This window comes from Myroides sp. C4067 (assembly GCF_038039665.1).
GTDB classification, from domain to species: domain Bacteria; phylum Bacteroidota; class Bacteroidia; order Flavobacteriales; family Flavobacteriaceae; genus Flavobacterium; species Flavobacterium odoratimimum.
Genome location: NZ_JBBPHJ010000005.1, coordinates 1 through 115,343, shown reverse-complemented (window position 1 = coordinate 115,343; position 115,343 = coordinate 1). Strand labels below are relative to the sequence as shown.

At 35.1% G+C, this 115,343-nt stretch carries 100 protein-coding genes and 4 tRNA genes (1 of these 104 running past the window's edge); 40 read left to right on the top strand and 64 right to left on the bottom strand.

Features of this window, described 5'->3' with window-relative positions:
• Positions 1 to 2,412: the 5' portion of a 2-oxoglutarate dehydrogenase E1 component gene (locus AABL87_RS05140; protein WP_006257419.1), read on the bottom strand. The gene continues 360 nt to the left of window position 1, outside the view; 2,412 of the gene's 2,772 nt are visible here — the first part of the coding sequence; its start codon is at positions 2,410 to 2,412; its stop codon lies off the left edge, out of view.
• Between the two features lie 114 nt (positions 2,413 to 2,526).
• On the opposite strand from AABL87_RS05140, the gene AABL87_RS05135 reads away from it, so the two are divergent.
• On the top strand, positions 2,527 to 3,102 hold the full coding sequence (locus tag AABL87_RS05135) for a hypothetical protein (RefSeq protein WP_006257420.1): 576 nt from the start codon (positions 2,527 to 2,529) through the stop codon (positions 3,100 to 3,102).
• Positions 3,103 to 3,159: 57 nt separating this feature from the next.
• On the opposite strand, the gene AABL87_RS05130 is transcribed toward AABL87_RS05135, so the two are convergent.
• From AABL87_RS05130 to AABL87_RS05120, 3 genes are all read right to left on the bottom strand, one after another.
• On the bottom strand, positions 3,160 to 3,507 hold the full coding sequence (locus AABL87_RS05130; RefSeq protein WP_006266277.1) for a hypothetical protein: 348 nt from the start codon (positions 3,505 to 3,507) through the stop codon (positions 3,160 to 3,162).
• 12 nt (positions 3,508 to 3,519) lie between these two features.
• Positions 3,520 to 4,494, bottom strand: coding sequence for a polyprenyl synthetase family protein (locus tag AABL87_RS05125; protein WP_006266276.1), 975 nt, complete (start codon positions 4,492 to 4,494; stop codon positions 3,520 to 3,522).
• A 255-nt stretch (positions 4,495 to 4,749) separates the two neighbouring features.
• Entirely contained in the window at positions 4,750 to 5,691 is a 942-nt protein-coding gene (locus AABL87_RS05120) for a hypothetical protein (protein WP_006266275.1), read from the bottom strand.
• Between the two features lie 1,117 nt (positions 5,692 to 6,808).
• On the opposite strand from AABL87_RS05120, the gene AABL87_RS05115 reads away from it, so the two are divergent.
• The 6 genes from AABL87_RS05115 to AABL87_RS05090 all read left to right on the top strand — a co-directional run bounded on the left by AABL87_RS05115 (position 6,809) and on the right by AABL87_RS05090 (position 15,295).
• A complete protein-coding gene (locus tag AABL87_RS05115) occupies positions 6,809 to 7,411 on the top strand; it encodes a TetR/AcrR family transcriptional regulator (RefSeq protein WP_006262771.1) in 603 nt (200 codons plus the stop codon).
• Positions 7,411 to 8,730, top strand: coding sequence for a TolC family protein (locus tag AABL87_RS05110; RefSeq protein WP_341277044.1), 1,320 nt, complete (start codon positions 7,411 to 7,413; stop codon positions 8,728 to 8,730). The genes AABL87_RS05115 and AABL87_RS05110 overlap by 1 nt, the downstream gene beginning before the upstream one ends.
• A gap of 30 nt (positions 8,731 to 8,760) precedes the next feature.
• On the top strand, positions 8,761 to 9,822 hold the full coding sequence (locus tag AABL87_RS05105) for an efflux RND transporter periplasmic adaptor subunit (RefSeq protein WP_006262769.1): 1,062 nt from the start codon (positions 8,761 to 8,763) through the stop codon (positions 9,820 to 9,822).
• Positions 9,823 to 9,849: 27 nt separating this feature from the next.
• Positions 9,850 to 13,035 (top strand): efflux RND transporter permease subunit, encoded by a 3,186-nt coding sequence (locus tag AABL87_RS05100; RefSeq protein WP_006257428.1) that lies wholly within the window; start codon positions 9,850 to 9,852, stop codon positions 13,033 to 13,035.
• A 198-nt stretch (positions 13,036 to 13,233) separates the two neighbouring features.
• Positions 13,234 to 14,130 carry a helix-turn-helix domain-containing protein gene (locus tag AABL87_RS05095; protein WP_006257429.1) on the top strand — a complete coding sequence of 299 codons (897 nt, stop codon included), beginning with the start codon at positions 13,234 to 13,236 and terminating at the stop codon, positions 14,128 to 14,130.
• A 163-nt stretch (positions 14,131 to 14,293) separates the two neighbouring features.
• On the top strand, positions 14,294 to 15,295 hold the full coding sequence (locus AABL87_RS05090) for a beta-ketoacyl-ACP synthase III (protein WP_341277043.1): 1,002 nt from the start codon (positions 14,294 to 14,296) through the stop codon (positions 15,293 to 15,295).
• Between the two features lie 116 nt (positions 15,296 to 15,411).
• On the opposite strand, the gene AABL87_RS05085 is transcribed toward AABL87_RS05090, so the two are convergent.
• Positions 15,412 to 15,696, bottom strand: coding sequence for a helix-turn-helix domain-containing protein (locus tag AABL87_RS05085; protein WP_006257431.1), 285 nt, complete (start codon positions 15,694 to 15,696; stop codon positions 15,412 to 15,414).
• Between the two features lie 468 nt (positions 15,697 to 16,164).
• Here AABL87_RS05085 and AABL87_RS05080 point away from each other — a divergent pair, with 468 nt between their 5' ends.
• Positions 16,165 to 18,546 (top strand): outer membrane beta-barrel family protein, encoded by a 2,382-nt coding sequence (locus tag AABL87_RS05080; RefSeq protein WP_341277042.1) that lies wholly within the window; start codon positions 16,165 to 16,167, stop codon positions 18,544 to 18,546.
• A 30-nt stretch (positions 18,547 to 18,576) separates the two neighbouring features.
• A complete protein-coding gene (locus tag AABL87_RS05075; RefSeq protein WP_341277041.1) occupies positions 18,577 to 20,946 on the top strand; it encodes a TonB-dependent receptor in 2,370 nt (789 codons plus the stop codon).
• A 100-nt stretch (positions 20,947 to 21,046) separates the two neighbouring features.
• Here the strand turns inward: AABL87_RS05075 and AABL87_RS05070 are convergent, their stop codons facing one another.
• A complete protein-coding gene (locus AABL87_RS05070) occupies positions 21,047 to 22,045 on the bottom strand; it encodes a 2-hydroxyacid dehydrogenase (RefSeq protein ID WP_006266269.1) in 999 nt (332 codons plus the stop codon).
• 401 nt (positions 22,046 to 22,446) lie between these two features.
• On the opposite strand from AABL87_RS05070, the gene AABL87_RS05065 reads away from it, so the two are divergent.
• Positions 22,447 to 23,637 carry a hypothetical protein gene (locus AABL87_RS05065; protein WP_006266268.1) on the top strand — a complete coding sequence of 397 codons (1,191 nt, stop codon included), beginning with the start codon at positions 22,447 to 22,449 and terminating at the stop codon, positions 23,635 to 23,637.
• 101 nt (positions 23,638 to 23,738) lie between these two features.
• Here the strand turns inward: AABL87_RS05065 and AABL87_RS05060 are convergent, their stop codons facing one another.
• The 6 genes from AABL87_RS05060 to rbfA form a co-directional block, all read right to left on the bottom strand.
• The gene (locus AABL87_RS05060; RefSeq protein WP_341277040.1) at positions 23,739 to 24,800 is read right to left on the bottom strand and encodes a hypothetical protein; all 1,062 of its coding nucleotides are present in this window, start codon (positions 24,798 to 24,800) and stop codon (positions 23,739 to 23,741) included.
• A gap of 2 nt (positions 24,801 to 24,802) precedes the next feature.
• Positions 24,803 to 25,879 carry a hypothetical protein gene (locus AABL87_RS05055; RefSeq protein ID WP_341277039.1) on the bottom strand — a complete coding sequence of 359 codons (1,077 nt, stop codon included), beginning with the start codon at positions 25,877 to 25,879 and terminating at the stop codon, positions 24,803 to 24,805.
• Between the two features lie 2 nt (positions 25,880 to 25,881).
• On the bottom strand, positions 25,882 to 27,660 hold the full coding sequence (locus AABL87_RS05050; RefSeq protein WP_058699247.1) for an HSP90 family protein: 1,779 nt from the start codon (positions 27,658 to 27,660) through the stop codon (positions 25,882 to 25,884).
• Entirely contained in the window at positions 27,660 to 30,185 is a 2,526-nt protein-coding gene (locus tag AABL87_RS05045; RefSeq protein ID WP_341277038.1) for an SEL1-like repeat protein, read from the bottom strand. The genes AABL87_RS05050 and AABL87_RS05045 overlap by 1 nt, the downstream gene beginning before the upstream one ends.
• A 407-nt stretch (positions 30,186 to 30,592) precedes the next feature.
• Entirely contained in the window at positions 30,593 to 31,798 is a 1,206-nt protein-coding gene (locus AABL87_RS05040; protein WP_341277037.1) for an ABC transporter permease, read from the bottom strand.
• Between the two features lies 1 nt (position 31,799).
• The gene (gene rbfA, locus AABL87_RS05035; protein WP_006257441.1) at positions 31,800 to 32,192 is read right to left on the bottom strand and encodes a 30S ribosome-binding factor RbfA; all 393 of its coding nucleotides are present in this window, start codon (positions 32,190 to 32,192) and stop codon (positions 31,800 to 31,802) included.
• A 70-nt stretch (positions 32,193 to 32,262) separates the two neighbouring features.
• Between rbfA and mce the strand changes: the two genes are divergently transcribed.
• From mce to AABL87_RS05020, 3 genes are all read left to right on the top strand, one after another.
• Positions 32,263 to 32,664 (top strand): methylmalonyl-CoA epimerase, encoded by a 402-nt coding sequence (mce, locus tag AABL87_RS05030; protein ID WP_006257444.1) that lies wholly within the window; start codon positions 32,263 to 32,265, stop codon positions 32,662 to 32,664.
• Positions 32,665 to 32,733: 69 nt separating this feature from the next.
• A tRNA-Ile gene (locus AABL87_RS05025) sits at positions 32,734 to 32,810 on the top strand.
• A gap of 23 nt (positions 32,811 to 32,833) precedes the next feature.
• Positions 32,834 to 32,907, top strand: a tRNA-Ile gene (locus AABL87_RS05020).
• An 89-nt stretch (positions 32,908 to 32,996) separates the two neighbouring features.
• Here AABL87_RS05020 and AABL87_RS05015 read toward each other — a convergent pair.
• Positions 32,997 to 34,547: a WG repeat-containing protein gene (locus AABL87_RS05015; RefSeq protein ID WP_006257456.1), complete on the bottom strand. Its 1,551-nt coding sequence runs from the start codon at positions 34,545 to 34,547 to the stop codon at positions 32,997 to 32,999.
• A gap of 412 nt (positions 34,548 to 34,959) precedes the next feature.
• Positions 34,960 to 35,550, bottom strand: coding sequence for a cytochrome b/b6 domain-containing protein (locus tag AABL87_RS05010; RefSeq protein ID WP_006257457.1), 591 nt, complete (start codon positions 35,548 to 35,550; stop codon positions 34,960 to 34,962).
• 329 nt (positions 35,551 to 35,879) lie between these two features.
• Here AABL87_RS05010 and AABL87_RS05005 point away from each other — a divergent pair, with 329 nt between their 5' ends.
• From AABL87_RS05005 to AABL87_RS04995, 3 genes are all read left to right on the top strand, one after another.
• Entirely contained in the window at positions 35,880 to 36,608 is a 729-nt protein-coding gene (locus AABL87_RS05005; RefSeq protein ID WP_006257458.1) for a hypothetical protein, read from the top strand.
• Between the two features lie 137 nt (positions 36,609 to 36,745).
• Positions 36,746 to 37,120, top strand: coding sequence for a DUF983 domain-containing protein (locus AABL87_RS05000; protein WP_006257459.1), 375 nt, complete (start codon positions 36,746 to 36,748; stop codon positions 37,118 to 37,120).
• 51 nt (positions 37,121 to 37,171) lie between these two features.
• Positions 37,172 to 37,242: transfer RNA gene (locus AABL87_RS04995), tRNA-Trp, on the top strand.
• Positions 37,243 to 37,308: 66 nt separating this feature from the next.
• Here AABL87_RS04995 and AABL87_RS04990 read toward each other — a convergent pair.
• Positions 37,309 to 38,184, bottom strand: a complete 876-nt coding sequence (locus AABL87_RS04990; protein ID WP_341277036.1) for an AraC family transcriptional regulator — start codon at positions 38,182 to 38,184, stop codon at positions 37,309 to 37,311.
• Positions 38,185 to 38,430: 246 nt separating this feature from the next.
• Between AABL87_RS04990 and AABL87_RS04985 the strand changes: the two genes are divergently transcribed.
• From AABL87_RS04985 to AABL87_RS04955, 7 genes are all read left to right on the top strand, one after another.
• A complete protein-coding gene (locus tag AABL87_RS04985) occupies positions 38,431 to 38,724 on the top strand; it encodes a hypothetical protein (protein WP_006257461.1) in 294 nt (97 codons plus the stop codon).
• A gap of 7 nt (positions 38,725 to 38,731) precedes the next feature.
• Positions 38,732 to 39,115 carry a hypothetical protein gene (locus AABL87_RS04980; protein WP_006257462.1) on the top strand — a complete coding sequence of 128 codons (384 nt, stop codon included), beginning with the start codon at positions 38,732 to 38,734 and terminating at the stop codon, positions 39,113 to 39,115.
• A 3-nt stretch (positions 39,116 to 39,118) separates the two neighbouring features.
• The gene (locus AABL87_RS04975) at positions 39,119 to 40,267 is read left to right on the top strand and encodes a glutathionylspermidine synthase family protein (RefSeq protein WP_341277035.1); all 1,149 of its coding nucleotides are present in this window, start codon (positions 39,119 to 39,121) and stop codon (positions 40,265 to 40,267) included.
• Positions 40,268 to 40,349: 82 nt separating this feature from the next.
• Positions 40,350 to 40,922 (top strand): pentapeptide repeat-containing protein, encoded by a 573-nt coding sequence (locus AABL87_RS04970; protein WP_006262737.1) that lies wholly within the window; start codon positions 40,350 to 40,352, stop codon positions 40,920 to 40,922.
• Positions 40,923 to 40,990: 68 nt separating this feature from the next.
• Positions 40,991 to 43,321: a hypothetical protein gene (locus AABL87_RS04965; protein WP_341277034.1), complete on the top strand. Its 2,331-nt coding sequence runs from the start codon at positions 40,991 to 40,993 to the stop codon at positions 43,319 to 43,321.
• A 24-nt stretch (positions 43,322 to 43,345) separates the two neighbouring features.
• Complete coding sequence (locus tag AABL87_RS04960; RefSeq protein ID WP_341277033.1) at positions 43,346 to 44,095, top strand: SDR family NAD(P)-dependent oxidoreductase; 750 nt, start codon at positions 43,346 to 43,348, stop codon at positions 44,093 to 44,095.
• A 72-nt stretch (positions 44,096 to 44,167) separates the two neighbouring features.
• Positions 44,168 to 44,818 carry a WG repeat-containing protein gene (locus AABL87_RS04955; protein ID WP_006257467.1) on the top strand — a complete coding sequence of 217 codons (651 nt, stop codon included), beginning with the start codon at positions 44,168 to 44,170 and terminating at the stop codon, positions 44,816 to 44,818.
• 172 nt (positions 44,819 to 44,990) lie between these two features.
• On the opposite strand, the gene AABL87_RS04950 is transcribed toward AABL87_RS04955, so the two are convergent.
• On the bottom strand, positions 44,991 to 46,868 hold the full coding sequence (locus tag AABL87_RS04950; RefSeq protein ID WP_341277032.1) for a TonB-dependent receptor plug domain-containing protein: 1,878 nt from the start codon (positions 46,866 to 46,868) through the stop codon (positions 44,991 to 44,993).
• Positions 46,869 to 47,112: 244 nt separating this feature from the next.
• On the opposite strand from AABL87_RS04950, the gene AABL87_RS04945 reads away from it, so the two are divergent.
• Positions 47,113 to 48,636: a L,D-transpeptidase family protein gene (locus AABL87_RS04945; protein ID WP_071307197.1), complete on the top strand. Its 1,524-nt coding sequence runs from the start codon at positions 47,113 to 47,115 to the stop codon at positions 48,634 to 48,636.
• 62 nt (positions 48,637 to 48,698) lie between these two features.
• On the opposite strand, the gene AABL87_RS04940 is transcribed toward AABL87_RS04945, so the two are convergent.
• Positions 48,699 to 49,442, bottom strand: coding sequence for a murein L,D-transpeptidase catalytic domain family protein (locus AABL87_RS04940; protein ID WP_006257472.1), 744 nt, complete (start codon positions 49,440 to 49,442; stop codon positions 48,699 to 48,701).
• A 192-nt stretch (positions 49,443 to 49,634) separates the two neighbouring features.
• Between AABL87_RS04940 and gpmI the strand changes: the two genes are divergently transcribed.
• Positions 49,635 to 51,152: a 2,3-bisphosphoglycerate-independent phosphoglycerate mutase gene (gpmI, locus tag AABL87_RS04935; RefSeq protein ID WP_025125738.1), complete on the top strand. Its 1,518-nt coding sequence runs from the start codon at positions 49,635 to 49,637 to the stop codon at positions 51,150 to 51,152.
• A gap of 52 nt (positions 51,153 to 51,204) precedes the next feature.
• On the opposite strand, the gene AABL87_RS04930 is transcribed toward gpmI, so the two are convergent.
• On the bottom strand, positions 51,205 to 51,783 hold the full coding sequence (locus AABL87_RS04930) for a Crp/Fnr family transcriptional regulator (protein WP_006257474.1): 579 nt from the start codon (positions 51,781 to 51,783) through the stop codon (positions 51,205 to 51,207).
• A 94-nt stretch (positions 51,784 to 51,877) separates the two neighbouring features.
• Positions 51,878 to 53,068, bottom strand: a complete 1,191-nt coding sequence (locus AABL87_RS04925) for a pyridoxal phosphate-dependent aminotransferase (protein WP_006262731.1) — start codon at positions 53,066 to 53,068, stop codon at positions 51,878 to 51,880.
• Between the two features lie 114 nt (positions 53,069 to 53,182).
• Here AABL87_RS04925 and rsmG point away from each other — a divergent pair, with 114 nt between their 5' ends.
• Complete coding sequence (gene rsmG / locus AABL87_RS04920) at positions 53,183 to 53,812, top strand: 16S rRNA (guanine(527)-N(7))-methyltransferase RsmG (protein WP_006262730.1); 630 nt, start codon at positions 53,183 to 53,185, stop codon at positions 53,810 to 53,812.
• 36 nt (positions 53,813 to 53,848) lie between these two features.
• Here the strand turns inward: rsmG and AABL87_RS04915 are convergent, their stop codons facing one another.
• From AABL87_RS04915 to map, 8 genes are all read right to left on the bottom strand, one after another.
• On the bottom strand, positions 53,849 to 54,721 hold the full coding sequence (locus AABL87_RS04915) for a universal stress protein (RefSeq protein ID WP_006257477.1): 873 nt from the start codon (positions 54,719 to 54,721) through the stop codon (positions 53,849 to 53,851).
• Between the two features lie 2 nt (positions 54,722 to 54,723).
• Positions 54,724 to 56,313 (bottom strand): BCCT family transporter, encoded by a 1,590-nt coding sequence (locus AABL87_RS04910; RefSeq protein ID WP_006262729.1) that lies wholly within the window; start codon positions 56,311 to 56,313, stop codon positions 54,724 to 54,726.
• Between the two features lie 367 nt (positions 56,314 to 56,680).
• A complete protein-coding gene (pruA, locus tag AABL87_RS04905) occupies positions 56,681 to 58,306 on the bottom strand; it encodes an L-glutamate gamma-semialdehyde dehydrogenase (RefSeq protein WP_006257480.1) in 1,626 nt (541 codons plus the stop codon).
• Between the two features lie 774 nt (positions 58,307 to 59,080).
• Positions 59,081 to 59,476 (bottom strand): Co2+/Mg2+ efflux protein ApaG, encoded by a 396-nt coding sequence (gene apaG, locus AABL87_RS04900; RefSeq protein WP_006262728.1) that lies wholly within the window; start codon positions 59,474 to 59,476, stop codon positions 59,081 to 59,083.
• Positions 59,477 to 59,528: 52 nt separating this feature from the next.
• On the bottom strand, positions 59,529 to 60,779 hold the full coding sequence (locus tag AABL87_RS04895) for a type IX secretion system plug protein (protein ID WP_006266255.1): 1,251 nt from the start codon (positions 60,777 to 60,779) through the stop codon (positions 59,529 to 59,531).
• 15 nt (positions 60,780 to 60,794) lie between these two features.
• Positions 60,795 to 61,475, bottom strand: coding sequence for a hexitol phosphatase HxpB (hxpB, locus tag AABL87_RS04890; RefSeq protein WP_016650118.1), 681 nt, complete (start codon positions 61,473 to 61,475; stop codon positions 60,795 to 60,797).
• A gap of 108 nt (positions 61,476 to 61,583) precedes the next feature.
• The gene (locus AABL87_RS04885; RefSeq protein WP_286417951.1) at positions 61,584 to 62,348 is read right to left on the bottom strand and encodes a class I SAM-dependent methyltransferase; all 765 of its coding nucleotides are present in this window, start codon (positions 62,346 to 62,348) and stop codon (positions 61,584 to 61,586) included.
• Positions 62,349 to 62,364: 16 nt separating this feature from the next.
• On the bottom strand, positions 62,365 to 63,183 hold the full coding sequence (gene map, locus AABL87_RS04880; protein ID WP_006257485.1) for a type I methionyl aminopeptidase: 819 nt from the start codon (positions 63,181 to 63,183) through the stop codon (positions 62,365 to 62,367).
• A 142-nt stretch (positions 63,184 to 63,325) separates the two neighbouring features.
• On the opposite strand from map, the gene AABL87_RS04875 reads away from it, so the two are divergent.
• On the top strand, positions 63,326 to 64,597 hold the full coding sequence (locus tag AABL87_RS04875) for an acetyl-CoA hydrolase/transferase family protein (protein ID WP_006262726.1): 1,272 nt from the start codon (positions 63,326 to 63,328) through the stop codon (positions 64,595 to 64,597).
• A 92-nt stretch (positions 64,598 to 64,689) separates the two neighbouring features.
• Complete coding sequence (locus tag AABL87_RS04870; RefSeq protein WP_071307195.1) at positions 64,690 to 65,421, top strand: pirin family protein; 732 nt, start codon at positions 64,690 to 64,692, stop codon at positions 65,419 to 65,421.
• Positions 65,422 to 65,472: 51 nt separating this feature from the next.
• On the opposite strand, the gene AABL87_RS04865 is transcribed toward AABL87_RS04870, so the two are convergent.
• From AABL87_RS04865 to AABL87_RS04775, 19 genes are all read right to left on the bottom strand, one after another.
• On the bottom strand, positions 65,473 to 66,414 hold the full coding sequence (locus AABL87_RS04865; protein WP_006266251.1) for a pseudouridine synthase: 942 nt from the start codon (positions 66,412 to 66,414) through the stop codon (positions 65,473 to 65,475).
• Between the two features lie 78 nt (positions 66,415 to 66,492).
• On the bottom strand, positions 66,493 to 67,416 hold the full coding sequence (locus tag AABL87_RS04860) for a geranylgeranylglycerol-phosphate geranylgeranyltransferase (protein ID WP_006257489.1): 924 nt from the start codon (positions 67,414 to 67,416) through the stop codon (positions 66,493 to 66,495).
• A gap of 66 nt (positions 67,417 to 67,482) precedes the next feature.
• On the bottom strand, positions 67,483 to 68,421 hold the full coding sequence (locus tag AABL87_RS04855; protein ID WP_025125731.1) for a mevalonate kinase family protein: 939 nt from the start codon (positions 68,419 to 68,421) through the stop codon (positions 67,483 to 67,485).
• 72 nt (positions 68,422 to 68,493) lie between these two features.
• Entirely contained in the window at positions 68,494 to 68,847 is a 354-nt protein-coding gene (locus tag AABL87_RS04850) for a cysteine-rich CWC family protein (RefSeq protein ID WP_025125730.1), read from the bottom strand.
• Between the two features lie 7 nt (positions 68,848 to 68,854).
• Entirely contained in the window at positions 68,855 to 70,291 is a 1,437-nt protein-coding gene (locus tag AABL87_RS04845) for a COG3014 family protein (RefSeq protein ID WP_071307194.1), read from the bottom strand.
• A 15-nt stretch (positions 70,292 to 70,306) separates the two neighbouring features.
• Positions 70,307 to 70,900 carry a penicillin-binding protein activator LpoB gene (locus AABL87_RS04840; protein WP_006257495.1) on the bottom strand — a complete coding sequence of 198 codons (594 nt, stop codon included), beginning with the start codon at positions 70,898 to 70,900 and terminating at the stop codon, positions 70,307 to 70,309.
• Between the two features lie 41 nt (positions 70,901 to 70,941).
• On the bottom strand, positions 70,942 to 71,343 hold the full coding sequence (locus AABL87_RS04835; RefSeq protein ID WP_225581570.1) for a hypothetical protein: 402 nt from the start codon (positions 71,341 to 71,343) through the stop codon (positions 70,942 to 70,944).
• A gap of 60 nt (positions 71,344 to 71,403) precedes the next feature.
• Positions 71,404 to 72,489, bottom strand: coding sequence for a diphosphomevalonate/mevalonate 3,5-bisphosphate decarboxylase family protein (locus AABL87_RS04830; protein WP_016650114.1), 1,086 nt, complete (start codon positions 72,487 to 72,489; stop codon positions 71,404 to 71,406).
• A gap of 152 nt (positions 72,490 to 72,641) precedes the next feature.
• Entirely contained in the window at positions 72,642 to 72,857 is a 216-nt protein-coding gene (locus AABL87_RS04825) for a hypothetical protein (RefSeq protein WP_225581571.1), read from the bottom strand.
• Positions 72,829 to 73,335: a hypothetical protein gene (locus tag AABL87_RS04820; protein ID WP_006257501.1), complete on the bottom strand. Its 507-nt coding sequence runs from the start codon at positions 73,333 to 73,335 to the stop codon at positions 72,829 to 72,831. The genes AABL87_RS04825 and AABL87_RS04820 overlap by 29 nt, the downstream gene beginning before the upstream one ends.
• Positions 73,336 to 73,348: 13 nt before the next feature.
• Positions 73,349 to 74,020 carry a hypothetical protein gene (locus tag AABL87_RS04815; protein WP_006257502.1) on the bottom strand — a complete coding sequence of 224 codons (672 nt, stop codon included), beginning with the start codon at positions 74,018 to 74,020 and terminating at the stop codon, positions 73,349 to 73,351.
• Positions 74,021 to 74,468: 448 nt separating this feature from the next.
• A complete protein-coding gene (locus AABL87_RS04810; protein ID WP_006257503.1) occupies positions 74,469 to 74,828 on the bottom strand; it encodes a hypothetical protein in 360 nt (119 codons plus the stop codon).
• Between the two features lie 254 nt (positions 74,829 to 75,082).
• Positions 75,083 to 75,520: a DUF6896 domain-containing protein gene (locus tag AABL87_RS04805; protein ID WP_006257504.1), complete on the bottom strand. Its 438-nt coding sequence runs from the start codon at positions 75,518 to 75,520 to the stop codon at positions 75,083 to 75,085.
• 87 nt (positions 75,521 to 75,607) lie between these two features.
• A complete protein-coding gene (locus tag AABL87_RS04800; protein WP_006257505.1) occupies positions 75,608 to 76,018 on the bottom strand; it encodes a DUF4279 domain-containing protein in 411 nt (136 codons plus the stop codon).
• Positions 76,019 to 76,153: 135 nt separating this feature from the next.
• Positions 76,154 to 76,600: a DUF3885 domain-containing protein gene (locus AABL87_RS04795; protein WP_006257506.1), complete on the bottom strand. Its 447-nt coding sequence runs from the start codon at positions 76,598 to 76,600 to the stop codon at positions 76,154 to 76,156.
• 188 nt (positions 76,601 to 76,788) lie between these two features.
• Positions 76,789 to 77,226, bottom strand: coding sequence for a DUF6896 domain-containing protein (locus AABL87_RS04790; RefSeq protein WP_172461563.1), 438 nt, complete (start codon positions 77,224 to 77,226; stop codon positions 76,789 to 76,791).
• A gap of 94 nt (positions 77,227 to 77,320) precedes the next feature.
• Complete coding sequence (locus AABL87_RS04785) at positions 77,321 to 77,758, bottom strand: DUF5958 family protein (RefSeq protein WP_341277031.1); 438 nt, start codon at positions 77,756 to 77,758, stop codon at positions 77,321 to 77,323.
• A gap of 516 nt (positions 77,759 to 78,274) precedes the next feature.
• Positions 78,275 to 78,754 (bottom strand): hypothetical protein, encoded by a 480-nt coding sequence (locus AABL87_RS04780; RefSeq protein ID WP_006262711.1) that lies wholly within the window; start codon positions 78,752 to 78,754, stop codon positions 78,275 to 78,277.
• A gap of 1 nt (position 78,755) precedes the next feature.
• The gene (locus tag AABL87_RS04775) at positions 78,756 to 79,979 is read right to left on the bottom strand and encodes an NAD(P)/FAD-dependent oxidoreductase (protein WP_341277030.1); all 1,224 of its coding nucleotides are present in this window, start codon (positions 79,977 to 79,979) and stop codon (positions 78,756 to 78,758) included.
• A gap of 125 nt (positions 79,980 to 80,104) precedes the next feature.
• Here AABL87_RS04775 and AABL87_RS04770 point away from each other — a divergent pair, with 125 nt between their 5' ends.
• Positions 80,105 to 80,656: a hypothetical protein gene (locus tag AABL87_RS04770; RefSeq protein WP_006257511.1), complete on the top strand. Its 552-nt coding sequence runs from the start codon at positions 80,105 to 80,107 to the stop codon at positions 80,654 to 80,656.
• A 9-nt stretch (positions 80,657 to 80,665) separates the two neighbouring features.
• Positions 80,666 to 81,076, top strand: a complete 411-nt coding sequence (locus AABL87_RS04765; protein ID WP_006257512.1) for a hypothetical protein — start codon at positions 80,666 to 80,668, stop codon at positions 81,074 to 81,076.
• On the opposite strand, the gene AABL87_RS04760 is transcribed toward AABL87_RS04765, so the two are convergent.
• The 10 genes from AABL87_RS04760 to AABL87_RS04715 all read right to left on the bottom strand — a co-directional run bounded on the left by AABL87_RS04760 (position 81,073) and on the right by AABL87_RS04715 (position 89,344).
• Positions 81,073 to 81,246 (bottom strand): hypothetical protein, encoded by a 174-nt coding sequence (locus AABL87_RS04760; RefSeq protein WP_167363341.1) that lies wholly within the window; start codon positions 81,244 to 81,246, stop codon positions 81,073 to 81,075. The genes AABL87_RS04765 and AABL87_RS04760 overlap by 4 nt on opposite strands.
• A gap of 15 nt (positions 81,247 to 81,261) precedes the next feature.
• The gene (locus AABL87_RS04755) at positions 81,262 to 81,933 is read right to left on the bottom strand and encodes a carboxypeptidase-like regulatory domain-containing protein (RefSeq protein ID WP_259637850.1); all 672 of its coding nucleotides are present in this window, start codon (positions 81,931 to 81,933) and stop codon (positions 81,262 to 81,264) included.
• 73 nt (positions 81,934 to 82,006) lie between these two features.
• Positions 82,007 to 82,720 (bottom strand): M949_RS01915 family surface polysaccharide biosynthesis protein, encoded by a 714-nt coding sequence (locus AABL87_RS04750; RefSeq protein WP_006257515.1) that lies wholly within the window; start codon positions 82,718 to 82,720, stop codon positions 82,007 to 82,009.
• 11 nt (positions 82,721 to 82,731) lie between these two features.
• Entirely contained in the window at positions 82,732 to 83,460 is a 729-nt protein-coding gene (locus AABL87_RS04745; protein ID WP_006257516.1) for a YqjF family protein, read from the bottom strand.
• Positions 83,461 to 83,589: 129 nt separating this feature from the next.
• Positions 83,590 to 84,597, bottom strand: a complete 1,008-nt coding sequence (locus AABL87_RS04740) for a TQO small subunit DoxD (protein ID WP_006257517.1) — start codon at positions 84,595 to 84,597, stop codon at positions 83,590 to 83,592.
• A gap of 118 nt (positions 84,598 to 84,715) precedes the next feature.
• Positions 84,716 to 85,105 (bottom strand): hypothetical protein, encoded by a 390-nt coding sequence (locus AABL87_RS04735; RefSeq protein ID WP_006257518.1) that lies wholly within the window; start codon positions 85,103 to 85,105, stop codon positions 84,716 to 84,718.
• A gap of 80 nt (positions 85,106 to 85,185) precedes the next feature.
• Positions 85,186 to 85,686, bottom strand: coding sequence for a hypothetical protein (locus AABL87_RS04730; RefSeq protein ID WP_341277029.1), 501 nt, complete (start codon positions 85,684 to 85,686; stop codon positions 85,186 to 85,188).
• An 11-nt stretch (positions 85,687 to 85,697) separates the two neighbouring features.
• Positions 85,698 to 86,639, bottom strand: a complete 942-nt coding sequence (locus tag AABL87_RS04725) for a hypothetical protein (RefSeq protein ID WP_016650107.1) — start codon at positions 86,637 to 86,639, stop codon at positions 85,698 to 85,700.
• A 468-nt stretch (positions 86,640 to 87,107) separates the two neighbouring features.
• Entirely contained in the window at positions 87,108 to 88,028 is a 921-nt protein-coding gene (locus tag AABL87_RS04720) for a GYDIA family GHMP kinase (RefSeq protein WP_341277028.1), read from the bottom strand.
• Positions 88,028 to 89,344: a hydroxymethylglutaryl-CoA reductase, degradative gene (locus tag AABL87_RS04715; protein ID WP_341277027.1), complete on the bottom strand. Its 1,317-nt coding sequence runs from the start codon at positions 89,342 to 89,344 to the stop codon at positions 88,028 to 88,030. Before AABL87_RS04715 ends, AABL87_RS04720 begins: the two co-directional genes overlap by 1 nt.
• Positions 89,345 to 89,557: 213 nt before the next feature.
• Between AABL87_RS04715 and AABL87_RS04710 the strand changes: the two genes are divergently transcribed.
• From AABL87_RS04710 to AABL87_RS04675, 8 genes are all read left to right on the top strand, one after another.
• Entirely contained in the window at positions 89,558 to 91,723 is a 2,166-nt protein-coding gene (locus AABL87_RS04710) for a S9 family peptidase (RefSeq protein WP_006260530.1), read from the top strand.
• An 83-nt stretch (positions 91,724 to 91,806) separates the two neighbouring features.
• A complete protein-coding gene (locus AABL87_RS04705) occupies positions 91,807 to 93,579 on the top strand; it encodes a peptide MFS transporter (protein ID WP_025125717.1) in 1,773 nt (590 codons plus the stop codon).
• A 39-nt stretch (positions 93,580 to 93,618) separates the two neighbouring features.
• Entirely contained in the window at positions 93,619 to 95,157 is a 1,539-nt protein-coding gene (locus AABL87_RS04700; RefSeq protein WP_006257525.1) for a peptide MFS transporter, read from the top strand.
• 190 nt (positions 95,158 to 95,347) lie between these two features.
• On the top strand, positions 95,348 to 96,142 hold the full coding sequence (locus AABL87_RS04695) for a GLPGLI family protein (RefSeq protein ID WP_341277026.1): 795 nt from the start codon (positions 95,348 to 95,350) through the stop codon (positions 96,140 to 96,142).
• A complete protein-coding gene (locus AABL87_RS04690) occupies positions 96,108 to 98,759 on the top strand; it encodes a hypothetical protein (RefSeq protein WP_341277025.1) in 2,652 nt (883 codons plus the stop codon). The genes AABL87_RS04695 and AABL87_RS04690 overlap by 35 nt, the downstream gene beginning before the upstream one ends.
• A gap of 178 nt (positions 98,760 to 98,937) precedes the next feature.
• On the top strand, positions 98,938 to 100,581 hold the full coding sequence (locus AABL87_RS04685; protein ID WP_341277024.1) for an MFS transporter: 1,644 nt from the start codon (positions 98,938 to 98,940) through the stop codon (positions 100,579 to 100,581).
• 707 nt (positions 100,582 to 101,288) lie between these two features.
• The gene (locus AABL87_RS04680) at positions 101,289 to 103,397 is read left to right on the top strand and encodes a peptide MFS transporter (RefSeq protein ID WP_006260525.1); all 2,109 of its coding nucleotides are present in this window, start codon (positions 101,289 to 101,291) and stop codon (positions 103,395 to 103,397) included.
• 19 nt (positions 103,398 to 103,416) lie between these two features.
• Entirely contained in the window at positions 103,417 to 103,869 is a 453-nt protein-coding gene (locus AABL87_RS04675) for a thioredoxin family protein (RefSeq protein ID WP_006257530.1), read from the top strand.
• A 5-nt stretch (positions 103,870 to 103,874) separates the two neighbouring features.
• Here the strand turns inward: AABL87_RS04675 and AABL87_RS04670 are convergent, their stop codons facing one another.
• The 5 genes from AABL87_RS04670 to surE all read right to left on the bottom strand — a co-directional run bounded on the left by AABL87_RS04670 (position 103,875) and on the right by surE (position 108,860).
• Positions 103,875 to 105,902, bottom strand: a complete 2,028-nt coding sequence (locus AABL87_RS04670) for a ComEC/Rec2 family competence protein (protein WP_341277023.1) — start codon at positions 105,900 to 105,902, stop codon at positions 103,875 to 103,877.
• 142 nt (positions 105,903 to 106,044) lie between these two features.
• Entirely contained in the window at positions 106,045 to 106,665 is a 621-nt protein-coding gene (locus AABL87_RS04665) for a C40 family peptidase (protein ID WP_006260523.1), read from the bottom strand.
• A 23-nt stretch (positions 106,666 to 106,688) separates the two neighbouring features.
• On the bottom strand, positions 106,689 to 107,813 hold the full coding sequence (gene lpxB / locus AABL87_RS04660; RefSeq protein WP_283840766.1) for a lipid-A-disaccharide synthase: 1,125 nt from the start codon (positions 107,811 to 107,813) through the stop codon (positions 106,689 to 106,691).
• The gene (locus AABL87_RS04655) at positions 107,814 to 108,092 is read right to left on the bottom strand and encodes a hypothetical protein (RefSeq protein WP_006257534.1); all 279 of its coding nucleotides are present in this window, start codon (positions 108,090 to 108,092) and stop codon (positions 107,814 to 107,816) included.
• Positions 108,093 to 108,860, bottom strand: a complete 768-nt coding sequence (surE, locus tag AABL87_RS04650) for a 5'/3'-nucleotidase SurE (RefSeq protein ID WP_016650099.1) — start codon at positions 108,858 to 108,860, stop codon at positions 108,093 to 108,095.
• Positions 108,861 to 109,200: 340 nt separating this feature from the next.
• Here surE and AABL87_RS04645 point away from each other — a divergent pair, with 340 nt between their 5' ends.
• Both AABL87_RS04645 and AABL87_RS04640 read left to right on the top strand, forming a co-directional pair.
• The gene (locus AABL87_RS04645; protein WP_071307174.1) at positions 109,201 to 111,435 is read left to right on the top strand and encodes a carboxy terminal-processing peptidase; all 2,235 of its coding nucleotides are present in this window, start codon (positions 109,201 to 109,203) and stop codon (positions 111,433 to 111,435) included.
• A gap of 1 nt (position 111,436) precedes the next feature.
• On the top strand, positions 111,437 to 112,522 hold the full coding sequence (locus AABL87_RS04640; RefSeq protein WP_006257537.1) for an ABC transporter permease: 1,086 nt from the start codon (positions 111,437 to 111,439) through the stop codon (positions 112,520 to 112,522).
• Between the two features lie 389 nt (positions 112,523 to 112,911).
• On the opposite strand, the gene AABL87_RS04635 is transcribed toward AABL87_RS04640, so the two are convergent.
• The 3 genes from AABL87_RS04635 to AABL87_RS04625 all read right to left on the bottom strand — a co-directional run bounded on the left by AABL87_RS04635 (position 112,912) and on the right by AABL87_RS04625 (position 115,105).
• Entirely contained in the window at positions 112,912 to 113,802 is an 891-nt protein-coding gene (locus AABL87_RS04635; protein WP_025125709.1) for a glycoside hydrolase family 25 protein, read from the bottom strand.
• 66 nt (positions 113,803 to 113,868) lie between these two features.
• On the bottom strand, positions 113,869 to 114,708 hold the full coding sequence (locus AABL87_RS04630; protein ID WP_006257539.1) for a mechanosensitive ion channel family protein: 840 nt from the start codon (positions 114,706 to 114,708) through the stop codon (positions 113,869 to 113,871).
• Positions 114,709 to 115,023: 315 nt separating this feature from the next.
• Positions 115,024 to 115,105, bottom strand: a tRNA-Leu gene (locus AABL87_RS04625).
• Positions 115,106 to 115,343: the final 238 nt, after the last annotated feature.

The following is a 115,343-nucleotide window of genomic DNA, read 5'->3' as shown; positions in this document are numbered from 1 at the left end:
ATTTACATTAGCATCGTCTATCACGTACTGGAATTTACCATCTGTAAAGTCACTGATAGAAGATACCGCAGCTGGGTGTCTTAATAAACTCTTAGGAGACATATTGATTAATGGCTTTCTAAAGTCAGTGATCATTTGTCTTCTCATTAAGTGGAAGAAGTTAGCTGGAGTAGTTACATTCGTTACGAACATATTACTTTCAGCACATAACTGTAAGTAACGCTCTAATCTAGCAGAAGAGTGTTCAGCACCTTGATTCTCATATCCGTGAGGTAATAACATCACGATACCGTTCTGGTTGCTCCATTTATCTTCAGCAGCAGAGATATATTGATCCATCATAATCTGAGCTCCGTTAGAGAAATCCCCGAACTGTGCTTCCCAGATAGTTAATGTATTAGGATTAGTCAATGCATAACCATACTCAAAACCTAAAACAGCGTACTCAGCCAATAGAGAGTTGAATATTCTCATTTGACCATTTTGCTCTTTTAATTGGTTTAATAAAATGATTGACTCTTCTGTATCTTCTGTTTTCACTACAGCATGTCTGTGAGAGAATGTACCACGCTCTACATCTTGACCTGACATACGCACATCGTATCCATCTGTCAATAGTGTACCATACGCTAATAACTCACCCATAGCCCAGTCTAAAGCATCTTTTTCGAAGAACATAGCTTTTCTATCTCCGATAAGTCTTGTCACCTTATTGATGAATTTTTTATCACCAGGCAATGCAGTAATTACTTCAGCAATTGCAGTTAATTTCTCTTTAGAAACTTTAGTGTCGTAGTCAGCTACCATTTTGTCACGACCTGCGATGTGGAATCCATCCCAGTTCTCTTCCATAAATGTTCTAACCTTAGCAAATTCTTTTTCACGAGAAGTGCTTAACTCTTGCTCTAAAGCATCTTTATATTGTTTCTCTAAAGATTTAACGAAAGCATCATCTACCACTTTATCCTCTAATAATCTAGCGTTATAGATATTACGAGAGTTAGGGTGTTTAGAGATTAACTTGTACAAGATTGGTTGAGTGAACTTTGGTTCATCTCCCTCGTTGTGTCCGTATTTACGGTATCCAACTAAGTCAATAAATACATCTGTACCAAAATGCATACGGTAATCCAAAGCGAATAAGAATGCTCTTACTGCAGCTTCAGTATCGTCAGCGTTAACGTGTAATACAGGAGATTGAGTTACTTTAGCAACATCTGTAGAATAAGTAGAAGAACGACCATCAGAATAGTTAGTTGTAAAACCAACTTGGTTGTTTAATACAATGTGAATTGTACCTTCTGTCTTATACCCTCTAAGTTTAGCCATCTGCACAATTTCATAAACAATTCCTTGTCCAGCGATTGCAGCATCTCCGTGAAGAGCAATAGGTAAAACTTTAGATGGTTCGTTTACAAAGATAGTATCTTGTTTCGCTCTAGCGATACCTTCGATAACTGCCCCTACAGTCTCTAAGTGAGAAGGGTTAGGAGTTAAGTTAACATGGATCTCTTTTCCAGAACGAGTCTTACGTGTCGATGTAAGACCTAAGTGATACTTAACGTCTCCGTCAAAACCTTCAACAGCATCATAATCTTTACCGTCAAATTCAGCAAAGATATCTTGTGCAGGTTTGTGGAATACGTTAGCTAATACATTAAGACGTCCACGGTGTGCCATCCCTACTACGATCTCCTCTACTCCTTTTTCAGCAGCAGCATCCATCATAAAGTCCATCGCTGGTATTGCAGCCTCTAGACCCTCTAGTGAGAAACGTTTTTGTCCAACGTATTTTGTGTTTAGGAAGTTTTCAAAAGACACTGCCTCAATTAACTTGTGCAGAATTTCTTTCTTCTCTTCACTATCAAATTTTGCCTCTGTAGCCTCATAGTGATTTTGAATCCATTGTACAGCAGCTTCATCAGTGATGTACTTGTACTCAATACCTAATGTAGTACAGTAAATTTTCTCTAATTGGGCAATGATTTGTCCCAATGTAGTAGTTGGTAGTTGTATTGTTTTTGCAGCCTCAAAATTAACATTCAAATCTGCTTGAGAAAGACCAAACTTCTCTAAACTCAAATCTGGATGCTCTACTTTTCTGTCTCTTAATGGGTTTGTTTTAGTCAATAAATGCCCATAAGTTCTGTAAGCGTCAATTAATTTTAATACAGCAAACTCCTTTTGAAGTTGCCCTAACTGCGCTGAACTATCTACACCAACACTATTACTTGACGTATAAGCTTGTGATAATTGCTCAACAGGCCCACCATTGTATTCATTTGCAAAGTCAAATCCCTGAAAGAAAGCTCTCCAGCTTGGCTCTACGCTATCTGGGCTTTCTAAATATTGATCATATAAATCTGCAAAAAATGCAGTGTGTGCCGCATTTAAAAAGGAATATCTATCCATAATTTCGTCTAAAGACCTTTTGTTTAAATATTATATCTACAAAAATACAACTCTTTATGACAAAACTATAAACTTTTGCTTATTTTTATCTTATAATTATTTTATAAAATTGAAATGAAAAGATTTAACATCAACTATTTACTGTTTTTTTTATCAATATCATTTTTTTTAGGTGGCTCTTTTTCCATTCTTGCACAAGATCAAGGAAATAGCTCCAAAAATTATGATTTTAATAAAAGGTGGAAATTTGGTGGAGGCCTTGGAGTTGGCTTCGGAAGTGGTTACACTGATGTGATGGTTGCTCCGAGTGCACTATACCAGGTTAACCCTTATTTTGCAGCAGGTGTAGGACTACAAGGAAGCTATATCAGCAGTAAAAACAGAAGCTACTACAACAGTAGTGTTAAAGAATACAATTCTTGGTTATACGGAGGTAGTATAATCGCACTGTCAAATCCTATACCTGAAATACAACTTTCGGCAGAATTAGAACAACTAAGAGTAAACAACACCTATAAGTATCACACAGGAGAAAAACTAGATGACAACTTCTGGAACACTGCTTTATTCTTAGGTATTGGATACAGTAACGGACCTGTTACAATCGGTGTTCGATACAATGTCCTATATAAAGAAAAAGACATGGTGTATGGAAGTGCCTATATGCCTTTCGTTAGATTTTACTTCTAACCATTATAGTATAAAACAGAAGAAGTACCCTTATGAGATACTTCTTCTGTTTTATACTTACAGTGTACTTCGTATATACACTTTTTGATATTCTCGTTTTAAGATTAGAAAAGTCACTTGCTTTAAGTAATCCTCTATATCTACACTCTTAATAGCCTTGATATCTGCCTCTGCGATATCTATTCTATACAGTAGACTAGAAAATTTAGACACAGAAGTCTGTGTGACTATTTTATGCAACTGATTATAAACCTCATAGACCAACTTAGAAGGGGTATCTGCCACTATCTCTATAGAAGGATCCACAGTCATACAGAAGTCTTTCTCGACTTGCTTTACTAATTCTCCTAGTAGATTATACTCACCTACCTTCTGTTCTATATACAGTACAGCCTCTTCTATCATGACCTAGTCTGTTTATACTCTTCTATCCATTAGTTCATGACTAAATGTTCTCAATTGCTGTTTTTTATCTTCCGCAATGTCCATTTGGTCTAAGATAGCTAATGCTTTAATCGTGTACTCCTCGATCAAGTTTTTAGAATCACTCGCAGAACCTGTCTCAATAAATAACTCTTTCACACGAGTTACTTTCTCCTCTGCATTCTGTTCAGTGCTAGAGAAATAATTTACTAGTTCCTCACGTTGTGATTCATTTGCATTCATTACTCCTTTTAGATATAAGAATGTCTTTTTGTTTTCTAAGATATCACCTCCCACTTGTTTACCAAATGTAGCTGCATCACCGAATGCGTCTAAATAATCATCTTGTAACTGGAACGCAATCCCTAAGTTAATACCAAAGTCATAGATATCCTCAGCATTCTTCTGGCTACTACCTGCTACGATAGCTCCCATCTTTAAGGCTGCTCCTACTAGTACTGCAGTCTTAAACTTAATCATCTGGATATACTCTGGAATACTCACATCATTTCTATTCTCGAAACAGATGTCCCATTGCTGTCCTTCACATACTTCAATAGCCGTTTTACTAAATAGTTTCGCTAAATCACGGAACGTATCGCTCTCATAGTTTTCAAAGTACTGATATGCTAATATCAACATCGCATCCCCTGACAAGATAGCCGTATTGGTATTCCACTTCTCATGTACCGTCTGATGCCCTCTTCTCAGTGGAGCATCATCCATGATATCATCATGCATTAAAGAGAAGTTGTGAAATAATTCGATAGCCGTAGCTGCGTGAATGGCTTTCTTAGGATCAATACCAAAAACATCAGCTGCCATTAAAGTCAATACTGGTCGAATTTGTTTTCCCCCTAATGATAATATATATGATATCGGTTCGTAAAGTTCCTTTGGAGTACCTGATAAAGAAATTGAATCTATAAATTCAGAAATCTGCTCTTTATACTTAACTATTGATTGCATTACTTAAATTATTTTGTGTAAAAATACGTGTTTTTTTCGAAGATAATCATCTATATGCCTTTTTTAAACGGTTATCACTAATGCTTACGTATAAATATCATTCTGTCTACCTCCTTCTTATTTCACTATACAGGATGGCAATTGTATTCTTAATATATGTTGATTATGCTATTTAATCCTCTTATCTCCTCCTAGCAGTAGTACACCTATATACCTAACTTTAGTACAGAACGCCACGACTATATAGACTAATCCCTAGTTATCGGTCATCAGTCTTTCTTCCGTATCAGGCGCTATACGATGCTCAAAGCTAAAAGGGAGTGAGGTAACCTCAGCTCGTTTATACACCCTGATCATAAGCTTCTCTATCGGATGAGCAAATGCGATATACACCTGATCCCTCCCTTTATGAGGTATCCCTTTTTTTATATTTTTAGTTTCTCCAGTTCTAGAGATATCTCTTATGACCTTATTCTCTTCAGATATTCCATAGACTACCACATAATAATCGCTGTTATAAGGCAAGTCTAGCGTCACTTCATTCTCATCTGCTTTCAGTAACTTTACTTCACCTATCTCTGTCTTTATTAATGGCTCCTTACCACTAATCTCATACGTATTGTGCTTTAGCATATCTATCGTACCATTATAGACAATAGAACGTATAGGTCTTTCTACGAGATACCCGAATACATTCACAGACTCATCATATACTTCCCATACTTTCAATTCTAGTTGGGTTATTCTTTCTTTATCTAGATCTGTCAGTACATTATCTCTTTGGCGTTCTTCACTACTAATACGTTTTGTAGTTACATAGATTCCTGCCGCCTCACCAGAAGTACCATCGACATAATTAATTTTATGAGGAATCAATACTGGTAACAATTCAGGATTATCAAAAAAATAGCGTCTATCAGGCACACCCAATACTTGATTTAAATCTATCATTTGTTTCTTAAATCTAGTAATCACACCTAATATACTATCTGTAATCACCTCCACCTCTTGTCCTGCGTAGAGTGCACTTAATCTAGCTTTCTTCTCTTCTGTAGTTAACTCTATTAACTCCCAACCAAAATTAGTCTCATCCATAGCATCAATACTCTCCATCATGACCTCCTCTATAGAGGTATCAATAACCACCTGCTCTTCATCATCCTTACAGCTACTAAACAGCAGTACTAATGAGATCATGTTTATTAATAAAACTCTATACATATCTATATCCTATTCAATAATTTAGTAGCACCTCTACATTTATTTATATAACCCTAAAATACAACACTTTATTATATTTAATTAATATTTAAACAAATTAATCACTCACTAATTAACAAAAAGCAATATCATTTTTATTCTTTCTTATCTATTTAAGTGCAATTCTAAACTTTGGAGCTCTGTCATTTACAACCTGACATGACACTAAAAGACTTAGTTATAAATAAGTCTTTTTAATTAAGCTTATTTTTCAAGTTTCAACCCTAACCCTAATCGAATCCTAATTTCTAGAAATTCATCAGTAAAAAATAACTAATCAAATTGTAAATACTTAACTCGCAAACTATAAATCTCCATAATAGTCTATTATGGTGATAATGCCTACTTATGGATGTATTGCCCTACTATGACTAGCATATAAAATCACAACTCACTAATACTCAAAACACAACATATATTAACTCTCATATCCTTCGGATAGTGTTCGGTAATAAGTAGTATTTACTAGGGGTAAAAGGTTATTTACCGAACTATATTCATCTCACACCCGAATCATCTCATACCCACAAACCAAACACTTCCCACTACATTAGTTACCTCCCTATAGCGATGGTCATTTTAGTGTCCCTGTTATCACAAATATTCCTTTCGCCCTACTCTAATCTCAAATGCATTGTTACTATCGCAATCGTAGTTTGATAGCATAGTGATCGCATAAAAAACAGCCTTAATTATGTGACCACTATGCGATAAGTATCCGATAACTATGCGAACAGTGCTCAAAAATCAAACGCGACGCAGTACTAACAAAGGTTTCAGTAGTAGATAGCATTGCAGTACTTCTAAAGATGAGTATATCTTCTAAGCGAGACAATATTGTTCGTAAATATGATCGTTATAACCTATTCTTCACTTTGTTTAGAAACTTTTTTACACCAAAAAGTTTTCTCTAAAAAAAACATTACACACTCATATACAATATTTTACAAAATTTAAAAAACTAACACATACGTTAAAGTTTCCTTAATTGGCACGGAAACGAATTTATTATTAACGTTTCCAAGCTATATTTGCCCTACAAATAATTAAGAACATGGAAACCCAAATATTAGAAAAAGCAACCCAAATGTTTCTTAGTCAAGGTTTTAAAACTGTGACTATGGATGATATAGCTGCAGAGCTGAGTATCTCTAAAAAAACAATCTACCAACACTATGCTTCTAAACCAGAATTAATAGAAAAAGCACTAGCGAGTATAAATGCTAAGTTTCTAAACACAATAGAGCAGACGCTAAAAGAGGGTAAAGAAGCTATCCCAGAAATACTAGCTGCACATGATGACATCAATGAGACCTTCTTAATAGACTCTTCTGCTTGCTTCTATCAGCTGACGAAGTATTATCCTAAACTAGCGCAAAAGCAAAAGATATTTCATGAGAAAAAATATGTACGCCTCATAGAACAGAACCTTGAAAAAGGGATCAAAGAAGGAGTATATCGCTCTGAGATAGACATAGACTATGTAGCTAGATTTCACATCGCATCCTTAGTAGCAATAGAAGACCTAGACTACTTCCCTGACTCGGGCTATAGTCATCTAGAGATACATGCACTACACCTAGAGTATCACATACGCAGTATCGCTACGGATAAAGGCTTAAAAATATACAAAGAATTAACCCAGAAGAATAGATAATGAACAGCTTTAAAATAACGCTTATTACACTATTAGCGACTTTTATTGTAAATGCACAGGAGCCTTTAAGTCTTAAAGATGCACTGCACTATGCCTTACAGCACAAAGCTGAGGCTAAGCAAGCTAGCCTGGATATCGAGAACAGCCAGTATCAGATAGAAGAAGTCAGAGCGAATGCACTACCTCGTATAGATATAGAAGCGAACTTACTGAACAATGTGAAGATACAGGAGATGCCTCTAACGATGGGTGGACAGACACAGATGATTCCCTTTAATCTAAAGTGGAACTCTAGTATCACTGCTACAGCGTCACAAGTACTGTTTAACCAAGCTGTCTTCATGGGGCTTAAAGCGGCACGCACTGCTAAAGAATTTTACATTATCAATAAGGAGCTTACAGATGAGCAAATTATAGAGAAAGTAGCGAGTACATACTATCAGGTATATCAGACGAAAGCTATGCTGAAGACGATAGAGACTACGATAGAGAGTACTACGAAAATAAAGGATATTATAGAGAACCTACACAGTAATGGACTGGCTACGCAGATAGACCTAAACCGTACTAAGGTGAGTCTTAGTAATATCAAAGCTACTAGACAGAAGATCGTCAATGCGATAGACTTACAAGAGAATGCACTAAAGTTCTTTATGGGAATGGATGTGAACACGCCTATCACGATGCCAGACACGACTTTCACAGTAGATGACAGTGGTATACTAGCAGAGAATAGAATAAATGACAGAACAGAAATACACCTATTAGAGAAACAAAAAGACCTACTAGAGTACAAGAGAAAGTCTATCGTTGCGGACTATTATCCATCGTTAGCAGCCTTCGGAAACTTCGCTTATCAAGGGCTTGGAGACAAACTACCATGGGGAGGTTCTACAGCAGATAAAGTGTATTGGATGAATACCTCAGCAGTAGGATTACAACTAAAGATACCTGTGTTTAGTGGGTTCGCTACACGCTCTAAGGTGAGACAAGTAGAAATCGAACAAAAGAAAGTGGATGTACAAATACACGATGTGAAAGAGGCGCTATCACTAGACTTTAGCAATGCGCAGAAGTCCCTAGAGAATGCTCTAATCACCATAGATATTCAGAAAGATAATGTAGGTTTAGCCAAAAGTATACTGTCTAATATTCAGAATAACTATAAGCACGGTCTGGCTTCACTAACAGACTTACTCAATGCTGAGAATGCCTATACGGAGGCAGAGAATAACTATACTACATCTATGCTAGACTATAAACTAGCACAGATCCAATTAATAAAAGCTCAAGGAGAGTTAAAGACATTATTAGATTAATCGTACAAAAAATCTAACATCACTATCATCATGAAAAAAATTATTATCGCCTTAGTACTAGTCGTTTTAGGAGGAGGTCTTGTCTATATATTATCAAGTAATAAAGCTAAGAATGACCGCGAAACAGCTATCGTGGCTGAGCGCAGTGCAGAGGTAACGGTGAGAGCAGAACAAGCTAAACTGCAGGTATTCGATGCTTCCTATAAAGCCAATGGAAACTTCATACCAGAACAAGAGGTAACAATCTCCGCAGAAACACCTGGACGTATCCTTAAACTATTAGTAGATGAAGGGTCTCGTGTACAGAAAGGTCAAGTATTAGCACTGGTAAATAGCGATCAGATCAATGTACAGATACAGAATGCCGAAGCAGCCTTAGCTACTGCTAAAGCTGACGCTACTCGATTTGAGAGTGCTTTTAAGACTGGAGGAGTGACTCAACAACAGCTAGACCAAGTGCGTCTTATGCTAAAAAATGCAGAGGCTAACCTGAAGTCTGCTCGTATCACGGCAAGTGATGCTAATATTAAAGCTCCTATCAGTGGTATCATTAATAAGAAACACGTAGAATTAGGATCTTTCGTAGCGCCAGGTGCTCCGTTATTTGATCTAGTGAATGTAGCACAGCTTAAGTTAAGAGTGAATGTAGATGAGAGCCATGTGGCTAATCTAAAAGAAGGAGATATTATTACGGTAAAAGCAAGTGTATTGCCTAATGACACCTTCCAAGGTAAAGTGACATTCATCGCTCCTAAAGCAGATGCTGCGCTTAACTATCCTGTAGATTTATTAATTGCTAACAACCAAGAAAACAAATTAAGAGCAGGTATGTATGGCTCAGCGCTATTCGATGGAGAGAAAGATGCTGGTACACCTATCCTATTAGTACCGCGTAATGCATTCGTAGGTAGTGTTAGTTCTAATCAGGTGTACACTATCGTACAAGGCAAAGCAATGTCTAAGAAAGTAATAGCTGGTCGTAACTTCGGAGACTTCGTAGAAGTACTAGAAGGTCTTAAAGAAGGTGAGACTGTTATCACATCAGGGCAAATTAACCTAACAGAAGGTGCGCCTGTATCAATCATTAAATAACATCCTCTAAAATCAAAGGATCGACTTATGAAAATAGCCGAAATATCAATAAAACGTCCTAGTATCATTATCGTAATGTTCATCACATTACTACTAGGTGGTTTATTTAGTTATAAAAATCTGAGTTACGAATTAATTCCTAAGTTCGAAGTAAACGTAATTACAGTAGCCACAGTCTATCCAGGAGCTTCACCTGCTGAGATAGAAAACACTGTAACCAAAAAAATAGAAGATGCTGTAGCCTCGCTAGAGAACGTAAAGAAAGTAGAAGCCATGTCATTCGAGAGTTTGTCTACCGTGATGATATACTTAAACTCTACTGCTGACGTAGACCTATCTCTTAACGATGCGCAGCGCAAGATCAACGCTATCCTAAAGGACTTACCTAAGGACGTAGATCCTCCTTCGCTACAAAAATATTCACTGAGTGACTTACCTATTCTTACACTAAGTATCACGAGTGACTTAACAGAGAAAGAGCTATATGACTTATTAGACAAAAAGATACAACCTATCTTCTCTCGTGTGAATGGAGTAGCTAAGGTAGAGCTTATCGGAGGTGAAGAAAGACAAATACAGGTATTATTAGACCCTAAAAAGCTAGAAGCCTATGGTCTGAGCGTACCTATGGTACAGCAGATCATCTTAGGGTCTAACCTAGACTTCCCTACAGGTAACGTAAAGTCGAATGACAAACAAACCATCATCCGCCTAGAAGGGAAATACAAGGATGTAGAGGAAATGAGAAAGCTAGTCATCGCTTCTCAGGGGGGTATAGATATTCGCTTAGGTGATGTAGCTGATGTACAGGACGGTATTAAAGAGATCGAAAAGATCGCCCGTCTAAATCAGCAATCTACTATCTTAATGCAAGTCATCAAACAGTCTGATGCCAATGCGGTGACTGTATCAGAGCTAACACATGAGACTATCACAGAAGTAGAACGCAACTACAGTGATCAAAACTTAAAGATAAAAGTAGCGAATGACTCTTCAGAGTTCACCCTAGAGGCAGCGAATGCTGTAATGTTTGACTTATTCTTAGCGATAGTTTTAGTGGCATTCGTGATGTTGTTCTTCTTACACAGTTTAAGAAACGCGATCATCGTGATGGTGGCTATCCCACTATCTTTGATTGCTACTTTTATTGGAATATATTTATTGGGGTACACGCTAAACTTACTGAGTTTACTAGCTCTATCCTTAGTAGTAGGTATCCTAGTGGATGACGCCATCGTAGTGATAGAGAATATCCACCGACACATGGAGATGGGTAAAAACAAAGTACGTGCATCGTATGATGGAGCTAAAGAGATTGGGTTCACTGTTACAGCTATTACTTTAGTAATCGTAGTTGTATTCTTACCGATCGCGATGTCATCAGGTCTAGTACCGAATATCATTAAACAGTTCTGTGTGACTGTAATTATAGCGACTATGCTATCCTTATTAGTATCATTCACTATTGTACCATGGTTATTCTCTAGATATGGGCGTATCGAAGTGATTAAGCCCTCTACCTTCTTTGGTAAGATTATACATGGATTCGAAAAGGGGTTAAACTCATTCACACATGGGATTTCTAATTTACTAGTATGGTCGTTAAACTCTACTCGTAATACAATCATTGTTATTGTAATCGTAGCGATATCCTTCTTTGCATCGATCGCCTTATTACCGATGGGGTATATCGGAGCAGAGTTCTTCCCTAAGACGGATAAAGGAGAATTCTTAGTACAATTAGAACTAGATAAAGATGCGTCGTTACAACAGACAAATAAAGTGACTCAAAAGGTAGAAGACTTCTTAAGCACTAAACCTGAAATAGTAGATATGATCACTACCGTAGGTCAATCTTCTGAAGGATATGGTGGAGCACAAGCTACTAAATACAAGTCTGAGATACACGTAATCCTAACAGATAAGAAAGAGCGTAAAGAGAACTCATTCGTATATGCTGCACAGCTAAAGAATGAGCTAGCACCACTCATCGCTGAGGCAAAAGTAAAGACAGTACCCGTAGGACTAATCGGAGCTGAAGAAGCACCACTAGCCCTAACAGTAACAGGATCTACCTTAGACGATGCTATGGACTTCGCCATACAAGCGAAAGAGCTATTAGATAAAATACCGGGTACGATGGAGACAAAGCTGACTACGGAAACGGGTAGCCCTGAGATCAATGTACAGGTAAACCGTGATAAGATGGCAGCACTAGGTCTAGATATGTACACAGTAGGAATGACGATGCAGACCGCGTTCAACGGGAATACTGATGGTAAGTTTAGAGCTGGAGAATATGAGTACGACATCAATATCAGATTTCAGGAATATGCTAGAACAACGATAGATGATGTAAAAGAGATCAGCTTTAAGAATAATGTAGGGCAAGATATAAAGCTAGCTCAGTTCGCAGATATTAAGTATAGTTCTGGTCCCTCTATCCTAGAGCGCAGAGATAAGAGTCCGTCTGTGACTATTAAATCTCAAACGATAGGACGCGCTCCTGGTGCGATAGCAGAAGAGTGGGTACCACAGTTCGAACAACTGACTATAAAACCTGGGGTTAAGTACTTATGGACTGGGACGATGGAGGATCAAGAAGAAGGATTTGGTACACTAGGAGTAGCTTTATTAGCTGCTATTATATTAGTGTACTTAGTAATGGTAGCGCTATATGATAGTTTCTCTAAGCCATTCATCGTAATCTTCTCTGTACCGTTATCATTCATTGGAGCATTATTAGCATTAGCGATAGCGAATATATCACTGAACATCTTCACGATACTGGGTATCATTATGCTAATCGGTCTGGTGTGTAAGAATGCTATCTTACTAGTAGACTTTGCGAATCACAGAGTAGATGCTGGAGACAGTGTACACGATGCGCTTATCGCAGCTAACCATGCGCGTCTACGCCCAATCTTAATGACGACTATCGCGATGGTGATCGGGATGGTGCCTATCGCATTAGCGAATGGTGCAGGTGCTGAGATGAATAACGGGCTAGCAGTAGTGATCATCGGAGGGCTACTATCCTCTCTACTACTGACCTTAGTCATCGTGCCTATCATCTACTCTATCTTCGATAAGATAGGAAGCCGATTCTCTAAAAAAGAAAAAGTAGATTATAATGAGCTAATGACTGCTGACTATGACTACAATGAAGGCTTTATCGATGAGTTCACAGCTAAACATATAGATAAAGAATAATAGAACATTCATAACAACAAGTAGAAACCTCTGGGAGATATCATATTCTCTCAGAGGTTTTGATTTTATAGCACTTATGTATAGCTGTTTTATAGATAGATAATAATCAAACTCTCTCATACGTTTATTAATCTATATTAACTTCTATCTACAATCTAATTACTAATTTTAGACAATAATTAAAACTGTAGATTCATCGTGGATACTTCATATATACAAGTCTATTCTCTAAGCGATATAACGCATCGCTATAAGAATGTTCTAACGGACAAAAGATTAGCTATACTAGATATAGGCCCTAAGCACAAGCAGTATTTCGTTATTGATAAACCTTATCAGTTTACCACCTTTGGGTTAATCTTAGTGACAGGGGGTAAATGTGAGATTACGATTAATCTAGAACCTACTATCATTAAAAAGGATGACTTACTAGTAGTGCTACCTAATCAATTCTTTGAGATCAAAAGACTAACAGAAGACTTCTCTGTAAAGACGGTATTCATTGACCCAGACCTATTCTTAGAAGCGGGGTTTCACGTCAAATCTCATAGTTTGGTTTCTTTCTTATCTTCTGAATACCCTAAGATTATCACCTTGACTAGAGAGGTGTTTAGAGAGTTTAAGAACAATATCAAAAGGCTGACACAACTGTCTTATAACACAGATAATATCTATGCTAAACAACTCATCATACACCACTTCTCTATACTGATGTATGAACTAGGCAACTTCTACAGCAAAACTGTATTACAAAAAAGCAATACTAAACTGATGAGAAGAGAAGAGTTGGCAAAAAAATTCATTTACCTTGTTTCAACTCATTTCAAGAAAGAGAGAAGTGTACAGTTCTATGCAGAATCCATGTATATCAGTAGAAAGCACCTTACAAAAATCATAGTAGAGGTATTCCAAAAAACGCCAAAACAGATCATATCTGAAACCATAATCTTAGAGGCTAAGGTACTCCTTAGAAATCCTAAATCATCTATCACAGATATCATTAATGAGTTGAACTTTACAGATTTATCCGTATTCAGTAAGTTTTTTAAAACGCATGCAGGAGTATCTCCTACAGACTTTAAAAATAATCTATAAAGTTTATTTAGAAGCCTTTGGTATAAAAACGCCTTTTAGACAATTATTGCCGTTTAATTATCTATTATAAAACAAGTAATAATAACGATATTTGATGCATAAAATCTAAAGATAGCAAGAGTTAAGAAGATTTAACTCACTTGAAATAAAGACGCATAACAATATGATAAAAACAACTACTCACAAAACTATATACGCAAATATCACAGCGATCGGTGGGTATGTACCTGAGCAAAAAAGAACGAATGAGGACTTAGCTAAGGTAACAGACACGTCTGATGAATGGATTACAAAAAGAACAGGGATTAAAGAGAGAAGAATACTTGAGAAAGGACTAGCAACTTCTGATATGGCTGTAAGAGCCATAGAAAATCTAATCACTACATATAACAAAAAACTAACAGATATAGACGCTATCATAGTAGCTACGTCTACACCTGATATGCCTATGCCTGCTACAGCCAATATTGTATGCGAAAAGCTAGGTATAGAGAATGTATGGGGATTCGACGTCAATGCTGCCTGTTCGGGATTTTTATATGCATTAGACCTAGGAGCCTCTCTAGTAGAAAGCCAACGTTATAAAAACGTAGTAGTCATCGGGGCAGATAAGATCAGTGCGTACGTCAATATTCATGATCGTTCTACGAATATACTATTCGGTGATGGTGCAGGTGCAGTATGGTTAGAGCCTTCTACAGAGATAGGTGTTATGGATGCACTAATGCAGAGTAATGGCCAAGGAAAAGCATTCTTAAATATAGAGGGTGGTGGTTCATTATATCCTAATACTGATCTAGAAGAGGATGATGACAAAAAATATATCAAACAAGATGGTAAAGTAGTCTTCAAACAGGCTATACAGTCTATGAGTGATGCTTGTCTAAATGTTCTACAAAGAAACAATCTTACAGTAGAGGATGTCAACTGGCTGGTACCTCATCAGGCAAACAAAAGAATCATCGATGCTGTAGGGAAGCAAATAGAAATACAAGAAGAGAAGACATTAGTCAATATCGCTAACTACGGTAACACAATCGCGGCAACTATTCCACTGTGCATTTGGGAAAATACAGATAAGATTAAAAAAGGAGATTTAGTACTTCTAACAGCATTTGGAGCAGGGTTCTCATGGGGAGCTAGCTTATTGCGTTGGTCAATATAATCAACTTTGTAAATACATAAAAAGTCCTTCGAATATGGTATTATTCGAAGGACTTTTTTTATATCTCTTATTTCGGTATAAACTCTCTTCTTAATGAAAGTTTGTTCATCTATTTCTTAGATATACTTAGCTGGGTATTCTATCCCTTTCGCATCTAAATAAGCTAAAAGCTCATTGTGCTTATTCTCTATATTAGAGATACATTCACAAGAAATAGGACAAATAGCTGCTGGAGATATTTCTAAAATCTTAGCGATTTCATACAACACCTCATTCTTTAGCTTTGTTTTTCCACTCTCAATATCAGAATATGCTTTTTGCGAAATTCCTAATCTTTCAGCGACATACTCTTGTGAATAGCCTGAATTCTTTCTTATACTCTTGATTCTATCAATATCCATAGCATTACTTTTAAAGACTGACTTCCCGTAAAACACTAATTTTACACTAATCTATGTAACAAAAGTACCACTTTTCTGCATATAAAGTAAAACATATCAAAAATATACTTAATTTTGTAGAACAAATTTTCATAAACAACAAGCCAGTCTAGCTCAAAATGATTAAAACTTCAATTTGAAATTCATTAATCATATAATCTAGCCTAAGAAAACTGCTTCCCCAAGCAGTTTTCTTTGTTTATAGACCTATCAATTCGTACAACTGTACAACTTTTTTTACTTCTACAGAACATTACTGACCTTTGGTATTCAAAAAATGTTCATTTTCAAAAAAAAGCTGTTCGATAATGAACAGTACCTTATTTCAACACAAACACAATCAACTAAAAAACAACACCTTACATTATATTTAATTTATTGGCACACAAATAGAATTATACTTTACAAACAAGTAAACTATAAAACTCAATGAAAGCATTATTTATCTCAACTGCTTTATTCTTAACTGCATTAAGTGTAAATGCACAAAACACATTAAAAGGATCTGTACAAAATACAGAAAAGGCTCCTGTGGACTTTGCAGAAATATACTTGCTAGATACAAAAGGTAACTTAGTACAATCTGCCTTCACAAACGAGCAAGGAACTTTCGAGATACACGATATAGAAAATAATACATACGCGCTCCAGATACACAGTTTCGGAGTAAAAGCCTATGACAAAAATATAGAAGTAAACCAATCTTTAGATTTAGGAACTATCACGATACAACAAGATACTAAACTAGACGAGATCGTAGTAGAGTCAACTAAGAAAGTATTCGAGCGCAAAGTAGACCGTACTGTATTTAATATAGAGAACTCTGTACACGCTACGAATAACGATGCAGTAGATTTATTAAAACTAACTCCTAGTCTAAAAGTAGATAACGAGAACATCTCTATAGTAGGTAAAAGTAATGTACGTGTAATGATAAATGATAAACTAGTACAGCTAACTGGTGAACAACTACTACAATACTTAAAAAGTATTCCTTCTGACAATATCAAAAAAATAGAGGTAATCACTACACCTCCTGCTAAATATGATGCTGAAGGAAATAGTGGATTAATCAACATCATCTTAAAAGAAGCTCTTCCTGATGCGTGGAATAACCAAATCAGTGCAGGTTATAAACAATCGACTAAGAACTTATTCAGAATTAGTGATGTGTTTAGTTATAATAAAGATAAAGTATCGCTAAAAGCAGGAATTACTGGCAGTAAGGGAGGGTTTAATGTTGTAGAGAACTCAACAGTATACTATCCAACTGAAACTTGGAATGGAAAAAGTACGCGCTACAACAATAATGACTACTTATCAGGTAACTTCCAGATAGATTATCAAATCACTGATAAAACATCTATAGGCGCTCAATACAATGGAGGAACGGGAGATCCAAAGTTTGATGATGGTGGTCTTATCACTGTTAATAACCTTGTTAATAACCCTGTGAAATATGTCAAAACTAACGCTAAAAATGACGGAGTTAATAACACTCACTCTGCTAATATAAACCTAGTACATAAGATTGATACTCTAGGAACTAAGTATTCAATAGATGTTGATTACTTCAACTATGTGAACAACAAAGAGAGACTTTTCAACACAAATACAACAACTGTTGATAACTCTGTTAACAATATGTTCATAGCAAACTCTACGGGTAATCAAAAAATAGAAAACTTCAGCGCTAAGATAGACTTCGAACAACCCTTAAAATGGGCTAAATTATCTTATGGAGCTAAGGCAAGTTTCGTTGTAACAAATAACAAAACAAACTTCTTTAATCTATCATCTGGTACACCAATAGAAGACTTGAAACAAAAAGACAACTTTGAATACAAAGAAAATACACAAGCTTTATACATTAATGCTAGTAAAGAATTTAATGATAAATGGACTGCTCAAGTAGGATTGAGATTAGAAACAACACAGACTACTGGGACATCTGTGGTATATGACATCAAGAATAAAAAGAACTATGCGAAACTATTCCCTACTGTCTATATAGCTTATAAGGTAAATGATGATAATACAGTATCGATCAACTATAACAGACGTATCTCTAGACCTGCATTTTGGGAGTTGAATCCTTTTAAATGGTACATCACTGAATATAGTGTAGCTGAAGGAAACCCTAAACTACAACCAGCCTTTACGGATAAAGTAGAATTTAATTATAACTATAAAGGTAAACTAGACTTTAGTATGTCTTATTCGAATACGAAAGACGAATACTCTCAGTATCCAATAGTAGATATAGCAACTAATAAAACACTTTATCTACGAGATAATATATTAGATTATACAAGATATAACGCTGGAATGAGTTATACATTTAATACGTTCCCTTGGTTACAATCTCAAAATGGTTTCTATGCATTCTATGCTGAATCTAAACTTAGTAAAGATGTAAAATTAGACATAAACAATGGAGGTGGTTATTACTTCACATCGAATAATACAGCTTATCTAAACTCATCTAAGACATGGACTGCTCAAGTAGACTTCTGGTACCAACCAAGTTTAAAAGTAGGTATCTGGGAAGTAACTGAGGTCTATGCATTAAACTTAGGAATGAAATACGCCATGCTTGACAAAAAGTTAAACCTATCAATCTATGCTAATGACATCTTTAAAACTGGTTCGCAAACAGCTTCTACCAATACAAACAATGTAAATCAAAAATACTATAACTACTACGACCAACGTTATTTCAATTTAGGTGTAAGTTACTCATTTGGAAATAGTAAGATTAAAGTAAGAGATCACCAAGGTGGTAACGCTGAAGAAAGAAACAGAAAATAATATAATACAACCTACTACAACTAACTAACGATGAAAAACTTATTCACATTACTTTTAACTATTCTATGTAGTCAATTCATACTAGCACAGTCTTCTATCAAGGGGACTGTGGTAGACCAATCTGACAAACCTGTGGATTATGCAGAGATACAATTATTTCGACCTAATGATACTTTTGTAAAACAGAGTTTCTCTGACGAAACAGGTCTATTCAGTATGGAGGATATTGCCAAGGGAGATTATGTACTTAAGATATTCCACTTAGGTCAATTAGTAAGTGAACAACAACTAGCAGTTCAGAGTGATGTCGATCTAAAAAATATCTCCGTAAAAAATGAGCAACAACTAGATGAGATCATTCTGCATGCTGAAAAAAGATTAGTAGAACGAAAAGTAGATAGACTGGTGTACAATACAGCTAATAGCATCGCTTCTCAAGGAATGGACGCCTTAGAAGCACTAGCTACTACGCCAATGGTCAAAGTACAAAACGACAAAATCAGTATCAGTGGTAAAAACAATGTACGTATCATGGTAGATGATAGAATGCTAGAACTACAAGGGGATGCACTAACAAACTACCTGCGTACACTGCGCTCTGATGATATCGAAAAAATAGAAGTAATAACAACTCCTTCTGCTAAATATGAAGCAAGTGGTAATGCAGGTATCATCAATATCATCTTAAAAAAGAATAAACGCATGGGAGTATATGGAACAGTGAGTTCTAACTATTCATATAACAACTATAATTCTGGTGGTGGTAATGGTAGCTTAAATTATCAAAACAAGAAGTGGAGCGTAATGCTTAAAGGTAATATCAATAATAGCAACAATTCTAACACCAATGACAACACTTATCAAGATGATAAGAGGTACTTAGGCAACAACTCTTTAAATGAGTCTTCTTATAAAAATAGAGGAGCAAGTATCACTACGAACTATCAGCTGACAGACAATGCTGTTATAGGAGGTTCATACAATTATACTAAATTCTCTGGGGATCCAAGAGCATTTACAACTTCTACTTATAAAAGTTATCCTTTTACAGCAACTGATTCTATTATTAATTCAGTAAACCGATCTTATACTAAAAATAACTATCATACAGCTAATCTATTCTTTGATCAGAAACTAGATACATTAGGGAGTAAAATAGCTATAGGTGCTAATTATTTCTCTAATTCACCAGACCAATCATTTGATATCAAAGAATTTGATAATAGCTCTGTACTTAGAAGATATAATACCTATACTAATACGCTTAAGTATAGTGTATATAGTCTAAATGCGGATTTAACTTATCACTTGCCTTGGGCAGAAGTAGAGTTTGGAGCAAAGTATACTACTTATGACAATAAAGCTCAAGTAACTTATTTTAATATCAAGAATGGCAATGCTACATTAGATCCTCTAAAGAGTAATCGATTTAACTACACTGAAGATAACTATGCTGCATACCTAAGCTTCACTAAACAGCTAACAGAGAAGTGGAGTGTAAAAGGTGGAATGCGCTATGAGCAAACAGAGGCAAAAGGTCATCAACTAGATAATAACGAGAAGTTCACGAAGTCTTATGGTAAGTGGTTCCCTACAGCGTATGTATCATTCACGCCTAATGAGACACACTCATTTAGTTTTAACTACTCTAAGCGTATTAATAGGCCATACTCTAATGTCTTAAATCCGTTTAAGTATTATTCTAATAGCTATACATATCATCAAGGTAATCCAGAACTTAATCCTTCTTATACAAACAACTACGAACTAAGTTATGTATATAATGGTGCACTATCTGTGAATCTTAATTACTATCATATGACTGATCAGTTTGATTATATGAATAAATACGTAGATGGTGTATTCATGAGTTCGACATACAATATGCTTAACAGTGACAACTATGGTGTAGATATCTCTTATAACAATGCGATAACAGCCTGGTGGGAAACAAATTCAGGATTAGAATACATAATATCATCTCCATACTACAGAAATGAAGCAGCAACACAAGTAGGGCTAAAAGGAAACTTATTTGATTACTATTCACAAAACACATTCTCTGTGAATAATGCAAAGATCTTAAAACTATTACTTAATTGGTATCACCAAATACCACATAAGGAAGACAATACAAGATACAGCTCATATAGCTCACTCTCATTTGGGGCTAAACTAGCTTTACTAGACAAAAAACTGAATATTAATATGACCATGCAAGACATCTTCAATACTGGTAAGAGCAATGGTACTTCTTATTACAAAGATAATGTACAGTCTTTCAAGAACTCTTGGAACTCTCGTAGATTCAGTATAAGTGCATCCTATACATTCGGTAACTCTAAGAACAAAAAAGCAATACAAGAAGCAAATTTCGAAGATAAAAACAGAAGTAATTAAATGAATTGAGTTAGTTAGAACAATTATTACTTAGAGGGGCTGTCTCATTATGGAATGAGACAGCCCCTTGCCTTACATAAAAATCTCAAAAATAAATCAGTTATAGTTCAGCATTTCTACCTACTATCTCATTATTCGTTTTAAGTTGTTTTAGGTTATCTAATGTAATAAAAGCTATCTGAGTCAGTGCTTCATCTGTAAAGAAAGCCTGATGAGCAGTTACTAATACATTTGGAAATGAAGTTAATAATTGTAAACGTTCATCCTCTAATATTGTTCCTGATAAGTCTCTAAAAAACACCTTCTCTTCTTGCTCGTATACATCTATTCCCAAAGCTCCTATTTTCTTTGCTCTTAACCCTTGTATAATAGCGTGCGTATCGATCAGTTTACCTCTACTCGTATTAATCAGCATTACTCCATCTTTCATTTTACTAATCGTATCTTCATTAATCAGATGCATCGTATCTGGTGTAAGTGGACAGTGTAGCGAAATAATATCAGACTTCGTAAATAGTTCTTCTAACTCTACATAACGAATCCCTTCAGCCTCTAATTGTTCATTTTTATAGATATCATAAGCTAGCACTTCAGTACCTAAAGCTTTCATCATACGACAAAAAACCGCGCCTATATTACCCGTACCTATAATTCCGACTGTCTTTTTATAGATATTCGTTCCTAACAATCCATTTAAAGAGAAGTTTTGTTCTCTAACGCGATTATACGCCTTGTGAATCTTTCTATTAATCGTGAATAGCATAGCTAGTGTATGCTCTGCTACTGCTTCTGGAGAATACGCAGGTACACGACAAACTTGTATATTATGTTGATGAGCAGCGTCCAAGTCTACGTTATTAAACCCTGCGCAACGAAGAGCAATATACTTAACATTCTTTTTAGCTAGATTACTAATCACCTCAGCGTCTACTTTATCGTTTACGAATACACATACTACATCAGTACCTTCTGTAATCACATTCACTGTTTGTTCATCCAAACCCGTTTCAAAGTATTCTAATTCAAAGCCAAATTGTTTATTCTCCTTATCAAAGAATGTCACATCATAAGGTTGCGTAGAAAAAAAAGCAATCTTCATATCTTACTATTTTTAATATTATTATTTCTGTCTCTATGAGACAAGGTATTTTCCTTGTTTCACTTATTAAAGTTACTGATAAAAAACCATTAAACCACGTAATGCGACTTCTTTTACCCAATAAACGTAGGGTTAAAAGCAATCCTTTGAATAACAATTTTATATATCTTCATTTATCTTCAAAATCTTATGAGGTAAACTAAGAAAAAAAGGACACTACAAAAACATAAAACTAAACAAATCAACCCATTACAAAGAAGACTATTTATTCTAGTCTATAAATCCTCCTAACCCACTCCAATTAATAATATTTTCCCCTAAATACGTAGCACTTACAATAATTTTTCATTATTTTGTGAACTTTCTTGAACGTAAATAAACAAGCCTTTTTCACGAATAAAATGATTGCAAAAATTCAACTTAAATTAAATAATGACGTATTGCTTACAGTCATCAAAATGGTTAAGCATACAGATGACTATATTGTAGAGAATGTCACAGACGCATTACTAATAAGCATCAAAGAAGATTTAATCAATAAGTTAGAAGATAAAGCAAAGACCATACAGAAACAAGTTTCTATTCTTGATCATAATAAAAAGCATTCATTAGTATTGAAATACCATGAAGCGTATTCTATGTATAAGCTTTTAGAGGCTGTTCACGAAAAAGAATTATTCAGTGATAACCTACATATCAAAAAGATAAAAAGACTTATCTCCGAACTACATAATAAACTAGACATCTTCGCTAAAGAAGAAGATATCACTATCATAGATGAAGACTTAGTAGAAGATAACCCAATAGAGGTTACAGAGACTAAGCCTGAGAGAATCTTAGTATTAGAAGGTGTAGAAGACGCTCATACAGTAGATCCTAATCAAGTAGAGATCCCTATTCTATTTGATATGACAGATGCCTTTAGTGATCATGAAGAAGAAATAAATATGCCTAACGAGGAATTATCTCATGAAGTAGTATCTACTATGCCTAATACCTTAGAAGAGTTATTCACGCCTTCTGTAGAGGAAGAAATAATCCCTGATAACGAACTCCCTTTAGATCATAATTCTTATCTAGAGAAAGAAATGGATGTGACAGAAGAAACAATAGGTTCTACAGAGGAATCTAATACAACATCTGAAACATTCCCTACTCAAGAAACGATCTACAGTACAGAGGAAGACTTATTCATGACGAGTATACCAGAAAGTCAACCTAAGTTAGATTGGGAGAGAATTACTACAGAAGACCCTGTACCATCTTCAGAGAAAAAGAATACAGTAGAACAAGTAACCTTTAGTGACCCTAAATACAACGAGTTATTTAATATTGCTAAAACTGGTATAAATGTAGATGAACAAGATCTTATCAATCACGAACCTATCATCTCGTCACAGCCAGAACAAGAAATGAATACCCTGCTTACTGAAGAAGAGGACATTCCATATAGTCAAGATGTTATGCAAATAGAAATATTTGATGTAGAAATGATTGAGGTTGAACCTAGTGAACGAAAAGAAAAGAAAGAGAAGAAAAAAGAAAAGAAAATAGTCAAAGCTGAACAAGACGGACAGATTAGCCTATTCTAACGATACAGCCACTCCCAAAAAGAGTGGCTTTTTTTGTATAAAAAAAGCAAGACCTCATATTCTGAAGTCTTGCTGTAAATATCTAAAGTCAATAAGCACGTTTAGTTTAATGCCTTATCTACTTCTTGTTTAAAATTAGTATTGTGATTGCGTTGATCAAATTTGTTGGCATAATCATAAGCCGTATCCTTAAAGTAAGTATACAAATCAGATAGCTTATACACACCTGACTCTTGATAGTAAGGTAATAGTGGAGATAAACTTAATGTCACTTCTCCTTCCCCTTTCATCAACGGAGCCATTGCCTTAGCAAAATTATAGATATGTATATCTTCTGCTCCTAACTGCCACTCACAGATACGAGAGAAGAAGCTCCACATCTCAGGGTGCTTTGTCTTTGCCATATACGACACTAACTCTCCCATAGAGTATCCTACAGAACTATCGTATTGATCATGTGCGTGATATTCTTCTAATGCTTTATCGAAGTAGATAGAAGCTCTATCATCACCAGCATCGTACAACTTATTAGCAAAACTACAAAAGGTTTGGAATGGCATTGAATAACACGTCAACTTCTTATTGATCAAGTCTTGCGCCTTTACCAATGATTCATCTATATGACCTAGATCTAGTAAAGTCTCTACTTTAGTATCTAACTCACAAGCAGGACAGTTCGCCATATCGTCTAAGATCTCTTCATCTGCCAAGCGAATATACTCTTGTGCTAACTTATAATCTCTTAGATGCAATGCATATCCAGTCATTACATTATAATATGCTCTATCACTATATCCGTTCTTTGTAAGACGTCTTCTTAGGTCATCCCCTATTTCTTTAATTTGCTCTAAAGAAATAGAAGCATTGCGGTAAGCAGAACAAAACATCCACTTATACTCCCATAAGAACTCTGACTCGTCAAAATAATCTTCGTTAGAATCACTTGCATTAAGTATCCAGGCAAAAGCAGGAAAACTCTCCTCACACTTAGAGGTATTTCTCTCTTTTTGAATTAAAGTCAATCTTAAATCAAACCCCCAGTCTAAATCATTGTGCTTATCTGCAAGGGCAATAGCCTCTTTTAATGCCTTTACTTTATCACTAAAACTAGGTAACTCTTCTACCTTTAATAAGATCTTCTGTATTTCTAAATTATAATTCATAATTATACTTTTATTCCATTCATCATTTTTAACTCTTTGTACTCCTTAGAACAAAAATCTGAGCCATTGCGCGAGTCAAACTGTAGTCCTAATCTAGTCGCTATATTGTCATAATACTCGTATAACTGTGTCAAATCATACTTGCCGTTAGGCTCATAATATGACAACCTTGGGGAAAGATCTAACGCTATCACGCCTCCTTGAGCACATATTAAAGCTGCATGTCTACTCAACATAAACTGCAAGTCATCTTCTGCATCTATCTCCCAATCAGCAATACGCTCAAAAGTAGACCACATCACACTATCTTTTAGTAAATACATAGCATACATCAGACGTGTCATACTGTATAGCATAGAACTGTTTACTTCCCTTAATGTTTCAAAAGAAGCCTTTGCTTTTTCTAAATAAATAGACGCTCTTACATCCTCAACCTTCGCCATACAATAAGCCATCGCACAATAGGTCTCAAAAGGCAAAGCAAAATCACTTAACTTTTTTAACTCCACCTGCTCCATTAGCACAATAGCCTCATCAAACCTTCCCATTAAAACCAAATTCTCTATGCGATAATCATACTCCATTATCTCTATATTCTCATCGTCATAAGGTTCTTGCATCGCTAGTTTAATGTATTCTTCGCCTTTCGCATAATCACCTATATTCTGCACATACTCCGCCATAGTGAAGTAATATCCTCTTTTGCTGATATGGTTGCGCTCTAATCTTGCATACAGATCATCCACTACTGCTAGAATCTGTTCTGTAGACAGTGAAGCATTACTATATGCAGAGCACAACATCCACTCATATTCTAACAAGAACTCTGACTCGTGAAAACGCTCAGGGTATCGATCACAGACATCTAGAATCCAAGCAAAAGCCAATACACTTTCTGTACATCCAGAAGTAGCGCGTTCTTCGTGTATTAAACTATAACGCAACTCTACGCCCCAGTCTAAATCATTGTGCTTATCTGCAATCTGAATACCTTGACGAATGAAACTTAAACACAGTTCTTGATCATCTAGGTTTTCATCAATAGCCAATAACAGCTTTTGTATTTCTAACCGATACATACTTAAAATTTAGGTAAGAAATTAGACATTCCTAAGATCATAAACTGATATAGAGCATCGTTGAAGGTATCCATTTCTCTTTTATTAATAGTATACCCTCCTAGCATAAGAGCCTGTACATAAAGCACATTAATTAAAGCTTCAAACAACTCATCATCATCGATAAGCATTACTTTCTCTACTAACTCACTCTGTTGATTAAAACACAGTGTCGGCATTACTTCCTCTTTCTTTTTAAAATGCTGTAACGTACTTGCAAAAGGATTAGACGTCTGAGACAGACTCTGAATGTTTTTAGAAGTCAGAGCATCCTCATTAGCGATATATATTGCTGTCGTATCTTTTGGTTCAAATCTCTTCACCTCTGCTCTACAGAAATGTCTCTTTAATATCTTATTCGCTTTATCTATAAAGTTCTCTATACGTTGACTATCTTCTATTGCATCTTCGAATTCTTCTAGAATATCATTAGGTGCGATACGTTCTAACTTTAACTCTGCATGAGAGCGTTTAAGCTTTTCTATTAGATCCGTTTCATAGCTATACGCTGCATTAATCACTAACTTATTCTGAGAACCTGCTATACGACGTATTTGTCTATAATCATCTAGAGAAGGTGTATAGTATATATTCTTATAAGTCTCTTTAATCTCTCCGAAAGCCATCATTCCCTGATTTGTCTCAAAAGGAAGGTAATCTTCGAACATAGTCATAATCTCGTTATCAGATGCCGCCAATGCCTTAATAAACATATGGTGAATACTAATAATCTTCTCTAGAATCTCAGGATTAGTAATAGAAAGAGTCTTTAAGTAATCTTTAAAACACTCACTTAACTCCTTTTTAGACTCTTGTAAGACCGCATTATTCATTAATGACTCTCTAGAAGCTGTAGGTTGTAACGCATTCGAATTAAAAATACAACGCACAAAAGAAGTCCACTCAGGCAACAGATTAGTAGCCTGGTCACATAGATACATCTTTTTCAGAAATATTTTATGTTCTTTAGTAGCTGTAGTATTCACCTTATTCGGGATAATATAAGCTACTCCTTGTATCTCACCTGCTTCAGAATATAGTCTAAACACGTCTAAAAACTTCGTTTTAAACACTTCCTTACCATACTCTAATAACTGTTCTTTTGAACTTTCATTATCTAACCAAACAGGATTACCATCTAAGCATTGTTCTACTTCTCCTTTTTCGATTAGGTTCACTTCTATAGGCAATGCGCTACCATAAAACAGCACATTCTGTTTCACCTCATCACGCTTAAACAGACTACGCCAAGCTTTCTTTGCATCTAAGATTACCTTAGTACCCACTTCATCTAATAGAGGGATCATTTCTACTTCATACGTACCGTCAGCTCTACCTGTCCATCTTACAGACTCGTCTTTATATAGCGAACGCGATTCTACGACAATAGCTTCACTCACTACTAAACATGATAACAACCCAATACCGAACTTACCAATTAAGTCTTTATCAGCTAGTTCTCCACGTTTAGAGCTTTGCCCGATAACAGATAAGAACTGATGCACATCATCTTGTGTAAGCCCTACTCCATTATCCTGAAAGATTAAACGATCTCCTTCAAAGGTGATATTGATCTTTCCCTTAAAGCTTTCATCGATGCCTTTTCGGACTGTCACCGCATCCATACCATTCTGTAGAAGTTCTCTGACGAATACTGTTGGAGAGCTATATATATGCTCTGACAACAGTTCTATCATTCCCTTCATATTCACTTGAAACTGAAATTGTTTCTGATTTTCCATTATCTTCTTCTTTTACGAGGACCTCCTACTATCTTCTGTGCATCTTCATTGCCATTCTCTGCAGCCTGTTGATACCATTCCATAGCAGAGTCATCACTCTGAGGAACACCCTCTCCTTTTAAATAACAGTTAGCTAACTCGTACTGTGCCATATCAAAACCTGCTTCAGCAGCCTGAATCAAATAACTCACACCATATTCAGGGTCTTTCTCTGCACCATCCCCTTTCACTAACATTACCCCTACATAACTAGCAGCATCCATATTACCTCTATCAGCTACTTGCTTTAAATAATGGAATGCTTCGACTAGATCTCTCTCAGTTCCATTACCATAGAAGTAACATAATCCCAGACGGAATATAGCAGAATCATACTGTCTATCAGCAGCCAATTTATAATAGTGGAATGCCTTAACCTCATCTACCTCTACTCCTAATCCGAATTGGTAACAAATACCAAGTCCTTCAGAGATATAGTTTCTCTCTTCTGCTGCGATATAGTATTCAAAGGCTTTGTCATACTCCTTCTCTTCACCATACCCATATAGATAATAATCCCCTAATGACAACATCCCTAGAGGAGAACCACTCTCTACTGATTTCTCAAACCATTCTTTACCTAGTTCTACATTTGTTTCTGCTAGATATCCATAAGAGTAATAAACTCCTACTTTATACTGTGCATAGTTAAATCCTGCCTCTGCACCAACTATCATATATTCAAAAGCCTTTTCATAATCAGGCTCTCCACCGTTAATACCTTCTTCATAGAACAGAGCGATATCAACATTAGCGTCTACAAAACCTAACTCTAGTGCTTTAGAAAATAACTCAAATGATTTCTCTTGGTTCTCTTCACCTCCTGTACCATATCTATAACAGCGAGCTAAGTGATACACACCCTCAGCCATATCTTGTTCTGCAGCTAACTCAAAGTGAGCTCTTGCTTTAGCATAATCAGGTTCTCCTACACTACCTTCTTCATAGATAAACCCAAGACGAATAGCCGCATAAGTATACCCTTCATTCAGCGCATCTTCATATAAGCGAGCTGCCTCAGCTACATCCTGCTCTATACCTTCTCCTCGCTCTAATAGCATTGCTAGTTCTACCTTACAGTAATTAGAATTAAAGTATTCTATCCCTCTTTGGTAGTAGCTAACTGCTTTCTCTAGATTAGGTTCTCCAGCATACCCAAAACGGTGATAACGACCCGCTAATTCTAATCCTGATAAGTTATTTCGCTCAGCTGCTAACTCGAATAGATATAATGCCTTTTCATAATCTGCCTCTTCTTCAAAATCAGCATTCTGATACGCTAGTCCTAATCGATAAGGAGCATAATCATTACCTGCAGCCATAGCTTGCTCTAACATTGCTTTTCCTCCTTCTACATCGCGCTCTACCTCTTCGAAGTCTAATAAAACAAAACCTTTTTCAGACATTGCTCTATCGTATTTATACTCAACTCCTCTATCTAAGAACTCCATCCCTTTAGCGATATCTTTAAACTCTTCATTGTACAAGTAGATAATAGCTAGCTCTAGTGTAGCCTCACTAGAATAGTAAGCAATAGATTTCTTGAACATTTCAATACCCGCTTCTTGCTTAGCTTCTAGTCCTTCTGTTCTAGGGTAGAAGTAAGAGTATCCTAGTACATATCCTGCATGTGTGATACCATAGTCATAAGCATCTGCTAGTAACTCTCTACCTTGCTCTTCTGTATACCCTAATTCTTCAAAACGACCATTACAAGCCATCATTCCTAATAAATATTTACAGTAAGCACTATTGTTTGCAATACCATCTTTTAAAGCAGCTTCAGCACTAACGTTATCATCTTCTCTTAGATAGTAATCAGCTAAGATATAAAGCCCTCTTTTCTTCACATTGATTAGTTCAGAGAACTTCTCTACCACAGCTTTACCTTCTTCTCCTGAAGTACATCCTCTAAACTCAATGTTTAACAAAAACAGATTAGCGATATTTGCTCTCTCTCCATCTACAGCAGTTTTTAGAATTGTTACTGCTCCCTCTTCATCTTTCTCATACCCTTGTGTACCATAATACATAGCATATCCTACATAACATTTACACAAGTCATCTCCTAATTCCACACCTTTCTTTAGATAGCCTACAGCTCTTTCTTCATCTCTAAATCCATATCTAGAGTTAATGAATAATTCATATTGATACGCATAAGCATGTTTATATCCTCTATCTATAAATATGTCATTCAATGCCTTCACATCTGTAAACCAGTCTGCATAATCCTCATCACTAAGACTCATACTACTATGAAGACAGTTAGAGTCCTCATTCAGCTGATCATACAGCTTCTCCAGCACCTCATTATTCTTACCTATTTGTTCAGCCAGCATACAGATCGCATGCGCTTTATACCACTCATGTGGATTGCTGTAATCATTCTTATTTAAAAACTCTTCAGCATGTGCTGTAATAGACACACTGTCATTTGCAAATTCTCTAACGTAATTTAAATATTCCATAGTAAACTGTTTCATAACTACCTTGTAAACAAGCTGATTTTTTTAGTTCTTTTTCATTTTATAGCAAATGTAGGAAAATGGCAATTAATACATGAAATAGTAAATTCCTAAATCACACACATACCACCCTCAAACAGTTAATTAAAATACTACCAATATTTCAAAAAAACATGCTTTTTACTTAAAAATAACAGAAAAAAAAGAAAAAAAGGCTCTTTTAGAAAAACACTCACAAATAGTAGAAGAAGTTAGTTATAAAGTACACATACTGTAATTTAAAAACATCTTACACCCACCCTATCAAAACATTAGCACCGTAATTAAGTCAATAAATAAGTAAAAAAATCAAATAAAGAATAGGCAAAAACCGTTCGACTAACTTTCGAACTAACAATTTCCTTCTAAAGAGGAAGGCAAATAAATTATAATTTTAAATAACTATTATTAACTCTTGACGAAGAAACAAGAGAGGCTAACAAACCTAGCACAATAATAGATACTAGTACAACGAAGATATTTACCCAGTTAAAAGCAACTGGATAAGCAAGTCCTTCTCGGATAGAAATAAACCCAAAAGCAACTTGTAACGAAACAACAATACCACCTAACACCAATCCTATCACACTCCCTAACACACAGATAATTAATCCTTGGAACAAAAATATCTTGCGCAGGTCACTCACAGGTACACCTATTTGGTTCAGCGTTTTAATATTAGGCTGTTTTTCAAGAATGATCATAATCATAGACCCTACTAATGTAAACAGAGCCATAATCACCACCAATACGAATATCAGATAAACAACTAGATTCTCCATATTCAACATACGGTACAATCCATCGTTTAGCTGTGTTTTATTTTTTACGATATACTCTTCACCGAGTACCTCCTTAATCTTCTGAATAGCTTTACCTTCAGATACTCCTTCAGCAATAGCCAGCTCTAGATTAGTCACCTCAGTAGTAGGTATATTCAGTAGTGCACGTGCATTATCTATATCGACGAACACATACTTATTATCTAGATCATCATTACCTAGTACATATACTCCTGTAGGATTTAAATGTCTTTTAATAAAAGCATCCTCAGGATTTTCGATAGTTCCTTTACCAGGTTTTAACGCCAATGCTTCAAAGGCATTCTCTGTATCGAACAGTCCCATAGATAATAAGTGGGACATACCCACTCCCACTACTGCATCATCCGTATCAGGTTTTAGCCAACTACCATACTCTACCTTTTCGTCAAAGTCCGTCACATTAACGAAGTCTGAGTCAATCCCTTTAATCATAGAGACTGCCTGCTTATCCTTAAACGAAAACAACAAGCGATCCTCTACTACCTTAGCTACACCCTTAAAATAACCTGACTCTTCTAAATCCAGAATCTGTCTGTCTTCGACTACAAAGCTTTTACCCTTTGGGGTAAAAACTTTTAAATCTGGATCTAAATCATCAACGAAAGAAAGACTATACGCTTTTAACCCACTGAATACCGATAACACGATAAACATAGCCATAGCACTCACCACAATACCTACAGAAGATATTGTCGTAATAACATTAATTGCCTTGCTCTTACTTTTACTAAAGGCATAACGTTTGGCTATGTATAGGGAAAACTTCAATCTATTTTTTCTTTCTCTTTTCTAATAAGTCAGGATTAGCGATAGGGTTTTCATCACCCGTAAGCGCTTTGTCGATTTGATCGATATACTCTAAGCTATCATCCACATAAAACAGTAAGTCTGGCACCTTTCTCATTTGGTGTTTTACTCGCTGTGCTAATTCGTGTTTAATTAATGGAGCATTAGATTTTATCCCTTTTAGTAGCTCTTCACCTTTATCGATAGGGAAGATACTTAAGTACACTCTCGCTACTGATAAATCACTTGTTATATTCACTTTAGAAACCGAAATAACTAAGTTAGTTATCCCGTTCTTACGCACCTCACCTTGCAAGATATCCACGATATCTTTTTGCAATAAGGCTCCCATCTTCTTTTGTCTATTAGTTTCCATGATGCAAAAATACAATTTTTTGAATAGCAAACTTTTTTATCTTTGTTTATATAACCCAAAACACTAAGAAATGCGAAAAATAGAACACATCGGAATAGCTGTAAAAGACTTAGAAGCGTCTAATGCCTTATTCGAAAAACTATTCGGTGCTCCAGCTTATAAAGAAGAAGCTGTAGAAAGCGAAGGAGTAAAAACTTCTTTCTTTATGAATGGCCCTAATAAGATAGAGCTATTAGAAGCAACTAACCCTGATAGCCCTATCGCCAAATTCTTAGAAAAAAAAGGAGAAGGCATCCATCATATCGCTTTTGATGTCGAAGATATAGAAGCAGAGATGAAAAGATTAGCAGCAGAAGGATTCACATTATTAAACGAAATTCCTAAAAAAGGAGCTGATAATAAATTAGTTGCCTTTTTACACCCAAAAACAACCAATGGGGTGCTTATAGAATTATGTCAAGAAATTAAATAATTTCTTTTAAAACTCTTGCATGAACCAATAAAAAACCATAATATTGCACCCGTTAAACACGTTTTAACTGGTCCTATAACTCAGCTGGTTAGAGTAGCTGACTCATAATCAGCAAGTCCCTGGTTCGAGCCCAGGTGGGACCACCACGAAATTTTACGGTCAAAAGACCGGTCCTATAACTCAGTTGGTTAGAGTAACTGACTCATAATCAGTAAGTCCCTGGTTCGAGCCCAGGTGGGACCACAAAAAAAAGCATCTATTTTTCAATAGATGCTTTTTTTATACCTTACTTTTTACTAAACTACACAAAATAGCAGTTAGATGTCAATACTCTAATAATCTCGTGTATTTTCTCCTTCGTACCTTTCTTCTTTATCTACAAGCTCACCCTTCCCATTGTAGTACGATTTGATGCTATACATATTATTCAGCGTACGCGGATAGTACTTATCTCCATTGCTCTCTTGCCTAGTAACAGTTTCTGAAGTATAAAATAACTTTCTATCTGTGTCAACCCCATAAAAAAAAGTTCGCTTATCTTTATTGAAAACAATTGTATTTACACAGTCAACATAAATAGAAACATATTGGGACTGACCTTCTCTGCGAATTGTCTCATATAGTACTTCATCTGTATCGGGATCAAGGACAAACTTGGTAGCAGTCCCTTGAATCATCATCAAACACTCATTGTGCTCATCAAAAAGAAAATTTAGCTTCCTATTAGAGGGATCTATAAAGGTATAACGATACTCTTTTTTGTCTTTAGTATTAAAGTAATCCACATTTTCCAATTGATGGTTCGGCAATATTTTATCAGCTTGAGAAAAAATAAATTTTTCTTTGTTGAGATCATAAAACATCAAAGCTTTATTTTCATTGTAAATTCCGTAGATAAAACCTTTTTCTATATTCGAATAAGTTACTTTTACAGCCCCTCCTGGTTCAAATAAATACGCTCCTTTATAAATATAATTGAGATACTCACTCGTCGCACCTTTCTCATCTGTGATATATTCTGAAGTTTCATATATCAGATTTCCATTAAATGTTTGAATCGTTTTAAACCTATTTACTTTATAAGATTCATCAATCTCTACTTCTGTCAATCGATCCAAATTTGCCAAATAATTGTATTTATCTTTACGCAATTCGATTAAATTATACTCTGAACTATAAAGCCCAATAGACTTATATTCAAAAGGGATCACTGTTTCTTTGCTATTGATATCGAATAATCCTTTTTGTTGTCCATCACGAGAAGCTACAAGACACTTCATATCTTTGATAGGATACATTTTACTTGATAAACTCGCAAACTCCTCCCCGAGAACATTCTTTCCTGTTAAATCAGATAAAAAACTTTTCTTGTCTTTACTAACAAATAGCAAATCTTTGTAAAAAGGATACAGTTCATCATATACTGGTTTTAATAAAACTGTTAAATTAAGGTCGATCAACCCCAATTTCGTATTAGATTCATTAGCAAAGATCAAATAATTTTTCTCTTGAATTTTTGTAAAATAATCTACCGGATAGGGAAACTGTTTAATTTCTTTAGTTTTAAAATTGTAGTAATTTAAAACATTTAATTTTTTACTGGTTCCACACAAATAACCAGGAACTCTTGGCCCCGTTAAATACAATAACGTCTGATTATCTGGATTATAATTGAACCCTTCAATTGTCTTTCTATCGCCTTCCAAAACAATCTTACCTTCTTCATTAAGAATTTTAAATCCGTGATCATCCCCTTTAGATATAACGAGATAGCTATTTTCAACAACCACAACTTCGTACTTTTTCTTGTACTTGTTCAAAAATTTTTGTGCATGTGTTAGAGTGCTAAACAGCATTACAAAAGCGATAAGTATATTTTTCATTTTTTAACAAAAATAACAATTAAATATTTAAAAAATAAAACAATACAGTTTTTATACATAAATCAATGTACTCTGCTAAGAAATACATTATTTACTATTTTACCATTTATAATAGCTACATCTCCTTACACAAATGCCCTCATTTGACTATAAAAGCTCTATTTGATTTTTATGACAACTACATTTATTCGACATCCCTTATCTACACTAGAAAACTTTTTTCTTATTTAAGTTTTGTTCGGGAATGGTTCGGGTCATGTTCGGTAATCCTTCGGTAAAAGGGGTGTTTTTCCGAACAAAATCAAAACAAACCAATGATTTAGAATTATAAAAAAAGCATCTGTATGACTACAGATGCTTTTCAACAAAACACATTTACACTAACCTAATATATCATTAGACGGCTCTATAGTTATAGGTCATACTTACTCTTCCCATTGATCATGCGAGAGACTATCCCATTATCTGAACTCAGCTCAGCGAATAGTACTCCGATAAAATGGATAACTAAATATGTCACGAAGTAATATATAGAGCCAAAATGAATACTCTTTATTTCATTATTATAAGCTGTCTCGATATCTAATGCTAAGACGACTCCAGATACTATAGAGATAACCACACAGACATAAAACACTAAGTATATAACTGCTCTAATACGTGTATTAAGTATAATTCCTCTCTTAAACGGATTTAAAAACGGTACTCTACCCATCATCCCTAGTATGATTCTCACGAATACTAATCCCATCAAGGTATAACCCAAGTAGACATGCCACTCCCACATAAGAGCACGTAACCGCTTAGCGAGTACGATGGCTTTCTCTTTAGTCATATTAACCTCCTGAGAAGTACAATATTCCATAATGATTTCACTCATGCCTTCTTTATTCAGCCAGGTATAACGCAGCAGTATAGTGATAAGCATACCTAGCATCACGAATGCTATACTCCAGTGCAAAACCCGAAATGCCAAGCTATAGCACTCACCTCTCATTCTCATTTTAATACTTTTAATAAAATTAAATTACCAAATATGTTAATTTAAAATAATTACAATAATCAAATATAAAAATAACAATCAATAACTTCTAAACAAAAGTGAACATAATTTAAAAAAAGTAAAAAAAATGGCTTTTTATACAATATCAAATGATACCATCCGTTATATATCTAGCTAATAAAATGCAGAAAAAATGGATTAACTCTATTATGTCTATTTTTTAAAGTATGTTTGTTAGTCTGCAATATTTTTTTGAAATAAAATATTAATATTTATCTTAAATTTGCAGAGTGAAAAACAAATTGTTATTGAATCAAAAATAAATTGGAATGAAAAAGATATTACTCTTGTTTGTAATACTAATGTCAATTAGTACTTCTTATGGTCAACGAAAATCTAAAAAACAGGAAGAACCTGTGAAGAAGATTGAGTACCTAGACATTGTTCAAATTCTATCAAATAAAGATGAGCTTAAATTAACTCAAAAACAGGTAGGAGCCTTGACAATCAAAAATGAATACATTAAGCGTGACTTACAGAATCTGAATTCTAAAACAAAGATGCAGGAGGTAGAAAAGAACATGCACCAACGTCAATTATTCGCTGGTTATGACAACTTCGTAAATAGAACACTGAATGAAGACCAATTAGAAAGTTGGAATGTAATTAAAAAAGAAATAGCTGCTAGTGAAGAAGAGAGCACTGATCTAAAAACGGAGATGGCTGCACTAGACTCAGCTTATAAAGCAGAACTAAAAGAAGTATACAGAAAGTACAGCAAAGATCGTAAACTGTACTACGCGAGTAGAAATGTAGTGAGAAAACAATACGATGCAGATAAACTTCGTATCTACAAAAAATACAACCAAGCTGTAGAAGAAGAAGGTGAAGAGGGAGATAAAGTATTAACATTAGAAGAAATCGCGAACTTATATAAAGAATACGACGATTACTACAATGAACCGACACAAGCGAATCCATTAGAATACTTAGATGTAAAAGAAGAATATTCTAATGAGACAGAAGAAATAACATCAGAAGAAGAAGGAGAGTATTAATCTCCTTCTTTTTTTTTGTATTATTTAAATACATTAAGGTACTTTAACAGCCATAATGTCCGAATACTACCAAAATACAAGTATATTAAGCGCAAAGCTTTCAGTTTTTTTAAGTTACTTTGCATAAAAAATAAATTATGTCTTATATCAGCAAAGTTATTAGTGGAAAATGCCCTAACTGTGGTAAAGAGCACATATTCCATGACAAAGGAAATCCGATTACATTTAAGATGCCGAAAATGACGAAAGAGTGTGGATCTTGTGGATATAACTTCCATAGAGAAACAGGATTTTATTTTGGGGCTATGTATATGAGTTATGCACTTACAGTTGCTGAAATGGTAACGGTGATGGTGCTTCGTCTTATCATCAATCACTTATTTGATTTGAATATCACGATGTTACACGCCTTTATTGCAATTGTCTTTGTAATCTTTATTCTGTGGACATTTAACTATCGCTTATCTCGAATCATGTGGTTAAATTTATTTTATAAAAAAGATGAGCAATAGTCTAGGTTTATTAAAATAAAAGTTATTATATTTGCGCCACCTAACAGAGAAACGGGTGTAGTTCAAGGGTAGAATAGCGGTCTCCAAAACCGTTGATGGGGGTTCGAATCCCTCCACCCGTGCAGCGTAAAAAAAGCTCCTTAATATTTACATTAAGGAGCTTTTTATTTTTATATCATTCTCTTATTTTACACATACTTTTTAAGGAACTCTTTCGGAGAGATACCAGTTCTCTTTTTAAACACCTTAGAGAAGTAAGAATAATCATCGTATCCTAGCATCATAGCGATCTCACTAAAGCTTTTGCCTGTATAGATAAGCATACGCTTAGCCTCTAAGACGATTCTGTCTATAATGATATCAGTAGTAGTCTTGTCTAATAACGTCTTGCACACGCGATTTAAATGCTTTTGTGTCATATTCATCCATTCTGCATACACTGCAGCCGACTTCTCCGTGCGAAAGTTCTTTTCTAATAGGTTCTCGAAGTGATGTAGATGTTGATTATACTGCAAGTTTGGTACAGCACTAAAGGAGTTCCCTTCTAGTAGCTGTCTATTACACTCTATATAGAAGAGTGAAGCTAGATTCACGAGAGAGAAGTTCTTCTTCCAGTTGGGCTGGCTTACCTCATCTGTCATTCTCTTCATTAGATTCTCCACTAATACGCTACTCTCTTCATGTAGTAGAAAACCGTTCGGGTAATACGCTGATCTAAATACAGGATACTCGCGTATCGTCTCTCGGACAAAGAATAAATCAAAATACTCTTGAGTGTGAAAAAAGATATAACCATCTATATCCTCTGATAAGATCCAACTATGCGTCTGCCCAGGTGCTAGCATGAATACCATACCAGGCTGTATCTCATAGCTCTGAAAGTCTATCTCGTGGTTACCACTCCCCTTGGTAAAAATCATACAAACATAGAAATCATGTCGATGTGGTTTTTCCACATGATCGTGATTTGTGATAAGGTGTTGTGGTATCGTATTGGCATAAAAATCAGCTCCTTTAACCTCCTCAGTCAAATCTCGCATTTGTAAAATAGTAATATCTTTCATCAATCTAATATATGGTCAAACAAAAATAGTATTTTTAGTTTATACTAAATAATTCTTATGCTAATGGCTTATGTCCTAGCTACTGTTCTACACTATCTATTTAAAAGACAAATAGTCTCTATAATACGCTAGTACACACTTGATCAAGAACTAAGCGTGAATATTATCCAAAAAGTCTACTGTACAACAAACAAAGTTTTGAGTAAACTTTACTATCTTTAGCACTCGTTAAAATAAATAATTGTTATGAAATATATTCTACCTATTCTTATGGTATTAGGGCTAGCCTCATGTGGAGGTGGTGAAACTAAAAAAACAGATCTTGAGACTATCGATAAACAATCTGCAAGAGAAGTAACAATCAAGTCTGTAGTAGCAGGAGATAGTATCCTACATATCACAAGTCAAAAAATATGGGCGAATGGTCAACTAGTAACACAAAAAACGGACACGATCAAAACAGCAAAAGAAGTAAGCGCATGGGGAGATACTAAGCCTACTTCTCTAGTAAAAGTGCCGATTTATGTAACTGTCGAATAATAATATCATGAATAGAAAAAGTAGTAAAGCAGTGAGTCTAGTACTTATCACAGCAGCATTAGCTTCATGCTCTAAGACTCCTGATAAACAAGAAGAACAAGAACAAGCACAGAAGGTATATATGAGAGCAGATAGCTCTGCACCTTATACGGATGTGACTCAACAATATAACCAACAACGCCATCACAGTGGAGGTGGTATGGGAAGTGCGCTACTATGGTATATGGCCTTCAGACCACTAATGGGTGGAGGTATGGGATATGCTAGTAATGGACTCTCTCACCAAGCTAATGTAGGTACGAATACGTCTAAATCTAATGCTGTAAAGACACATAAGTCAGCTAGAGGAGGTTTTGGTAATACTTCTAAGTCATCTACTGTTAGTTCATAATCTATGAGAATAAAATACCTAACAGCTGATGCAAATTGGCAAAAGAGATTAGAAGACAACGGTTTTGGATTTCACACGGATGAGAATAATGTCCCTTACTGGATAGAACACTACTATTATAGTATAGAGCCAGCATTCGCTGACGAGATATACAATGCTACTACTGAGCTATGGCAGATGTGTCTAGAAGCAGTAGACCACGTGATCACACATAATCTATTTGATCAATTTCAGATTCCGATCCTCTTTCACGATCATATAAAGCAGTCATGGGAGAACGATGCTCCAAGTATCTATGGTCGTTTTGACTTTGTCTTCGATGAGAAAAAACAACAACTGAAAGTATTAGAGTTTAATGCAGATACTCCTACTTCTCTGTATGAAACAGGAGTGACACAGTGGCAATGGATGCAACATTACTTCGGTGAACGCAAAGACCAGTTTAACTCTGTACACGATCAATTAATCGCTTCATGGCGTGATCTAAAGCCTTATCTTAAAGGGGACACACTACACTTCAGTTGTATGCGTGAGACCTTAGAGGATCTAACGAATATAGAATACCTAAGAGACACTGCTATACAAGCTGGTATCAACACAAAGCTAATCTTCATAGATGATATCGGATGGAATGGGGTTAACTTTACAGACCTAGAAGAAGAGACGATAACTGATATATTTAAGCTATATCCGTGGGAATGGTTGGTATATGAGCCATTTGCGCTACATATACCGAATGACGAAGCACAAGCGAACTGGATAGAACCGTCATGGAAGATGATCTTATCTAATAAGGCTATCATGGCTGTACTGTGGAAGCTGTATCCTAACCATCCACTACTACTAGAGACCTACTTCGATACACCTAATGGGATGCGTGACTATGTAAAGAAACCTTTACTCTCAAGAGAAGGTGCTAATGTAACGCTATACCAGCATGGAGCTATCGTAGAAGCTACTCCTGGAGATTATGGAGAAGAAGGCTATATCTGTCAAGAGTTAGCTCACTTACACCAAGAGTCAACAGGATATTCTATTATCGGAAGCTGGATCATAGGTCAAGAATCATGTGGGATTACATTCCGAGAAAGTAATAATCGAATCACAACAAACAAAAGCAGATTTATACCTCATATCATAGAAGAACCATAAGGATAAATCTTTATAATATTATATCTTGCTACCGTATATGGATACGTTCTATATACGGTAGCTAACTTTTAACACCAGACAGATGACTCCTGAATTTATATACGACAAACAATACAGTAACACTGTATTTAACTATAACGATATCTCATTTAAAGAATTTGAGAATTGTAAGTTTGAAAACTGTGATCTGAGCGCTTGTTCATTCTTAGCTACTCTTTTTATAGACTGTGATTTTATCAACTGCAATTTTAAAGATGCAGAGGTGAACTATGTAGGACTGCGCAATGTCAACTTTACAGCTTGTAACTTTACGCGTGTAAACTTCGCCATGATAGACCAGACTATATTCGAATTTACCTTTACAGACTGCAATTTAGAATTAACTCAGTTCTATGGATTAAAGCTTAAAAAGCAACTGTTTTCTAACTGTAGTCTAATCAGTGCTGATTTCTCTGATACAGATCTGAGTATGGCACTATTTGACAACTGTAACTTACACCGTGCAGTATTTCACAAGGCCAATGCAGAGAAAGCGGACTTCTATACGAGTTATAACTATGATATAGACCCGCAGTTCACTAAGATTAAAAAAGCGATATTCTCTATGGATGGATTAGCTGGTTTACTAACAAAGCATCAATTAGTCTTAAAGTAATTCATAATAATTACAAAAACATAAAGATAAATTAGTACTTTTAAGTATTAATTTATATTTATTAAAAAATGAAATTATCAAAACGTGTCAAAATCCTTTTAATAGTTGGTGTCAGTCTACTAGGGCTATATCAGATAGGAAGGTATGCATTAAATCGTTTTATATATAAGCACTTACCAGAGATCATCGCAGAGAAGAATGATACTCCTTATGATCTAGCGTATGAGGACATCAGCTATTATCCTGCATTAAGAAGACTAACTGTCTCTGGAATCACAGTCACTCCTAAAGATACTACTACTCACCCTAGTCTTACTTATATCAGTGCAAGACTAGATAAAATAGTGATTCAAGGGGTAGCTATCAAAGAATTACTACAAAACAAGAATCTACGTGCAAACAAAATCAAACTAAGTCATCCTAGTATAGTGATGATTAAAGGAGATAGTGTCGTACAGAAGCAAGCTAAAATAAACGTAAAAAATGATATAGATATAGAATCTATTATCGTAGAGCATGCTTATGTCTTAATAAAAGACAGAAAGAGTAATACAAGACTAAATGAGGTCTATAACTTCAATGCAACGATCAGAGGAGTACATTTCGGTGAAGAAGTCGTAGAGAAGGCAATACCTTTTAGTTATGACTCTTATGTAATGACTACTGACTCTATCTATAGTAAGCTGAATGAGTGGCATAAGTTCACCATCGGTAAGATTATCATAGAACCAACAGCACTAGAGATGCACCAGCTATCTGTAAAGCCCTTCTCAGAAACTATCGAGTCAAAAGAATTAGCTAAGAACTTATTGTCTGTAGATATCCCACAGCTAAAGCTGACTGGGACAGACTGGGGGTATAAAAATGAGCAAGACTTCTACCTTGACATTGCTTCTATAAAGACAGACTCTACAGCGATCACCATCAAAAACAACAAACTCAAACAAGATATCAAAGTAGCAGAAAAACAACCTGCTAAAAAAACTAAAAAGCAGAAAAAGCAAGAGGTGGCAGTGGTATATGATACATTGCCTGCATTAGTCCCATTTGCTTTGAAGATAGGCGACATTAAGATTAACAAATTATCATTAGATGCATTAGACACTTGGAATACATCTAAGACTAATATAATCTTAACGGATATCAACAATAAGGTAGGAGAACAACTAAAAGTAGCTAAAATAGCGATAGACTCTCCTGTTATCACCTATACTCCTAATGATGTAAAGAGTAAACCTAAGACTACTGCTAAGTTATTGTCGGATTATATCACATTAGATTCATTAGTGCTGCGCAAGGCGGCTTTCCAAATACACGATAGAAAGACAAATAGCAACAGCTTAAAGGTGAATAATATCAATGCTGTGATAGCAGATATCCGTATTGATAAAAATACCGGTGGAAATAAGATTCCTTTTACTTATGGCAAGACTACGCTATCCTCTGGAGCGATTACATATGATACGAAGAAATATTATGATATAAGTGTAGACTCTCTATCTATCGACAATAAAGAGCTAAAACTGGCTAACTTCAATATGAAGCCAAAGTACTCTAGAAAGAAGACGGTAAGCATGTTTAGATATGCAGATGATATCTTCACACTACATGCCAAAGAGATAGCTCTAAAGAATTATAACTATGACTTCGATACCAAGGGAACTCTACTGTTTAAAACAGAACAGATCAACATCAATCAACTTGATGCAAATATCTTTAGAGATAAGGCTCCTACATTCAATATGAGTATCAAGCCCATGTTTAGTAAAAAGCTAAGAGATCTAAAATTCGGATTAAAAGTAAATAATGTTGCGATACGCAACTCTAAACTAGTCTATGAAGAGACTGACCCTAAAGCGGTAGCTCCAGGTAAGATTATGTTTCATAACTTCAATGCGACTATTAAGAATATATATAGTGGATATGGTGTAACTAAAGTACCTACTACTACGATAGCTGTCAATGCGAGGTTTATGAATGCAGCTCCACTGCGTGTGGACTGGTCTTTCAATGTACTTAACAGAAGAGATAACTTCAATATACAAGGTAAGATTACGAACTTCCCAGCTAATTCTATGCGCCCGTTCTTACAGCCGTATGTCAAGGCTAATACAGAAGGTAGTATCAGTCTAGTCACTTTTAACTTCACTGGTAATAATACTTCTGCGACAGGAACCTATGGTATGCAATATGAGGATCTAAAAGTAACTATCTATAAGAAAGATGGGCAGCAAAAGAAAAAGTTCTTATCTGCTGTGGGGAATATGTTTATCCGAAAGAACACTAAGGATGAAGTCAAGACAGTTAATATTAAAAAAGTAGATAGAGTCCAAGAGAAGTCTTTTTTCAATTATCTTTGGTTATGCATAATGCAAGGTTTAAAACAAACCGTCTTATAGTACAACACCACAAAACAAAAAGATATGAAAACAGCATTCATTACAGGAGCGACATCAGGTATAGGAAAAGCAACAGCGCAAGCCTTAGCTGCTAATCACAGACTAATCTTGTGTGGGAGAAATAAAGAGAACTTAGCTGCCATAGAGCGTGAACTAGCAGAGCAGACAGAAGTGCTAACACTAACCTTCGATGTGAGTGATAAAGAAGCTACCTTTAAGGCAATAGCCTCTCTTCCGACTGCATGGCAAGATATAGATGTGCTAATCAATAACGCTGGGAATGCTCATGGATTAGCTACTTTCCAAGAAGCTTCTCTAGAGGACTTAGAAGCTATGATAGATATCAATGTAAAGGGAATAATCTATGTGACCAAAGCTATTGTTCCTCTTATGATCAAAAGACAATATGGACATATCGTCAATCTATCTTCTATCGCAGGGAAAGAGTCATACCAAAACGGTACAATCTACTGCGCTTCTAAGGCTGCTGTAGAGGCATTCTCTAAAGGACTTAGATATGATTTATTATCAGATGGAATTAAGGTAACTAATGTAGCTCCTGGGGCAGTAGAAACAGACTTCTCCCTAATCCGATTTAAAGGAGATAGCGATAGAGCGGCAAAAGTATATGAAGGGTATACTCCATTAGTAGCAGAAGATATAGCGAATGCTATAGCTTATATCGTCAACCAACCTGAACATGTACAAATAGCTGATATTACAGTATTTCCGAAGGCTCAAGCTGGTGCAACAACCATTCATAAAAAATTGTAAAAATTATCATATTAATCATCCCAAAACTAATACATTTGCAGAGGAATTACAGTATGTTAATCTTCTATTAGAATGAAACAAATCTTAGCAATAAGTCTCTTATTAGGGCTGAGTTGCACATCTAGTTGGGCTTATAAAAGTACCTACTCACACATCAATGTACAGTTAGAGGAAAGTGTAAAACTAGACACCGTCTATCTCGACTTAAAAAATGATCCAGACTTTAAGTTTCAAAACAACTTAAGATGGTATCAAGATAAGAAGTTGGAATTGTTTGGAATCAAAACCAATAAGAATGAAATCTTCATCGAGCCTCTTTTCTATCAAATAGAATCTTTTATAGAAGGAATATCTATCGTGTCTATGGACAACTTCCAAGGCGCAATAAATGATAAAGGAGAAGTGATTATTCCTTTTGCTTATGAAGAACTACAGACGAGTAGTGAGTACAAAATAGCCTTCTTAGAAGGTGGTAAATGGGGATTCTTCAACACAGAAGGTAAAAAGATTATCTCTGCTCAATATGATTATGTAGGAAGCTACTCTGATGGATTAGCATTAGCTTCTAAAGACCAATTGTTTGGTTATATCGATCACAAAGGAAGAGTAGTCATTCCTTTTCAATATGACTACGCTAGTAACTTCGAAGATGGACAAGCGCAAGTAGAACTAAAGTTTGAATCATTTACGATTGATAAAAAAGGAACTAAGGTATCTTATTAAAATAAAAAACGGTAAGCTGTACAAGGCTTACCGTTTTTATATACTAGAATTTCATAGCAAAAAAGCGTATTCTAAGTATTTGTAATAATTGATTCATACTATTGAAACTACCCCCCACGATAATCAAAACAGTACTTAGTCATCTGAAAACTCCAACTAACCAATTTATATATTAAAGTCCATTAAACTTCACTCCTAACATAAACCATCTACCAGGCATAGGTACTGCACCTGCCTCTATATAAGTAGTATCAAATATATTCTGAGCATCTAGATAGATACTATATTTCTTTAGATTATAGTTGATTCTTATATCTGTAATCCAGTAATTCTTATAACTAATACGCTCGTTAAAACGATTAGCTAGTGTAGCACTAAGCTTATTATAAGTATAATTAACTGTTCCGACTAACTGATGTCTTAAACTCTCTATCGCATACTTAGAGATCTTATCTTCTCCTTTATTCTCCACTTTAGGAGATAAATAAGTATATGATAATCCTAAATCCCAATAAGACTTCTCTGATCCTACTTTATACTTTAATGCTGTATTAAATCCTTTAGTCTTATTCTTAGAAGCATTATATGGCTGATATGGCACTGTCGTATCTACTCTTATCCAATCGATAAAGTCATCAATATCTCTATAAAAAGCAAAAGCCTCTGCTCTAAATCCTTTATTGACATACTTCCCTCCTAATTCTATCTGATAAGCTTTTTCTGGTAATAGATCAGGATTACCTATATTACCAGGGCGTTGATCTAAATACAAATCTGTAAAAGAAGGTATTCTACTTGCTGTACCAGCATTAAACATCGCTTTCCAATGTTCATTAAAGGTATAACTAGCGTCTATCCCTGGGAAAACTTCCCATCCATACTTCGTATTATAATTAACATAAGCCCCTAGATTTACATCTAATCGATCAAAGAACTCACGCTGTATCTCAGCGTACAATCCGTAGTTACTCTTACTGTGATCCCCAATATTAGTTGAGTTAATCTCTTCATACCTCATCTCTCCTCCAAAAGATATCTTACCAAAATCTGCTAAGTACTCTCCTCTAATATTACTAGTAATCGCATGTGAGTAATGACGGCTACGTGCCTTACTTAACTCATGTCTGAAGTAACGATAATCATCAAAGTTATATCTGTAAGCTACACTGGGCATTAATGTAAAACGGTCAGTTAAATAATGACGTGAACTCAGATTTAGCATTGATGTAGATACTACTTCTTTTGACTCTTTATCTCCAGGAGCTGCGTAGAATCCATTTGCTCCAAAAGAACTTCTAGCATGACCTGCAAGTACCATAATAGCATTATTCTCATTAGGGGTATAGTTCCCTTGATAGAAGATTTTATTGTTATTAAAAGCAGTGTTATAACGAGTACCATTACCTGAGTCATGGCTACCGAATAACATATGATTATCTTTTTTGCGTACAAGTGTACCTCCTAATTGAATACCTCGGTTATTAAATAACTCTCCATGATCGCCTTCTTTATCTTTCTTTAAGCTACTTCCGATATACGTATTAGCAAAAAGACCATCTTTTTTAGGGTTCTTCGTTACGATATTCACTACTCCTGTCAGGCTGTTCACACCATATAGACGAGCAGAAGGTCCGCGTACTATTTCTATACGTTCAATCGCTTCTAAAGGAATTGGTACATTAAGGCTATTATGGCCTGTCTGTGGATCCGAAATCTTCTGTCCGTTTAATAACAATACATTCTGCTCAAAGCTACCTCCGTCAATACTAAAGTCTGATTGAGTTCCAAATGGCCCTCTCTGACGAATATCAACACCAGTAGCATAAGTCAACAACTCATTAATAGACGACACAGGTAATTGTTTTATCTGTTCTTGATTAATAAATGTAATATTTCTATTCTTCAACGAACTTGGCAATTGTAATCGTTGATTATAGATTACTATTTCTTCTATTTTATCTTCAAGGGTATTTTCTGTCTTAGTTTGTCCTTGTGATTGCACTGTAAAAAGAGTACTTAACAAGGCTAAAATGACATAATTATTCTTCATTTCAGGTAGTTTATTTGTGCAAAACTATTCTTATTCCTCTCTTCTATACTAGTCCACTTTTAAAATAACAACTAGTCCGGCCTACAGTACTCCAAAACGAGGTTTATAGAACATTTTAAGAATAAACAATAAATTATTCACTATATTATATTAAATTCGCAGTATAATATATAAAAACATGAAACATTTAATCTTCAGTTTTTTGAGTATACTTGTCCTTACTTCTTGTAAAAAGGCAAATACTATGGCAGAAACTTTGATTCTCAATGATACCATCAAGGTAGACCCTATGGAGGATCAAATAAAGGTACACGTAGATAGTGCATCTATAGTTAGTCTTCCAAAGGATATCCAAAAGTTCTATGTAGAGAACCTATACCAAATCGGTTGGGGAAGAACAAGTAACCGAGAACAACTTCTAAAAGTACTTGACGAAGCATATTTAGATGGAATCAATAACTCAAAGTACAATACTGAAAAAGTTCATCAATTTCACAAAGATTATCAAAGGCTATCAAACCTAGATAAAATACAAGCAGATTTTCTGTTCACTAAAGCATTTTTTAATGCGAGTAAAGACTTGTATAATGGTGTACAAAATCCTAGAAGATTATACAATGACTGGGATATGTTTCCAAAAGAACTAAATACAGCTGCTACAATGCAACTCGCTTTAAGTAGAGGAACAATACAGACGACCTTTGATAGTTTAAGATCACCTCATAAAATATATGTCAATCTAAAAAATAAACTATCAAACCTATATCAACTGAATCAAGATACAATCAAAGCTGTGACAGCTAAGTATAAGTTAAATGATACAGTACCTGAGCTAGTGAATATTAAAAAACATTTAAACTTCTTGAGTTATTACCCTGATAGCCTATCAAAGGACTTTATCAATAACGAAGGAGTCGTAACTGCTTTAAAACAAGTTCAAAAAAATAGTAAACTAGTCGAGAACGGTGTTGCTGATAAGAAAACAATAGAGGCCATCCTAAAAGAAGAAGCTACTGTAAAAGAAAAGCTAGTAGTCAATCTAGAACGTTGGAGATGGTTCCCAAGAGATTTAGGTGATAACTATATCTTAATCAATATAGCTGATTATAGTTTAGTTGCGGTGAAGTCTGGTGATACTGTAAAACAACACAAGGTAATCGTAGGTACGACAGGTCGTAAAACGCCTATACTGAGCTCAGTTCTAAAGACAATTGTGATCAATCCAACATGGACAGTTCCTCCTACCATTCTAAAGAATGACTTAACACCTAAAGCTAGTGCTAACTTAAGTTACTTCTCTAATGCTAGATTTACAATCTACGATAAGAGCACAGGCAAAGTAGTAGCTCCAGAAAACTGGGATTCTAGCAAAGCTTCTTCTTATAGATATGTACAGAAAGCCGGTGTAGGTAACACATTAGGTCGTATTAAATTTATGTTTGATAACAATCACGCAGTGTACTTACATGACACTCCTAATAAAGCTAACTTTAATAGAGCTCAGAGAAGTTTAAGTTCTGGATGTATACGTGTAGAAGATCCTTTTGACTTAGCACAGTTTGTATTTGATATTCAACAGAACGAGATTACTCAAGAAGAGATAAAAAAGATTCTTGATTCTCAAAACACTAAAAATATCACAACTAGTAAAGAAGCTGTACACATCCATCAATTATACTGGACTATCCAAGTAGCTAACGATGGTAAGATAACTCAGTTTAGAGATGTCTATAAATTCGACAATGACTTATATACTAAGCTACAATAATAAAAAAACACCCATTAAGAATAAAATCTTAATGGGTGTTTTTCTTTATATAAAAGGTCTTACTAAACAAATTTTGACTTTAACTCATACTGATTACTTGGATAATAAATAAACAATAGAGATTTGTCTTTAATCATTTCTATTAAATCATCATTTACTTCTACAGGCACAGCTGGGCAACCATAACTACGTCCCAACTTCCCTTGAGCGCGTACTAAATCAGGTGAAGCATAATCCGCTCCATGGATTACAATCGCTCTTTCTCTAGCTTTATCATTAATCCCTGCTTCCAATCCATCTAATCTAAGAGAGAATCCATTTCTTCCGTTATACGTCTCTCCTGTAGTATAAAATCCTAAGCTACTCATATGTGAGTTCACACGATTAGAAAACGTAGTTGCGTATTCTTCTCCTGTCTTCTTGCCATGTGCTACAAGTGATTGTAACAGAACAGCATTCTCTTTCATATCTATCACCCATAGACGAGGCTTAGCTGACGATAAACTAAAGTCAACGATAGTCAACTTCTCATTCTTAATCTTACCTGTTTCTAGCATTTTATAATACCCTTTCAGTGCAGCAGTATATACTGCTCTAGCAGGAGCATTATAATGATTTAATTCTAAACTAGAATACAAACTCTTAGCCGTACTTTCAAAACTATATTCTTCAGAATCCACTGTGTTATCTACAGTTTTTTCAATCACATTTGTATATTCATTCGACGTTGGTAAAGTATTACTTCCTACTACATTCCCAAAAAATGCCATTGAGGCAAATAACCAATAAAAATTCTTTTGTTTCATATAACCTTCTCATTTATAGTCTTTAATTCTAATTTTAGAAACGTAAATTTAAAAAAAATATTATACGACCAAAGGAATTTTTAATAATAAAAGTATTTAATGCCATTATTTCAAGAATCAAACATTGCCTTTTTTGAATAAGTATGCGTAAATTTGTATAACACAACTAATAATATTTAAAGTTTCACTATTATGAATAAGAAAGTAATATTAATGATTCTAGATGGCTGGGGACAGACTCAAGATCCTAAAGTATCAGCTATCGAGCACGCAAATACGCCATTTATAGACAGTCTATATACTAAATATCCTAATACATTTGTACTTACTGATGGACTAAATGTAGGTCTTCCAAAAGGGCAAATGGGTAACTCTGAAGTAGGACACATGAATCTTGGGGCAGGTAGAATCGTCTATCAAGACCTTGTAAAAATAAATATGGCAGTAGAAGATAACACTATTGCTAAAGAGCCTGCATTACAAGCAGCATTCGAATACGCTAAAACAAACAATAAAAAAGTACACTTCTTAGGACTGCTATCTGATGGTGGAGTACACTCTCATGAGCAACATTTATATGGTCTAGTAGATGCAGCATCAGCTGCAGGAGTATCAGATATCTGTATTCACGCTTTTACAGATGGACGAGATGTAGATCCTAAATCGGGTGCAAATCACGTACAACAACTACAAGACAGACTGAGCTTATCTACTGCTAAACTAGCTTCTGTAATCGGAAGATACTATGCAATGGATAGAGACCAGCGTTGGGAAAGAGTAGCAAAGGCTTACCATCTGTTAGTAAACGGTACAGGTATTCACTCTACTGATGCAGTAAAAAGCATTGAAGCAAGTTATTTAAATAATGTGACTGATGAGTTTATTGAGCCTATTGTAATGGTTGATGAAAACAATCAGCCGATAGGAAAGATTGAAAATGACGATGTAGTGATCTTCTTTAACTTTAGAACGGATAGAGGAAGAGAACTAACACGTGTATTATCTCAAGAAGATCATTCAGATCATGACATGAAGAAACTTGACTTGTACTTTGTAACGCTTACGAACTACGATGATACTTATAAGAATGTACATGTAGTATATGATAAAGAGAACTTACACAATACATTAGGTGAGGTTTTAGAAAAACATGGCAAAAAACAAATACGTATTGCTGAGACAGAAAAATATCCACACGTGACTTTCTTCTTCTCTGGAGGTAGAGAACTTCCATTCGATGGAGAACAACGTATCTTATGTCCTTCTCCTAAGGTAGCTACTTATGACCTTAAACCTGAGATGAGTGCTTATGACCTTAAAGATGCACTTATCCCTGAATTGAAAAAAGGTGAAGCAGACTTCGTATGTCTAAACTTTGCTAACGGCGATATGGTAGGACATACTGGTGTAATGGAAGCAGCTATTAAAGCTTGTGAGGCAGTAGACCAATGCGTAAAAGAAGTAATCACAACTGCTCTTGATAATGGATACACTACGATAGTATTAGCAGACCATGGTAACTGTGAGGTAATGATCAACCCTGATGGTACTCCTAACACAGCACATACTACTAATCCTGTGCCGATCATTATCGTAGACAATGATATCAAAGAGGTAAAGGATGGAGTGTTAGGAGACTTAGCTCCTACTATTCTTAAACTAATAGGTATACCTCAACCTGAAGAAATGACTAGACATTCTCTAGTGTAATATACAAAAAAGCCACTCGATGAGTGGCTTTTCTATTTTATATCATAGACATTTACTTTCCTGTAAGCATCTTTTTCTTCATTTTACTAAAAAACTCAGGAGTAACCCCTAAATAAGAAGCTATCTGCTTCTGTGGCAGACAATACTTAATCTCAGGGAAACGCTCTAAAAAGCGCGTATAACGCTCTTCTGCAGGTAGTGATAAGTTGTCCATCAGTCGTTGTTGTGTAGCCACTAGTGACCTCTCTATAAGAACTCTGAAATAACGTTCTATCTTAGGTACTCTATCAAACAAAGCTAACTGATGATCTCTACTCAAAGTCATTACTATCGCATCTTCTACTACTTCTAAATAAGAGTTACCAGGTTTTTGAGATAAATAACTATACATATCAGCTATCCACCATCCTGATGCTGCAAAGCTAACAGTATGTTCTACTGCTTGATCATCTAGACAATAGTTTCGTACGATACCCGAAACGACAAAAGTAGAATTAATACATACTTCTCCTGCACTTAACAGCTTTGTTTTAGCAGGGTAACGAGTTACAGTAAATGACTCTAATATAATCTGTTGTTCCTCTTTAGTCAGAGAAACATGTTTAGCAAAACTCTGTAATAATATATCCACGATAATGAACTTTTATAAAGTATAAAAATAAGAAATAATGCTCATGATAACTAAAAAAAGCCTTATTTCTAAGGCTTTTTTTAACTATTATAACTTACGCTAATGCTTCTTTAATTCTTTTGAATGCTTCGATCAACTGATCTTCACTAGTCGCATACGACATACGTATACAATCAGGATTCCCGAATGCCACTCCTGTTACAGTAGCTACGTGTGCTTTCTCTAACAGATACATAGATAGATCATCCGCATTATTAATCTTTACACCTTGAAGTGTCTTTCCAAAGAAAGAAGATATGTCTGGGAATACATAGAACGCTCCTTCAGGTATATTAATCTTAACTCCTGGAATCTCTTTTAATAACCCTACTACTAGATCTCTTCTATTCTTAAATGCCGCAACCATATCTTTTAATACGCTAGGGTCAGCCTCTACAGCAGTAATAGTAGCTCGTTGTGCAATACTATTAGCACCAGACGTTACTTGTCCTTGCATCTTAGTACATGCCTTAGCGATAAATTCAGGGGCACCGATATATCCGATACGATATCCTGTCATCGCAAATGCCTTCGCAATACCGTTTACAGTAATCGTACGGTCAATTAAATTACCGATAGTTCCGATACTGCAGTAATTACCTGTAAAGTTGATATGTTCATATATCTCATCTGATAAGATAAAGATATTTGGATATTTCTCTAATACTTTAGCTATAGCTTCGAATTCCTCTTTACTATACACAGAACCACTAGGATTACATGGAGAGCAGAACCATATCATCTTCGTCTTAGGAGTGATAGCTGCTTCTAATTGTTCAGGAGTAATTTTAAAGTCACTCTCTATACTAGTAGGCACTTCTACAGGAGTACCCTCAGCCATCTTCACGATCTCAGCATAACTCACCCAGTATGGAGCAGGAATTACTACCTCATCACCAGGGTTGATCATGACATGAGCTACATTGTATAACGATTGTTTAGCACCAGTAGATACAACGATCTGACTCGGTGAATAATTTAAATTATTATCTCTCTTAAACTTATTGCTTATTGCCTCTCTTAGTTCTTTATATCCTTCTACAGGAGGATACTTACTATAGTTATCTTTTACAGCCTGAATAGCAGCTTCTTTGATAAACTCAGGAGCATTAAAATCTGGCTCACCTAGACTCAAACTAATTACGTCTACGCCTTGTTCTTTTAACTCTCTTGCTTTCGCAGCCATTGCTAAGGTCTGTGAAGTAGTCAAATTGTTTATTCTATTAGATAGAAGTTGGTTGCTCATCTTATTGTGATTTTAATGAAACTTAATCCCAAAGGTAATTATTATATCTCTATTAATCTGTGTTATCTTTTATTTATTCACGATAAAAAGCCTACTTTTGTCAAAATTTACGACATGGAACAAATCTTAAAATATTTCCCTAATTTAACTCCTGAACAGATTGCTCAATTTGAGAAATTGGAAGAAGTATATACGGATTGGAATGCTAAAATTAACGTTATTTCACGTAAGGATATACATGAGCTATATACGAAGCATGTATTACATTCACTAGGTATCGCTAAGGTTATGGAGTTCCTTCCTGGAGCTAATATACTAGATGTAGGTACTGGTGGAGGTTTCCCTGGTATTCCTTTAGCTATCTTATATCCAGAAACTAACTTTTACCTAATCGACATTATCGCGAAGAAGATACGCGTAGTTAATGAAGTAGTAAAAGCGCTAGACTTAAAGAACGTTAAAGCAGAACAAAAACGTGCCGAAACTATAGACGAGAAGTTTGACTTCATCGTAAGTAGAGCTGTTACGAATATGCCTGACTTCGTAGAGTGGATTAGACACAAAACGAAGAAAGAAAACAAGCATGAGTTTGACAATGGTATATTATACCTAAAAGGGGGCGACTTAACAGAAGAGCTTAAAGATTTCCCTAAAGCTGTTCAGTTTGACCTGACTAATATCTTCTCAGATGAATTCTTTGAAACGAAAAAAGTGGTGTACTTACCCTTAAAATATAAAGGATAAAAAGAAAGGGCTGTCTTATAGACGGCCCTTCTTCTTTTATTTACTGTGCTTAACGAATAATAAGCAAGTATTCGTATTTCTGTGTAGTAAATGATTCGCCACACTACCTAAGAATATCTCTTTAAATCCTGTAGTACCCTTCACTCCCAGTATCAGCATATCCGCCTTTTTACTACGCGCATAAGCGATCAAGGAAGCTGATATGTTGCGTTCACCAGCAGGAACAATATCTATATCAGAATAAGTAGCGTACTTCTTATTCCATTTCTCTTGTTTTTCTTTGATATCATCCTTCGTTACTTTCTCTAATTCTCTATTCGTCATCGTAGGGTAGAATCCCATATAAGACTTAGAGATATGTACCGCAGAATGCTCTATCTTCTGTCCCTTCGAATTATTCTTAAAACGATCTGCCCACATCATAATATCACTCGTATATCGAGAGAAGTCTATCGCATCAATTACTGTTGTGATTGGCACTTTAAACGTATCTGGTACTAATAATAATGCTGAAGGGAATATACGTACCAACTTATCAGCTAGTGCCCCAGTACCTTCTAGTTCCTGTTTATTACCTAGTACCATCAGATCATACGAAGATTTCTTAGCTATATTCATAAAAGCAATCTCTGTATAACTCTCTACCGATACCAAGATTTCGAAATCATAACTCACTCCTGCTTCTGTGAAATACTGAGTAAGCTTATTCTTTATCTTCTCCTTAATAACAACAATGCTCTCTGGTTTAAGTAATTCCTTAGGTAACTCACCTACTTTAAGGTTGTGCACATACGTTACCTTATTTATATCTAAAATCTGGTCTAGCACTTGCATATATTGCAACAGATATTGATCCATTGTAGACAAGTCTAAACCAACTATTATATCTAATTTTTTATTTTTATCCATCCTTATTTGCTTTGTGGTTCATCTAATAGTTCTGCTATAATCTCTTTATAGCTCTTTTCTTCTTTTGACTTAGCCTTCTTAGACGATTTAGCTAACTCTTCTTTTAACCCTTTTTGTAAACTATAACACATCACCAGCAATATCACTGCAAAAGGCAGTCCTGTAATAATAACTGCTGTCTGTAAGGCATCCAGTCCTCCTCCCCATAATAATACGATAGCAATAATCCCTTGTGCAAAAGACCAAAAGACTCTCTGCCACACAGGAGACTCTCCATTACTACCTGAGGTAATATTATCTACAACTAATGAACCTGAATCAGAAGAGGTAATAAAGAAAGAGAAAATCAGAATAATCGCCACAATAGAAAGGAACTTAGTAAAAGGGAAGTTCTCTAAGAAGACAAATAATGCTGTAGACACATCAGCTTTAACTGCTGCTATCATCGTCACATCACCTGATAAAATAGTGTGCAATGCACTACCTCCGAAGACATTCATCCATAATAAGGTAATCAACCCTGGTACAATCAATACCCCTAATACAAACTCTTTCACGGTACGTCCTTTAGAGATACGAGCAATAAAACTTCCTACAAAAGGAGACCATGCAATCCACCAAGCCCAATAGAATATAGTCCAGACATTCTGCCAGCCAGAACCTAAGTAAGTATCATTCCATGTACTTATATCAATAAAATTAGCTAAGTACGCTCCTGTATTCTCAACATACCCTTTCATGATAAATAGAGTCGGCCCAAGAATAAAGATTAGCAACATAAAACTGGCTGCGATATACATATTGGCATTACTAAGTATCTTAACTCCTTTATCTAATCCTGAAAAAACAGAAATAGTAGCGATACCAATCACAAACAGAATAATCCCTGCTTGCATCATAGGACTTATCTCCCAACCATATAAATACTCTAAACCAGCTGTAATCTGTATTACCCCTAATCCTAAAGATGTAGATAATCCAAACACTGTAGCTAAAGCCGATAATATATCGATTATGTGTCCCCACCAGCCATGTATTTTCTCTCCCCAGAATGGGTAAAAAAGAGATCTAAAGGTCATAGGTAACTTTCTATTAAATCCAAAAAAGGCTAAAGCTAATCCAACCATCGCATAAATACCCCAAGCGTGTAATCCCCAGTGCAAACTCGTAAATTGCATAGCTTGTACAGCAGCTTCTATGTCTGTATCTACTGGTCTAGGCGTATTAAAGAAATGAGATACAGGCTCAGCAATACTAAAGAACATAATACCGATCCCCATACCTGTACTAAACAGCATGGCAAACCAAGATGCCTTAGTAAACTCTGGTTCTGCATCATCCCCTCCTAACCGTATCTTACCGAACTTACTAAAAGCAAGGTAGATAGCAAATATTAAAATAACATTCACTGTCACGACAAAGAACCAACCAAAGTTAGAAGTTACCGCTAATTGGGCAGCAGGAAACCAAACCCCTACCTTTTCAGGAAAAAGGACACAGGTTAAGATTAAAGCTACTATTAATAATATTGAAGTGATAAAAACAGGTGGATTAATCACCAAGTTTTTGTTATCAAGTAATTTTTTAAACATGAGTTATACTATTTAAATTAATAATTATAACCCAGTACTTTAAAGATAAAAAAGGATCATTTTTCAGTAATCGAAAAATAATAAAAGCAAAAAGATAATAGTTTTTACTCAGTCGTTTTATAAGTGTTATTGGTAAATAGTGTTCTCTTAAAAACGATCCTAATAAAAAGGGACTTTTTTCTGTATTCGAAAAAAGATAAAAGCAAAATAGATAGTGTATTCTTACTTAGTAGTATATCCTGAATGACTCTTATCATGTCATTCTTCATCGGTTATACATTCCCAATAAAAAGCACTGAATTGTATTCTAGTGTAAATTAAAAAAGGCGGTCAACTCTTTTGCAACCGCCTTTTTATTATAATTTGATTATCCTAAGAAAGGATATTTATAATCAGTTGCAGGAACGAAAGTTTCTTTAATCGTTCTTGGTGATACCCAACGAAGTAGGTTAAGGATAGAACCCGCTTTATCATTAGTACCAGAAGCTCTAGCCCCACCGAATGGTTGTTGTCCTACTACAGCACCTGTTGGTTTATCATTGATATAGAAGTTACCAGCACAGTTTACTAATGCTTCTGTAGCCTCTACGATAGCATAACGACATCCAGAGAAGATAGCTCCTGTTAATGCATAGATAGAAGTCTCATCCACTAATTTTAATGTTTCAGACCATTTAGCATCTTCGTATACATAGATAGTTAATACAGGACCGAATAGTTCTGTTTCCATCGTTGCATACTTAGGATTAGTAGTTAAGATAACTGTTGGTTCGATAAAGTAACCAATAGATTTATCATATTTACCTCCTAAGATAACTTCTGCGTCAGCATCAGCTTTTGCTTGATCGATAGCTTTCGCTAATTTGTCAAATGAAGCTTCTGTAATCACAGACGAAACATAGTTACTTGGATCTTCTGGAGAACCCATTTTAATAGTAGCTAAATCAGCAGTCATATATTCTTTCACTTGATTCCATAATGAAGCTGGAACATAAGCTCTAGATGCTGCAGAACATTTTTGTCCTTGGTATTCAAAAGCACCTCTTGTAAGAGCTACTGCTACCTCTTTAGGACAAGCTGATGGATGAGCTACAACGAAGTCTTTACCACCTGTCTCTCCTACGATACGTGGGTAAGTTTTGTATTTATCGATGTTTTGACCGATTTGAGCCCACATACTGTTAAATACTCCTGTAGATCCTGTGAAGTGGATACCAGCGAAGTCAGGACTTGCTAATAACGTATCAGTGATCATTCCAGAGTTACCATATACTACGTTGATAACACCATCAGGTAAACCTGCAGCTTTAAACACCTCTACGATTACTCTAGCAGAGTAGATTTGAGTTGCAGCTGGTTTCCATACCACTACATTCCCCATCATAGCAGGAGCAGAAGGTAAGTTACCAGAGATAGCTGTAAAGTTAAAAGGAGTGATCGCATAGATAAATCCTTCTAATGGACGGTGCTCTAATCTGTTCCATACTCCATCTACAGAAGCTGGTTGTTCAGAATAGATCTGAGTCATATACTCTACGTTGAAACGTAAGAAGTCAATAAACTCACATGCAGAGTCAATCTCAGCTTGGTGTAATGTTTTTGCTTGAGCGATCATCGTAGCAGCATTGATCTTAGCACGGTAAGGACCAGCTAATAATTCAGCAGCTTTTAAGAAGATAGATGCTCTGTGTTCCCATGGCATTGCAGCCCATTTTTTTCTAGCTTCTAAAGCAGTAGCAATAGCTTTCTCTACTAACGCTTTATCAGCTTCGTGGTAAACACCTAATTTATGTTTGTGATCAAATGGAGGGAACAAATCTTTTGTATTTCCTGTTCTGATTTCTTCTCCACCAATGTATAATGGAATATCAACTGTTGTGTTGTATTGCTCTTTGAACGAGTTCAAAGTCAATTCTCTTTCTTTTGTTCCTGGTGCATAAGACTTAACTGGCTCATTGAACGCAGTTGGAACTTGATAGAATCCTTTTGACATATTACGCGTATTATTTATATAATTTCTAAATGAATAAGCACAAATATAACGAAAAAAAATGAAACCACTTTTCTCTAAAGCCCTAAAAACATCTCCTTAACGATTTCAAAACATTGACTATCAATAGTATTTTTGCCTCACTACATTCTTCTAACTACCTGTTATACTTAACTCTGAATACAAACCTATGTGCGATTAATAATTAGTTTTTACAATCACGCCAGAAGTAAATCAAAATATTTTTATGTAAATGAATCACAACCCATTAATATTCTTTAGAAAAAATAAAAAGCAAGTACCAAATCTATTTCAATTCAGCATGTATTGATCCACCACAGATAATTTTGTACTGATTTGCTAGGGGATTGCTTGCAGGTTTCTTGCACCTTTCTTCGAGAAAAACGCCTTCTGGGCAAGGAAAGCCCAAGAAAACTCCTAGGAACCCCCTAAGAAGTGCAAGGAAAGAGTTATTATCTCATTCATAAATAGCAATCGAGATCAACACTCCTACATTAGTTTAAAAATTTCAACAGCTACTTATGCTTTAGCCCATATATGCATATTGATATCGCGTTAAAACAATACCATAAGACTCTTATAGAATAAGATATTAAAACAACTAAATACCTCCTCTATCCTATTCACCATTTCTCACTATTACCTTACCACCTTTAACTTATAAAAAAACCACCTTTATGTAATTGCATAAAGGTGGTTGAAGCATTTTATTTTTAGTATACTAGCCACTCTATAAGAGTGCGTTCTTTATTATTTCTAATTCAATACGAAAGGGGCTACTAGCTTAAAGTTTGGGATTTCTACATTAAAATAAGTTTGGTTCGCTAGATTAAGTACCTCATAGAATCCCTGCATAGCTCCCATAGATGAATTTAAAACACATCCACTACTATATGTATATTTGGTACCAGGCTCTATGATAGGTTGCTCACCTACTACACCCTCTCCTTTTACTATCTGTACACTATTCAGCGCATCATATATCTCCCATAGTCGTCCTTTCACCTGGATATAATCAGTAGAGTTATTTTCAATTGTTATTTTATATGAAAAAGCATAGCATATCTTTTTTGATTTAAAAAAATTGCCTTCATATTCAGTATTTACAGATATTTTTATTCCCTTCGTCGTTTGTGAAATCATCTTTTCCATCTTAATAATTTACTATAAAAAACACATTGAATTCTTCGTTTTATCACAGTGTCTAATACACTATGTTCTCTGCACTTGCCTCACCTATACCAATTACTCTATCGTGTAAATCATTATTACCACGATAATAAACTAAAACTTGGTAGCGATTCGTTGTCATTGCATAGTTCCCATCTGGTGCAATGCTTGGATCAACAACACCATTTCGAACTGCTGTATAACTAAAATTAGTAAAACCTTGTTTCACTAAAATGATTTGTTCATAATATCCCTTCTCTTCGTTATACGTCATTTTGTTAGCAGGTACTAAGGCATAATCATTAAATAATCCTGTCACATAATAATCTATTCCTTTCTGTACATCCTCCTCTGGACGATAACTGAAATATACCCAACTATACTCCGCTTCTATATTCGGGTTTCTCCCATTGATATTTCTAGGATAGAAACTTCCATTAATATCAGGAAAATAGGTATATCCTTTACTTTTTCGGCTCTCGTTTGTATACAGATACGTGTTATAAATACCATTATCCGTAGTTACAGAACCGATCATATTATTCACTTGCTTAATATCACTATTGTCAAAGTTTAAGAACTGATTCCCTGCCCAGAATTGAGTCTCATTCTCGTACTTATAGATAAGGTCATTACCCATCGTGTACTGAGGCTTAATATTCGTCAGATAAGAGTCCCATCTCCCATTCTGAAAGATCGCTATCTTTATATTCTGAACTGGATTCTGGTATAACGCATCTCCTAATAACACACTAAACTCTACATTCTGTTTCGTCTCTATGACATCCAGGTTTCTAGTACGCTTAATCTGAATCGGTACATTGACCAAGCTCTCATATAAGACGAACTTCCTTCTAATTACTACTTCGTCGTCTTCATTATAAATTTCCAATACATAATTACCACTCTTCAATATTCTATAACGTTGAGCAGGAAGCGTCAATCGATAGTTCGTATAATTCTGCAAAGTATTAAACGAGTTTTCATACGTCATAATACGCTGTCTATCTAATCCATCTATATACTCGATCTGTTTTAATTTCGATGGAGTCCAGTCATAGTTATAAGCCTTAACTCGATAGAAATAATTACTATCATCTCCATATAAGTCATCAAAAGCAAGCGTAAACTGATCCCCTATTTGAAAGAACGGCGTTACAGCTCTATTATTACTCATAAACCCTACTGACTTAATATAATCAGCAGTATAGTTCTGTGGAGATTGTGCCAATACGCACCCTACCCAAAGAAAAAAAAGAATAATAGACCAAACCTTATTTCGCATAATGACCATTTTAAACTAAACCGTTACTTCGTGCAAAAAAGATACAATATTTTCGTTTAAAAATATCATACTTTTCAATTTAAAGTCAGCAATATCAAATCTTTCTTGTTCATACTGTAAATGATCAGGTATGGCTACCACAGTCATCCCTGCATTTTTACCAGCTGTAGCTCCTGTGAACGAGTCCTCTACTACTAGACACTCTCTAGGCTCACTCCCTAGGTTATGAGCTGCTCTTAAATACACATCTGGTGCAGGCTTACCGTGTTCTACATGATCTACAGAAACTATGGTTTGGAAGTAATCACGAATACCTAATCTCTTTAAAACAGTATTAATCAAAGATTCTGGAGAATTAGTAGCAAGACCTATCTTCACTTTTCTCTCTTTTAGAAAATTCAATGTCTGAATTACCCCTTCTTTTATTTCTCCTTCTGTACTAATTAACTCATCGACTCTATCAATCACCATTTGCTCCACCTCTTCAATACTCTTTCCTTCCCATGGAAACAGGCTATACCACAGCTCGGTCACTGCTCTAGTCGTTTTGCCTTGTGTTTGGATCGCAATCTCTTCATCCCAAGTAGCCCCCATAGAAGTAAACACCTCTTGTTCTGCTTGTTGCCAAAAGCCCTCTGAGTCTATTAAAACTCCATCCATATCAAAAAGTACAGTAGTAATCAATGTATTCTTCATAATCTTTCTAAATAAATACGAAGATACACAATAGGATATAGATAGGGTAGCCCTTATAAGGATACTTTAACTAATTCTCTAATCGAGCAATTAAATATTATGATTACTCTACTTAAAACAAACTGGGATAATCTCACCCTCTGCTAGACAGTATTTAGTTACTTCCTCTGAAGTAAGTTTATGAATAAAGTCTTCTTCTACTACAGTGAAGCCGATCGCTCTTAACTTATCAAAATAATCACGTCCGTATACACGTACATGATCGTATTGACCAAAGATAAGTGTGCGCTCTTTAGGATCTGTTATAGTATCATCCTGAAAAGTAGTTTCTCTAGACATATCTTGTGGGATTTGGAAGATTCCCATACCTCCAGGCTTAAGAATGCGATACAGTTCCTGCATGGCTTTCGTATCATCTGGAATATGTTCTAAGACATGATTACACAAAATCATATCAAAACTATTATCCTCAAAAGGTAAGTTACAAATATCCGCCTTCACATCTGCCAAAGGAGATTCTAGATCGGTAGTTGTATAATCTAAATTAGGTTGTTTTTTAAAGCGTTTATAAAACGCCTGCTCAGGTGCGAAGTGCAATACTTTTTTAGGAGTACTAAAGAAGTCGGTCTCGCGCTGAAGATAAAGCCATAATAGGCGGTGTCTCTCTAGTGAAAGTGTACTAGGAGAAAGGACATTATTGCGTTGCTTCGCATATCCATAAGGCAAGAAAGTCTTGAAACTTTTACCATCAATAGGATCTGTATACACATCCCCTTTTAGGTACCATGCCATCATAGGTCGAACAACGTAACTCAACCGAATTAATATCGGTCGAGGCACAATGTTCAATATTGTTTTGAATAACTTCTTCATTAATAGAAATGAGTAATTACAGAACTAATGGTTTAGCTCTAAACTCATCTTCTTCATTACTAGTGATACCTAATGCTTGATAGATATATTGGTAAGTAGATAACAATTCTGGTTTACCATTTACTAATGCTACATCGTGTTCGAAGTGAGCAGAAGGTTTTCCGTCACGAGTCACGATAGTCCATCCGTCATTCAGTTGTTTGATATTACGAGTACCTAAGTTAATCATAGGCTCGATAGCTACCACCATACCTTCTACGAACTTCTTACCTTTACCAGGCTTACCGTAGTTAGGCATTTCTGGAGATTCGTGCATCTTACGTCCTAGTCCATGACCTACTAGCTCACGTACTACCGTATACCCTTCTTTCTCACAGTAGCGTTGGATAGCACTACCAACATCTTCTACTCTATTTCCTAATTTGAATTCTCTAATACCTACGTATAAAGATTCTTTTGTAATCTGTAATAACTTTTTAGTAGCTGGATCTACATCACCTATCTCGAATGTATAAGCGTGATCTCCATAAAAACCATTCATCACTGTTCCACAGTCCACAGATACGATATCTCCTTCTTCTAAAGGACGATCTGTAGGTAATCCGTGTACAATCTGATCATTCACACTTGTCAACAAGGTAGAAGGACAACCATAAAGGCCTTTAAATCCTGGTACTGCTCCGTGATCTCTAATAAATTCTTCAGCTTTTGCATCAAGCTCTAAAGTCGTTACTCCTGGTTTTAGCTCTGTAGCTATCATACCTAATGTTTTAGAAACAAGCAATGCGCTTTGTCTCATCAACTCGATTTCTTCAAGAGTTTTTGGAATTATCATACCTTAAAATTTTATATCCTACAAAATTACACTATTACAGTTAATGAAAAAAATGATTAGCCACACTTTTTACTTGCCTTATAAAGACTAATGCTTTACTTTTAAGGAAACATTTGTCTAAATACACAAAATTACACACAAAATGAATTACACAACAGCACAAGAAGCAGCTAAGCTGATCAAGTCAGGTGACAGAGTTTATGTACACGCAGTAGCTTGTACACCTAATCACATCATTGATGCTATTGTAGAAAGATCGTCCGAATTAAGAAATGTAGAGTTCTGTCACATACATACTTTAGGCAAAGCCCCTTATGCTGATCCAAAATATAGAGAAAGTTTCTTTGTGAATTCTTTCTTTACTGGTGGTAACGTTAGACACACTATACGAGAAGGTAATGGTACTTATACTCCCGTATTCCTAAGTGAGCTACCGATGCTGTTTGACAGTGGTCTTGTTCCCTTAGACGTGGCATTAATACAAGTTTCTCCTCCTGATGAGAACGGCTTTTGTACGTTAGGAACTTCTGTAGTTGCTGCACAAGCGGCTATTCGCACTGCCAAGATAGTTATAGCACAGGTCAATAAATTCATGCCTCGCACTTTTGGAGATGCGCTAGTACACATCTCTAAGATTAATACATTAGTACAGCATGATACACCACTTCTGACAGAATACAGTTCTGACTTTAGTGAGGTAGAAGATAAAATAGGACAATACATTGCTTCTATGATAGAAGATGGTAGTACCTTACAGATGGGGATTGGTTCTATACCTGATGCCGTTCTTCAAAAACTGAAAGGGCATAAGAACCTAGGATTACACACAGAAATGTTTGCAGATGGTGTTGTTGATTTAATTGAAGCAGGAGCCTTAAACTGTTCTCAACAAACTACTTCTAATGGCAAAGCTATCTCTACTTTCTTTATCGGAACGGAGAGGCTATATAACTATGTAGACAACAATCCATTCTTTGAACTTAGAGAATGTTCATATACGAACGATCCATTCGTGATCCGTCAGAATCCTAAGATGATAGCGATTAACTCTGCTGTAGAAATAGATGTTACAGGACAAATATGTGCAGATTCTATCGGAGCGAATATCTACTCTGGTGTAGGCGGACAAGTTGACTTTATGAGAGGTGCTACGCTAAGTAAAGGAGGAAAAGCTATCATAGCACTTTCTGCTACTACTAAAAAAGGAGGAAACAAAATAGTTCCATTCCTTAAACAAGGAGCAGGAGTGGTAACATCTCGTGCACATGCTCAATACATCGTTACAGAATATGGAGTAGCTGACCTAAGAGGTAAATCTATTATAGATAGAGTACACGCTCTTGCTAATATTGCTCATCCAGATTTTAGAGAAGATATTTTAAGAGAATACTTTGACAATACTAGAAACAAATAACTGACATTTATAGATGTACGCTATTCTTAACCTACATTAAGCAGTGGAAATCAGCCTATAACGTATCTTTGTAGTATTAAAATCATAAAGCTATGAACACAAAAATTATATACACAGCAGATAGTAGAGGATATGCTAACCACGGATGGCTAAAATCTCATCATACCTTTAGCTTTGCTAACTATCGAAACAACGAAAGAATACACTTCGGTGTGTTACGTGTACTTAACGATGATCACGTAGCTGCAGGTATGGGATTCGGTACGCATCCTCATGATAATATGGAGATTATATCTATTCCTTTATCAGGAAGTCTTTCACACAAAGATAGTATGGGTAATGGTACAATTATAAATGAAGGTGAAATACAAGTCATGAGTGCAGGGACAGGAGTTCAACACAGTGAGTTTAACCCTGATGAGCATAAAGAGAGTAAGTTCCTACAGATATGGATATTCCCTGATAAACTAAATGTAAAACCACGTTATGATCAACTAAAATTAAACAAAGAAGATCGCGTGAATCAATGGGATCAAATCCTTTCTCCTCATCCTGACGATAAAGGAGTATGGATTCATCAGAACGCATGGTTTCACATGGCTGATTTAGATCAAAATAAAGAGCTGTCTTATGAATTAAAAGATAAGTCTAATGGTATCTTCTTATTTGTTCTAGAAGGAGATATTACTTTAGGTGAAGATACGCTACATAGAAGAGATGCTATTGGTTTTGATGGAGAAGATACTTTCACGATCAAAGCAAATGAAAAAAGTCAAATATTAGTCATGGAGATACCTATGGAACTCCCTAGTTATCTTCAATAAATACCAATAAAAAAGCTCGCTATCATCTAGCGAGCTTTTTAAATATCTATATTAACCGTTTTTAAGGTTTCTTACTTCCTCATCCGTTAAATGTCTCCATTTACCTCTTGGTAGATTCCATTTTGTCAACTGACCATACATCACACGGTCAAGTTTAATAACATTATATCCTAAAGATTCGAATATAGCACGTACTAACTTCACATTAGATGCTTTTAGCTTAATACCGATCTCTGTCTTAGGCTGATCATCTACATAAGATACTTCTTCTACGAATACACGACGCTCATCGATATAAACTCCTTTTTTAATCTTTTCTAGATCTTCATATTTAAGGTTCTTATCTAATGATACATGATATAATTTAGAAGAACGTGAATCAGTAGAGTTTAACTTCTGTAATAAGTTCGTATCATTCGTGAATAACATTAGACCAATAGTAGTCTTATCCATACGACCGACAGGAGCTAAAGGATATTTAGAGGCTCCTTTTAATAAGCTTAATACATTCTCAGCTGATACGATTGGCTCATTAATAGTAGCAAATCCTTTCGGTTTATTTAATAATACGTAAGTCAATTTTTCTGGAGTCAATACTGTTCCATCAAAATTAACGATATCCGTTTTCTTTACTTTATAACCTAACTCAGTAACTACTACTCCATTTACAGTCACATTTCCAGACACGATATAGATATCTGCCTCACGACGTGAACACACTCCAGAGTTACCAATATATTTATTCAGACGTACTTCATCTGTTTCTTTAGGTGTATTTTTTACTCTTGGTTTACTATCAAATTTCTTTGCAGTATTAGCACCATACGTTTTATTTCCTTCTTTATTATTGTCAAATGATCTTTTCTTGCTATCATTTCCCCCATAAGTCTTTTTAGCTCCATCCTTAGAACCAAAAGACTTCTTTCCCGCTGCATTTCTATTTCCTGAGCGATTCGATTTATTATTTCCTGAATTCGACCTACCGTTATTCATATCTAAAGATTTTTGCAAAGATAGTTTTATTCTATGCATTTATTAATATAACTCTAAAAGTTTACACAACTTTTAATACTATAAAGTTTCTTCTAGCAGTACTTTGCCACTAATTACCACATCTGGGTCTATTAGCATAATCGAGAATACTCCTAATAAAATCAACAGTTTTAAACTAATATGTAAACTGTGATACTGTTCTATTTCCTTTGATGTCCATAATCTGTATAAGAACATGATTAATACAATAATACTTAGATAGAAGTAATATACCATGTACCCAAGGTTCTCTTTATTGACTAAAAAATAGATCGGTATCAGTGTCAATACTGTCACGACTGTGATTACCTCTTTCGCTACTCTATCTCCAAATCGAACAGGAATAGTCTGATAATCATTAGCGAAGTCTCCTTTAATATTCTCCATATCTTTTATCAACTCCCTGATCAGAATAACTAAATACAGAAAAGCTGCATGTATGAAGATAGAAGGATAATAAAACCTGAAATGCATCAAGATACTAAAGAAAGGTAATATCGCTAATAAAGAAGCAGTAAGGTTACCTATAATAGGATACTTCTTAAGCTTATGAGAATAAAACCACAACAGAAATATATAAGCAGAAAAGAATGCTGACACATGCCAAGACACAGGAAATACAATCCCCACAGCCAAAAAATTCAGCGCAAAATAGACACGTAATTTTGTAGCTTGACTCACTAGTCGATCTAACATAGACTTAATCGGCCTATTGATTAAATCTTTTTCTGCATCATAAAAATTATTAATGATATACCCTCCTGCGATAGCTAAGGAAGATCCAAAGATAATTAGAAAGAGTTTCCAATCTAAAATCACGTCTAACGCCCTAAGTTCAGGTGCGAATATAAAGATAGACGCTAAGTACTGTGCTAGTACTATAATAAAAATATTATAACCTCTCACAACAGAGAACAAGCTGAATATTTTAGCTAAGAGTAGTTTATTTTTCCTAGATAACATTATCTCTTGTTTCAATTTTATATCGCTACTGCGAAAGGTTATAATATCTATTTTTTCATATCTGAATTAGAATTGATATACAACTTCTAATTTATAATCTTTTAAAGACTCTTTTGCCTTTTCGATATCAGCAGTAAATCCTAAGATATAACCACCTCCACCAGAGCCACATAATTTTAAATAGTAATCGTTAGTCTCGATTCCTTTTTGCCATACACTGTGGAATTGCTCTGGAATCATTGGCTTAAAGTGATTAAACACTACATTAGACAATAACTTCGTATTACTAAATAGTGATTTCACGTCTCCTTTTAAGAAGTTCTCTACACAAGCATCAGTATATTTCACGAACTGATCTTTCAACATCTGACGGAAACCTTGATCTTTTAGGTTCTCCATAAAGATCGTAATCATCGGTGCAGTCTCTCCTACGATACCCGAATCTATTAAGAACACAGCTCCTTTTCCATCTACGCTTTGAGAAGGAATACCTGCTGGTTCGATATTATCTTTTGAATTGATTAGGATAGGCAGGCTTAGATAACTGTTTAGTGGATCTAACCCTGAACTCGTTCCGTGGAAGAATGCTTCCATTTTTCCGAAGATTCCTTTTAACACTAAAAGCTTATCCTTAGTCAAGTTCTCTAGAACAGTAACTTTATCATAAGCATACTGATCATAAATAGCAGCTACTAATGCCCCACTACTTCCTACTCCGTATCCTTGTGGAATACTAGAATCAAAGTACAATCCTTGCTCTATCTCAGCGTTTAAACGCTCTAGATCAAACTGTACTAAAGTAGGTTCTTGCTCTTGCAAATCATGTAGATATGCTGCAAAGTTTTTTAAACTCTGATTAGACTTTAAAGATACTCCTTCTAGATTCTCTTCCATCTTTAATGCTCCCTTATAGAAATTATAAGGAATAGACAATCCTTTAGAGTCTTTAATAATCCCATATTCCCCAAAAAGAAGAATTTTTGAATAAAATAATGGTCCTTTCATAGCTGTTATTGTAAATTCACGTTGCAAAAATACACATAATATTCTCACACCGTCTTTTTTACTACTTTATTTTTATAAATATCTGTTTTTAAAGCCATAAACACAATGTCTACACCCATTTTGGCAACACTGTCCTTTCATTAAATGATACAATTCTGTGAACACAAAATACTCATTTTCCATGTAATAATGCACTCCTTCTTCCATCTCACTTCTGCGCTTAGGAAAAGGCTTCCCTTTTGAAGAAATAACCATTTCATCAAACTTAGACAAGCAATTATTACATAAACATTTATGAAAAGAGCCTGCTAAAAAGACACGTGTATCATTAGATATATTCACCTGAGTACAGTCACATTGTTTGATATCATCTGTATTACAAATTATCTCTGTCTTACAATGCGTACACACTCTATTATTTCCCATACTTCTATTACTTCATTGTTGCAAAATTATAGAACTGCATTTTTCCAGTACCTTCTATTTCTACATTATGTTCCACACGTTGACCATTTGCTCTCTCTAGTGTCATCTTGATTTGATTCTGACCTAACTGTAATGGTATTCTAGCATAGTTAACCTGTGCAGGTAATGTCTGCCAGTTACGCGTATCCGCTTTTTCAGAGAATAGATTAAACAACTGTATTCCTAAGCCGATAGCTTCTAATGCTGCATTCGGATCTCCATTTTTACCATTAGACTTCGCGACAGCTTTTACAGAATATTCAGCAGCTTTCTTCACTGCTACTCTAGTCAATATTTGCCCTAATTCTTTACCTGCGCGTTCTTTTAGTGTTAGTACGGCAAGCGCGTCTATATCTTCTGCTTTTTCGAATCTAGTATTTGAAGCTCCATTAGCCTGAATCTGAGCACTTGTATAAGGTGGTGGTTGTACGATATACTTAGGATAAGCGATATTCACACTGTGTATATCATTTAGGTTAGTCTTACCTGCAATACCAAAATCTAATGGAATCACAAAACCTAACGCATTTGTAAACACTAGACTACCACTGTCTCCTTTAGCTAATGTAAAGAACATATTCTCAGCCTCCTTAATAGGTGCACGTCCATTTTCCCAAAAGATAACTAATTCTCCTCCTGGAGCTTTAGCTTCTCTTGTGTACTTTAGATTAAACTGCTTCTCGAACTTTGTTAAGTCCCCTCCGAAGCCATTTGCATCAGCCATACGCATCACATCGTACTGCAGATTCTTAGGCATTGCTACACCATAATATGTACCATCCTTAGAACTCTGGTATACTTCTACGGCATTTCTATATGCAATAAAAGCATCGTTATAATTACCACTATACTCATAGATCAGTCCTTGCAGATTCAGAGAGAAAGCATCCTTAGAATAACGTGTTGCTTTATCCTTATACTTATCACCCTGAGAGTAGTTCTGTAAAGAAATACGTCTAGCCTCTACTATCGCATCATCTATTCTTCCCAGATGCATATAGTTAAGTGCTTTGTAGTAATGAAGCATAAAGATCTCAAACTCTTCTCCTTTATAATTTTGAGACATTGAGTTAAGGAATAATCCTACAGCGATATCCCCTGTAGTTGACAATCCGTCTTCTACTAGTAAATCTGCTTGGTTAAAATATTTATTACTAGACTCATAGTCTCCTTTTAGGTGTGCTATCCTCCCTTTCTCCATATAAAACAGCAATAGATTTCGAGGCTTTTGTAATAAAGCATTTTTATCTAATGCCTTTTCAGCTAGATCATATTCTGAGGCACCTACCTTCTGATAATAGTCTGTTATACGATCGTGATAGGTAGCACATCCAAACACGAAAAACATCACTGCAAAGAACAATGATGTTTTTATAACAGAATATATGGCTCTACTTGAAACCATCTATTTTACTTTAAATTAGTTTTTTACGTACTTAGCGATTTTCTTTTCACCAATCCAAACCACTTCACTTGTTTGAATATTTGTCAACTCTAAGTTAACTTGGTAATAAACCACTTTTTTCTTTTTGTGAGAATCTACGATAGAATTGATAGAACCTTGTAACATAAAGTCAGCTCCTTGTTCTAAACCGAATTGTTTCATAGATGATGCTGATGCATTCGTTTGTTGATCTGCACGTTCACCACGTAATTCCTCACGTTTTTTACCACCTTGAACTAAACGTACTCTTTGAGAACGAATAAATGCTTGTTCCACATCTTTTACGAACGTCTCAGCTTCAATATGCTCATGACTCTTATTATAAACCATACCTACAATAACCACAGGCTTCTCTCCTTTATTCTCTTCACGGAAGTTAAAGATCCATGGCTCTTCTAATATCTGCTGAGTCATTTGGTCAGCTACTTCTCTAGAGTCAGAGTTATTCCATCTTCCACTAATGTCGATAGTTTCTTCTGTACTTACTCTAGTTACTTGACGTCCACATGATGTAATAGCCAGTCCTGAAACAGCTAATATTGCAGCTAATGCTATACGTTTAATTTGCATAATCCTATTATTTGTTTTTCTTTATGTTTTTTTCCTAATTCTTAAATAGAGAACCACCAGTTACCAGTTCTAAAACCAATATTAGGTCTCCATGTATTCCAGTTATTCCATCCAGAGTAATATCTATTATAGTTACCATAATACCCATTGTCATAGCTATAGTAACTTCTACCATATTTAGCACGAGCCATGCGTTCTTCATGTCTCCATTGCTTTTTCTGAGCTTTGCGCTCCATCTTAGCCTCGTACCAATCGTACGCTTTATAAGTATCCTGTACAGTAGTACTTAAAGTCGCAGTCAGAGAATCTTTCTGTGCCATATACTTTACCATACTTACTCTATAATTCGGGTTTTGATCTGGTGCTAACTCTTGTGCATAAGTTGCTTGACTAAATAGTAAGCTACCTAGTGCTAAACCAAAAATTGTCATTAACTTTCTCATATCTTCAATATTTATATTAGTATATGCAATTAGCATACCGTAGTATAAAGTTACAAAAAATTATTTAATTATTTCTGAACCGAATCCAACTTTATCATCTATATACTGTTCATTCTGACAGAACTGCGCCAATTCTTGTCTTATAAATGTCTGTACAAAGTCTTTGTCCCCTTCTGGGTATAGAACGTGTACATTTGCCCCAGCATCAAGTGTAAAGCACACATTGATTGATGTTTTTTCTCTAAATGCCCAAATTTTCTCGATGATCTGAAGCGTATTTGGCTTCATTAAGATAAAATAAGGCATAGAAGTCATCATCATTGCGTGTAGAGTCAATGCTTCGCTTTCTACTAACGCTACAAACTCCGTTAAATTACCTTCTATTAATATTTTTTTCAATCGAGCTAGGTTCTCATGAGCTTGTTCAAAGCGTTGCGCTGCATAAGGGTGATTGTGCATCAGATCATGTCCCACTGTGCTAGACACTTTCTTCTCTCCTTTATCCACTAGCAAGATAGTATCGCAATACCCCTTAAAGATAGGGTGTACCTCAAAAGGGAAATTCACTCCATATAAATCTGTACTTCCAGGTATATCGCGTTGTTCTCCCCATACTACTACACTACCTGCTATACTTCTACATGCACTACCTGAACCAAGACGAGCTAAGAAAGAAGCTTTCTGGTCAAAATAGCCTTCTGTCATATACACATTCAACTTTCTTTCTAATGACATAATATTCACTGCCATCGCTGCCATACCAGACGCAGAAGAAGCTATCCCTGAACTATGAGGGAACGTATTTTTAGTATCTATCGTGAAGTGATAATACTCGATATAAGGACAGTATTTTAGAATTCTCTCAAAAAACTTCTGAATCTTCGGCTTAAACTCTTCTTTAGGCTGTCCTTCAAACAAAAGATCAAAGCTGATCCCTTTATCCGCTTTCGCACTATAGCTTAATGTCGTTTCTGTCTTACAATTGTTTAAAGTAAAACTCAAAGACGGGTTAGCAGGAATCTGATTCTCCTTTTTACCCCAATACTTAACTAAAGCGATATTACTAGGAGAGCTCCATGAGAATGTCCCCTCCTTTACTTGATTAACATCTATATCTTGGCTAAAAATAAAGTCTTCTATATTCATTGTTCATCGATTTCTAAACAACAAAAATAACATCTTTTATTAATAGCCCCTCTATTCTTTAAGAAACTTCTCTTTTTTTAGAACAACACTAAAATAAAAGAGCTAATGATTTACACCTATATCATTAGCTCTTTACTTATACTTAACTTCCTTTATCTATAAATCAAATTCATAATCAAAATGACCACAACGGCTATCCAATGAAACAAGATCGTATACCAGAACTTCTTCTTGCTAGGGTTCGCCATTTCACGAATAGCCTGAATCACTCGATCTTTTATAATCTCACGGATATTTAACTTCGGATCGTTAAAAGGGATATCATCTACCTTCAGCTTTTTAAACCCATAAATCAACAATTTCTTCACCCCATTTATTCTCACTCTGATTTTTAATATTACTGATAATCTGCATTTGTATTAAAGAGAAATCAAACCCTTTTTGCATCCAGTTTTGTTTATCAGACGCAGATGTATCACTAATAACTTTATCTAATGCTCTATCTATTAATGGAAACAGCAGACTCTCACCTTTGTCAGTCAATAATCTATTTGCTACTCTTTTAACAGCATGAGAACTCGCCATAGAAAAAACAAAGTAATTACTAATCGCTATAACAGTTAATAAGACACTCTGGATAGGTGCAATCATAAAGACCACGAATATAGCCATTATACCTGCCGAACCACCCAAATTACCAGGTTGGTTATAAGGCCTATACATAAATAACAAAAGACCTATAGTAAAAGAAAACACTGCGCTTAATGATCCTACCGCATATACCTTAAAGAAACTACTCCCGCCTATAAAAGATAATTTAGCGGCATACTTTACCTTATCTAACATCGTAAAAATATCGTTATCTTAAAAATGAAATAATCAAGATAACTATCCAATGGTAAGCGACTATCATCCAAAAGAATTGCTTATCAGGTGTCGCAAAATCTTTAATCACTTCGATCACTCTACTCTTTATCTCTGAACGAACATTAAACTTCGGATCGCCAAATGGAATATCATCTAACCTCAACTTAGAAAATCCTAACACAAGTAAATACCTCAACCATTTATTCGTAGTCTCTTCCTTAACAGTATTAATCGTTTGCAACTTTAACATTGAGTAATCAACTCCTCTCTGTAGCATATTCTGTCTCTCTGTCTCTCCTATTTTTCCCATCGTCTTATCCATCACTTTATCCATAATAGGGTCTAATAGCACCTCTGCTTTATCATCTAAGATACGTCTAGCCACCTTTCTGAAAGCATACTGTGTCGAAAAAGAAAAAACAAAATAAATACTAATCAACGTGATTAGTAGTAACACTGATAGATAAGGATAGTCAATAATAAAAGTTCTAAATGAACTATAACGGACTTCTCCTAATTTGTTTGTATAACTACCATTAGATAGCAAGACTATACCTATAATCAAACTCAACACCGCACTAAATACTCCAAACACAGCGATCTTTAAAAAACTAAACGCTCCATAACCAGAGATTTTTAGCCCATACTTTACATTATCTATCATATAATAGTTAATTAAATTACAAACAATAAAAATAAATAATTTTGTTAAATTAACTATTTTAAACTTTTATTTTTAAATAATAAAACCCTACAATAAACACTCAAGTAATAATAAATAAAAAATAAAGATTATATCTTCCGAAAAAACTATTATCAAACAGTAATCACCTCATATTCTGAATTTGGAATACTCATCTTTAGACTATTCCCCTATCTTTTACTTAAGAAGTTACTCTATATAAACAGTATATCAACTCCTCAATCACATAGAGTCATCACACTATAGTACTTTAATTTATTATTCTACTCTCTATCACTATTCAAAGAGCATAAAAAAACTCCTAAGCATAATCGCTTAGGAGTTTTTCTAATTTTTATCTTCATATAAAATACATAACATTTTATAAAATATAATTAATTTTAAATACTCCAATAAATAAAGTCAATCACTAAATCAACGATATATACATTGAAGGCTTTAAAAATATCAAATCATAATGACGATTATCAATTGTACTTACAGTCATATATACTTCATCATGCTCCACATTAACAGCAACAATCATACTAATTATACCAAAATTACTTCCTAAGTTATCAAATTTAGAATTAGGATATAATCTAGATAATGCCTTACTCCAACTTTCAATAATTAGAATACATTTTCTATCTATCACTTCATCTTTTTCTAAATCATAGAAACCGTCGAAGCTTAATTCTATTTTTTTTTCATCTATAGCATAAACAAACTTACTTACAACTTCATCATCAAAAGTATATAGTAATTTATTATTTCTAATTAAATTCATATTCTTCTTAATTACTTAATCCTAATGCATGTATCAGCACTTCCAAAATTTACTGGTTACATCATTCATCAAATCTCCTAATACACCAGCCTGCACTAAGAACTGACTTCCTTTATCTAATAAAATTAATCATTATTCACTCAACAGAATAACATTATTCAAAGACCATAAAAAACTCCTAAACAATTATGCTTAGGAGTTTATATTTAAACAAATAACAATAATCAATTAATATCACTTCACTCTAACAATCTTTAGCTATACCTCTTTATTAAAAAGGAATCCCATACCCTACCTTCAAATATAACAGGTAATAAGAATCCTTCTTTCACTAATTCTTTTAATTTTTCATTCAGTTTATCATCATCAATATCAATATTATAATAACTATCAATAAAATCCTTTAATTTTATTGAAGTAAATTGATAAGTTAAATCATCAATATAGCGTATAAAATTAAAGTCACATTTTATATTCCCTTTCTGGATGAAACAACCTCCACCATGATAATGGTATTCGTACCCATCAATATTACCATGTTTATAATTTTTAGTACCATTTGAATTAATATTAATCTTATAAATCTCCTGATATATATCTTCTTCAACCAAATTCAAACTACTTCTTATCACTTTTTCAAATTCATGAATAAATCTAACATATTCATTCAAATATTTCTTTATATCATTCATAACTAATTTATTGTATATAGTCTCTTATCACTTTATCCATTCTTTATCCCCACTAACACTTTAACGATCGCCTCATTCTCAAGAACTCTATTCATTAATAACATATAAATCAATATCTATCTCTGCATTCAATTTCACTAGTAGATTTAGTAATCTTTTATCAAAAAAAATACCAGGTACCTGATTTGGAAATATTTCAGGAATAATAAATAATTTTGATGTTAAATTGTTATCATTTATATATTTTACTATTATATCAACTTTAGACGAAAATAATTCCACAAACTGTTCAGTAACATCTTCTGATAACAAAGTATTAGTCTTTCTAAAACTATATTCCCAATTCGTTTCTTTTCTAAGAACTACATTTGGATGATATTTATCTATTCTATCTCCCTTTTTCCAATAAGCAGTAGGAATAATCCCAATTGCTTTGGTTAATTCTCTAGGATTCCAATTATCCCCAAAAATCGAATATATCAATCTAAAGTTTGTCATATTTTTTACTATTTAATAAATATATCATGTATTGATAGGTGTTCCTTTTCCTTCCTTCGCTATTATCAAGACTTCATCAGTCTTAGTATGTCTATATAAATCATATCGTGCAATTTTTACATTATCAAAAAATATCTAATCATTAATTACCAAGTAATCAAGACCACGATCATCAAATACATTTACAACAATCTTATCTTCAAAATTGATAAAGAAAGCAGTAATATTAATTGAAGGCTCTAATCCCAATTCATAATTTAAATGGCTCAAAAGCAATTGTTTCAATCCCTCTTCTTTAAGATTAAAATGATACAGACCTACTGCACTATCATCATTAATTTCTATTAAAAGACAATTATTTGAAAAACTATCACTTTCAGCTAAATCCCAAAAAGTAATTCGAACATAACAATACCCACTCTTAAAATTCTTTTCTATCAAAGCAATTATTACCTCTAAAATCTCAAAAACATTATCCTCTCTAAAACTAATTCTTTCAACTCTAAATACCTCTTTAATAGTTTCAAATGAACATATTCCAAAAGTACTCCTAGCTTTTTCATCAAATTCTTTTAATACCATATCATAAAGCTTTTTAAAATTTCATTGGTAGTACCTATTCTAGTTAAATACCCCATTAGTTCCAAAGATCTTCCAGACACCATCTTATTTAGACCCACTTCTACTAAAAACTCTCTCTTTCTAAAAACATCTCACTTCTTTATTAATTGATTTTACTAACAAATAATATACTTCCCTAATAACAATCTTTAGCTATACCTCTTTATTAAAAAGGAATTCCATACTCTACCTCCAAATATAACAGGTAGTAAAAATCCTTCTTTCACTAATTCTTTTAGTTTTTCATTCAGTTTATCATCATCAATATCAACATGATAATAACTATCAATAAAATCTTTAAGCGCAAATGACGTAAAATTATAGGTTAAATCATCAATATAGTGTACGAAGTCAAAGTCACATCTTACATCTCCCTTTTGAATAAAACATCCAGCTCCATGATAATGGTATTCATATCCATCAATGTTACCATGTTTATAATTTTTAGTACCATTTGAGTTAATATTAATCTTATAAATCTCCTGATATATATCCTCTTCTTTAAGGCTTAATTTATCTCTAAGCGTTTCTTCAAAATCATGAATAAACCGAACATACTCACTCAGATATTTCTTTATATCATTCATAATTAATTTATTATACATAACCTTTTATCTTTCTTGCCTAATGCTAAGCATTACTTCTCGTTGAATAATTATTACATTATCACTAATCAGTAGTTCACTTCACTACAGTATCGTCATGCTCACTAAATATTTTATCTACATTCTCTTTACTGTTCAAATCCCAATACCACCATTTATTAGGATTATTTCTCTCTAATAAAAAACGTCTTTGGTAAGCGACTTTAAACAACTCTAGAAAAAGAATAAAAACATTTACTAATTCATAATCTGGCAAATTAATTATATTCCTGAGGCTATACTCTTTTACATCTTTGCGAAGCATCACACAGGGGGTACAAGTCTCTTTAAGCCCACTATTTTTAATCACAACATCCACATCTGTAATTAAAGGTTTAGATTGTTGTATTAAAAAAACGAGGTCCTCTAAAAAAAGCCTCTTACTATCTTCTTTATTAAAGAGCTCTGTAACGACTTCTACCCCAATTATAGATTGTCCATACCTATTTACTATTACTTCCTTCTCTTTATTCATTATTTCTTCTAACTTTTATTACTATACAAGGTCGATTAATATCTAATTCTTCCTCCGAAAACATCTATCTTTCTAAGAATTCTACCAGTTGCAATTTTTGCTCCTACAAAAAGGATTCTTAACCTTACTAATCAACGGAAGTATTATATCCCTAGTTGAAAGTAAACTGTTTTTGTATTTAAAATTACTTGTACAGCGTAATAAAGTTAACTATTATTCTCTCAACTCTCTATCACTATTCAAACACCATAAAAAAACTTCTAAGCAATTATACTTAGAAGTTAAATTTCATATCACTAAATAAAAACCACACCACCTCTCTTCTCTTAATCACAACTTGACAGGATACTGCTCCCATAGTGATTGCATTAAAAATAGCCTTTATTATGTGAGCACTATTCCATAACTATGCGACCACTATGCGATAGTTCAAAAATAAACCAATGAAAAAGGCAGTAAAACCGAGGTTTTACTGCCTTCTCTGATATTTTATATTTTTCTTTAAAACGATTGTTTCTATTTTCGATATTGTGCTATTGCCTTCTGTATTGCAGGCCTAAACTGTACGCTGATATAATCTTCACTAGTAGGGGCACTAAACATAAACATAGGATTCTCAGGAAACCCCTCTGTCGTTCTAAATAAGACGAAATAACTCTTACCTGCTTTACCCGCATTCATCCATTCGTCAAATTTATAATAATCAGCTACAGAGCGTCTCTCTCTCACCACGATCAGCACATCGTTTATCTCATTCCACTTGAGTTGCTTCTCTTTGAGCAGACTTTTATACGTCACTCCTTCTGCGTCTATACTTACTTTGATAAAAAAACATTTATAGACAAAAACGACGAATAGGAATAACATAACAGCACTAAGAGACTTGGCTAATCCATTGCCTACTTGTAGAAAGAAAATAGACATCCCTAAAAAAGGAAGTAAACAAAATACGAATAGCAATATCTTACTCGTCAAATTATAATAACTAAACCTCATCTTATTTATGCTCTATTTTAGTTGTTATCGCTAATGCAACAAGGTATCCGTTCGTCCATGCATTCTGAAAATTAAACCCTCCTGTGATGGCATCTATATTTAAAATCTCTCCTGCAAAGTACAAATTATTGTGCAATTTACTTTCCATGGTTTTAAAGTTAACCTCTTTTAGGTCTACCCCTCCAGCAGTAACAAACTCGTCTTTAAACGTGCTTTTACCATTGACTTGATATTCTCCTTGAGTCAATTCCCCACATAGTATATCTAACTGCTTATTAGTCACATCTGCCCATTTGGTATCTTCTGCTATTCCTGATATCACGACCATGCGTTCCCATAGTCTATTAGGCAAATCTAATTCTATACGCTTAATCACATTCTTTTTTGCATGATCTTTACGGATGCGTTGCAATTCTTCTTTTAGAGACTCGAAGCTGTGCTGTGGCATCCAATTTACTGTGATATGAAACTGATATTTCTTGTCTGCTAATATTCTAGCACCCCAAGCAGAAAGACGCAATATACCAGGTCCACTCATCCCCCAGTGGGTAATTAATAAAGGCCCTGATGCTTCTAACTTAGTCCCCTTAACACTTACCTCAGCAGGTGTAGCTACTCCCATCAAATCTTTGATGCGTTTATCATTGATATTAAATGTAAATAATGAAGGTACTGGCTCTACTATCTTATGTCCTAATTCGGCTACTGTATTCCACATCTTAGGATTACTCCCCGTAGTCATGATTAGATAAGTCGCTTCGTAGTTACCTGTTGTGGTATCTAGCTTCCAACTGTTCTCTTTCTTAAAGATGCCCTGTACACTACTACTCGTGATGACTTCTATCTTCAGCTTCTGTACTGCCTTCATAAAACAGTCTATAATAGTCTGAGAAGAGTCTGTATCAGGGAACATTCTACCATCCTCTTCTATCTTTAATGTCACGCCATGTCTATCAAACCACTCAATAGTATCACCTGAACAAAACTGATGAAAAGGCCCTAATAGCTCTTTTGCACCACGAGGGTAGAACTGCGTTAATTCTTTCGGATCAAAACAAGCATGAGTCACATTACATCTTCCTCCTCCTGATATTCTTACTTTAGAAAGCACTTCTTTTCCTCTCTCGATAATCGCTATTTTTAGTCCTTTATTTTGTTCTGCAAGATTAATTGCAGTAAAAAAACCTGCTGCTCCACCTCCGACTAATATGACATCATAATTCATTGAAAAACCTATTTTAACGTTTAAGACTCTCTTCTAGAGTTTTTTTATTGAGTGTAAAAAATTATCTTTACGCCAACAAAGATACTTACTTACGATCGCACCACTATCATTGTTAAATTAAGAATATGAAAAAATTACCTTTCTTAGCTTTAATTGTCTTGTTCTCTATGTGTAAATCTGCTTCTCACGTAGCCACGAAACCGCCTAAAGAACTGACAGTAGATGAGCGTATCGAAAAAATCAAAGAGGAAGATAGACTTCCTGAAGAAGATGATGTAATGGATCTACCTGATTATGCTCAGGTGAGAGATGACTTTAGATCCGTTACTGACAAAACGAAAGCAAACTACCTTAGAGGAATGAATGCTTCTGCTGATAACTACTCTGTAGTCATCTTAACTAAAGGCTTTAAAGGAGAAAATATCTCTATCAAAGGAAATAGCAAGACCTACTACTACGCCATGACCATGAGTGATCTACGCTCTGGTATAGCGAAGTCTATCCGTGTAGACAACACGCAAAATATAGTATTAAAAGACAGTTATACAGGAGGCTCACTGACGATAGAAAGTGACCATGCTAAAATGTTTAAATTCATCTATGTGATGAAAAACAACGCAAATAAGGAAACTCCTTTTAAAGTGACATTTAGCAATACGCTACGTCCTGTTCGATAATCTTCAATAATGGAAAAAAGAGACCTTGTCCTTAGAATGATACAACAAACGGCTCAATTACTTAGAGCCGTTTTTAATTCGCTTCCTATCGATGACTTCGAGACCGAACAGCAAGTACAAGACTTCACCTCGTCTCTTAAGGAGAACTTACATCTAGATCTAGACAAATTTATCCTGCTTACAGATGAAGAAGTTCTGACTTACTTATTAACCATAGAGGGAATGGATATCGAAAATATAGAATCACTGGCTGACATCCTAAGACTACTAGCTCTCAAAACTCAAGATTCTTTAAACGAAAAAAGTGCTCTCCTAAATAGCAAAGCACTTCTGTTATTTCAATATGTATCAGATACATCTAAGACCTACGACTGGGGAAGAGAGAATAAAATTATCACCCTAAAAAGTCGTCTAACTTAGTTCTTAGAAGCTCTCTTTTCTTTAGCTCCGATCACTAAGGCAAACAACAATACTACTACTGCCGAAATAAGCAGAAATAGCCCTATCCCAAAGTTTTGCATTGCTATTAGACTTGTACCTATAGATATCATTAATAATCCTACTATTAATAACCCTTTACTTCTCTTCATTTATTTTTATTTTATTTAATATCCAATTACAATTGCACCTCCCAAAGCTTCACCACTCGATTCTAAATGGAAGTCAACATTATCTTTTGTTTTACCTACTCGTACCTTCACATCATTCATCCCAACAAAACTTGCAACTATTGTTAGTCGTTTATTATTATACTTTTCAGGAATAACTAATTCATATTCTCCTGCTAGATTACTCTGCGTACCTATATAAGTCCCTTTTATTATAATACTTACACCTGGTAATTCTAATCCACCCTCATAAGCCTTTCCTTTAATCACTCTTGTATTCTCATTCTTAGTTTCATTCTGAACTAACGTTGGTAAAGGAGTACTTGTCTTAGTATCTTGACATACAGATTCCACCTTAGGTTTCTCTTGAGCTACAGCTGTACTTATAGTTGTTAGTGCTAACAAATTTACCATGGTAGCCACCATACCATTCAGTCCAAAAGACTTTCTGATTTTCTCTTCTTCTAAGTCTGTACCTATATACTGACGTGGAATACGTCCGCATATTTTTCCCTCTTTCTTAATATAATTGATGATATCTCGCTTACTTGCTTTAGAGAAGTCAACGACTACCTTATCACATACAGCACAGTGTCTCCCTTTATCTTGAGGAGCCATTTTATCCCAATCTTCATGACAGGGTTCTGGTATTTCGATTCTGTATTTCATAGTTACTAATATAGCGAATGATAACACAAACATAAATAATAAAAAACGCATAGTGGTATCTATGCGTTTTTTATTATTTAAAACTATTAGCTATTTTCTTCCAGCCTTCTTCTACCGACTTAGAGAATACTTTCTTTGTCTTATCTGCCTTTTCTACCACAGGTTTATCTACTTTGCCCTCGCTAGGTATAAATGCTCCTTTGGCTAGAATATTCTCTTCACCATTAAACAACATGACTTTTAAATCATATTCTCCTTTCTCTCCATCATTACAGCTCGTCACATAAGACACGATTACTTCAGTCACTCCATCATTATCTAAATCAGTAACAACTGTCCCCATAGGTACATATCCTATATATGGTGCAGGGCTTCCTTCACCGCAGGGTACGACATCATACATCTTCATCGTCATCACATAGCCATTATCATCGTCTTTATTCGTGAACATATACATATAGATTTCACCTTTCGTTCCAGAAGAATACTGACCAAACCCTTTCTGAGACAAGTCTCTATAAGGGAAATACCCCGTAGTCGTTAGAATCAATATTTTCTCTCCTTCTTTATCTTTCCAACTAATAGATTCCATTACAGTTCCTCTAAAGTCGAAGGTCTTCGGAATATCGTTATACAATAGCGTCTTTGCCTTAACAGGAGACTCCTTGTCATATATCTGCATCTTCCATTTAGGTTGTAAGGTACGTTCTAAGTTTCTTGTATTTTGTCCCATCACAACAGAAGAGATAAACAAAAAACTACAGCACAAAAAAAGTAATCTTGACATTATATACATTATTAGAGTTTGATTTTTTCTTTATCCCATGATACCACCACGACACCTTTAGAATAATGTTGTGCAATCACATCAGCTTCTGTCAAGTGCAGATCGCCTATACTATAATCAAACTCCATTGTATCAAATTTTATTGTTCTAATAGGCCATTCTTTATGGTGTATCTGATATCGAAACAGCTCCTCATGTACATATACATACAGACAATAACGCTCTGTCAACCACAAATCTAATGTAGACTTATCCTTAACTTTCTCCCCTTTTTGATATTCAAGTTTTAGAAAGAAGCGTTTCTTTTCGTTTAAAGATAGATAAGCATTTTTCTCACGAATTATATCTGACTTTTCATAAGGTAACCCAGATATCGTACGAGATACAAATGCAGATAGGCTTTTTCCTACTTCTATATTGATAAAATAAACTCCTGGTTTTCCATCTATCACAACATAAGTACGCACGTTAATCTCATCAAAATCAGATACCACACCCACTGCAGGTAAACGACGTGGACGAATATTCTCCATCGTGAATGGCACGATAGATACATAGTACTTCCCATCTAGACTATCCAGTTCTAAGTCTTCTGGCACTAAGGGTCTCAGTACCTCTAGAGGCACTTCAAAATGTAAAAAGATAGCTCTATTCCACTCTTGATAGAACTTCCAAGGTCCTTCAGGCAATGCCCAAGGACGATGGGACACTGAACTTAACACATCATCTATTTGGCTCATATTGTATTTTTTTACTAAGCAATTTACATAAATAAACACAACCTTATTACTATTTAAAGACAATTAATCTCAATCAAATATCCTCAAACCATCAAAAGCTGAATAGAAGCTACCTTATCACTATATTCATTAATTCACTTCAGCTGTCCACTCAATCCCACTGATATCTATCAGTCGAAGAACAACACTCTGTTTAGGATGAGCTACACCAGGCTCAAAAGTAAGATCAGCCTTTGCACCTAAAGGAATAATCAAACTGTGTTTACCAGGAGCTATCTTAGCTACATAGCGATTACTGATTTGTTCTTTACTCAGTTTTGACAGTGCTTCACCATCCCACTTCTGAATAACCTCTCCATCCCTAGTTTCTAATTGCACACCTATAAGGAATGATCCATATACATCTGCACCTTCTACACGATATACTTCAAACTTCAACTGTCCTTCTCTCCAAGTCACATCTGCCAACTCTAGCTTAGGCTTAACAGACTTATTGTGTAGAGTACCAAACACTCCTCCGTGGAAAACTTGATTCGTATATAATGTCAATAATAACACCGCAAAAGATCCTATGAATACCACAGGCTTAAGATTCTTAATAGGTAATTCTCCTGAGCCTAAGAAACCAAACCACTTCTTAGTCGTAAATGCCTTGCCTTTCTTTGCAAAATAATAATCTAGAGAACCATATCCACCTCCTGTCAAGAATAACATAAATCCTGTTGCTACACCTAGCACTCCTATCTGCCATTCGTCTAAACATGTAGTCCCTATCCAGCCAGAACCTAGTAAGATTCCCATCGCCAAAAAGAATACCCCTACAGACATCAGCCTAGTGAATAGACCTAACATAATAAACAATCCTACAATAGCCTCTACTATTGTAAAGATAACCATCGCCCACCATAGCATATCAGGATTGCTCACTAGATATTCTATAAGCGGTTTTATACCTAAAGCATTTGGCAAAAAATGATTAAACTTCGCACCAATGTATCCTGCTTCTTCTTCTATTAATTTGTTCTCTAATATTAACCTACGCCAAAAAGCAGAGAAATAAGTCCATCCAACTACTAAGCGAATTCCAAGTGTAAAAAATCCAGCCGTTGTATACGACTGCTTATTAAAAATTTGCATGATTTTAAATTAAAATAGTGTAATCAATTTGTTTTAACTCATTAAAATACAAACCCATAGATCATTATCCCGTCGTTCATTCTAGAGAATAACAATACTTAGGTAAGTATATAAATCCTTACGCTATAGCTAATTTAAACTGCTGATATAATATATATTTAGGAGGGTCGGTTCCTGCTATATTAAGAATATAGTCTAATTGTACTCCCTTACTGTGGTGAAATAAAGCCAAGTCTACTCCCGTTGTATAAGCCAACGAACTCAACGATATTCCTTTTACTTTTTGCTTTAACTGCTTTGAAGAAACAGTTACAGATGAAGTCTCTACATCACAAGAAATCTGATTAACGCCTAATGCTTTATTTGCATTCAAAGAACGTTCTACCTGAAGTCCTGATACCTCAAAAAAAGCCTTCTTAGCAGAACAGCCAACTGTAGTAAACATCAAGAGTGCTATCCATAGATAACACTGTATTTGTACCGCTACTTTCTTTTTCAAGGTTAACATTTAATATATACTCTCATCATTAAAGGCTCAAAAATAGCCTTTTAAGTTTAATTTTAACAATTACAATTGACAAAGTATTGTTAAACTAGGCTTGTTAGATTTACGAGAAAGTTCTCTTCATCCACTCCTTCAACCTTAAAGCGAGCTACTGTACCAGGGTACATCTTCTCTCTAGACAATACAGACAGGCACTGATGATAATCTGCTAATCCATAAAAAGCACTTCCTATATCCACCATGACACCTTGTGGGTAAAAACAGACTATCTCTCCTTCTACCTGATCACCTAGCTCCTTTTTAAATACAGCCCAATGCTCTTCATAAAGCATTTTACTCTGTGACCATTGATCGAGAAACTCCTCATGACTTATTTCATTTAGAAACTCTTTATCCTCGTCTTCTAACAACGTTTCGGGCAAAAAGAACTCTTGATCTCTTATCTCAATATAACTATTCGTCCAACAGCCATTATGATTAGTCACACTGCGCAGATAATAGCCTTCTTCAGACACCTCATAATAACTGGTACAGCCTTCCACTCCCTCGAGTTCTAAATGGTCATAACTATAATATGCATTCATATTTATTATTATTAATGAGGTATAAACTCATAAGGCATACACAATACCCTTTCTAATTTTCGCATTAGTTCTACTTCTGTATCTACATAAATAGTATGATGCTCTACTATATTATTTAAGTGAACAAAGATTGCTCCTTTAGAAACAGGATGTTTAACCTTAACCAATGATATTTTAAACTGATTATCTATCCAGATCACCTCTATAAACAATTTGTCATTACTAGCGAAGTACAGTAGCTCATTGGATTGATAACTCTTCTTTCCTCTTATCAGCTTATGAACGACAACATACCAATACCCATACTGAACAAACTGTAGCAAATCCTGATCTGTCTGATTCAATACCTTTTGTACAACCTCTTTCACACTTCCCAAATCATGATTCTGACAGAGGACTTCATACTTCCTAAACTCACCTTCATAATCCCAACCACCTAGCACACGATTATACTCCATGTATTCTACTTCATACCCCACCTTATCATTACTATACATCACATATATACCTCTACCATCCTTTATATTCTCAGCCGTAAATAATAATGTATCTTCTAGATATCCATCTCCTATTGGATTATTAATACCTACAGACCAATGTTCTGACACCGCTAATGCCCATGACCACTGCGTGAACTTTTCTATTTTTTCTATAATTTCTTTCTGACGCTTATAAAGTTGAGTCAAGTACTTACCATCACTTACTTTCTTCTCATTTCCTTCCATATACGATAACCAATCTTTTAAGAGATCAATGAATACTATCTTCCCTTCTGCTGTTAGATCATCTTCATATAGAACTACTTCACGCTTCAGCACTCCATATTCATCAAAATTACTTGAAGAAACAAGACGCTTATTCTCAGCAAAACTCAACAAGGTCACAATCCCTTCCACCAAACTTCCCTTATGTCCCGCTAAATATTCATCGATGTCTAATATGATTCTTCTCATGGTATTCTTTTTATTGTGCTAAGCGATACTGTCTCTTACCATTCTTATACGGTGTCAAAAATACGAAAGACTATAATAATACTTTCTACTCATGACGATATTGCCTACTTATGCCTACTAATAAACACTTATGGTCGCATAAAATGGGACACTATACAATAAAAAAAGAGGCTATCCTACAACAGATAACCTCTCCAGATTGTCATTCTCTCCAACTTGCTCATAAAGATTCAGACTTTCTTTACTTAAAACCTACATTAAGCATTAGTAAAGCCTTATAGTCAATATCTCTATTTAATTAAATCAGTACTCAAAACATAGCACTTATGCTTCTTCTTTAATTAATGATAGTCTCTTTGCGATATCAACCTAAGCATCACTAATGAATCCAATAGATTTTGTTTTAAAAATACTATATTATGAAAGGATAAATATAAAGCATTAAAATCAAAAATAGTAGTTAAACTTCTAAAAAAGAATCATATTCTCAAAGTTTACTATTACTTCATATCCTTTAGAACTAAAATACTCCAAAGGATCATTTTTAGAAGCGACCATCACAAAATCTCCTCCCCAGCCTCCTAGACTTTTGATTGATCCGTCGAAGTCTGCAAATAAACTTCGCTTCACAGTAGCGACTCCTAACACCTCACTCATAATCTGCTCATGCTCATCCATTAGTTGACTAAACTCTTCTAATGTAGTGCTAACAGACATCGCCTTACTAATCTCTGATATACGCTCCACCTGATGCTGAATACCATGACGTTTCGCTTTAAAGTTAGCAATAGCCTCTTTACTGCTCTTCTTCTGATTTAGATATACGAAATATAAATGCTCTTTAAAAGATGGGTTAAATGACACCTGCTCTACCTCAGGATGGTTTACATCAGTTAAGGTATAAAAGATTCCTTGATCATGACGCGCACAGGCAATATCATATCCACTACCCCCAAATGACTCCTGCAATAGTTGATATGGATTAATATTAAACCACTGCGCTACATTATTAATCCAAGTAGAAGAAGTCCCTAATCCCCATAAACGAGGAAAAGTTAGCTCAGATACCACCTCATATCCAGTTCCCTCTACTAGAATAGAAGGATTCTGTCTATGTGCAGCACGCAGTACATCTACTAGCGTTTTATAATACTCTGATTGATGTTCGATTTCATGCGTACCTAGTACATCTTGAAGAGGCACTACCTCACTCATCCAGATACTACCGTCCACATCATAGCTCGTCCAATGAATACAGTCACCTTCCTTCTCCTTTACCTTCAGTGATTGTCCATACTTAGTAGGCAAGGCAAAAGCCTTAGCTCCTTCTAGCACGACATACTCTCCTGAGATAAGCAGTTTTCCGTTACTATAATATTCTTTCACCATTATTTGCGAAGGCTTTCTAGCAGTTCTACTACTGCACTATGGGATACTACATTCTTTTCGAAATGAGCTACTACTTTTACTCTTTCTGCATCTGTTGCCTTGAACTGGTTTAGGATATTCATTAAGTGCATCTTCATGTGTCCTTGTTGAATACCTGTCGTTGTCAATGATTTTACAGCAGCGAAGTTCTGTGCTAATCCAGCTACTGCTATGATTTGCATTAACTCAGTAGCAGAAGGACTCTGAAGCATCTTTAAAGCTACCTTTACCATAGGGTGTAATGAAGTTAATCCCCCTACAGTTCCTAGTGCTAGTGGTAAATCAATCCAGAATTTAAAGATACCATTCTCTATACTAGCATGAGATAAACTGCTATACTGACCACTGCGAGCAGCATAAGCATGTACTCCTGCCTCGATAGCTCTGAAGTCATTCCCTGTAGCGAGTACCACAGCATCTACCCCATTCATCACTCCCTTATTATGTGTTACTGCTCTGAAAGGCTCTACCTCTGCGATACGCACAGCTTGTACAAATTTCTCTGCAAATAACTGCGGTTCTTTAATATCCTTCCCTTTCAGGTCTTCGATAGGGCAGCTAACTTCAGCTCTTACCACACAGTTAGGCACATAGTTAGACAGAATGCTCATCACTACATCTACTGCTTTCTCCTCTTCTGTAAACGCTGTACAGTTCATCGCCTCCGCTTTTAGCGTTTTAGCGATTTGCTCTAGACAAGAGTTAATGAAGTTTGCCCCCATACTATCTTTTGTCTCGAATGTCACATGCAGTTGATAATAATTATCCACATCAGCAGTCTTATCTCTTAGCTCGATTGCTGAGATACCTCCACCGCGCTTCCGCATATTCTGCGTGATAGAGTTCGTATCTTCATAGAACTTGCTATCTATATCTTTAATAAACTGAACTAGTTTACTCTTTTCTCCTTTGTATATAAAGTGTACTTGTCCTATTTTCTCAGTCCCTAGTATCGTAGTCTTAAATCCGCCTCGTTCCGACCAGAACTTAGCAGCCTTAGAAGCTGCGGCTACTACAGAACTCTCTTCTATCACCATCGGAATAGTGTACCATCTATCGTTAATTCTAAAGTTAGGAGCTACACCAAAAGGCAAATAGAAATTCGTAATCGTATTCTCTATAAACTCATCGTGAAGCTTCTGTAATTCCTCATCTGAATTCCAATATTGTTCTATCAATTCTACTGTATCAGCAGAATTAGAAAAATAGGTTTGTGCTATCCAATTGATTTTGTCTTGTTTACTCAACTTAGAGAATCCATTAATATTACCTTCCATCTTTATTTTTGTTTATGCCACAAAGATAACTCATTCTTACAAGGTTAAAAAAACTAAAAAAACAGCTATTAGTACTTTTTGTTTATGATATTATGATTTTTATTACCAAAATAGCTTCAACAGAATTAGACTTTTTTTGGTTTATTCGAAAAATAAATTGGTGTAAATCATATTTTTTCATTAAAATTGGAAGTTTTTTCGATTAAATAGATAATGAAACACCTTAACCTAACCCTACTATTTTGTATCATAGCTACCCAAATTGGGTTGGCTCAGAAACAAATTGCACAAGAAGAAATTTGGAACGGCACATTTAGAACGAAAGTAATGCAATCCGTTAATTCGATGGAAAAATCGAATCAATACTCACGCATTGAGCGCGTTGCTAAAGACCACCAAGAAATAAACCTTTATAACTTCGAAACACTAGAAAAAGCGAAAACAATCTTTTCTACTAGTGCCTTTAAAGATATTAAATCGATAGATACTTATATCTTCGATCATAAAGAAGAACAATTATTAATAGGAACGAACACCACTCCTATTTACCGTCGTTCTGCTTTAACTGATTTTTATTTGTTCAACCCAACTAAAAATTCATTAGTTAAAATAGCAGATCACAAAATATCTGAACCAACATTCTCTAATGATGGTTCTAAAATAGCTTATGCATATCAGAACAACTTATATATCTATGATATCGCTTCTCAAAAGACACAACAGATAACGAATGATGGTAAGAAAAATCATATCATCAATGGTATCTCTGATTGGGTATACGAAGAAGAGTTTGGTATTGTACGCATGTTTGATTGGAATAAGAATGGAGACAAGATAGCTTATATTAAGTTTGATGAGACTGACGTTCCAGAATATTCAATGGATGTATACGGAACAGGACTTTATCCTACTCAAGATAAGTTTAAATATCCTAAAGCAGGAGAAAAGAACTCTCTAGTATCTATCCATATCTACGATGTGAAGTCTAACCAGACAAGTAAAGTAGACTTAAGCGAGTTCAACGATTTCTATATCCCTAGAATCAAATGGACAAATGACAATCAATACTTAAGTGCTCAAATCATCAACAGACATCAGAATGACTTAAAAGTATTCTTCATCGATGGAAATACACTAAGCAAAAAACTGATTCTAAATGAGACTGATAAGGCTTATGTAGATGTAGCTACGCTTAGCTTCTTAGACAACAACGATTTCGTATGGCTAAGTGAGAGAGATGGTCATAACCACCTATACTACTATAACAAAGAAGGTAAATTAGTAAACCAAATCACAAAAGGGAATTGGGAAGTAACGGATTACTACGGTATAGATACTAAATCTAAGAAACTTTACTTCCAGTCTGTAGAAGAAGGTTCTATCTATAGAGGAGTGTATTCTATAGACCTTAATGGAAAAAATAAAAAGAAACTATCTGAGAAATTAGGAACGAATAGAGCGATATTCAGCCCTAACTTTGAACAGTTTATCAATGTGTACTCTTCTAGTACAGTAGCTCCTACTTACACTTTACAACAATCTAAAACAGGTAAGGTGGTAAAAGAAATTCTAAACAATAAAGAATTAGAGAGCAAATTAGTAGACTATAACTTACCTACTAAAGAATTCATACAGATTCCTACAGTTAACGGATTACAGCTTAACGCTTGGGTGATGAAACCTAAAGACTTTGATCCTGCTAAGAAATATCCTGTGTTTATGTATCAGTACAGTGGGCCAGGATCACAACAAGTAGCTGATAAATGGTTAGACTCTAACGACTACTGGCATGCTATGCTTACTCAGAAAGGGTATATCGTAGTGACTGTAGATGGTAGAGGAACAGGATTCAGAGGAGCTGAGTTTAAAAAAATGACACAAAACCAATTGGGTAGATATGAAGTAGATGACCAAATCATCGCTGCTAAATACCTAGGTCAACAATCTTATGTAGATGCTAGCAGAATAGGTATCTGGGGATGGAGCTACGGAGGGTTTATGTCTTCTAATGCTATCCTACAAGGAAACGACGTATTCAAACTAGCTATCGCTGTGGCACCAGTGATTAACTGGAGATACTATGACAGTATCTATACTGAGCGCTATATGACTACTCCACAGGAGAACCAAGCTGGATATGATGATAACTCACCTATCACACATGCTTCTAAACTAAAAGGTCGTTACCTACTAGTACACGGTACTGCTGACGACAACGTACACGTACAGAATGCTATGGCTATGATAGAAGCGCTAGTACAAGAGAACAAAGACTTCGACTGGCTAATCTATCCAGATAAGAATCACGGTATCTCAGGAGGAAATACAAGATTACAATTATATACAAAGATGACTAATTTCATCTTAAACAATTTATAAGCCAAAATAACCTTACACCTAAAACCAACCAAAGTACTATATCACCAATAAGTACGAACTAAAACAAACTAATATTTACTTAAATGTCAGCAGAAACAGCTACAAACTCAAACCTGTTTAAATCTAATGTGCTTGGGCACCCAGCAGGGTTATTCGTTCTTTTCTTTACAGAGATGTGGGAGCGATTCTCTTTCTACGGAATGAGAGTATTATTAATTCAATTCTTAACAGCTAAAGTTATCTTTGGCGATGCATTCTCAGGGTGGGGATGGTCAGCAGAACAAGCAGGTGCACTATACGGTACTTATGCCATGCTATTATACTTAACACCTATCTTGGGTGGAGTTATTGCAGATAAATATATCGGTTCTAGATGGGCTGTAATTATCGGAGCTATCATCATGACTTTAGGTCACGCATCGATGGCTGCAGAAGGAATTTCTAAACTATGGTTCTTCGTAGGACTTGCATGTCTTGTGATCGGTACAGGTTTCTTTAAACCAAATATGCCTTCTATCTTAGGAGAAATGTACAAATCATTACCAGACAAAAAAGATGCTGCGTATACCATCTTCTATATGGGGGTAAACTCAGGTGCTTTCTTCGGAATGATGCTATGTGGATACTTAGCAGAGACTAAAGGATGGCACTACGGATTCGGATTAGCAGGTATCTTCATGCTATTAGGTACAATCCAATTCTGGTTAGCTAAACCATTAATGGGAGACTTAGGTGAGCTTAAAAAAGTAGACACTACAGTAGAGAAAACACCAGAACAAATCAAAGAAGATCAAGACACTAAAAACCCTTATACATTAGTAGATTATATCTTAATCGCTATCGTATCTGTAATCGGTTTATTATATGCTTTCAATGATCCATTATCTAAAAACGGAGTACTAGATCTATTTGCATTCTTAGACACAGAAGCATTAAGAGGACAGAATATCATGGCTATCCTAGCCCTTATCACGTTCTTATACTTAGTGATCTCACGTATCTTGCGTTATGGAAAAGTGATTAGAGACAGAATGTTCGCTGTAATCTTATTAGCGTTCTTCTTAATGTTCTTCTTCATGAGTTTCGAACAAGGGGCTACATCATTAGTACTTGTAGCGAGAGATTATGTAGATAGATCGTTAGAAGGAACTGCATTACTAGCTTTCAACATTATCAATACATGTCTTACAGTGATTCCATTGTTAATCATCTCATGGGTACTTATATTATTAGCAAAAGCTACTTGGTCAAAAATCGCGATGTCTAATATTATTTTATTCATTTGTTTTGCTGGTATCTGGGCTATGGCTATCTATATGTTGAACGCAGAGTTTAATAAAGAAGTATCTGAGATCACTGTATCTTGGTTCTCTATCTTGAACTCATTCTTCATTATTTCGTTAGCATCTACAGTGTCTAAACTGTGGGATTCTAAGTATAATCCATCGGCTGCATTTAAGTACGGTATCGGATTAATCTTCGTAGCTATCGGGTTCTTAATCTTAGGTTTAGGATCTATGGGAGCTACTGACGGAGTAAAAATGTCGATTATATTCCTAATATTAACGTACTTATTCCATACCTTAGGGGAATTATTTATCTCACCTGTAGGACTGTCTTATGTTTCTAAACTAGTACCTGGCAAGATGCTTGCATTCATGTTCGGTATGTGGTATTTAGCCTTAGCTATTGCTCAGAAATTTGCAGCCATCTTAGGGGGACAAATCGAAAATATTAAAGAAGAGTACTCACTTAGTCACTTCTTCTTCCTATTCACATTAATACCTTTTGCAGCAGCAATCATGGTAATGCTAGTGAACCCATTATTGAAAAAACTAATGCACGGTGTTCGATAAGAACACCGTGCATTGCACAATAATAAATAACTAAAAAAAATGAGTCAACAACAGACATTAGAAGAGATTCAGAATTTCTCAGGTAAATACCCTAAGCAAATCTGGAGCTTATTCTTCTCAGAGATGTGGGAGCGTTTTAGCTTCTATGGAATGAGAGGAATGTTGGTTTTCTTTATGATCGACCAACTACACTTTGAAGAAGCACAAGCTAACTTACAGTATGGAGCTACACAAGCATTCGTGTACGCATTCACATTCTTAGGAGGTATTTTCGCTGATAAAATCTTAGGTTTCCGTAAATCTCTTTTCTGGGGAGGCTCGATGATGATCTTAGGTAGTATTATTCTAGCTATAGATCCACACGCTTACTTTTTCGTAGGTATTGCATTTACTGTTATTGGTACAGGTTTCTTTAAACCGAATATCTCTACTATGGTAGGATATTTATACAAAAAAGGGGACGAACGTACTGATGCTGGTTTCTCATTATTCTATGCAGGGATTAACTTAGGAGCACTTATCGGAGGATACTTATGTATCGCTATCGGTAAAGGACACTTATTCCAAGACTCTATCGCTGTAGAGAACCGTTGGAGTGTAGCTTTTGGTTTAGCTGCTTTCGTGATGTTAGTGAGTTTAATCAACTTCATCTTTACAAAACGTCATTTAGGACCTATCGGACTACAGCCTATGCAAGTAGCTAAAGATGGTAGTGAGACTAAAATGCCTTTATGGAAAGAAGTAGGGACATACATCCTTACGTTTGCGATGGTACCTGTTATCGTATTCATGATTGATAACACAGACTATACTGCATACTTTATGTACACAGTAGGACCATTAGCATTAATCTACTTATTCTATGAAATGACGAAGCTGACTAGTGCGGAGCGTAAAAAGATTATCGCTGCCCTAGTATTTATCTTCTTCTCTATTCTATTCTTCGGTATCTATGAGCAAGCAGGAGGATCATTAAGCATCTTCGCAGCGAAGAACTTAAACTCTGACTTACTAGGTATGCACTTAGATCCTAATGGAGTGAATAACTCAGGAGGAGCTTTCTTCATCATCTTCATCGCACCTATCTTAGGTCTATTATGGATCTGGATGGCTAAGAAGAAAATAGAGCCAAATACAGTAATGAAGTTCGGTTTAGGATTTATCCTATTAGGAGCTGGATACTATGCATTATTTGCTACACGTCTATTCGCTGACGCAGCAGGTATGACATCATTAGACTTCTTTACTTTTGCCTTATTGATCATTACTTTAGGGGAGCTGTGTTTATCACCGATCGGTCTATCGATCATGACTAAACTTTCTACAGCTAATCTACAAGGGATGATGATGGGTATGTGGTTCTTAGCTAGTGCTTACGGACAGTATGTAGCAGGTATCTTAGGAGCTGCTATGTCTAAGAGTCGTTCTGAAGTAGCTACTGGTAACCATCCTAACTATGATGCTCTATTAGCGTATACTGATGGGTATAAAGATTTAGGATTATATGCAGTAATCGCAGGGGTAGTGTTAATCGCACTTTCTCCACTTATGAAAAAACTTATGCAAGAAGTTAGATAGTTCACTATCTATTCTAATATACAAAAGCGTCTTAGGCAACTAAGGCGCTTTTTTTTGTGCAATACTTTCAATAAACAAATAAAAGCAATGAAACGAACCAGCTTTCCTTTCTTAGTTTTTAAGATTTAATTAACAACACTTACAATATCTGATCTATACACCACGTTCTAACAAGAACTAAAACTTAGATATGTATAAATCAACCTATTACTTATTTATTATTCTATTCTTATGTGTTATTGGATATGCCCAAGATACCAATTACAGCATCACTTATCTAAAAACAACAACTTCTGATGCTCACATCATCTCAGCAGAAGACAAACTATACATAAGCCCAAAAGAAGATAAAAGTCTATACATTAATGGCAAATACAAATTCACTAAAGAGCCTCCCAGAGAGCCAAATGAAATAGTGATTTACGATAAACAAGTATTTGAAGAGTTCTTCTACTTTGACTTTAAGAAGAACCTGCTCTATTCTAGAATAAAGCCTTGGGAAGCGCGATACTTTATCAAGGAAGATATTCCTCAAATGGATTGGCAACTATACGATGAGACCAAAACCAATGCAGAACAGATACCCCTTCACAAGGCTACATTAAGCTTTAGAGGGAGAAACTATACGGCGTGGTACTCTACTAACTATCCTGTACAAGTAGGCCCTTGGAAGTTCAATAACTTACCTGGTTTAGTATTTGAGCTCTATGATGATGAACACAGATACCATTGGAGCATACAGAATATAGAAGTCAACAAATTCAAGATATTACCTTTTAGATATGACGTTAGTCGTGCCAACGAGTCTATCCGATCATTTCAAGAGAAATACTACAAAGAGCTTGATAGAATGGTCTATGGCTCTCAACGCAATCCCTTTAGCAATATACCTGGCGTAGAGATACTCGAGGTCATGACAGATCCTAATCAATTTGAACGTTTAAAAAACAGTGAACTCGAACGCAAATATGAGTGGGAAGAGTAATATAATTATCCTATTAATACTCCTGTATACTTACCTAAGTCAAGCACAGCATATCACTACACGACTACTAGATAGTCAAGGTGTAGAAATAATCCGTGCAACAGTATTTCTACAAGATCAAAACAATAAAACCTTAGCGTATACCTCATCTAACAATGAAGGACTAGTAGAGTTTAAAAACATAGCGAACCACCCTACTGCCTCTCAACTTACGATACAAAAAATAGGAATAGAAAAAACGACTATCGCCCTAGATGCTACTAAGAACAACTATGGTATAGACACACCTCTGTACCTACTCTCTTCTGCTGAAGTGCTCAACGAAATCACCATTAAGGCTACTTCACCTATCACAGTGAAGAAGGATACTGTAGTCTATAATGTCAAACAGTTTTCTAAAGGAGATGAACGCGTCATAGAAGACCTACTCAAGAACCTACCAGGGCTAGAGATTAGTACTGATGGGAAGATCAGTGTCAATAATCAAGAAGTAGAAAAGGTCATGGTAGATGGCACAGACCTCTTCGATAGAGGATACAGAGTGCTGACTAAGAATATGCCTGTCAATCCGGTAGAAGAAGTAGAACTACTACAAAACTACTCTGAGAACAAACACCTGACAAATCTAAACCCTGCTAAGAAAATAGCACTTAACCTTAAACTCAGTGAAGAGGCTAAGCGTGTATGGTTTGGCAATGTAGAGGTGGGAGCTGGTATACGTGATAAAGAGGTACATAGTGCAAGATCAAACATCATGAACTTTGGCAAAAAGACGAAGTTCTACTCTATCTTACAGTCTAACAATATTAGCTATGATGCTACGGGCGACCTTAACTCGTTTCTAAATAGCAATAAAGGGGAAATAGCAACTCCTACTGCCTTATCTAATCCTATCAATATTGACAATATCTCGCTAAGCCTCAGAAACCATCGATATAAGGATAACAATAACCAGTTTGCTTCTATCAACACGGCTGTAACTCTATCTCCTAAAGTAGAAGTGAAGGTATCAGGACTGTTTAATAAAGAGACTCTACTAGGCAAAAGGTCTATGAATCAGACCTTATATACTCCAGATCATTCCTATCACAATATAGAAATGATGAGCAATAGGAATAGAAGTAACTTCTCGTTTCTAAAAGGAGATATGGTCTACGATATCAATAAAACCTCTACACTGAAATATGATCTAAAAGGCAATATCTCAAACACAAAGATTAATAGCGATGTACGCTACAACGATATTCCGAATAATCAAGCTCTAGACAATGAGAACAAAAGAGTAGAACAGAACTTAGAGTACACCACTAAACTATCTGATAGAGAAGCTTTAGTGCTTAGCTATAAGAATATCTATGAGCAGAACACTCAAGATTATATCAATACGCCTAATATCTATATACAGGATGCGACAATGCCATTCAGTCAACTCGTTCAGAATAAAATGAACTATCACACTGTACAGGCCAGCTATAAAGGAATGATGAAAGGTAACCACCTACTTCACATCACGCTAGGGAATACGAATACGAACACACATCTCTACAGTCTAAACAACTTAGCAGATGATGACACCTATACTAACAAGAATAACTCAACCTTAAAAGTAAACGAACTCTATGCAAAAGCATTGACGAAGATGACATGGGGTACGTGGAGTATGGGGACAAGTATCTCGGCTTCCTTATTTGACAATAAGTTAAAGTCAATAACTACGGATAACAGCCTTCAAAAGTTAGTCATAAGCCCACACTTCTCTATCGAGAAAAGAATTAATGACAAGAACAAAATAGACATCTATTATAAATATGGTTATACCAATATCAATGCTGCCAAAACCTATGATGGGTATATACAGACATCGTATAGAAGCTTCTTAAGAGGAACTACGAACCTTGATCCTTTCACAAATAATGCAGTAGGTCTGACTTATACATTAGGCAACTACCACGATAGGTCATTCTCTACGGTGACGATATCGTATAATAAGTACAACGACTTTTATACACAGAATAACTATATCTATCCTAACCATACAAAGAGCAATATATCTACTATAAAGAACAACGAGAGCTACTTCATACTAGCCTCTACAGAATATTATTTCCAAAAGCTAAAACACAACCTAAAGTTGAATCTAAATGCTAATCAAGCTGACTTCTATAATACGCTAAATGATTCTGAGACGAGACGGGTCAGAAGCACATCACTTACCTATGGAATAGAGCTGAAGTCTAACCTTAGATCAAGGTTTAACTATGCCGTAAGTACGAATTGGTTTACTACGTATATGAACATCATTAGCACTGAGCGTTTTATAGATACAGAGACTAAACTGACTGCTAAATATAAATTGAAAGATACCCTCTTCTTAAACCTAATCAGTGAGTTATATTCTTTCGATAAGGTGGCACCTAGTCGTAAGTATTACACCTTTTTAGACTTTAATATTGCGTATATCCCTAATAAGTCGAAGTGGAACGCGCGTCTAGAGTTAACGAACCTCTTTAATACTAAGACGTATGCAAACTACGCCTTAACAGACTACAGCAGTACCTCTACGACCTATAAGCTATTAGGAAGACAACTACTACTCAGTGTAAATTATTCTTTTTAAACTTAATAAAAGCACCTTAGACAACTAAGGCGCTTTTATTATATCATATATACATCATCATAATTACTCAGATTACATCTATATTTCTATTTGAATAACATTTTTTTGGTTATCATCCATTGCAGTTTAGAATATACAACTTAACTTACCACCTATAATTTTTAAATCACCTATCACCATGTCACAGTCCAATAAAACGTTGAGACAAACAATAACATCATTCAATAAAAACTTCTGGATAGCCAGCTTTATGGAACTGATGGAACGGTGGGCATGGTATGGTATCTATACCTTATTAGGATTATATTTAGTAGGCTCTACTGACATGGGAGGACTTGGTTTTAACCATATCCAAAAAGGTAGTATCATGGGAGGCGTTGTAGCTATCCTATACTTTTTACCTCTATTATTTGGAGTTATTGCTGACCGTATAGGGTATAAGATCTCATTGATTATTTCCTTTATCATTATGATTGCTGGTTACTATCTTTTAGGAGAAGTAACAACCTATACCAATGTCTATGCAACATTTTTATTAGTTGCTGTAGGTGCAGCATTCTTTAAACCTGTAGCATCCGCAATTATTGCTAGTAATACTGACGAAAATTCTGGAACACTTGGCTTCGGTATATTCTACATGATGGTTAACATCGGAGGGTTTATCGGACCAGCAATGTCATCAGGCTTACGTACTACATTTGGTTGGAAGATTATATTTATACAAGCAGCTATCGTTATAGCAATAAACTTATTTGTAGTAATATTTTTCTACAAAGAATCAAAAGTAGAGAAACCTAAAGACTCTATTGGTAAAGCGATCAAAGATTCTGTATTAGGAATCTTCGAAGCACTAAAAGATGTACGTCTAGGAATACTATTATTATTAATGATTGGGTTCTGGACGATGTTCAACCAACTGTTCAACACACTGCCTAACTTTATTGAAGACTGGGTTAACTCTGCTACATTAAGTACTTGGATTAATGAAAATATACCATTCTTAGGAACATTACTTACTCAAGATGGTCAAGTAAAACCAGAATGGTTTACTAATATAGATTCATTGATGATTATTATCTGTCAAGTTAGTGTCTCATACTTTGTGATAAAAATGCGCCATATCAATGCGGTAATCAGAGGTGCAATAATCGCGAGTATAGGGGTAGGACTTACATTCTACACACACAACCCATTGTTTACCATATTAGGTACAATGATCTTCTCTATCGGAGAGATGATGTCTAGCCCTACTGTATCTTCATTTATCGCATTGATTACACCTAAAGGTAAGGATGGACTTTACCAAGGGACATACTTCTTACCTGTGGCAGCTAGTTACTATGTGACAAAATTTATATCAGGTGATTTATATCAAGCATGGTCAGACAAATTATCTCTACTAAAAACAGAGATGGCTTCTAGAAGCATCGAAATGCCAGAAGTAGTAACGCATGAACAGTTCATGGAACAAGGTTCAAAGACTCTAAATATGTCTCTATCTGCCTTCGAAAAGCAGTTTAACCTTAAAGCGGACAGTGTAGATTGGTCACAAGTGGCTACCTCTTTTAAAGAATACGCTATCAATAAAGGTATTGACATTAGCCAAGTACACTTCCCATTCTCTAAGAATGAGTACTTCGCTTTAGCAGAACAGAAGTTAAGCATGTCTCACTGGGAGATGGTAGATATGCTATGGAGCACTTATAATCCAAACAAGATATGGTATGTGGTATTCGGTATCGGGATGTTCTCTGTGGTCACACTAGTCATCTACGACAGACTAGTCATCAGACCTCTAGAACAGAAAAAAGCAAATCAATAAATACTCATATAAACGCCTTAGTAATCTAAGGCGTTTTTTTATGTTTATACATTATCTAGTTCTCTATACTAGCGTGTGCTAAAGAGGCTCCATATCAACTTCTATAAACACAACTAACAACAAATCGTCTACTAATGCCCTCATTTGGAGTTAATGACTCCATAATCCCTTATTGCCTTATTCTGAACGTTTAATTGAACATTAACAACCTCATATTCAACCACTATCATTAAACAAAATGAAGTAACTTCGGAAATCATTCGGTAATAACTAATAACTACAAGGGATAAAAGGTACTTTACCGAATGATACTCTATCTCTACCCGAATAATCTATATAGAAGTATATCATCATGATCTCAATATAGTTATATGCTGACGAAGTTAGGATCAACTCTTCATTACAGATTAGTATGCTAAATTTAGCATAACCGCAAATTACTTTATTTTACAACAATTACTATTTTATATAAAAACACTTAATCTGATTATACTTTATTCTATCATATCGCAATATGAACCAGTAGAATTAAGAATAGTGAATAAAAACGAACTATAAATACTAATCTCTCACTAAAAACTATTTATATTTTTTAGTAAAACAATTAATCTTAAGTTTATTTTACTATTTTTAGCCTTTATGACATGAGATTATGTCTTAAACACAATCTTATAACTAACCACAAACTAGACTTTTAAAATTACATTATGGAAAACTCTACTACTGACCGGCCGAACTTCTTCGACAGTAAAGTTCTGGGACATCCTTCAGGATTATTCGTTCTCTTCTTTACAGAGATGTGGGAGCGATTCTCATTCTACGGAATGCGCGTATTATTGATTCAATTCTTAACCATGTCTGTCATAGGCCTCAACCCTGGATGGGAAATGAGTGTAGTAGATGCAGGAGCGATATTCGCTACTTATGCCATGTTATTATACATCACTCCTATCTTCGGAGGTATCCTAGCAGATAAATATCTAGGTTATAGATGGGCTGTAGTAATTGGTTCACTAATTATGACCCTAGGGCATGCCTCTATGACTTTTGAGACAGAGTTCTTTATGTATCTAGGATTAGTACTATTAGTAGTAGGTACAGGATTCTTTAAACCAAATATGACTTCTATCCTATCAGAGATGTACAAATCATTCCCTGAGAAAAAAGATGGAGCTTATACTATATTTTACATGGGAGTTAATGCTGGAGCATTCTTTGGTATGATGCTATGTGGATATATCGGAGAGCGTATCGGATGGCACTATGGATTTGGTTTAGCTGGTATCTTCATGTTACTAGGTACACTACAATTTTGGTTTGCTAAACCTATCTTCGGAGCTATAGGTGATGTTCCTAATACATCTACAGAAATAAAAGAAGACACACCTGTAGATACGAAAGACTTAACACCTGCTCAACAGGATGAACTGAAACGCAATCCATTTACTACATTAGACTATATACTTATAGCTATTACTACTATCATTGGATTCTTATATGCATTTAGTGATGTATTCTATATCGTAGGTAAGATTAGATTATTCCCTGCCGAAATATTCGGTATGGATGGTCAGGCAGTAGTTGTTGTCACAGGACTATTAATATTGATGTGGTTAATTATATCACGTATAATGAGATATGCTAAAGTAGTTAGAGATCGTATGATAGCGGTTATCATCTTTGCTTTCTTTACGATATTCTTCTGGATGTCGTTTGAACAAGGAGCTACATCGCTAATCATCTTCGCACGTGACAATACACAGAGAATTCTATCTGGAGACAAGGCATTGCTATTTAATATCTTCAACTCATTACTGACGATAGTGCCCTTACTAATTATCTCTTGGGTACTTATTTTATTAGCAAAACAGACAATTAAAAAAGCGTTACTATCTAACATTATATTAGCGATTACTTTTGTGGGAGTGTGGGCATCAGCTATCTGGATGCTTAACAGAGACTGGTCATTACATGCATACGAAGTTACTTATGATGCAATCCAAGTTCAAAAAGTAGACAGAGAAGGTAAGCCTATTCTAGACAAGCACAATGAGCCTATCTATGACTATAAAGCAATACATGCTGCTAACCAACCTAAAGAAGGAGATAATGTGGTCAAACATACTGCTGTAGTATCACAGTTAGCAACATTAACTAAAGGGGATAAAGTAGAAATCTTTCAAGAGTTAGGTAACTTTAATATCCTTGATAGTAAACAAAAAGAACATCTAACTAAACAGTTTACTGAAGCAAATAAAGAAACTGAAATAGTACAAGCAGAGATAACAGAAATAAAAGATAATCAAGTAGAGATAACAGCTTCGTGGTTCTCTATTCTTAATTCATTCTTTATTATTGCATTAGCGTCTCTAGTATCTAAGTTATGGGATTCTAGATTTAACCCTCCTGCATCTATTAAGTATGGACTAGGATTAATTATTATGGCTATCGGATTCGGAGTATTAGCATACGGTTCACATGGTATTACAGAAGGTACGAGAGTATCTATGATGTGGTTAGTTTTTGCTTACTTCTTCCATACATTAGGAGAATTATTCTCATCACCTGTAGGATTATCGTATGTTTCTAAATTAGTTCCTGCAAGAATGATTGCACTAATGTTCGGAATGTGGTATCTTGCAATCGCAATTGGAAACAATTTAGCTGCCACATTAGGTGGGCAAATAGAAACTATTACAGAGCAATACTCATTATCAGTATTCTTCTTAATCTTCACTATAGTGCCTATTGTGGCAGGGTTGTTAGTTATTGCTCTTAACCCAGTGTTGAAGAAATTAATGCACGGAGTCAAATAATAACAATATTAAAAGAAATATGAAAAAACTGTTTTTATTACTTACCATTACTTTCTTAGGATTAACAGCTAATGCTCAAGAAATAAAATGGATGTCGTTTAACGAAGCTATCGCAGCACAAAAGAAAGAAGCTAAACCTATCTTTATGGATGCTTTTACTGACTGGTGTGGACCTTGTAAAATGCTGGACAAAAATACTTTTAGTGATGCTAAAGTAATCGAGTATATCAACAAGAATTACTATGCTGTGAAATTTGATGCAGAAGGTAATGAAGAAATAAACTACAAAGGAACAAAGTACACAAACCCTGGATACAACAGTGAAAGAAAAGGTAGAAATGCTACACATGACTTCACGATGTTCTTAAGAATACCTGGATACCCTTCTATGGTTATCTTCGGTACAAAAGGTGATGTGACTAAAGTAATCGTTGGGTACCAAACCCCTCAACAACTATTACAACAGATTTAAGATCATTATAATAAAGAAGACCAATATCCCTTTTCATACATATCATGGAAAGGGATATTCTTTTTTACACATATATCAATACACTTTCTCTTAAACCAAAAAGGTACTGAATTATGAAAGATCACTAGTTTAGGTAACCTCACTTCTAGCATTCGCTCAAAGTTAATCTTAGGTTGCCCAGAGAATAATACAACAGAAGCATCTAATACTCCATTATACGCTATCCTATCATTATCTATAATTAGCAATTTGTCTTGAGTACTCGGTACAATTCCCTCTAATGGATGGTACATGACTTTATCTAAACCATACTCTTGTACATATTTATCTAAATCACGTAGATATCTCTGGTCAGTACTATCAATAAGGTTCATTAATACATGTACCGTATCATAGTCTCTAATCCATACTGATCTATTATTCTTATTAGACATGAATGGAACCACAATTTCAGTATCCAAAGTATCTTCTTTACTGGATCCTAAAGTAGTACCTAACTGTAGAGCACTACATAGTAACACCCCTACTACTATATATCTCAATTTCTTCTGATAATAAGTAAGTAATACTCCTCCTATAAGAATCAAGATTAAAGACATTTGTGTAAAGCTTATCTGTACATTCTGATAAGAGAAATAATCCAAACGATACACTAGTTCTATTAAGCGGTACATTAGATCCGTTAACACATTAAGGCAAAAACCAACTGCTATAGATATACTTTCAATCCACATCACAACCAAATAGACCATACCTAAAATAACAAGAACTGTTATTAACGGTATGACAATTAGATTAGCTAATAAAAACAGAAAAGAGAACTGCTGAAAATAATACAACTGAATAGGTATCAGACCAACCTGTACACTTATAGACACATAAGTAATCCCCTGTATATACTGTAGTATTTTATTTTTAGTATAGAACTTTTTAAATAAAGGTAGAATATACACAATACTAATAACGGCTAAATAGCTTAACTGAAAACCTAGATCATATACCCAATAAGGATATATACATAGACTACAGAATAAGGCTAAACCGATGCTGTGCTCTAAATTCTGATTTCTTCTTAAAAGTTGACTAACAAGATAAATCGTAAACATAAGGACAGCTCTAAATACAGAGGCTGAGAAACCTGATAAAAAGACAAAGCACCACAATAATACAAGTATCACAACACTCCTGCTCCTCTTAGGTAAAAAGAATAAACCACGGACAAGAACTAAGTATATAAGCCCCACATGCAATCCAGAAATCGCTAATACATGCATAACACCTACTTCTTTAAACTGATTAAGAACCGTAGTGTCTATAAATGACTTCTCCCCTAGTAATAGCGCCATGATTAGACCTTTAGTATTCTCTTGAAGAACAATGTTGTCAAGATATATTTTATCAATTAAAGACCTCCTTAACTTCAATATTTCATAACGCCAATGTACATCATGTCCTACTACAAAGTAATCTCCAACGTAACTTTGAATAAAGATTCCCTTACCTTGCATATACTTTCGATAATCAAACTGGCCAAAGTTCTTCGGTTGTTGTATACTCCCTACCCTGCCATAATAACTAATGACATCTCCTACTACAAGTGAATCTTGACGCTCATTAAAATAAAGAGCAATCTTATTACTGCACACTGTATCACCTACTCTAATCAATTCTCCTATAAATCGTTTGTTCGTTTTATTACTAAGAGTCTCTGTTATTTTTATATCTATTCTACTATTTTTAGGCTTATTTAGATATGTCTCTATTTTTAGTAACTCAGAATCATATTGATTCTTAACCAAACCTTTTAACCCAACACCTAAAAAGAAAAAGAGACTGACAAATAATACAATATCCTTACTCCCCGTAAACCAAGACGGAAAATGTACATATCTATTCATTAATGACATTGTCAATACAAATAGAAGAATACATAAAGTGGCTATCACCCAAAAAGTACTTATAGGTAAGTCTAAGTATATTCCCAAAAAAAGGAATAGAGAATAAAATAAAAAAGAGAATTTAATAGGCTTCATACTTACAATAAGTATCAAAACCCTTTCCAAAATAACTGATTCTTTGATTAGTATCAGCAATTCTAAAAATATAGTGAATACCATAAAAAAAGCCCTATCCTGATGGATAGAGCTTAATATTATTTTTTGAATCCTTGTAATCTTAATTCATACTTTCTAGAACAACACGGTTAATCTGTGCGAAAGTTCTACTATAGTAATTTTCTTTTGTTGAAGACACAATTACTCCTTTACTAGTTGAAGAATGAATAAACTTAATTTCGTCATCTAATACTTCAGTGATTATTCCTACATGACTAATTCTATTGCCACGAGTTTTAAAGAAGATTAGGTCACCTGTCTGTGCTTCTGCTTTTCTCACACGTTCACCTACTTGAGCCATTTCACTTGAGGTACGTGGCAGATTCACACTAGTATCTCCGAAAGCAGTCATCACTAGACCAGAGCAGTCCATCCCTTTTCTACTCATTCCACCATATCTATAACGCACTCCTTCATAATCAAAAGCGGTATTCAACACTTGACTAGTCAAGTTATCAAAGTACTCCCCCTTTGCTTCTTTTGCCTCCTCCATAAAGTCACCTAACAAAGCGTCTAATTCTGCTTGTATTTTATCGTCTACATTTTTACTCTCAGCGATAACGGCTGTAGGTTTCTTTTTAACAGGGCTACTATAAACAGCTTTACTTGTTGTCTTCGCTTCTATTGTATGGAAACCAGAAAGGCCCAAAACACTGATTAATAATAATGTAAACTTTTTCATATTGGTTATTTTGTGGTGGTTAACTAACTTCTTTTTGTCATATGATTTTTTATTATTTCATCCGCAACATAATCACTCGCTCCTTGACCGCCTAAATTACGAATTAATTCTTTATATTTTAACAATATTTCATTTCTTTTTTCACCTTGTATGATTTTTGCGAATTCTTGCTCTATTCTTACAGCATTACAATCCCCTTGAATAAGCTCTACCACCACATCATCATCCATAATTAAATTAACTAAAGAAATATACTTTAATTTAATGATGCGCTTCGCTATTTCATAAGACATCTGGTTTCCTTTATACAGGACAACCTGTGGCACACTAAACAAGGCTGTTTCTAACGTTGCTGTACCTGAAGTCACTAATGCGGCATGGGCAATATTCAATAAAGCATACGTTTCATTAAATACAAACGAAATATTTTGATCTTTTATAAAAGTCTCATAGAATGAAGCTTCTTGTCCTGGAGCACCAGCTATTACAAATTGATATTGTGGGTAATGATGTATTACAGAAAGCATTTCATTTAATAATCTACTGATCTCCTGCTTTCTACTACCAGGTAATAACGCAATCACTGGTCTATCATCTAAATTGTGCTTTTTTCTAAAGTCCTCATGCTCCTGTGCACGGTAATTTGCAATAGCATCTATCAAGGGATGCCCCACAAAGGTCACAGGGTAATTATGTTTCTTCTCATAAAAATCCTTTTCGAAAGGCAGAATTACATACATAAAATCAAAATCTCTTTTGATATCATTGATTCGATTCTCCTTCCAAGCCCATATTTGAGGTGAGATATAATAATGTGTTTCTATACCTATTTTCTTTGCCCATTTAGCTATTCGCATATTAAAGCCGGGGTAATCAATAAACACTAATACATCTGGATTAAAAGATGCGATATCTTTTTTACAGAACTTAATATTGCGCAATATTGTTCCTAGATTTTGTACCACTTCAACAAATCCCATAAAAGCAAGATCTTTATAATGCTTCACGAGCTTACCGCCTACCTGTTGCATTAAATCTCCTCCCCAAAAGCGTATCTCTGCCTCAGGGTCTTTCTTGTATATAGATCGCATAAGATTAGATCCATGTAGATCCCCTGATGCCTCTCCTGCTATTATATAATACTTCATCTACACTAACTGTGTTATTATGGTTAAAATAATTACGGCTAAAATACAACCTCTAGCCATAAAATCTAATCTGCGATTAATAAAAAACGTAAACAATAGCAAATTAAGTAAGCTCCCTATCGCTGTTATTCTTCCTACCAACCCTATGTTATTAATGAAACTAAAATCACTAAACAACTCATAGTTAGTAAACAACAACAAATAAAGTTCTATACCCACTACAGTAGCCACTACACCTCCAACAAAACCGATTAGAATATGAACAATCTTATCTTTCATCTACAGATCCCATCTATTAATACGTTCTAATACTTGATGTGCTGTTAAGTCAAATTGCACTGGTACGATAGAGATATAGTCATTTCGCAATGCCCACTCATCTGTATCTTCTCCCTTATCTTGGTTCACGAATTCTCCTACTAACCAGTAGTACTCTTTTCCATGAGGACTAACTCGTTTATCGAAGTTCTCCACCCATGTAGCCTTAGCTTGTCTACACACTTTTATTCCTTTAATATCTTCAGTAGCCAACTTTGGGAAGTTTACATTCAACACCACGTCTTTTGGAATCCCATGTTTAAGTGCCTCTGTTGTAATCTTTTTTATAAAAGGTTTTATTTGTTCAAAATCTGCGCTCCAGCTAAAATCTAATAAAGAGAAACCTATTGCAGGTATACCGCTCATTCCTGCTTCTAGTGCAGCACTCATCGTACCAGAATAGATTACATTAATAGAAGAGTTAGAACCATGATTTACTCCAGACACGCACAGATCAGGTGTTCTGTCTAGTATTTGTCCTAGCGCTATCTTTACACAGTCTACAGGTGTACCTGAACAAGCGTATTCTAATTCTATCTCTGGGTCGATATTTACTTTTTCTAACGTAAGCGTATTATTGATCGTTACAGCATGCCCCATTCCAGATTGAGCACTATCTGGGGCAACTACCACTACTTCTCCTATCTCTTTCATCACACTTATCAAGGCTCTCATTCCTGGTGCTGTGATACCATCATCATTTGTAACAAGTATTAAAGGTCTTTGCATCATATATTTATTTTAATTACATTCGCTAATGTAAGGATTATATGTTATTTTGTTTGTGAAATTACTTAGTTTTAACCGAAAATACGTGATAGACATATAGACGAAAAGTAATTATACAAAATAGGTCAGAATTAGTGATACAAGCATACACTAGTATGGTTTTAGAGCTAATGAAGGAGCTATAAAGTAGAATTACTTTGCAGTATTTGACTGATGCGGATTTTGGGTTTAAGCATATAACAACTACGGATTTTTATACGATTATGTGTTTTAACAAATAATTATCGACCATATCGTATAAATATTTACTTTTTTAACTACTTTAGTTCAAAACTAATTAATGAATACTTTTAAGCTATTTATGAAAAGAAATTATAAGGTTATACTTCTACTTATCGGAGTGTCTGCTCTTCTGTGGAGTTTTATGCCTAAACAGCAAAAAGATACGCCTGAAAAAGATCAGCTTCTTTTAGAATTAGTAACGTATATATTAGAAAACACACATTATAATCCAGCAAAGATTGATGATAAATTCTCTGCTACTGTATATAAAGAATATCTAAAAGCATTGGATCCAATGAAGAGATATTTCTTACAATCGGATATTGATGAGTTTTCTAAATATGAGTACCTAATAGACGACATGATTCAGTTAAAGGAACTTTCTTTCTTTGACCTGACTTATGAGCGTATTACTCAACGTATGAATGAAGCTAAAGGTATTTATACAGAAGTTCTTGAACAACCATTCGAATTCGAATCAGACGATGTATTGAATGCTGACTATGACAATATCGGCTACGCTAAAGATGCGGAAGAATTAAAAGAGCGTTGGAAAAAACTACTAAAACTTAATGTCTTATCTACCATTACTGACAACCTTAAAATACAAGAAGGTAAAGTAGAGGAAGAAGAAGAGTTTGACGAGTTCGGAGAGCCTATCATTAAAGAAGAAAAGAAAACAGATAAAAAAGCAAAAGACAAAAAGCCTGTTGAAAAGAAATCTTTTGAACAGCTTGAAAAAGAGGCTCGTGAAAGTGCTTTAAAATCGTATGATGAAGTTTTCGAATTCATTAAAGACCTTGAAAGAAAAGACTGGTTTGCTATCTACTTAAATTCTATTGTAGAGCGTTTTGACCCGCATACTTTCTATTTTGCTCCTGAAGACAAGGAGAAGTTCGATGCTAGCATGAGTGGTAGCTTCGAAGGGATTGGTGCTGTTTTACGCAAAAAATCAGAAGGTGTAGAGATTAATGAACTTGTACCAGGTGGACCTGCTTGGAGAGGTAAAGAAATCGAAACTGGAGATATTATCCTTAAAGTTGGTCAGACTAAAGATGAAGAGCCTATCGACATCGTAGGTATGCGTCTAGACAACGTTGTAAAACTGATCAAAGGGAAAAAGAACACTACAGTATTCTTAACGATTAAGAAAATAGACGGAACGATTAAGGTTATCCCTGTAATGCGTGAAGTTATCGAAATGGAAGAAACTTACGCTAAGTCAAGTGTTATCCAAGATGGTGATAAGAAATATGGGGTTATTCATTTACCTAAATTCTACATTGACTTTGAGAACAAAGACAGTCGTAACGCATTTACAGACGTTGAAAAAGAAATTAAAGAACTAAAACAACAGAACATAGACGGTATCATTATGGACCTTAGAAACAATGGTGGAGGTTCATTAGAGACAGTTATCAAAATGGTTGGGTTATTCTCTAAAGAAGGTCCTGTAGTACAGGTGAAATCTTCTAGAGGAAAACAAAAAGTACTAGATGATAAAGATACCCCTATCGTATGGGAAGGTCCATTAGTTGTATTAGTGAATAACTTCTCTGCTTCTGCTTCTGAAATCTTTGCAGCAGCTATCCAAGATTATAAGCGTGGAGTTATCATCGGTAGTAAACACACGTATGGTAAAGGAACTGTACAAAACTTAATAACACTTAATGACCTATTAAGAAAACAACCTTATGGCGATTTAGGTGCTTTAAAAGTAACACTACAGAAGTTCTACCGTATCAATGGTGGTTCTACTCAACGCGAAGGAGTACTGAGTGATATCGTATTGCCAGACAGATATTCTTATATCGACATGGGAGAAAGAGATATGGATAACGCAATGCCATGGGACAAGATAGAAAGAGCTACTTATACTCCGTATAACAATGATTTCTCTGCTGTTATCAAGTCAAGTAAAGAACGTATTGCCCTTAATGAGCAATTCAAATTGATTGACGAGAACGCGCAATGGATCAATGAAAGAAAAGATGAAAAAGAAGTTCCATTAAGCCTTGAGAAATATCGTGCAAAACAAAAAGAAGTAGAAGAGAAAGCTAAAAAATTCAAAGCTATTTCTAAGTATAAAAACGAATTGAAATTTACTTCTTTACCTAGTGAATTAGCTAGAATCAAGAACGATACAATACTTGAAAGCAAAAGAGATAGATGGCACGAAATGCTAAATGGTGATGTCTATATCGAAGAAGGTGTAAAAATCTTAAAAGACTTAGACACAAAGAAAATATATAAAGTAAGTGGTGATAAAAACAACGTAAGTTCTAAATTATAGAATGTCTCACACTAGCAAATCATATACACAGATTGCGCTCCAAAAATTCAAACAAGATTTTTGGGGCGTTTTGTGTTTTTGGATTATTGTAAGCATTGCTATCGTAGCAGCCTTTGCTTACTTCATTATCCCTGACAACTCTAAGAACGCTAATGCAGGAGACCTTGCCCTACGTTCTCAGAGCCCAGGTTTTACAGTATCTACTATCACTATTCCTACAGACACAGATCGCACTTGGAGCGAGCTTTGGTTTGGAAGAGAAGAAGCTACTAGATTTATCCCTATTAGTGAATATCACATTACTAACGATACCTTATTCTATAAAGGGTATAGTAACCAGCCACAACTAGAAGAAACTAAAAGCATAGCGCTGAGTTCTTTAAACAACGCTAAAGAATCGGAGATTATTAAACAAAAGAAATATTGGTTAGGTACAGATAACCAAGGAAGAGACTACCTAAGTAGACTAGTTATTGGTGCTCGTGTATCTTTATCTATAGGCTTTGTAGCTGTACTAATCTCTCTAGTGATAGGGATCACATTAGGCGCTATAGCAGGTTACTTTGGCGGAAAGATAGATGCCTTTATTCTTTGGTTGATTAATGTGTTTTGGTCTATACCTACCTTACTGCTAGTGATTGCCATTACTTTAGCCTTAGGCAAAGGTTTTTGGCAAGTATTCATCGCTGTTGGACTAACGATGTGGGTAGAAGTAGCTCGTGTAGTCCGAGGGCAAGTAATCAGTGTAAAAGAACAACAGTATGTAACTGCTGCCCATGCTTTAGGCTATTCTAACTACAGAATCATTACTAAACATATCTTGCCAAACTGTATGGCTCCAGTCATCGTAATTTCAGCTGCTAACTTTGCTTCTGCCATCTTAGTAGAGAGTGGACTAAGTTTCTTAGGATTAGGAACACAAGTACCTACACCTAGTTGGGGCGCCATGATTAAAGAAAACTACAACTACATCTTATTAGGCAAACCTTATTTAGCCTTATTACCTGGCTTTGCTATGTTTGTACTAGTGATAAGTTTTATGCTGATAGGCAATGCCCTAAGAGATGCCCTTGATGTTAGAAAATAACATCACATCCTTATTTTTTCCTTATTATCCTGGAATAAGTGATAGACATATAATCGAAAAAGAATTATACAAGATAAGTCTGAATTACTAATAAAAGCATACTATAGTATGGTTTTAGAGCTAATGAAAGAGATATGAAGTAGAATTGCTTTGCTGTATTTGACTAATGCTTAATCTGGGTTTAACTAACGCTGATTCTAGGATTATACACAATGTCAAAGAACATACCATAAGTCATTACTTACAGTGTATCCAATCTAAATCAGATACAGCACAAAAGTAAATAACCTTATTTATGTTCTTTTCAATATTGCTCATAACGCCCTATTATGACGATAATGAGTGTATATGGTAGCAGAAAGTGGGACACTGTACACCCTAAAAGAACTTTAAGGCACAAGTAACTCTCGTATATCTGCCTTATTCCCATTATAGATATTTAAGTCCACCTTACCATCTATTCCATTGATAACCCCTTTTTCTGTAAATTGCCAGAAATGCCAGTCAGGCTTTATTTCTTCAACAAAGAAGTTATAATTAGCAATCCATAGTACATGATCAGGAAACCAAGCTTTAAGGTGATGTGTATAGTAATTCTCTCCTGAGTACAAGATCGGTTTTACTTTATAATGCGCTTCCACTAGCTTGATCCAGTTCTGCAGCCCTTTTCTAAGGTTCTCCATAGACTGCTCTTTAGGCATATCCTCTATATCTAATACAGGAGGAAAGTCTCCTTCAGATATTTTCACTAGTTTGATAAAGTTTTCTGCTTGCTCTGTCGAATTTTCATCAGGACGATAATAGTGATATGCCCCTCTAATAAAGTGATTTGCTCTAGCACCTTTCCAGTTTAGATGAAAAGCCTTGTCCTTGCCATCTTTACCCATAGTCGCTCTAATAAACACAAAGTCAAGAGAAGCTTTACCAGCTACAGAATCCACTACTTTCCAATCAATCACCCCTTGATAATGGGACACATCGAAGCCGACTAACATACTATCATGTCTATTCAACACCTCTACAGTACGCACATCATAGATAGACTTGCCTTCTGCCTTGTCATCAGAGCTAAAGAAATAGCGTATTCCCTCTCTAAAATGTAACCCAAACCAAATACCTATTCCCACTAATACCACGATGATGACCACCCACTTCACAGTAGTCCATGTAGGTGATTTAGTACTCTTCTTTTTAGAAGGTTTTCGTTTTGTTGGAGGTTTTCTCTTTGGTCTAGCCCCCACAGCAGACATAGGATTTGAATTAGTTTTATTAGAAGCCATCTCTCTTTAGAAAAAAGCAAAATTAATCCTTTTATTGATATTGAATACTTCTAGAAGCTATAACTTTTACACAGACTCAGCACCTTGTTTTAATTTGAGTACAGGCACAGGTAGTTCTATATTATTCGCCTTAAATTTCTTGTCTATCTCAAAGCGGATCTCACTACCGATGCGATCGTTATCAAAAGCGTTATCTATAAAATAATACAAGATAAAACGGATAGAAGATTCTCCGAACTCATCTATAAACACTATAGGTTTAGGTGTTTTTAGCACCTCATCATTATCCTCTACACATGATAATAGCACCGATTTGACTAACTCTACATCCGTCCCTATAAACGCACCTACATTAATCCTGGCACGTATCACAGGATCCTCATGCGTCCAGTTATTCATAATATCGTCTATCAGTTTTCTATTCGGAATCACGATATCTTTTCTATTACGTGTCTCAGCGATAGTACATCTAAGGTTAATGACCTTCACACGAGCCACCTCACCTCTGATCTCTACCACATCACCAACGTTCAATGTCTTGTCAAACAAGATGTAAATACCTGCTATCAAATCTCTAAAGATATCTTGTAGTGCAAATCCTAAACCAACAAATAGAGCGGCTGAAGTAGTCAAAAACATACTGATATTTATCCCTACTACATTCAGGATAAAGAAAATCATAATCAGGTAAATAAAGTAATTAATAAAATTAAAAACACTCCCTAGCCTAGCCGCTACATCAGGAGTAGCCATACGTATAAATGCTTTTTTCAACAGCCTCACCCCTACATTAGTAATCATAAGCGTGAATGCGATGAATAATAAGGTACCTATCGTAATACTGATAGACTTACTCGTATATAACTCAAACTCTAATACAGTTGCCAGCAAATTTTTTAATTCCATTCCTTTTTCCTTGATTAATCCTTAGACATTATAATTTAGACTCCACTTCACACAAAAGTCACACCATTCGTCTAAATTCAATATTTAAAGAATGAAATTTACAAAAAAAGATGATACATAATTTCTAATCAATGATAATATCAAGAAACATATTCTCTAAAAGCTAAAACGAATACGAGTAGGTCTATACAAAATAATTGTGTAAACTCTCACACTACCTATATAGTGTTTGATTATTGTATTGCCACAAAAAAATTAATTAAGCCACAACTTTACACCAATAAAAAAGCCTCTTCATTTGAAGAGGCTTTTCTGTGCGGGTAAAAGGACTCGAACCTTCACACCTTGCGGCACCAGATCCTAAGTCTGGCGTGTCTACCAATTTCACCATACCCGCGAATCAGTGGAACATCCTGTTCCTTTAAGACGTGGCAAATATAATAGATTTTTTTGCTTAAAAACAAATCTTAAATAATAAAAAAATCATTTATTTTTAAAACTCTTATACAGAGACTTTTAAAAATAAATGATTCCTAAAATAATTCCATAAAAAAAGCCTCTTCAAATGAAGAGGCTTTTTTGTGCGGGTAAAAGGACTCGAACCTTCACACCTTGCGGCACCAGATCCTAAGTCT

Excerpts from the sequence above, each read along its gene's own strand:
- AABL87_RS05135 (WP_006257420.1), top strand. The coding sequence starts at position 2,527 with ATGAAAAGATTTAACATCAACTATTTACTGTTTTTTTTATCAATATCA.
- AABL87_RS05130 (WP_006266277.1), bottom strand. The coding sequence starts at position 3,507 with ATGATAGAAGAGGCTGTACTGTATATAGAACAGAAGGTAGGTGAGTAT.
- AABL87_RS05125 (WP_006266276.1), bottom strand. The coding sequence starts at position 4,494 with ATGCAATCAATAGTTAAGTATAAAGAGCAGATTTCTGAATTTATAGAT.
- AABL87_RS05120 (WP_006266275.1), bottom strand. The coding sequence starts at position 5,691 with ATGATCTCATTAGTACTGCTGTTTAGTAGCTGTAAGGATGATGAAGAG.
- AABL87_RS05115 (WP_006262771.1), top strand. The coding sequence starts at position 6,809 with ATGGAAACCCAAATATTAGAAAAAGCAACCCAAATGTTTCTTAGTCAA.
- AABL87_RS05110 (WP_341277044.1), top strand. The coding sequence starts at position 7,411 with ATGAACAGCTTTAAAATAACGCTTATTACACTATTAGCGACTTTTATT.
- AABL87_RS05105 (WP_006262769.1), top strand. The coding sequence starts at position 8,761 with ATGAAAAAAATTATTATCGCCTTAGTACTAGTCGTTTTAGGAGGAGGT.
- AABL87_RS05100 (WP_006257428.1), top strand. The coding sequence starts at position 9,850 with ATGAAAATAGCCGAAATATCAATAAAACGTCCTAGTATCATTATCGTA.
- AABL87_RS05090 (WP_341277043.1), top strand. The coding sequence starts at position 14,294 with ATGATAAAAACAACTACTCACAAAACTATATACGCAAATATCACAGCG.
- AABL87_RS05085 (WP_006257431.1), bottom strand. The coding sequence starts at position 15,696 with ATGGATATTGATAGAATCAAGAGTATAAGAAAGAATTCAGGCTATTCA.
- AABL87_RS05080 (WP_341277042.1), top strand. The coding sequence starts at position 16,165 with ATGAAAGCATTATTTATCTCAACTGCTTTATTCTTAACTGCATTAAGT.
- AABL87_RS05075 (WP_341277041.1), top strand. The coding sequence starts at position 18,577 with ATGAAAAACTTATTCACATTACTTTTAACTATTCTATGTAGTCAATTC.
- AABL87_RS05070 (WP_006266269.1), bottom strand. The coding sequence starts at position 22,045 with ATGAAGATTGCTTTTTTTTCTACGCAACCTTATGATGTGACATTCTTT.
- AABL87_RS05065 (WP_006266268.1), top strand. The coding sequence starts at position 22,447 with ATGATTGCAAAAATTCAACTTAAATTAAATAATGACGTATTGCTTACA.
- AABL87_RS05060 (WP_341277040.1), bottom strand. The coding sequence starts at position 24,800 with ATGAATTATAATTTAGAAATACAGAAGATCTTATTAAAGGTAGAAGAG.
- AABL87_RS05055 (WP_341277039.1), bottom strand. The coding sequence starts at position 25,879 with ATGTATCGGTTAGAAATACAAAAGCTGTTATTGGCTATTGATGAAAAC.
- AABL87_RS05050 (WP_058699247.1), bottom strand. The coding sequence starts at position 27,660 with ATGGAAAATCAGAAACAATTTCAGTTTCAAGTGAATATGAAGGGAATG.
- AABL87_RS05045 (WP_341277038.1), bottom strand. The coding sequence starts at position 30,185 with ATGAAACAGTTTACTATGGAATATTTAAATTACGTTAGAGAATTTGCA.
- rbfA (WP_006257441.1), bottom strand. The coding sequence starts at position 32,192 with ATGGAAACTAATAGACAAAAGAAGATGGGAGCCTTATTGCAAAAAGAT.
- mce (WP_006257444.1), top strand. The coding sequence starts at position 32,263 with ATGCGAAAAATAGAACACATCGGAATAGCTGTAAAAGACTTAGAAGCG.
- AABL87_RS05015 (WP_006257456.1), bottom strand. The coding sequence starts at position 34,547 with ATGAAAAATATACTTATCGCTTTTGTAATGCTGTTTAGCACTCTAACA.
- AABL87_RS05010 (WP_006257457.1), bottom strand. The coding sequence starts at position 35,550 with ATGAGAATGAGAGGTGAGTGCTATAGCTTGGCATTTCGGGTTTTGCAC.
- AABL87_RS05005 (WP_006257458.1), top strand. The coding sequence starts at position 35,880 with ATGAAAAAGATATTACTCTTGTTTGTAATACTAATGTCAATTAGTACT.
- AABL87_RS05000 (WP_006257459.1), top strand. The coding sequence starts at position 36,746 with ATGTCTTATATCAGCAAAGTTATTAGTGGAAAATGCCCTAACTGTGGT.
- AABL87_RS04990 (WP_341277036.1), bottom strand. The coding sequence starts at position 38,184 with ATGAAAGATATTACTATTTTACAAATGCGAGATTTGACTGAGGAGGTT.
- AABL87_RS04985 (WP_006257461.1), top strand. The coding sequence starts at position 38,431 with ATGAAATATATTCTACCTATTCTTATGGTATTAGGGCTAGCCTCATGT.
- AABL87_RS04980 (WP_006257462.1), top strand. The coding sequence starts at position 38,732 with ATGAATAGAAAAAGTAGTAAAGCAGTGAGTCTAGTACTTATCACAGCA.
- AABL87_RS04975 (WP_341277035.1), top strand. The coding sequence starts at position 39,119 with ATGAGAATAAAATACCTAACAGCTGATGCAAATTGGCAAAAGAGATTA.
- AABL87_RS04970 (WP_006262737.1), top strand. The coding sequence starts at position 40,350 with ATGACTCCTGAATTTATATACGACAAACAATACAGTAACACTGTATTT.
- AABL87_RS04965 (WP_341277034.1), top strand. The coding sequence starts at position 40,991 with ATGAAATTATCAAAACGTGTCAAAATCCTTTTAATAGTTGGTGTCAGT.
- AABL87_RS04960 (WP_341277033.1), top strand. The coding sequence starts at position 43,346 with ATGAAAACAGCATTCATTACAGGAGCGACATCAGGTATAGGAAAAGCA.
- AABL87_RS04955 (WP_006257467.1), top strand. The coding sequence starts at position 44,168 with ATGAAACAAATCTTAGCAATAAGTCTCTTATTAGGGCTGAGTTGCACA.
- AABL87_RS04950 (WP_341277032.1), bottom strand. The coding sequence starts at position 46,868 with ATGAAGAATAATTATGTCATTTTAGCCTTGTTAAGTACTCTTTTTACA.
- AABL87_RS04945 (WP_071307197.1), top strand. The coding sequence starts at position 47,113 with ATGGCAGAAACTTTGATTCTCAATGATACCATCAAGGTAGACCCTATG.
- AABL87_RS04940 (WP_006257472.1), bottom strand. The coding sequence starts at position 49,442 with ATGAAACAAAAGAATTTTTATTGGTTATTTGCCTCAATGGCATTTTTT.
- gpmI (WP_025125738.1), top strand. The coding sequence starts at position 49,635 with ATGAATAAGAAAGTAATATTAATGATTCTAGATGGCTGGGGACAGACT.
- AABL87_RS04925 (WP_006262731.1), bottom strand. The coding sequence starts at position 53,068 with ATGAGCAACCAACTTCTATCTAATAGAATAAACAATTTGACTACTTCA.
- rsmG (WP_006262730.1), top strand. The coding sequence starts at position 53,183 with ATGGAACAAATCTTAAAATATTTCCCTAATTTAACTCCTGAACAGATT.
- AABL87_RS04915 (WP_006257477.1), bottom strand. The coding sequence starts at position 54,721 with ATGGATAAAAATAAAAAATTAGATATAATAGTTGGTTTAGACTTGTCT.
- AABL87_RS04910 (WP_006262729.1), bottom strand. The coding sequence starts at position 56,313 with ATGTTTAAAAAATTACTTGATAACAAAAACTTGGTGATTAATCCACCT.
- pruA (WP_006257480.1), bottom strand. The coding sequence starts at position 58,306 with ATGTCAAAAGGATTCTATCAAGTTCCAACTGCGTTCAATGAGCCAGTT.
- apaG (WP_006262728.1), bottom strand. The coding sequence starts at position 59,476 with ATGGAAAAGATGATTTCACAAACGACGAAGGGAATAAAAATATCTGTA.
- AABL87_RS04895 (WP_006266255.1), bottom strand. The coding sequence starts at position 60,779 with ATGCGAAATAAGGTTTGGTCTATTATTCTTTTTTTTCTTTGGGTAGGG.
- hxpB (WP_016650118.1), bottom strand. The coding sequence starts at position 61,475 with ATGAAGAATACATTGATTACTACTGTACTTTTTGATATGGATGGAGTT.
- AABL87_RS04885 (WP_286417951.1), bottom strand. The coding sequence starts at position 62,348 with ATGAAGAAGTTATTCAAAACAATATTGAACATTGTGCCTCGACCGATA.
- map (WP_006257485.1), bottom strand. The coding sequence starts at position 63,183 with ATGATAATTCCAAAAACTCTTGAAGAAATCGAGTTGATGAGACAAAGC.
- AABL87_RS04875 (WP_006262726.1), top strand. The coding sequence starts at position 63,326 with ATGAATTACACAACAGCACAAGAAGCAGCTAAGCTGATCAAGTCAGGT.
- AABL87_RS04870 (WP_071307195.1), top strand. The coding sequence starts at position 64,690 with ATGAACACAAAAATTATATACACAGCAGATAGTAGAGGATATGCTAAC.
- AABL87_RS04865 (WP_006266251.1), bottom strand. The coding sequence starts at position 66,414 with ATGAATAACGGTAGGTCGAATTCAGGAAATAATAAATCGAATCGCTCA.
- AABL87_RS04860 (WP_006257489.1), bottom strand. The coding sequence starts at position 67,416 with ATGTTATCTAGGAAAAATAAACTACTCTTAGCTAAAATATTCAGCTTG.
- AABL87_RS04855 (WP_025125731.1), bottom strand. The coding sequence starts at position 68,421 with ATGAAAGGACCATTATTTTATTCAAAAATTCTTCTTTTTGGGGAATAT.
- AABL87_RS04850 (WP_025125730.1), bottom strand. The coding sequence starts at position 68,847 with ATGGGAAATAATAGAGTGTGTACGCATTGTAAGACAGAGATAATTTGT.
- AABL87_RS04845 (WP_071307194.1), bottom strand. The coding sequence starts at position 70,291 with ATGGTTTCAAGTAGAGCCATATATTCTGTTATAAAAACATCATTGTTC.
- AABL87_RS04840 (WP_006257495.1), bottom strand. The coding sequence starts at position 70,900 with ATGCAAATTAAACGTATAGCATTAGCTGCAATATTAGCTGTTTCAGGA.
- AABL87_RS04835 (WP_225581570.1), bottom strand. The coding sequence starts at position 71,343 with ATGAGAAAGTTAATGACAATTTTTGGTTTAGCACTAGGTAGCTTACTA.
- AABL87_RS04830 (WP_016650114.1), bottom strand. The coding sequence starts at position 72,489 with ATGAATATAGAAGACTTTATTTTTAGCCAAGATATAGATGTTAATCAA.
- AABL87_RS04820 (WP_006257501.1), bottom strand. The coding sequence starts at position 73,335 with ATGTTAGATAAGGTAAAGTATGCCGCTAAATTATCTTTTATAGGCGGG.
- AABL87_RS04815 (WP_006257502.1), bottom strand. The coding sequence starts at position 74,020 with ATGATAGATAATGTAAAGTATGGGCTAAAAATCTCTGGTTATGGAGCG.
- AABL87_RS04810 (WP_006257503.1), bottom strand. The coding sequence starts at position 74,828 with ATGAATTTAATTAGAAATAATAAATTACTATATACTTTTGATGATGAA.
- AABL87_RS04805 (WP_006257504.1), bottom strand. The coding sequence starts at position 75,520 with ATGAATGATATAAAGAAATATTTGAATGAATATGTTAGATTTATTCAT.
- AABL87_RS04800 (WP_006257505.1), bottom strand. The coding sequence starts at position 76,018 with ATGACAAACTTTAGATTGATATATTCGATTTTTGGGGATAATTGGAAT.
- AABL87_RS04795 (WP_006257506.1), bottom strand. The coding sequence starts at position 76,600 with ATGGTATTAAAAGAATTTGATGAAAAAGCTAGGAGTACTTTTGGAATA.
- AABL87_RS04790 (WP_172461563.1), bottom strand. The coding sequence starts at position 77,226 with ATGAATGATATAAAGAAATATCTGAGTGAGTATGTTCGGTTTATTCAT.
- AABL87_RS04785 (WP_341277031.1), bottom strand. The coding sequence starts at position 77,758 with ATGAATAAAGAGAAGGAAGTAATAGTAAATAGGTATGGACAATCTATA.
- AABL87_RS04780 (WP_006262711.1), bottom strand. The coding sequence starts at position 78,754 with ATGAGGTTTAGTTATTATAATTTGACGAGTAAGATATTGCTATTCGTA.
- AABL87_RS04775 (WP_341277030.1), bottom strand. The coding sequence starts at position 79,979 with ATGAATTATGATGTCATATTAGTCGGAGGTGGAGCAGCAGGTTTTTTT.
- AABL87_RS04770 (WP_006257511.1), top strand. The coding sequence starts at position 80,105 with ATGAAAAAATTACCTTTCTTAGCTTTAATTGTCTTGTTCTCTATGTGT.
- AABL87_RS04765 (WP_006257512.1), top strand. The coding sequence starts at position 80,666 with ATGGAAAAAAGAGACCTTGTCCTTAGAATGATACAACAAACGGCTCAA.
- AABL87_RS04760 (WP_167363341.1), bottom strand. The coding sequence starts at position 81,246 with ATGAAGAGAAGTAAAGGGTTATTAATAGTAGGATTATTAATGATATCT.
- AABL87_RS04755 (WP_259637850.1), bottom strand. The coding sequence starts at position 81,933 with ATGAAATACAGAATCGAAATACCAGAACCCTGTCATGAAGATTGGGAT.
- AABL87_RS04750 (WP_006257515.1), bottom strand. The coding sequence starts at position 82,720 with ATGTCAAGATTACTTTTTTTGTGCTGTAGTTTTTTGTTTATCTCTTCT.
- AABL87_RS04745 (WP_006257516.1), bottom strand. The coding sequence starts at position 83,460 with ATGAGCCAAATAGATGATGTGTTAAGTTCAGTGTCCCATCGTCCTTGG.
- AABL87_RS04740 (WP_006257517.1), bottom strand. The coding sequence starts at position 84,597 with ATGCAAATTTTTAATAAGCAGTCGTATACAACGGCTGGATTTTTTACA.
- AABL87_RS04735 (WP_006257518.1), bottom strand. The coding sequence starts at position 85,105 with ATGTTAACCTTGAAAAAGAAAGTAGCGGTACAAATACAGTGTTATCTA.
- AABL87_RS04730 (WP_341277029.1), bottom strand. The coding sequence starts at position 85,686 with ATGAATGCATATTATAGTTATGACCATTTAGAACTCGAGGGAGTGGAA.
- AABL87_RS04725 (WP_016650107.1), bottom strand. The coding sequence starts at position 86,639 with ATGAGAAGAATCATATTAGACATCGATGAATATTTAGCGGGACATAAG.
- AABL87_RS04720 (WP_341277028.1), bottom strand. The coding sequence starts at position 88,028 with ATGGTGAAAGAATATTATAGTAACGGAAAACTGCTTATCTCAGGAGAG.
- AABL87_RS04715 (WP_341277027.1), bottom strand. The coding sequence starts at position 89,344 with ATGGAAGGTAATATTAATGGATTCTCTAAGTTGAGTAAACAAGACAAA.
- AABL87_RS04710 (WP_006260530.1), top strand. The coding sequence starts at position 89,558 with ATGAAACACCTTAACCTAACCCTACTATTTTGTATCATAGCTACCCAA.
- AABL87_RS04705 (WP_025125717.1), top strand. The coding sequence starts at position 91,807 with ATGTCAGCAGAAACAGCTACAAACTCAAACCTGTTTAAATCTAATGTG.
- AABL87_RS04700 (WP_006257525.1), top strand. The coding sequence starts at position 93,619 with ATGAGTCAACAACAGACATTAGAAGAGATTCAGAATTTCTCAGGTAAA.
- AABL87_RS04695 (WP_341277026.1), top strand. The coding sequence starts at position 95,348 with ATGTATAAATCAACCTATTACTTATTTATTATTCTATTCTTATGTGTT.
- AABL87_RS04685 (WP_341277024.1), top strand. The coding sequence starts at position 98,938 with ATGTCACAGTCCAATAAAACGTTGAGACAAACAATAACATCATTCAAT.
- AABL87_RS04680 (WP_006260525.1), top strand. The coding sequence starts at position 101,289 with ATGGAAAACTCTACTACTGACCGGCCGAACTTCTTCGACAGTAAAGTT.
- AABL87_RS04675 (WP_006257530.1), top strand. The coding sequence starts at position 103,417 with ATGAAAAAACTGTTTTTATTACTTACCATTACTTTCTTAGGATTAACA.
- AABL87_RS04670 (WP_341277023.1), bottom strand. The coding sequence starts at position 105,902 with ATGAAGCCTATTAAATTCTCTTTTTTATTTTATTCTCTATTCCTTTTT.
- AABL87_RS04665 (WP_006260523.1), bottom strand. The coding sequence starts at position 106,665 with ATGAAAAAGTTTACATTATTATTAATCAGTGTTTTGGGCCTTTCTGGT.
- lpxB (WP_283840766.1), bottom strand. The coding sequence starts at position 107,813 with ATGAAGTATTATATAATAGCAGGAGAGGCATCAGGGGATCTACATGGA.
- AABL87_RS04655 (WP_006257534.1), bottom strand. The coding sequence starts at position 108,092 with ATGAAAGATAAGATTGTTCATATTCTAATCGGTTTTGTTGGAGGTGTA.
- surE (WP_016650099.1), bottom strand. The coding sequence starts at position 108,860 with ATGCAAAGACCTTTAATACTTGTTACAAATGATGATGGTATCACAGCA.
- AABL87_RS04645 (WP_071307174.1), top strand. The coding sequence starts at position 109,201 with ATGAATACTTTTAAGCTATTTATGAAAAGAAATTATAAGGTTATACTT.
- AABL87_RS04640 (WP_006257537.1), top strand. The coding sequence starts at position 111,437 with ATGTCTCACACTAGCAAATCATATACACAGATTGCGCTCCAAAAATTC.
- AABL87_RS04635 (WP_025125709.1), bottom strand. The coding sequence starts at position 113,802 with ATGGCTTCTAATAAAACTAATTCAAATCCTATGTCTGCTGTGGGGGCT.
- AABL87_RS04630 (WP_006257539.1), bottom strand. The coding sequence starts at position 114,708 with ATGGAATTAAAAAATTTGCTGGCAACTGTATTAGAGTTTGAGTTATAT.